The sequence below is a fragment of the Curvivirga sp. genome, assembly GCF_965219885.1.
Classification (GTDB): Bacteria; Pseudomonadota; Alphaproteobacteria; order UBA8366; family Aestuariispiraceae; genus Curvivirga.
Genome location: NZ_CBDCOT010000008.1, coordinates 288,357 through 403,699, shown reverse-complemented (window position 1 = coordinate 403,699; position 115,343 = coordinate 288,357). Strand labels below are relative to the sequence as shown.

105 protein-coding genes and 3 tRNA genes (2 of these 108 cut by a window edge) are annotated in these 115,343 nt (G+C 41.7%); 67 read left to right on the top strand and 41 right to left on the bottom strand.

Features of this window, described 5'->3' with window-relative positions; genetic code table 11:
• Positions 1 to 381 carry the 3' portion of a hypothetical protein gene (locus tag ACOQOA_RS04485; RefSeq protein ID WP_420547451.1) on the top strand. Its footprint begins 141 nt before the window's first position, so only the last 381 of its 522 coding nucleotides appear in the window; its start codon lies beyond the left edge, outside the window; it ends in the stop codon at positions 379 to 381.
• A gap of 53 nt (positions 382 to 434) precedes the next feature.
• Here ACOQOA_RS04485 and ACOQOA_RS04480 read toward each other — a convergent pair whose 3' ends face one another.
• Positions 435 to 593, bottom strand: coding sequence for a hypothetical protein (locus ACOQOA_RS04480; protein WP_420547450.1), 159 nt, complete (start codon positions 591 to 593; stop codon positions 435 to 437).
• 301 nt (positions 594 to 894) lie between these two features.
• On the opposite strand from ACOQOA_RS04480, the gene ccoN reads away from it, so the two are divergent.
• From ccoN to ccoS, 8 genes are all read left to right on the top strand, one after another.
• Positions 895 to 2,370: a cytochrome-c oxidase, cbb3-type subunit I gene (ccoN, locus tag ACOQOA_RS04475; protein WP_155153469.1), complete on the top strand. Its 1,476-nt coding sequence runs from the start codon at positions 895 to 897 to the stop codon at positions 2,368 to 2,370.
• Between the two features lie 14 nt (positions 2,371 to 2,384).
• A complete protein-coding gene (gene ccoO, locus ACOQOA_RS04470) occupies positions 2,385 to 3,110 on the top strand; it encodes a cytochrome-c oxidase, cbb3-type subunit II (protein ID WP_420547449.1) in 726 nt (241 codons plus the stop codon).
• A gap of 12 nt (positions 3,111 to 3,122) precedes the next feature.
• Positions 3,123 to 3,296 (top strand): cbb3-type cytochrome c oxidase subunit 3, encoded by a 174-nt coding sequence (locus tag ACOQOA_RS04465; RefSeq protein WP_420547448.1) that lies wholly within the window; start codon positions 3,123 to 3,125, stop codon positions 3,294 to 3,296.
• Positions 3,297 to 3,298: 2 nt separating this feature from the next.
• A complete protein-coding gene (gene ccoP, locus ACOQOA_RS04460) occupies positions 3,299 to 4,174 on the top strand; it encodes a cytochrome-c oxidase, cbb3-type subunit III (RefSeq protein ID WP_155153466.1) in 876 nt (291 codons plus the stop codon).
• 103 nt (positions 4,175 to 4,277) lie between these two features.
• Positions 4,278 to 5,807 carry a cytochrome c oxidase accessory protein CcoG gene (gene ccoG / locus ACOQOA_RS04455; RefSeq protein WP_420547447.1) on the top strand — a complete coding sequence of 510 codons (1,530 nt, stop codon included), beginning with the start codon at positions 4,278 to 4,280 and terminating at the stop codon, positions 5,805 to 5,807.
• 50 nt (positions 5,808 to 5,857) lie between these two features.
• The gene (locus tag ACOQOA_RS04450; protein ID WP_420547446.1) at positions 5,858 to 6,367 is read left to right on the top strand and encodes a FixH family protein; all 510 of its coding nucleotides are present in this window, start codon (positions 5,858 to 5,860) and stop codon (positions 6,365 to 6,367) included.
• Positions 6,368 to 8,632: a heavy metal translocating P-type ATPase gene (locus tag ACOQOA_RS04445; RefSeq protein ID WP_420547445.1), complete on the top strand. Its 2,265-nt coding sequence runs from the start codon at positions 6,368 to 6,370 to the stop codon at positions 8,630 to 8,632.
• Complete coding sequence (gene ccoS, locus ACOQOA_RS04440) at positions 8,629 to 8,802, top strand: cbb3-type cytochrome oxidase assembly protein CcoS (protein WP_420547444.1); 174 nt, start codon at positions 8,629 to 8,631, stop codon at positions 8,800 to 8,802. Before ACOQOA_RS04445 ends, ccoS begins: the two co-directional genes overlap by 4 nt.
• Before the next feature lie 45 nt (positions 8,803 to 8,847).
• On the opposite strand, the gene ACOQOA_RS04435 is transcribed toward ccoS, so the two are convergent.
• Both ACOQOA_RS04435 and ACOQOA_RS04430 read right to left on the bottom strand, forming a co-directional pair.
• Positions 8,848 to 9,621, bottom strand: coding sequence for a protein phosphatase CheZ (locus ACOQOA_RS04435; RefSeq protein ID WP_420547443.1), 774 nt, complete (start codon positions 9,619 to 9,621; stop codon positions 8,848 to 8,850).
• A gap of 629 nt (positions 9,622 to 10,250) precedes the next feature.
• Positions 10,251 to 10,469, bottom strand: coding sequence for a type II toxin-antitoxin system HicB family antitoxin (locus ACOQOA_RS04430; RefSeq protein WP_420547442.1), 219 nt, complete (start codon positions 10,467 to 10,469; stop codon positions 10,251 to 10,253).
• Positions 10,470 to 10,721: 252 nt separating this feature from the next.
• Here ACOQOA_RS04430 and ACOQOA_RS04425 point away from each other — a divergent pair, with 252 nt between their 5' ends.
• The 4 genes from ACOQOA_RS04425 (at position 10,722) to ACOQOA_RS04410 (ending at position 15,197) form a co-directional block, all read left to right on the top strand.
• On the top strand, positions 10,722 to 11,354 hold the full coding sequence (locus ACOQOA_RS04425; RefSeq protein WP_420547441.1) for an ATP-dependent zinc protease: 633 nt from the start codon (positions 10,722 to 10,724) through the stop codon (positions 11,352 to 11,354).
• Positions 11,355 to 11,372: 18 nt separating this feature from the next.
• Positions 11,373 to 12,902, top strand: coding sequence for a UUP1 family membrane protein (locus ACOQOA_RS04420; RefSeq protein WP_420547440.1), 1,530 nt, complete (start codon positions 11,373 to 11,375; stop codon positions 12,900 to 12,902).
• Positions 12,899 to 13,858, top strand: coding sequence for an alpha-L-glutamate ligase-like protein (locus ACOQOA_RS04415; protein ID WP_420547439.1), 960 nt, complete (start codon positions 12,899 to 12,901; stop codon positions 13,856 to 13,858). The genes ACOQOA_RS04420 and ACOQOA_RS04415 overlap by 4 nt, the downstream gene beginning before the upstream one ends.
• 205 nt (positions 13,859 to 14,063) lie before the next feature.
• Positions 14,064 to 15,197 carry a hypothetical protein gene (locus tag ACOQOA_RS04410; RefSeq protein WP_420547438.1) on the top strand — a complete coding sequence of 378 codons (1,134 nt, stop codon included), beginning with the start codon at positions 14,064 to 14,066 and terminating at the stop codon, positions 15,195 to 15,197.
• A 68-nt stretch (positions 15,198 to 15,265) separates the two neighbouring features.
• On the opposite strand, the gene ACOQOA_RS04405 is transcribed toward ACOQOA_RS04410, so the two are convergent.
• Positions 15,266 to 15,340, bottom strand: a tRNA-Asn gene (locus ACOQOA_RS04405).
• Between the two features lie 362 nt (positions 15,341 to 15,702).
• A tRNA-Cys gene (locus ACOQOA_RS04400) sits at positions 15,703 to 15,776 on the bottom strand.
• Between the two features lie 280 nt (positions 15,777 to 16,056).
• On the opposite strand from ACOQOA_RS04400, the gene ACOQOA_RS04395 reads away from it, so the two are divergent.
• The 5 genes from ACOQOA_RS04395 (at position 16,057) to ACOQOA_RS04375 (ending at position 23,444) form a co-directional block, all read left to right on the top strand.
• Positions 16,057 to 16,710, top strand: a complete 654-nt coding sequence (locus ACOQOA_RS04395) for a protein-L-isoaspartate O-methyltransferase family protein (RefSeq protein ID WP_420547437.1) — start codon at positions 16,057 to 16,059, stop codon at positions 16,708 to 16,710.
• A 170-nt stretch (positions 16,711 to 16,880) separates the two neighbouring features.
• The gene (locus ACOQOA_RS04390; protein WP_420547436.1) at positions 16,881 to 18,278 is read left to right on the top strand and encodes a TolC family outer membrane protein; all 1,398 of its coding nucleotides are present in this window, start codon (positions 16,881 to 16,883) and stop codon (positions 18,276 to 18,278) included.
• 304 nt (positions 18,279 to 18,582) lie between these two features.
• A complete protein-coding gene (locus ACOQOA_RS04385; protein WP_420547435.1) occupies positions 18,583 to 19,221 on the top strand; it encodes a PopZ family protein in 639 nt (212 codons plus the stop codon).
• A gap of 92 nt (positions 19,222 to 19,313) precedes the next feature.
• A complete protein-coding gene (locus tag ACOQOA_RS04380) occupies positions 19,314 to 21,968 on the top strand; it encodes a valine--tRNA ligase (RefSeq protein ID WP_420547434.1) in 2,655 nt (884 codons plus the stop codon).
• A 261-nt stretch (positions 21,969 to 22,229) separates the two neighbouring features.
• Complete coding sequence (locus ACOQOA_RS04375) at positions 22,230 to 23,444, top strand: M24 family metallopeptidase (protein WP_420547433.1); 1,215 nt, start codon at positions 22,230 to 22,232, stop codon at positions 23,442 to 23,444.
• A 101-nt stretch (positions 23,445 to 23,545) separates the two neighbouring features.
• On the opposite strand, the gene ACOQOA_RS04370 is transcribed toward ACOQOA_RS04375, so the two are convergent.
• Both ACOQOA_RS04370 and ACOQOA_RS04365 read right to left on the bottom strand, forming a co-directional pair.
• The gene (locus ACOQOA_RS04370; protein ID WP_420547432.1) at positions 23,546 to 25,378 is read right to left on the bottom strand and encodes a methyl-accepting chemotaxis protein; all 1,833 of its coding nucleotides are present in this window, start codon (positions 25,376 to 25,378) and stop codon (positions 23,546 to 23,548) included.
• A gap of 9 nt (positions 25,379 to 25,387) precedes the next feature.
• A complete protein-coding gene (locus ACOQOA_RS04365; protein WP_420547431.1) occupies positions 25,388 to 26,302 on the bottom strand; it encodes a hypothetical protein in 915 nt (304 codons plus the stop codon).
• Positions 26,303 to 26,562: 260 nt separating this feature from the next.
• On the opposite strand from ACOQOA_RS04365, the gene ACOQOA_RS04360 reads away from it, so the two are divergent.
• Positions 26,563 to 27,141: a thymidine kinase gene (locus tag ACOQOA_RS04360; RefSeq protein WP_420547430.1), complete on the top strand. Its 579-nt coding sequence runs from the start codon at positions 26,563 to 26,565 to the stop codon at positions 27,139 to 27,141.
• Between the two features lie 36 nt (positions 27,142 to 27,177).
• Here ACOQOA_RS04360 and ACOQOA_RS04355 read toward each other — a convergent pair whose 3' ends face one another.
• Complete coding sequence (locus tag ACOQOA_RS04355) at positions 27,178 to 27,867, bottom strand: glutathione S-transferase N-terminal domain-containing protein (RefSeq protein WP_420547429.1); 690 nt, start codon at positions 27,865 to 27,867, stop codon at positions 27,178 to 27,180.
• A 244-nt stretch (positions 27,868 to 28,111) separates the two neighbouring features.
• On the opposite strand from ACOQOA_RS04355, the gene ACOQOA_RS04350 reads away from it, so the two are divergent.
• The 7 genes from ACOQOA_RS04350 (at position 28,112) to mltG (ending at position 35,563) form a co-directional block, all read left to right on the top strand.
• Positions 28,112 to 29,227 (top strand): hypothetical protein, encoded by a 1,116-nt coding sequence (locus ACOQOA_RS04350; RefSeq protein WP_420547428.1) that lies wholly within the window; start codon positions 28,112 to 28,114, stop codon positions 29,225 to 29,227.
• 74 nt (positions 29,228 to 29,301) lie between these two features.
• Positions 29,302 to 30,720, top strand: a complete 1,419-nt coding sequence (locus ACOQOA_RS04345) for a hypothetical protein (RefSeq protein WP_420547427.1) — start codon at positions 29,302 to 29,304, stop codon at positions 30,718 to 30,720.
• 176 nt (positions 30,721 to 30,896) lie between these two features.
• The gene (gene fabD / locus ACOQOA_RS04340) at positions 30,897 to 31,838 is read left to right on the top strand and encodes an ACP S-malonyltransferase (RefSeq protein ID WP_420547426.1); all 942 of its coding nucleotides are present in this window, start codon (positions 30,897 to 30,899) and stop codon (positions 31,836 to 31,838) included.
• 41 nt (positions 31,839 to 31,879) lie between these two features.
• On the top strand, positions 31,880 to 32,617 hold the full coding sequence (fabG, locus tag ACOQOA_RS04335; RefSeq protein WP_420547425.1) for a 3-oxoacyl-[acyl-carrier-protein] reductase: 738 nt from the start codon (positions 31,880 to 31,882) through the stop codon (positions 32,615 to 32,617).
• Positions 32,618 to 32,801: 184 nt separating this feature from the next.
• Positions 32,802 to 33,038 carry an acyl carrier protein gene (locus tag ACOQOA_RS04330; protein ID WP_155155022.1) on the top strand — a complete coding sequence of 79 codons (237 nt, stop codon included), beginning with the start codon at positions 32,802 to 32,804 and terminating at the stop codon, positions 33,036 to 33,038.
• Between the two features lie 249 nt (positions 33,039 to 33,287).
• Positions 33,288 to 34,550, top strand: a complete 1,263-nt coding sequence (gene fabF, locus ACOQOA_RS04325) for a beta-ketoacyl-ACP synthase II (RefSeq protein ID WP_420547424.1) — start codon at positions 33,288 to 33,290, stop codon at positions 34,548 to 34,550.
• A gap of 23 nt (positions 34,551 to 34,573) precedes the next feature.
• Positions 34,574 to 35,563: an endolytic transglycosylase MltG gene (gene mltG / locus ACOQOA_RS04320; RefSeq protein ID WP_420547423.1), complete on the top strand. Its 990-nt coding sequence runs from the start codon at positions 34,574 to 34,576 to the stop codon at positions 35,561 to 35,563.
• 2 nt (positions 35,564 to 35,565) lie between these two features.
• On the opposite strand, the gene ACOQOA_RS04315 is transcribed toward mltG, so the two are convergent.
• Positions 35,566 to 36,327 carry an SDR family NAD(P)-dependent oxidoreductase gene (locus ACOQOA_RS04315; protein ID WP_420547422.1) on the bottom strand — a complete coding sequence of 254 codons (762 nt, stop codon included), beginning with the start codon at positions 36,325 to 36,327 and terminating at the stop codon, positions 35,566 to 35,568.
• A gap of 97 nt (positions 36,328 to 36,424) precedes the next feature.
• Between ACOQOA_RS04315 and ACOQOA_RS04310 the strand changes: the two genes are divergently transcribed.
• On the top strand, positions 36,425 to 37,282 hold the full coding sequence (locus ACOQOA_RS04310; protein ID WP_420547421.1) for a YicC/YloC family endoribonuclease: 858 nt from the start codon (positions 36,425 to 36,427) through the stop codon (positions 37,280 to 37,282).
• Between the two features lie 27 nt (positions 37,283 to 37,309).
• Entirely contained in the window at positions 37,310 to 37,954 is a 645-nt protein-coding gene (gene gmk / locus ACOQOA_RS04305; RefSeq protein ID WP_420547420.1) for a guanylate kinase, read from the top strand.
• A 24-nt stretch (positions 37,955 to 37,978) separates the two neighbouring features.
• On the opposite strand, the gene rsmA is transcribed toward gmk, so the two are convergent.
• The 6 genes from rsmA to ACOQOA_RS04275 are packed head-to-tail and all read right to left on the bottom strand — an operon-like array spanning position 37,979 to position 45,622.
• The gene (gene rsmA / locus ACOQOA_RS04300; protein ID WP_420547419.1) at positions 37,979 to 38,824 is read right to left on the bottom strand and encodes a 16S rRNA (adenine(1518)-N(6)/adenine(1519)-N(6))-dimethyltransferase RsmA; all 846 of its coding nucleotides are present in this window, start codon (positions 38,822 to 38,824) and stop codon (positions 37,979 to 37,981) included.
• A gap of 11 nt (positions 38,825 to 38,835) precedes the next feature.
• Positions 38,836 to 39,828 carry a 4-hydroxythreonine-4-phosphate dehydrogenase PdxA gene (pdxA, locus tag ACOQOA_RS04295; RefSeq protein ID WP_420547418.1) on the bottom strand — a complete coding sequence of 331 codons (993 nt, stop codon included), beginning with the start codon at positions 39,826 to 39,828 and terminating at the stop codon, positions 38,836 to 38,838.
• Positions 39,829 to 39,838: 10 nt separating this feature from the next.
• Positions 39,839 to 41,086 carry a peptidylprolyl isomerase gene (locus ACOQOA_RS04290; RefSeq protein ID WP_420547417.1) on the bottom strand — a complete coding sequence of 416 codons (1,248 nt, stop codon included), beginning with the start codon at positions 41,084 to 41,086 and terminating at the stop codon, positions 39,839 to 39,841.
• A 21-nt stretch (positions 41,087 to 41,107) separates the two neighbouring features.
• Positions 41,108 to 43,390, bottom strand: coding sequence for an LPS-assembly protein LptD (locus tag ACOQOA_RS04285; RefSeq protein ID WP_420547416.1), 2,283 nt, complete (start codon positions 43,388 to 43,390; stop codon positions 41,108 to 41,110).
• A gap of 14 nt (positions 43,391 to 43,404) precedes the next feature.
• On the bottom strand, positions 43,405 to 44,505 hold the full coding sequence (gene lptG, locus ACOQOA_RS04280) for an LPS export ABC transporter permease LptG (protein ID WP_420547415.1): 1,101 nt from the start codon (positions 44,503 to 44,505) through the stop codon (positions 43,405 to 43,407).
• A gap of 4 nt (positions 44,506 to 44,509) precedes the next feature.
• A complete protein-coding gene (locus ACOQOA_RS04275; protein WP_420547414.1) occupies positions 44,510 to 45,622 on the bottom strand; it encodes an LptF/LptG family permease in 1,113 nt (370 codons plus the stop codon).
• A gap of 270 nt (positions 45,623 to 45,892) precedes the next feature.
• On the opposite strand from ACOQOA_RS04275, the gene ACOQOA_RS04270 reads away from it, so the two are divergent.
• The 5 genes from ACOQOA_RS04270 (at position 45,893) to dtd (ending at position 50,247) form a co-directional block, all read left to right on the top strand.
• The gene (locus ACOQOA_RS04270) at positions 45,893 to 47,362 is read left to right on the top strand and encodes a leucyl aminopeptidase (protein WP_420547413.1); all 1,470 of its coding nucleotides are present in this window, start codon (positions 45,893 to 45,895) and stop codon (positions 47,360 to 47,362) included.
• An 11-nt stretch (positions 47,363 to 47,373) separates the two neighbouring features.
• A complete protein-coding gene (locus ACOQOA_RS04265; protein ID WP_420547412.1) occupies positions 47,374 to 47,847 on the top strand; it encodes a DNA polymerase III subunit chi in 474 nt (157 codons plus the stop codon).
• Between the two features lie 120 nt (positions 47,848 to 47,967).
• Positions 47,968 to 49,029: a Ppx/GppA family phosphatase gene (locus ACOQOA_RS04260; protein WP_420547411.1), complete on the top strand. Its 1,062-nt coding sequence runs from the start codon at positions 47,968 to 47,970 to the stop codon at positions 49,027 to 49,029.
• A complete protein-coding gene (locus tag ACOQOA_RS04255; protein ID WP_420547410.1) occupies positions 49,019 to 49,807 on the top strand; it encodes an RlmE family RNA methyltransferase in 789 nt (262 codons plus the stop codon). The genes ACOQOA_RS04260 and ACOQOA_RS04255 overlap by 11 nt, the downstream gene beginning before the upstream one ends.
• A 2-nt stretch (positions 49,808 to 49,809) precedes the next feature.
• Complete coding sequence (gene dtd / locus ACOQOA_RS04250) at positions 49,810 to 50,247, top strand: D-aminoacyl-tRNA deacylase (RefSeq protein ID WP_420547409.1); 438 nt, start codon at positions 49,810 to 49,812, stop codon at positions 50,245 to 50,247.
• 15 nt (positions 50,248 to 50,262) lie between these two features.
• On the opposite strand, the gene ACOQOA_RS04245 is transcribed toward dtd, so the two are convergent.
• From ACOQOA_RS04245 to guaB, 7 genes are all read right to left on the bottom strand, one after another.
• On the bottom strand, positions 50,263 to 52,398 hold the full coding sequence (locus ACOQOA_RS04245; protein WP_420547408.1) for a calcium-binding protein: 2,136 nt from the start codon (positions 52,396 to 52,398) through the stop codon (positions 50,263 to 50,265).
• A 243-nt stretch (positions 52,399 to 52,641) separates the two neighbouring features.
• Positions 52,642 to 54,192, bottom strand: coding sequence for a glutamine-hydrolyzing GMP synthase (guaA, locus tag ACOQOA_RS04240; RefSeq protein WP_420547407.1), 1,551 nt, complete (start codon positions 54,190 to 54,192; stop codon positions 52,642 to 52,644).
• Between the two features lie 32 nt (positions 54,193 to 54,224).
• A complete protein-coding gene (locus tag ACOQOA_RS04235; RefSeq protein ID WP_420547406.1) occupies positions 54,225 to 55,547 on the bottom strand; it encodes an RsmB/NOP family class I SAM-dependent RNA methyltransferase in 1,323 nt (440 codons plus the stop codon).
• 79 nt (positions 55,548 to 55,626) lie between these two features.
• The gene (locus ACOQOA_RS04230) at positions 55,627 to 56,175 is read right to left on the bottom strand and encodes a GNAT family N-acetyltransferase (RefSeq protein ID WP_420547405.1); all 549 of its coding nucleotides are present in this window, start codon (positions 56,173 to 56,175) and stop codon (positions 55,627 to 55,629) included.
• Positions 56,168 to 56,716, bottom strand: coding sequence for a GNAT family N-acetyltransferase (locus ACOQOA_RS04225; protein WP_420547404.1), 549 nt, complete (start codon positions 56,714 to 56,716; stop codon positions 56,168 to 56,170). The genes ACOQOA_RS04230 and ACOQOA_RS04225 overlap by 8 nt, the downstream gene beginning before the upstream one ends.
• Positions 56,709 to 57,257, bottom strand: a complete 549-nt coding sequence (locus ACOQOA_RS04220; protein WP_420547403.1) for a GNAT family N-acetyltransferase — start codon at positions 57,255 to 57,257, stop codon at positions 56,709 to 56,711. Before ACOQOA_RS04220 ends, ACOQOA_RS04225 begins: the two co-directional genes overlap by 8 nt.
• 6 nt (positions 57,258 to 57,263) lie before the next feature.
• The gene (gene guaB / locus ACOQOA_RS04215; protein ID WP_420547402.1) at positions 57,264 to 58,724 is read right to left on the bottom strand and encodes an IMP dehydrogenase; all 1,461 of its coding nucleotides are present in this window, start codon (positions 58,722 to 58,724) and stop codon (positions 57,264 to 57,266) included.
• Between the two features lie 444 nt (positions 58,725 to 59,168).
• Here guaB and ACOQOA_RS04210 point away from each other — a divergent pair, with 444 nt between their 5' ends.
• Positions 59,169 to 61,598 carry an ATP-binding protein gene (locus tag ACOQOA_RS04210; protein WP_420547401.1) on the top strand — a complete coding sequence of 810 codons (2,430 nt, stop codon included), beginning with the start codon at positions 59,169 to 59,171 and terminating at the stop codon, positions 61,596 to 61,598.
• An 8-nt stretch (positions 61,599 to 61,606) separates the two neighbouring features.
• On the opposite strand, the gene xth is transcribed toward ACOQOA_RS04210, so the two are convergent.
• Together xth and erpA are read right to left on the bottom strand one after the other, a co-directional pair.
• On the bottom strand, positions 61,607 to 62,419 hold the full coding sequence (xth, locus tag ACOQOA_RS04205; RefSeq protein WP_420547400.1) for an exodeoxyribonuclease III: 813 nt from the start codon (positions 62,417 to 62,419) through the stop codon (positions 61,607 to 61,609).
• A gap of 91 nt (positions 62,420 to 62,510) precedes the next feature.
• Entirely contained in the window at positions 62,511 to 62,882 is a 372-nt protein-coding gene (gene erpA / locus ACOQOA_RS04200) for an iron-sulfur cluster insertion protein ErpA (protein ID WP_420547399.1), read from the bottom strand.
• 251 nt (positions 62,883 to 63,133) lie between these two features.
• Between erpA and ACOQOA_RS04195 the strand changes: the two genes are divergently transcribed.
• From ACOQOA_RS04195 to ACOQOA_RS04135, 13 genes are all read left to right on the top strand, one after another.
• A complete protein-coding gene (locus tag ACOQOA_RS04195) occupies positions 63,134 to 64,303 on the top strand; it encodes a deoxyguanosinetriphosphate triphosphohydrolase (protein ID WP_420547398.1) in 1,170 nt (389 codons plus the stop codon).
• 45 nt (positions 64,304 to 64,348) lie between these two features.
• Entirely contained in the window at positions 64,349 to 66,100 is a 1,752-nt protein-coding gene (gene argS, locus ACOQOA_RS04190; protein ID WP_420547397.1) for an arginine--tRNA ligase, read from the top strand.
• A 41-nt stretch (positions 66,101 to 66,141) separates the two neighbouring features.
• Positions 66,142 to 67,113, top strand: a complete 972-nt coding sequence (locus ACOQOA_RS04185) for an SPOR domain-containing protein (protein WP_420547396.1) — start codon at positions 66,142 to 66,144, stop codon at positions 67,111 to 67,113.
• A 94-nt stretch (positions 67,114 to 67,207) separates the two neighbouring features.
• On the top strand, positions 67,208 to 68,224 hold the full coding sequence (nagZ, locus tag ACOQOA_RS04180; protein WP_420547395.1) for a beta-N-acetylhexosaminidase: 1,017 nt from the start codon (positions 67,208 to 67,210) through the stop codon (positions 68,222 to 68,224).
• A gap of 132 nt (positions 68,225 to 68,356) precedes the next feature.
• Positions 68,357 to 69,241 (top strand): segregation and condensation protein A, encoded by an 885-nt coding sequence (locus ACOQOA_RS04175; protein ID WP_420547394.1) that lies wholly within the window; start codon positions 68,357 to 68,359, stop codon positions 69,239 to 69,241.
• 3 nt (positions 69,242 to 69,244) lie between these two features.
• Positions 69,245 to 69,943 carry an SMC-Scp complex subunit ScpB gene (gene scpB / locus ACOQOA_RS04170; RefSeq protein WP_420547393.1) on the top strand — a complete coding sequence of 233 codons (699 nt, stop codon included), beginning with the start codon at positions 69,245 to 69,247 and terminating at the stop codon, positions 69,941 to 69,943.
• Between the two features lie 49 nt (positions 69,944 to 69,992).
• Positions 69,993 to 71,078: an ABC transporter ATP-binding protein gene (locus ACOQOA_RS04165; RefSeq protein ID WP_420547392.1), complete on the top strand. Its 1,086-nt coding sequence runs from the start codon at positions 69,993 to 69,995 to the stop codon at positions 71,076 to 71,078.
• A 243-nt stretch (positions 71,079 to 71,321) separates the two neighbouring features.
• The gene (locus ACOQOA_RS04160) at positions 71,322 to 71,558 is read left to right on the top strand and encodes a twin-arginine translocase TatA/TatE family subunit (RefSeq protein ID WP_155155855.1); all 237 of its coding nucleotides are present in this window, start codon (positions 71,322 to 71,324) and stop codon (positions 71,556 to 71,558) included.
• 87 nt (positions 71,559 to 71,645) lie between these two features.
• Complete coding sequence (tatB, locus tag ACOQOA_RS04155; protein WP_420547391.1) at positions 71,646 to 72,008, top strand: Sec-independent protein translocase protein TatB; 363 nt, start codon at positions 71,646 to 71,648, stop codon at positions 72,006 to 72,008.
• Positions 72,009 to 72,045: 37 nt separating this feature from the next.
• Positions 72,046 to 72,954 carry a twin-arginine translocase subunit TatC gene (tatC, locus tag ACOQOA_RS04150; protein WP_420547390.1) on the top strand — a complete coding sequence of 303 codons (909 nt, stop codon included), beginning with the start codon at positions 72,046 to 72,048 and terminating at the stop codon, positions 72,952 to 72,954.
• 300 nt (positions 72,955 to 73,254) lie between these two features.
• Positions 73,255 to 74,529: a serine--tRNA ligase gene (gene serS / locus ACOQOA_RS04145; protein WP_420547389.1), complete on the top strand. Its 1,275-nt coding sequence runs from the start codon at positions 73,255 to 73,257 to the stop codon at positions 74,527 to 74,529.
• A gap of 5 nt (positions 74,530 to 74,534) precedes the next feature.
• Positions 74,535 to 75,179, top strand: a complete 645-nt coding sequence (locus ACOQOA_RS04140) for a protein-L-isoaspartate(D-aspartate) O-methyltransferase (protein WP_420547388.1) — start codon at positions 74,535 to 74,537, stop codon at positions 75,177 to 75,179.
• A 52-nt stretch (positions 75,180 to 75,231) separates the two neighbouring features.
• Positions 75,232 to 76,251, top strand: a complete 1,020-nt coding sequence (locus ACOQOA_RS04135; protein ID WP_420547387.1) for a LysM peptidoglycan-binding domain-containing protein — start codon at positions 75,232 to 75,234, stop codon at positions 76,249 to 76,251.
• A 2-nt stretch (positions 76,252 to 76,253) separates the two neighbouring features.
• Here the strand turns inward: ACOQOA_RS04135 and ACOQOA_RS04130 are convergent, their stop codons facing one another.
• Entirely contained in the window at positions 76,254 to 77,111 is an 858-nt protein-coding gene (locus ACOQOA_RS04130; RefSeq protein WP_420547386.1) for an ATP-binding protein, read from the bottom strand.
• A 304-nt stretch (positions 77,112 to 77,415) separates the two neighbouring features.
• On the opposite strand from ACOQOA_RS04130, the gene yajC reads away from it, so the two are divergent.
• The 6 genes from yajC (at position 77,416) to ACOQOA_RS04100 (ending at position 82,739) form a co-directional block, all read left to right on the top strand.
• Positions 77,416 to 77,811 (top strand): preprotein translocase subunit YajC, encoded by a 396-nt coding sequence (gene yajC / locus ACOQOA_RS04125; protein ID WP_420547385.1) that lies wholly within the window; start codon positions 77,416 to 77,418, stop codon positions 77,809 to 77,811.
• A 114-nt stretch (positions 77,812 to 77,925) separates the two neighbouring features.
• Entirely contained in the window at positions 77,926 to 79,506 is a 1,581-nt protein-coding gene (gene secD, locus ACOQOA_RS04120; protein WP_420547384.1) for a protein translocase subunit SecD, read from the top strand.
• 17 nt (positions 79,507 to 79,523) lie between these two features.
• Positions 79,524 to 80,468 carry a protein translocase subunit SecF gene (gene secF / locus ACOQOA_RS04115; RefSeq protein ID WP_420547383.1) on the top strand — a complete coding sequence of 315 codons (945 nt, stop codon included), beginning with the start codon at positions 79,524 to 79,526 and terminating at the stop codon, positions 80,466 to 80,468.
• A gap of 73 nt (positions 80,469 to 80,541) precedes the next feature.
• Positions 80,542 to 80,931: an Mth938-like domain-containing protein gene (locus ACOQOA_RS04110; protein ID WP_420547382.1), complete on the top strand. Its 390-nt coding sequence runs from the start codon at positions 80,542 to 80,544 to the stop codon at positions 80,929 to 80,931.
• Between the two features lie 8 nt (positions 80,932 to 80,939).
• Complete coding sequence (locus ACOQOA_RS04105; RefSeq protein ID WP_420547381.1) at positions 80,940 to 81,869, top strand: squalene/phytoene synthase family protein; 930 nt, start codon at positions 80,940 to 80,942, stop codon at positions 81,867 to 81,869.
• Positions 81,870 to 81,881: 12 nt separating this feature from the next.
• On the top strand, positions 81,882 to 82,739 hold the full coding sequence (locus tag ACOQOA_RS04100) for a phytoene/squalene synthase family protein (RefSeq protein WP_420547380.1): 858 nt from the start codon (positions 81,882 to 81,884) through the stop codon (positions 82,737 to 82,739).
• Here the strand turns inward: ACOQOA_RS04100 and ACOQOA_RS04095 are convergent.
• The 3 genes from ACOQOA_RS04095 to uvrA all read right to left on the bottom strand — a co-directional run bounded on the left by ACOQOA_RS04095 (position 82,736) and on the right by uvrA (position 87,738).
• On the bottom strand, positions 82,736 to 83,389 hold the full coding sequence (locus ACOQOA_RS04095) for a MarC family protein (RefSeq protein WP_420547379.1): 654 nt from the start codon (positions 83,387 to 83,389) through the stop codon (positions 82,736 to 82,738). The genes ACOQOA_RS04100 and ACOQOA_RS04095 overlap by 4 nt on opposite strands.
• A 34-nt stretch (positions 83,390 to 83,423) precedes the next feature.
• Entirely contained in the window at positions 83,424 to 84,773 is a 1,350-nt protein-coding gene (gene trmFO, locus ACOQOA_RS04090) for a methylenetetrahydrofolate--tRNA-(uracil(54)-C(5))-methyltransferase (FADH(2)-oxidizing) TrmFO (RefSeq protein ID WP_420547378.1), read from the bottom strand.
• A 97-nt stretch (positions 84,774 to 84,870) separates the two neighbouring features.
• Complete coding sequence (gene uvrA / locus ACOQOA_RS04085) at positions 84,871 to 87,738, bottom strand: excinuclease ABC subunit UvrA (RefSeq protein ID WP_420547377.1); 2,868 nt, start codon at positions 87,736 to 87,738, stop codon at positions 84,871 to 84,873.
• 142 nt (positions 87,739 to 87,880) lie between these two features.
• Here uvrA and ACOQOA_RS04080 point away from each other — a divergent pair, with 142 nt between their 5' ends.
• On the top strand, positions 87,881 to 88,462 hold the full coding sequence (locus ACOQOA_RS04080; RefSeq protein ID WP_420547376.1) for an EndoU domain-containing protein: 582 nt from the start codon (positions 87,881 to 87,883) through the stop codon (positions 88,460 to 88,462).
• On the opposite strand, the gene ACOQOA_RS04075 is transcribed toward ACOQOA_RS04080, so the two are convergent.
• The 4 genes from ACOQOA_RS04075 to ACOQOA_RS04060 form a co-directional block, all read right to left on the bottom strand.
• Positions 88,446 to 89,261 (bottom strand): TraB/GumN family protein, encoded by an 816-nt coding sequence (locus tag ACOQOA_RS04075; protein WP_420547375.1) that lies wholly within the window; start codon positions 89,259 to 89,261, stop codon positions 88,446 to 88,448. The two genes, ACOQOA_RS04080 and ACOQOA_RS04075, sit on opposite strands and share 17 nt — an antisense overlap.
• Before the next feature lie 129 nt (positions 89,262 to 89,390).
• The gene (locus ACOQOA_RS04070) at positions 89,391 to 92,750 is read right to left on the bottom strand and encodes an efflux RND transporter permease subunit (RefSeq protein ID WP_420547374.1); all 3,360 of its coding nucleotides are present in this window, start codon (positions 92,748 to 92,750) and stop codon (positions 89,391 to 89,393) included.
• A gap of 24 nt (positions 92,751 to 92,774) precedes the next feature.
• Positions 92,775 to 93,887 (bottom strand): efflux RND transporter periplasmic adaptor subunit, encoded by a 1,113-nt coding sequence (locus ACOQOA_RS04065; protein ID WP_420547373.1) that lies wholly within the window; start codon positions 93,885 to 93,887, stop codon positions 92,775 to 92,777.
• 4 nt (positions 93,888 to 93,891) lie between these two features.
• Entirely contained in the window at positions 93,892 to 94,452 is a 561-nt protein-coding gene (locus ACOQOA_RS04060) for a PadR family transcriptional regulator (RefSeq protein ID WP_420547372.1), read from the bottom strand.
• A 503-nt stretch (positions 94,453 to 94,955) separates the two neighbouring features.
• Here ACOQOA_RS04060 and ACOQOA_RS04055 point away from each other — a divergent pair.
• Positions 94,956 to 95,165, top strand: a complete 210-nt coding sequence (locus tag ACOQOA_RS04055; protein ID WP_420547371.1) for a DUF1127 domain-containing protein — start codon at positions 94,956 to 94,958, stop codon at positions 95,163 to 95,165.
• A 114-nt stretch (positions 95,166 to 95,279) separates the two neighbouring features.
• Here the strand turns inward: ACOQOA_RS04055 and ACOQOA_RS04050 are convergent, their stop codons facing one another.
• On the bottom strand, positions 95,280 to 96,527 hold the full coding sequence (locus ACOQOA_RS04050) for an MFS transporter (RefSeq protein ID WP_420547370.1): 1,248 nt from the start codon (positions 96,525 to 96,527) through the stop codon (positions 95,280 to 95,282).
• An 11-nt stretch (positions 96,528 to 96,538) separates the two neighbouring features.
• On the bottom strand, positions 96,539 to 96,844 hold the full coding sequence (locus tag ACOQOA_RS04045) for a DUF1330 domain-containing protein (RefSeq protein ID WP_420547369.1): 306 nt from the start codon (positions 96,842 to 96,844) through the stop codon (positions 96,539 to 96,541).
• 205 nt (positions 96,845 to 97,049) lie between these two features.
• Here ACOQOA_RS04045 and ACOQOA_RS04040 point away from each other — a divergent pair.
• Together ACOQOA_RS04040 and ACOQOA_RS04035 are read left to right on the top strand one after the other, a co-directional pair.
• Positions 97,050 to 97,138, top strand: a tRNA-Ser gene (locus tag ACOQOA_RS04040).
• A gap of 295 nt (positions 97,139 to 97,433) precedes the next feature.
• Positions 97,434 to 97,844 (top strand): hypothetical protein, encoded by a 411-nt coding sequence (locus ACOQOA_RS04035; RefSeq protein ID WP_420547368.1) that lies wholly within the window; start codon positions 97,434 to 97,436, stop codon positions 97,842 to 97,844.
• A 17-nt stretch (positions 97,845 to 97,861) separates the two neighbouring features.
• On the opposite strand, the gene ACOQOA_RS04030 is transcribed toward ACOQOA_RS04035, so the two are convergent.
• Positions 97,862 to 98,215: a peptidoglycan-binding domain-containing protein gene (locus ACOQOA_RS04030; protein WP_420547367.1), complete on the bottom strand. Its 354-nt coding sequence runs from the start codon at positions 98,213 to 98,215 to the stop codon at positions 97,862 to 97,864.
• A gap of 391 nt (positions 98,216 to 98,606) precedes the next feature.
• On the opposite strand from ACOQOA_RS04030, the gene ACOQOA_RS04025 reads away from it, so the two are divergent.
• Positions 98,607 to 98,981 (top strand): GFA family protein, encoded by a 375-nt coding sequence (locus ACOQOA_RS04025; protein ID WP_420547366.1) that lies wholly within the window; start codon positions 98,607 to 98,609, stop codon positions 98,979 to 98,981.
• 7 nt (positions 98,982 to 98,988) lie between these two features.
• Here ACOQOA_RS04025 and ACOQOA_RS04020 read toward each other — a convergent pair whose 3' ends face one another.
• Positions 98,989 to 99,651: a glutathione S-transferase gene (locus tag ACOQOA_RS04020; protein ID WP_420547365.1), complete on the bottom strand. Its 663-nt coding sequence runs from the start codon at positions 99,649 to 99,651 to the stop codon at positions 98,989 to 98,991.
• 7 nt (positions 99,652 to 99,658) lie between these two features.
• Positions 99,659 to 100,258: a TetR/AcrR family transcriptional regulator gene (locus tag ACOQOA_RS04015; protein ID WP_420547364.1), complete on the bottom strand. Its 600-nt coding sequence runs from the start codon at positions 100,256 to 100,258 to the stop codon at positions 99,659 to 99,661.
• Between the two features lie 108 nt (positions 100,259 to 100,366).
• Between ACOQOA_RS04015 and ACOQOA_RS04010 the strand changes: the two genes are divergently transcribed.
• The 5 genes from ACOQOA_RS04010 (at position 100,367) to ACOQOA_RS03990 (ending at position 106,234) form a co-directional block, all read left to right on the top strand.
• On the top strand, positions 100,367 to 101,617 hold the full coding sequence (locus tag ACOQOA_RS04010; RefSeq protein ID WP_420547363.1) for a sarcosine oxidase subunit beta family protein: 1,251 nt from the start codon (positions 100,367 to 100,369) through the stop codon (positions 101,615 to 101,617).
• Positions 101,618 to 101,628: 11 nt separating this feature from the next.
• Complete coding sequence (locus tag ACOQOA_RS04005) at positions 101,629 to 101,928, top strand: sarcosine oxidase subunit delta (protein WP_420547362.1); 300 nt, start codon at positions 101,629 to 101,631, stop codon at positions 101,926 to 101,928.
• Positions 101,925 to 104,852: a sarcosine oxidase subunit alpha family protein gene (locus ACOQOA_RS04000; protein WP_420547361.1), complete on the top strand. Its 2,928-nt coding sequence runs from the start codon at positions 101,925 to 101,927 to the stop codon at positions 104,850 to 104,852. The genes ACOQOA_RS04005 and ACOQOA_RS04000 overlap by 4 nt, the downstream gene beginning before the upstream one ends.
• A complete protein-coding gene (locus ACOQOA_RS03995) occupies positions 104,845 to 105,429 on the top strand; it encodes a sarcosine oxidase subunit gamma family protein (protein ID WP_420547360.1) in 585 nt (194 codons plus the stop codon). The genes ACOQOA_RS04000 and ACOQOA_RS03995 overlap by 8 nt, the downstream gene beginning before the upstream one ends.
• Before the next feature lie 271 nt (positions 105,430 to 105,700).
• Positions 105,701 to 106,234 (top strand): PAS domain-containing protein, encoded by a 534-nt coding sequence (locus ACOQOA_RS03990; RefSeq protein WP_420547359.1) that lies wholly within the window; start codon positions 105,701 to 105,703, stop codon positions 106,232 to 106,234.
• A 56-nt stretch (positions 106,235 to 106,290) separates the two neighbouring features.
• On the opposite strand, the gene ACOQOA_RS03985 is transcribed toward ACOQOA_RS03990, so the two are convergent.
• Positions 106,291 to 107,448, bottom strand: a complete 1,158-nt coding sequence (locus tag ACOQOA_RS03985; protein ID WP_420547358.1) for a saccharopine dehydrogenase family protein — start codon at positions 107,446 to 107,448, stop codon at positions 106,291 to 106,293.
• A 218-nt stretch (positions 107,449 to 107,666) separates the two neighbouring features.
• On the opposite strand from ACOQOA_RS03985, the gene ACOQOA_RS03980 reads away from it, so the two are divergent.
• From ACOQOA_RS03980 to ACOQOA_RS03965, 4 genes are all read left to right on the top strand, one after another.
• Positions 107,667 to 108,941 (top strand): NAD(P)/FAD-dependent oxidoreductase, encoded by a 1,275-nt coding sequence (locus tag ACOQOA_RS03980; RefSeq protein ID WP_420547357.1) that lies wholly within the window; start codon positions 107,667 to 107,669, stop codon positions 108,939 to 108,941.
• Between the two features lie 103 nt (positions 108,942 to 109,044).
• On the top strand, positions 109,045 to 110,067 hold the full coding sequence (locus tag ACOQOA_RS03975; RefSeq protein WP_420547356.1) for a GGDEF domain-containing protein: 1,023 nt from the start codon (positions 109,045 to 109,047) through the stop codon (positions 110,065 to 110,067).
• 75 nt (positions 110,068 to 110,142) lie between these two features.
• Positions 110,143 to 111,771 (top strand): hypothetical protein, encoded by a 1,629-nt coding sequence (locus tag ACOQOA_RS03970; protein ID WP_420547355.1) that lies wholly within the window; start codon positions 110,143 to 110,145, stop codon positions 111,769 to 111,771.
• A gap of 76 nt (positions 111,772 to 111,847) precedes the next feature.
• Positions 111,848 to 112,594: an FKBP-type peptidyl-prolyl cis-trans isomerase gene (locus ACOQOA_RS03965; protein ID WP_420547354.1), complete on the top strand. Its 747-nt coding sequence runs from the start codon at positions 111,848 to 111,850 to the stop codon at positions 112,592 to 112,594.
• A 46-nt stretch (positions 112,595 to 112,640) separates the two neighbouring features.
• Here ACOQOA_RS03965 and ACOQOA_RS03960 read toward each other — a convergent pair whose 3' ends face one another.
• The 3 genes from ACOQOA_RS03960 to folB all read right to left on the bottom strand — a co-directional run.
• A complete protein-coding gene (locus ACOQOA_RS03960) occupies positions 112,641 to 113,531 on the bottom strand; it encodes an EamA family transporter (RefSeq protein WP_420547353.1) in 891 nt (296 codons plus the stop codon).
• Complete coding sequence (locus ACOQOA_RS03955) at positions 113,528 to 114,775, bottom strand: hypothetical protein (RefSeq protein ID WP_420547352.1); 1,248 nt, start codon at positions 114,773 to 114,775, stop codon at positions 113,528 to 113,530. Before ACOQOA_RS03955 ends, ACOQOA_RS03960 begins: the two co-directional genes overlap by 4 nt.
• 99 nt (positions 114,776 to 114,874) lie before the next feature.
• Positions 114,875 to 115,343, bottom strand: the 3' portion of a protein-coding gene (folB, locus tag ACOQOA_RS03950) for a dihydroneopterin aldolase (RefSeq protein ID WP_420547351.1). 2 nt of this gene lie beyond the right edge of the window; 469 of the gene's 471 nt are visible here — the last part of the coding sequence; its start codon straddles the right edge of the window (only 1 of its three bases is visible, at position 115,343); the stop codon is at positions 114,875 to 114,877.

Here is a 115,343-nt window from a genome sequence, read left to right as displayed (position 1 = left end):
TTCCTCGAACTAAAAGATGAATATGCGGATAAACTGGGCGAAGACATATTAGAAATAGAAAGATTAACGTCACTTTTTAGGGAAGATAATAATATAAGTCATTTAGACTCTGTATATTCTATTGTTCATAACATGCGTGGGCAGGGAGGGTCTTTCGATTTTCCACTGATCAGCGCAATTGGTACGTCGTTCTGTAAATATGCTGCTAATCGTAAAGATAAGGAAAATTATTCATTCCCTCTCATTCTTCAGCATTTAGAAGCAATTAAATTGGTTTATAAGGAAAATAGAAAAGGGGAAGGAGACCAGACGGCACAAGCTGTGGTAAATGCACTTGCACAAGCAGTGGAAATTTTTTTGGAAAAAGAGAAAAACAGTTAGAAACAAAAAAGCCCGGAAAATTCCGAGCTTTTATATGCAAAATTTGGCTAGATTTATTTTGCTGTCGCAATATGCCCATAGACAAATAATAGGCAGGCAACAAAGACGAACATTCCACTCCAAGCCATTGTCGCATCAATCGCTTGGCTAGCTGTAACAAGGCCCAGGAATGAAAGTAGGGCCATAAGAATTCCGACGATCCAGTTAGACATTTTGAATATCCTTTAAATTAAATGTCACTTACATACCGCAGTGCAAATTCATCATAATTTTACGCAATTTTAGGCAAACAGTAAAGTCACTGTCATTGCGTTGCAAAATATAAGTGTGATCACACAAAGGTAGTCTTGATTGGTTAAATCTTTTGCACATTTAACAGCATCTTTCTTTCATGACTTTGACATGGGTCAATGTTGCAAAGCGGAATCTTGGACTATTAGTGTGTCCGATTAATAGTATGCCCTGATACTGGGATAATATCAGGACAATAATTTATAACCTGGAGGATCGAATATGAGCCAGGCAGTGGTTGCTAATAATAATGCAAGCACAGGTGTTGGAGCTATTCCCTATGATTTGGATGTTGTGAAGCTTTTCGCAATCGCAGCAACCATTTGGGGGGTCGTAGCTTTTGCCGCAGGTGTTTATATTGCATTTGAGCTGGCGTTTCCCGCTCTTAACTTTGACTTGGAATGGTTGTCATTCGGACGTTTACGTCCGTTGCACACAAGTGCAGCCATTTTCGCTTTCGGGGGGTCCGCGTTAATCGGTACTTCCCTTCTTGTCGTTCAAAAAACATGTCGCGCACCTTTGTGGGGTGGACGAGCTACTGGCCGTTTCATCTTCTGGGGATATCAATTCTTTATTGTTATGGCGGCTGTTGGTTACGTTACCGGCGTTACATCTGGTAAGGAATATGCGGAACCTGAATGGTATGTTGACCTTTGGTTGACCTTGGTATGGGTTGTTTATTTGACATCCTTCCTTGGTACATTGATGCGCCGTGAAGAAAAGCACATCTATGTTGCCAACTGGTTCTTCCTCGCTTTTATTGTAACCGTTGCCTTATTGCATGTGGTGAATAACCTAGCAGTTCCTGTATCTTTCTTTGGTTCAAAGTCCTATTCCCTATTTGCTGGTGTACAGGATGCTTTGACTCAGTGGTGGTATGGTCATAATGCAGTTGGTTTCTTCCTGACAGCGGGCTTCTTGGGGATGATGTATTACATTGTACCAAAGCAAGCTGAACGTCCGGTTTATTCTTATCGTTTGTCTATCATTCACTTCTGGGCATTGATTTTCTTATATATCTGGGCTGGTCCTCACCATTTGCATTACACAGCATTACCTGAATGGTCCCAAACACTTGGTATGGTTTTCTCTGTCATGTTATGGATGCCATCCTGGGGTGGTATGATTAACGGTTTGATGACTTTGTCCGGTGCGTGGGAAAAATTACGTACTGATCCAATCTTGCGTTTGATGGTTACATCCATTGCTTTCTACGGTATGTCTACATTTGAAGGCCCATTGATGTCTGTTCGTGCGGTTAACGCGTTAAGCCATTACACAGACTGGACTGTTGGTCACGTACATTCTGGCGCCTTGGGTTGGGTTGCGATGATTTCCTTCGGTGCTTTATATTATATGGTACCAGTATTGTGGAATCGTGAACGTCTATATTCCATCCGTCTTGTTTCTTACCATTTCTGGTTATCAACTGTTGGTATCTTGCTATACATCTGTGCGATGTGGGTAAGCGGTATCATGCAAGGTCTGATGTGGCGTTCTTATGATAGCTTGGGCTTCTTGCAATACAGTTTCGTTGAGACAGTGGAGGCAATGCATCCTTACTATGTAATTCGTGGTATCGGTGGGGTTCTCTTCCTGTTGGGCGGTATTTTAATGGCATATAACATTTTCCGTACAATCCGTGGTGACCTTCGTTCAGAAAAGCCATATGCAGCTGTTGCTGTAGCGGCTGAATAAGGAGGGCTTGATCAATGATTTTTAACCATAAAATTATCGAGAAAAACGCAGCAATTATGACTGTATGTATTTTGATTACAGTTGCAATTGGTGGTCTCGTAGAAGTGCTTCCATTGTTCACAATTGAAAGCACAATTGAGAAAGTAAAAGGTGTGCGTCCTTATTCACCTTTGGAACTTGCTGGGCGTAACATCTACATCCGTGAAGGTTGTTATAACTGTCACTCTCAACAAATTCGTCCGTTCCGTGATGAGGTTGAGCGTTATGGTCATTACAGTTTAGCGGCTGAATCTATGTATGATCACCCATTCCAATGGGGGTCTAAACGTACAGGTCCTGACTTGGCACGTGTTGGTGGTAAATATTCCAACAATTGGCATGTGCTTCATATGATCAATCCACGTGATGTTGTTCCAGAATCCATTATGCCTGGCTATCCATTTATGGCTGAGCGTGATCTGGATATGGACAATGCGGCGGATCATTTGACAGCATTGACATATACAGGTGTTCCATACACCGAAGAAATGATTGCTGAAGCACAAGCTGACTTGTTAGCGCAAGCTGATCCAGATGCGGATTGGGATGGTTTGTTGGCACGTTATCCAAAAGCTGTTGTAGGTGATTTTGATGGAGATCCAACTCGTTTGACTGAGTTAGATGCTTTGATCGCTTACATGCAAATGTTGGGTACGCTTGTTGATTTTACACAATATCAACCTGAAGACCTTGTTCAGTAAGGAGGTTTTCCAATGGATACTCTAGTAAAGTTAGCAAATGATTATTGGAATTTATGGCTTGGACTTTTGTTCATTGGCATCGTGATCGTAACTTTGTGGCCTTCTAAGAAGCGCGACAAAGAGATGAATGAAGCCGCCAATATTCCTTTAATGGAAGACGAACCTAACCATAGCAAAGGAGCGTGATCATGGCAGAGGAAAAGAAAATTGATCCCATTGCCGGTGTTGAAACCACTGGTCACGAATGGGACGGAATCGCGGAATTGAACAACCCGCTGCCACGTTGGTGGTTATGGGTGTTCTACGCATGTATTGCATATTCAATCGGTTACATGGTGGTTTATCCATCTATTCCGTTGGGTGACACATATTTCAGCGGCACAGTCGGTTATTCTGATCGGATAAATGTTGCTAAGGAAATTGCGGCTGCTAAAGACGCGAAAAAAGAATATCTGGATCGTATCGAAACATCCTCTTTGGAAGCAATTCGTAATGATGCTGATTTGTTAAGCTTCTCCGTCGTTGGTGGTGGCGCTGCATTTAAAGAAAACTGTGTGCCATGTCACGGTGGTGGCGGTGTTGGTGGTCCAGGTTATCCAAACCTAATCGATGATGATTGGTTATGGGGCGGTGATTTGGAAGCCATTCACGAAACCATTGTTCATGGTATTCGCTGGGATCAAGATGAAGATTCTCGTTATTCTGAAATGTCTGCATTTGGTACAGATGAACTTCTGGAACCAGCTCAGATTACAGAAGTAACAGATTATGTTCTAACGCTTTCCGGTCAGGAACCAACATCCGCGGCTTCAGCAAAAGCTGGTGCGACAATATTTGCAGATAACTGTGCATCTTGTCATGCGGTTGACGGATCTGGTGATCGTGAGCAAGGTGCACCAGCACTGAATGACCAAGTTTGGTTATATGGTAGTGATTTTGACTCTGTTAGAGCACAAATTCATCGACCACAACATGGTGTGATGCCAGCTTGGGGCGGACGCCTCGATGAAGCTACAATCAAAATGCTGACAGTTTATGTTCATGCACAGGGTGGTGGTGAGTAAATACCACCGTCGGTAAGTATTTACCGGCTTCATATCCAATGAAATGAGCCCTGTTCTCGAAGCCTTTCGAGGGCAGGGCCATTTTTTTTAACGGATTTAAGAAATGATCAGGAATCTAAATAATAAAACTAAAGCGGTATATGCACCCGCTGATAAAGCTGGTGCGGCCGTAGAGAAAGAAAAACCTGCTCCTCTATATGCGAAGCAGATCAAGATCCATCCCAAACGTGTATGGGGTGTATTTCGTAAATTAAAGTGGGTCGCAATGATTGCTCTATTGGGCTTTTATTATATTGCGCCTTGGTTCCGTTGGGACCGTGGTCCGGGTATACCTGATCAAGCATTATTAATCGATATTTCAGCACAGCGTGCCTATTTCCTTTGGATCGAGATTTGGCCACAGGAAGTTTATTATATAACCGGGATTTTGATCCTTGCCGCTCTAGGTTTGTTTCTTGCGACTGCACTATTTGGTCGTGTCTGGTGTGGCTTTGCTTGCCCACAAACCGTTTGGACTGACCTCTATGTATGGGTTGAACGTATTATTGAAGGGGACCGCGCTGCGCGTATTCGACTTGATAAGGCACCATATTCAAAAGACAAAATTTTTAAACGCGTGATTAAGCATTTTATCTGGTTGTATATCGCTTTGTTAACAGGTGGTGCCTGGATCATGTATTTTGTCGATGCACCGACCTTTATCAGTGATTTATTCTTTAAAGGTGAAATTACTGCTAATTCCTTGTTCTTTATTGGCATGTTTACGGTGACTACTTATTTACTAGCTGGTTTTGGTCGGGAACAAGTTTGTACATATATGTGCCCTTGGCCACGTATTCAGGGATCTATGACTGATGAAGATTCCATGATTGTGACATATGAGACATGGCGTGGTGAGCCGCGTGCAAAACCGGCGCGTGATGGCGATTACAGTGAACGTGGTCATTGTATTGACTGCGGTAACTGTGTGGTGGTTTGTCCTATGGGAATCGATATCCGCGATGGCAATCAGTTAGAATGTATTGGTTGTGGATTATGTATTGATGCCTGCGACAATATTATGGAGAAACTGAAACTGCCTAAAGGCTTGATTGCGTATGATTCTGTGAATAGGCAGATCGCACGTTCTGATGGGAAGGCCGTAAAACGTAAATTGGTACGTCCTAGAACTATTTTTTATGCAATTTTACTAACCTTGGTTACGGGAATAATTCTATATACCTTCGGCACACGTCAGCATCTTGAAGTGAATATTCTAAAGGATCGTCAGCCGGTATTTGTGACCTTGAAGGATGGATCTATTCGAAATGGATATGAAGTAAAAATATTAAATAAGACACAGCATCTTCGTAGCTTCCTATTGAATATCGAAGGGCTTCAAAATCCATCCATGAAGTTATCTGGTGCAACCGAACAAACAAGATCAATTGTGATCGAAGTACAACCTGATGACGTGAAAGCAGTGCATGTTTTTATTGCTGTACCAAGAGAAGAACTAAAATCTGATAAAACTGAAATCACATTCAGTTTTGTGGAAATGGACCCGGGTTATTCTGATGGAAGTCTGGATATCTTGAATGAACTTCGAGAGAACCAGAAACATCAGACAACCTTTAATGGACCCAAGAAATAAGCTATAAGTTTCATAACGAATTAAGGATAATAACAATGGTGGATAGCGTCATGAGTAATGATAACGAACCAAAGAAAAAGAAGAGTATTATTCCATATTACTTTTTTGCTTTTTTTGCGGTTGTCTTGGCTGCGAATGGCACGATGGTCTTTGTTGCTCTATCTACATGGACCGGTTTGGAGACCAAGAACCATTATCTGAAAGGCCTGTCTTATAACGACAATTTAGATGGGGCTGAGGCCATGCAAGCCTTAGGTTGGCAAAAAGACTTAAAACTTGTACCGATTGCCGGCTTCTTGGCAAAAGTTAGCTTGAATTTGAAAGACCATAATGGCGACGCTATTCGATTTGCTGATGTTCAAGTGACTGCTATTCGTCCAACCCATCATGGTTATGATCAGGTTGTGAAACTTCAGGAAACAACGCCGGGGCAGTATGAAGCTGCTCTGGAGTTTCCACTTCCTGGTCAGTGGGATATCCGTCAGGATATTCGTACAAATGATGCAGATTATCAGGAAGTGAATCGCTTTTTCGTAGATGAAGAAGGAATTCGTCAATAAATGTCTGAAATGATCGGTGGTGCCTGTTGCCCCGTTGTGACTATCGACGGACAAGACATCGATATTACAAGCCAAATACCAAGTGATTTAACCCCATTTGAGGAACGTGTGGATGAAACAGTAATCCGTATGCGTTTTTTGGTGGATGGTATTCATTGTGGTGCTTGTATCCAAACTATCGAAACGGCATTAAAACAACATGAAGGTATTAGATCTTCACGAGTTAATTTTTCAACCAATCGTCTGGTTGTTGAATGGGACGAAACACAGACAGATGTCTATGCGATCCTGACTGTACTTGCAAAAAAAGGATATCGTGGTGTTCCTTATAGTGCTGCGATGCTTGAAAAAGGAAAAGACGATCGCGATAAGGCATTGTTAAAAGCAATGGCTGTTGCGGGATTTGCGGCCTCAAATGTAATGCTGCTTTCCGTTTCTATCTGGTCAGGGCATTTTTCTGACATGGGGCCGCATACGCGTAGTTTAATGCATTGGCTATCTGCGCTTATTGCGATCCCTGCGATTATATATTCTGGCCGTGTGTTTTTTGATTCGGCAATCTCTGCCTTAAAGCAGGGACGTACCAATATGGATGTGCCAATTTCACTGGCTGTTGTCTTAGCAACGGGCATGAGTTTATCTGAGACCATGCGTGGCGCAGATCATGCTTATTTTGACTCTGCTATTACCTTAATGTTTTTCCTGTTGGTTGGGCGTTATCTGGACCATCGTGCACGTGGTAAAGCACGTGCGGTTGCAGAACATATGCTGTCTTTGAATGCGACTGCAGTCTCAGTTATTCAAGCTGATGGTGGTATTAAGGTTGTTACCCCTGATCAGGTTCAGGAGGGTGATCGCGTACTTGTTGCAGCTGGTGAACGTATTTCAGTGGACGGACGTATCGTTTCAGGTACTTCGGATGTTGATAGTAGTGTGATCACAGGTGAAAGCCTACCAGAAAGTATGACTATTGGTGATCGCGTTTTTGCCGGTAGTATGAATTTAGGACAACCTTTGACTTTAGAAGTTGTACAAGTTGGTGAATCCACTTTATTGGCAGAAATCTGTCGTTTAATGGAACATGCAGAACAACGTCGCGCAGATTATGTGACACTTGCAGATCGCATTGCAAAAGCTTATGCGCCAGTTGTTCATACATTGGCAGCTTTAACTTTCTTCGGTTGGACTTTGTTCTTTAACATGGACTGGCAGCAGGCATTGTTAACATCGGTTGCCGTGTTGATTATTACTTGCCCATGTGCGCTTGGTCTTGCGGTGCCTGTGGTTCAGGTGGTTGCAGCTGGTCGCTTGTTAAAAAATGGTGTGTTGCTTAAAACCGGGTCTGCTCTTGAACGCTTGGCAAAGATAGACCTAATTGTCTTTGATAAGACGGGAACTTTGACCGAAGGTAATCTTGAGCTTTTGAAACAAGATAGCTGGAATGATAAAGATTTGGCTATTGCAGCTGCAGCTGCCGGATTTAGCCGTCACCCATTAGCCAAAGCGTTACATAAAGCAGCAGGATCTATTGTTAAGCCTGTTGTTGAAGATGTGCGCGAAGAAACCGGATGTGGCTTGATTTGGGAAGGTGAGGGCGGCACATATCGTCTCGGATCACGGAAATGGTTAGAACTGGAAGAAGATGGCAATTCTGTAGGGCCAGAGTTATGGTTGCAGTATCCAAGCGGACGCACCGCTTGTTTTAATTTTTCTGATCAATTGCGTGAAGACGCAAAGGAAGTGGTCGGAAAACTGAAAAAGCAAGGATATGAAATTGTTTTGCTCTCAGGAGATCGCGAAAGCAATGTTTCCTTGGTGGCACAGCAACTAGGTATTAAGGACTGGAAGGCGTCTTGTAACCCAACAGAAAAGCTTAGATTCTTGGAAGAAAAACGTGCTGAAGGCCTTAATGTTGCGATGGTCGGGGATGGTTTGAATGATGCACCTGCACTAACAGCAGCAACAGTATCTTTATCTCCAAGCACTGCCGCTGACATTAGTCAAAACGCTGCAGATGTCGTTTTTCAAGGACGTTTATTGAAACCAGTATTTGAAGCTTTATATGTATCAAAGAAGAGCGATATTTTGGTTAAGCAAAACTTTGCTTTGGCTTTGGGATATAACATCTTTACAATCCCATTAGCAGTGATGGGATTTGTAACCCCGTTAATTGCATCTGTAGCAATGTCCAGCTCATCAATTGTCGTGATTGTAAACGCATTACGTTTGGGATGGACGATTTCAAAAGGTAAATCAGAAACATGAGTGGCTTACTCTATTTGATACCTATTGCGTTAGCTCTTGGCTTTTTAGGGCTTTTGGCATTTTTATGGACGTTAAAATCGGATCAGTATGATGATTTGGATGGCGCAGCACATCGTATTTTATTTGACGACGATGATCGGCCTTTAAAGAAAGATACGTCAGAGGAATAAAAAAGCCCGGGAAAATCCCGGGCTTTTTCTTGGAGATATTTGAAGTTAATCAAATAAAGCGTCAATTTCTGCCTGACTAATGCCTTGGCCTTCCATCTGTGGTCCTGCCAATAGATCTGCATCTGGATCTGCATCTTCGCCACTTTCATCTGCAGGAACTGGTAATTCGGAAAAGGCTTCAAACCCCCAAATATCAATCATTGAACGAATACGCTCTTCAACAAACTGCATTGTTGTGACAACTTTGGTGATACGCTGTCCGGTAATATCCTGGAAGTTACAGGCTTCCATAATTGCTGTTGTGTGAGATGCGATTTTATCTGACAAAGTCACAATATCTTCATCTTCATGGGCCAGAGCAGCAATTTGAGTTAATTCTTTTTCGATGCTTTCTGTTGCTTCCAAAATGTTGTTCGTGGCAGTTTCTGTTGCCATCACAATCGCATCGAGTTCAGAAGAAGCCTGCTCTAGGCGGTCATCTTCAGCACTTGGATGTTTAATTTGTGCTAATTCATTTTTTGCTTTTGCAATGGTACGCACCATTTGTGCGACTTCCAAACGAAGCTCCAGATCATGGCCTTCTTCCGGATCCATGAAATTCCCGTTATCTTCGCTAGGTATCGCATTTTCCATGCTGGACATTTCCATCAGTGATTTCATTTCAGCAACTTCTTCGCGAAGCTCTGAAATAGCACTAATGATTTCGTGTGCTGCACCGCCCCCAAAAGACGCAGCACTTGTATTTGGTGCTGCTGATAAGTCTACATGTCCTTTTTTTTCTACAGAATATACATCCCGTGGTTCATGCCCTGACATCATATTTCCCTCTTCATCTTCATCTGTTTTTTACAGGGTGAAAATCCATCTTTAACAGTATTTATATACCGAAGTTGAATAAGAGTCATCAATGAACGTGTGAAAGCTATATGAAATTTTCAATTTTTATAGATAGTTATAGCTTTCAGGCCTGAATTTATCTTAGTTTTTCTTAGGGTTGATCGCCTGAAATTGTGCTTTTGTCGATCGCATGATCCTTGCCGTCAGGACCTTTTTAGTATTTGCAAGACATTGACATTTAAAGGGGCAATCTCGTTCATCTGCACCACAATCTTCAATGGATCTAAGGATTACATTTGCGCCGGCAAAATCGCCTTTGGCAAGGCGAAATTCGGCTTTTCTAAGAAGCATTTCGCATGATTTTAACATTATTATACAGCCAATCTAGAGGACAAAAGTCATCTTAAGATATACTATACTATTTTAGAGGTTAAATTAAGGTTAAAATCTATTTAAAATTATATATATGTTTAATTAGAGCCTCTTAACAATTCGATTAGAATAACTCCAATATGAATTTAGTTTTTGATTCTCAACCTTTAGATGGAATAATCTATTTATGGTAAGGGAAAGAATATTGATTCTCACTTTTTTGTGAGCATAAGAAAAAGTTAATTTTCTTCCATAACGGATGGGGACGGAAGGGATTGTCCATTCTGAATACGATCTGCAACAGCATCACCCAAACAGGATTTGGCTTTTTCTAATGCAGCATCAAGGTTTTCCGCTTGTTCTTGTATTTCTGGTAAATCATCGAAACGGATTTGAAAGATACCATTCTCATCTTCCCAAATGCGTGCCGGATATTTGTAATTACCCACAAGTGCCATCTCATGCCTCCAGTTTTAATGAAACTAAATAATGGCTGAATCACCAGATCGCATCAAGTGAGATATTTAACGTCAATTTCTAGTTATCATACGAAAGATGCTAGGCTGCCATCTAAATGCCTCAATGTTATGTTTTTTCTCCGCGAATCTACGCTTTAAAATTATTGAGCCTTTCAATTTAGGCTTCTATAATATTAGTAGAGGTTTAAATAAAAGAATCTATTCTACTCATTTTGGGGAACAAATATTCAGATGCTTAAAGCTTCAAATTATTTACTTTTGTCATTAGCAATTGGTCTGGCAGGTTGTGCGGCAACAACTCAGGGTACTACATCTCAAGAAGTGGAAACTCCCAAAATTGTTGAGAAAAATTGTCCTATTCCTGCACCTGCACCAAAGCCGGAAATTATTGAGACCAAACAATGTGGGGATCTTGATACCTTACTTGAAGAGCAAGACGTTCTGTTAATTGGTGAAGCGGAACATGTGTATATTTTTGAAGCTGGTTTTTCAGGTGAAGCCCGTATTGATACAGGGGCAACAACCTCATCGATAGGAGCGGAAGCTATCAAACGTTATGAGAAAGACGGCGAAGATTGGGTAAAGTTTGATCTACGGGATCGTAAAACAGATAAGGTCACGACTATTCGCACTAAAATTGAACGTATTGCGGCCATCAAACAACATGGGCGTGATCCACTTGAACGTCCGGTTGTATTGCTGACCATGTCTTTAGGGGATCAGGTAATGAAGCGTGAATTTACGTTGGCCAGTCGGGATCATTATGAATATCCGATTTTGATTGGACGGAATGTATTACGCAATGCATTTTATGTGAATGTGGATGAAAAATTTATCCATATCCCCGTTAAAGAAATGAATTAGTTTCTTAAGGCTGCGATTATGGAAAAGAAGTTTCAATCCTATTTTATTATCCTTTTGCTTTGCATATTGGGATTAAGTGCAACCATATACAAAGTTGTAAGTTTAGATTTTCCGTTATTTCCCGGTGGACAAGCTGTATCCTGGACTGTGGAATCCAAGATCACCTTTGATGCGGATGGCGAAGAAGCCAAAGTCACCTATGCGAAGCCAATTTCGACTTCTCATTTACGGGTGATCTCTACCCATGCAGTTTCATCTGGCTATGGCTATGAAGAAAAAGACGGACAGGGCATTTGGACAAAAAGGCAGGCTGAAGGAGAGCAAAGCCTTTATTTTCAAGCGATTGTCCATCAACAAGAAGATGAAGATGCCACAATTAATTCTTTTTTTGCCAGTAAACCCAAAGGAAGCGTTCGGACTGCAAGATTGGATAGTTCTCAAAAAGCTGCGGCATCAGAAATTATTGATTTTGCCAAGCAAAGATCAACAGATGAACGTAGTCTTGTAACGCAGATGGTCAAAATTTTCCGTACGGAAACATTACCGGATAGTGTGGCTTATCTTCGCAAAAGTATTTCATCTGACAAAGATACTGTTGATCTTGCTAAAGAGATTTTGATTCTTGCAGGTATCCATGTGAAAGAAATCAGAGGCATATTCTTATCCAAAGGGCGGGAAAAAGAAAAAATCCGTTCCATTCTTGGCGTTTTCGTAGATGGAAAATGGGCGCCATTTGATGTGATAAGCGGAGAATTTGGTGTGCCAAGTAACTTCCTGCCTTTTGGTAATACATCTGATGGCGTATTGGTTGTGGAAGGGGGCGATAATTCCAAAGTAGAAGTCACATCTATTAGTGATAGCCGTTCTGCCCAAAGTCTTACGACGTATCATGCGCAAGTTGATAAAGATATCTTGGTAGATTTTTCCATTTATTCCCTGCCTGCAGAACAACAAAAAACCTTTAAGCTACTTCTATTGATGCCAATAGGGGCCTTGGTCGTGGTGTTCTTTAGGAATATTGTTGGCCTTAAAACTTCCGGCACCTTTATGCCAATTCTAATTGCGCTGACCTTTTTGCAAACGACCTTAACGGTTGGGTTGGCTTTATTCGTGATTGTTGTAGGGATTGGCTTGTTATTACGTTCTTACCTAACGCATTTGAACTTACTACTTGTCCCAAGAATTTCAGCGGTTTTGATCGTTGTTACTCTGATCTTTGCGATGATCAGTATTCTGGGCTTTAAGCTTGGGATGGAAAATAGTCTTGCGGTGACCTTCTTCCCGATGATCATTGTGAGTTGGACCATCGAACGCATGTCTGTTTTATGGGATGAATCAGGCGCAAAAGAAGTCTTCGTGCAAACTTTTGGCAGTTTATTCGTTGCCTCCATTGCCTATTTTATGATGAGCAGTGTCCTTATTAAACATTTAACCTTCCTATTCCCGGAATTGTTATTGGTGGTTTTGGCCGTGATTTTGTTGCTTGGGCAATATACAGGCTATCGCTTAAGCGAGCTGTATCGATTTAAGCCAATGGTGCATAGATGATTTTTAATATTGCAAATCCATTCTCCCTAAAGGCGCGAGGTGTTGTGGGGATGAATAAACGCAATATTGATTATATTGCCCGTAATAATCCAAGGCGGCTTTATCCGATTGTGGATGACAAATTAAAGACGAAACTGCAGGCAGAAGAATTTCAAATTCCATCCCCGAAATTGCTTGGGGTCATCGAATGTCAGAAACATGTAAGGCAACTCCCTGATTTTCTTCGCGAAATCGGGGCGGGATTCGTGATTAAGCCTGCCCGCGGCAGTGGCGGGAAGGGGATTTTAATTATCTCTCACCAAGAAGATGGCAAATTTTTCAAGACCAGTGGTAAAGAAGTGTCCGATGATGAGATCCAAAAACACGGATCAAATATTTTAAGCGGTCTTTATAGTTTAGGCGGCACGCCTGATGTAGGTGTGCTTGAAGAGCTTGTTGAATTTTCAGATATCTTTGATGGCTTTACCTATGAAGGTGTACCGGATGTTCGGATCATTTGTTATAAAGGTTATCCCGCATTTGCCATGACGCGACTCTCAACCGAAGTGTCTGATGGCAAAGCGAATCTACATCAAGGCGCGGTTGGTGTTGGTTTGGATATCGCAACTGGTAAAGCTTTGCGCGCGGTTCAATTTGATAAGGCCGTTACCCATCATCCTGATACAGGGACAGACCTTTCTGAGTTACAAGTTAGCAACTGGCCGGAAATCATTGAACTTGCCAGCCGCTGTTATGAAATGAGCCAACTTGGCTATCTTGGTGTAGATGTGATTTTGGACAAACATCGCGGACCCATGATCATTGAACTGAATGCCCGCCCGGGCCTTGCCATCCAAATCGCCCATGGCTTTGGGATGGGAAAGCGCATTGATCGAATTGAGGAATTATATACCCCGCGCCATGACTATAAAGAACGTGCGGAAATCGCAATGAAAGAACTTGCTGGGATAGAATAAGAAAAGGCGTTAGATAAAATCTAATGCCTTTCAAATTGGCTCTTGAGTATTGGTTAGCCGATTGCTCTAGCCCACTTATACGATGGATATTGGAATGTTCTAGACGGTGCTCGCTTAATTGTGATTGAATTCGTATAGCTAAATTCTAATACTGAAGTGCATGAACGAATCTTTTATAGAGAATAATTATGGAGGATTGGTGAAAATGAGTGATAGTAAGAATTTCTCGAAATATCAGTATATTAAATGGTCTTCATATGTTTCGAGACAAAAAAGAGAAGTTAAAGATTTACTAAAAGATTCTGAAAACAGTAAAGATATATTAGATGTTAGCTATATAGATCAATTAGCTAAACAGTGCGGTGCTATGGGGAGGCTTACTGCGAAACTTTATGTCGCTTATTATCTATTGCTTTTATTAATTTATTCTGCACTGACTAATCATTCGCTTGATGTGGAGTTTTTTGGATTCGCAATTGATAAGGTATATGAAAATAAAGGAATAATTATTTTTTTAGTTTCTATACTGAGTATTATTACAACCGTTATCAGTAATGAGCATCAATATTTAAATCTTATTTTGGAAGTGATTACTAATCATAAACATCCAAGCCTTGTCGCAAGGATGATACGTAGATCAAAAGTATTTAGTTTAGCTGATAATTTTGTGGGACCTTATATAGGTAGTAATCCTCATCCAATTAGATTTACTATTGTTGTATTTTATTGTCTTATAGTATTTTTCTCAATTCTGTTATTGTCGTTTTTACCGATTCTTTTTTTTATAGAGGTGGTTATTGATATTATAACTGTTCCTTTGGAGAATGAGTTTTATCATATTTTAGTGTTAGTTTTAGTTGGGCTTGCGGCATGTGTACATGTAACAGAAATATTAAAGTACATACCAACTCCTGAGTATGATTTTGATGCCCTAAAGGAGTTTTCAAAACTTAAGGAACAAGATGAGAATGCATTTAGCAAGGTCGTGTCTTTCTCCATAAAAAAAGAACGACGGTGGCGGCAAGTGGTTATATCTACAGTCTTTGTTTCTTCTGCGAGTCTTTGCTTGATTTTAAATGATAACGCTTTTCCTCTTCATGACGTCTCAAATTTATCGTTTTCTTTAGTTATTGTATTGTTGGCTATAGTTTCTTTTTTTGCATGGTATGTCTTTATAGCATCTTCCACGTTTCATTTATGGAGCTCGAAGATGTTTGTATATTTTCATGACCAAAAGATTTTATCGCCAGCTAATTCTATTAGAATTCATAAGTTGATGAGTTTTGCTATAATTTTTATCATTCCCGTATTTGTGACGGTTTCAATATTTTATCAGTAAGTATAAACTTTGAATGAGTTGAGAAAAAAACAAAAAAGGCGTTAGATAAAATCTAACGCCTTTTAAATTGGCTCCTGAGCAGGGATTCGAACCCCGGACCGATCGGTTAACAGCCGATTGCTCTACCGCTGAGCTACTCAGGATCAGTATGTTTTGTTTGTGTCGTAGGGTGTGTTCCCTGCCGACGGACGGGTATATAACAACTCATTATGGGGTCTGCAATAGTGTTTTTTCATTCAGTTGCATTTTTTTTACATTTTCTTGAAATTAATTCCGAAGATCCGCAGTTTTCCTTATGTGTAAGCATATGAAAAAATGAAAGAAAAATGGCATAAGCCTAACTTAATACCTCATAGTCATCGAATTTGATCGGTAATCCGGCTCATTTTCATGAATCGTGATTCACATGCACAGGAAGAGGGACGTAAATTTAAAGAATATGGATAACGAAGAGCTATCTCATCGAATGTATTAAAAGGTATACAGGATATATTTGGAAAATAAATGGAGGCGCGGACCGGAATCGAACCGGTGTACACGGATTTGCAATCCGCTGCGTCACCACTCCGCCACCGCGCCTTCATAGGCAAAACTTCATCTGAACCAAGTGGTAGTCTTCTAAAAGAAGCAGGTTCGAAGTTGACTTCTAGATCGAAGTCATTTGCTGGAAGGTCATATACTTGTGTGGAGACGGTGGGTCAAGGGAGTTTCCACATGAAAGTGAAACTTTTCTGAAAAAAAAGCGATTTGTAGATCGTGAATTACACTAACATATGGTTGAAAGAAGCTATCTATCGCTTTATAAAGCAGAAAGATTAAAAAACGCGTTTTAAACCGATCAGGGTTTCGGAGAATTTCTATGGATTACGCTGCTGCACGTTTCAACATGGTTGAAGGTCAACTTCGTACAAATAAAATCACAGACGAAGGTGTGTTGGAAGCAATGCGTGGTTTGCCACGTGAAGAATTTGTACCAACACAGAATCGCCATCTTGCCTATATTGATGAAGACTTGGAAATCGCCAATGATCGCTTCTTGATGGAGCCGATGATCGCAGCGCGTTTGGTTCAGCTGACACAAATCCAGGAAAAAGATACTGTCTTGGTTGTTGGGGCTGGTTATATGGCAGCGGTTGCAGGTTGTATGGCGGAAACAGTTTTTGCGGTTGAATCTGACAAGGAACTTGCAGAAAGCACAGGCAAAACATTAACGGACCTTGCTATGGATAATGTGGTTGTTCTGGATGGTGCTTTGACTGATGGCTTAGCTAAGCAAGGGCCTTATAATGTAATCTTGTTTGACGGATCTGTGGAAGAGGTACCGGCAGAGATTTTAGCGCAGTTGGCAGAAGGTGGTCGTTTGGCAGTTGTGCTTGCAGATTCTGCGAGTGAAACAAATGGCGTCGCACATTTATATGTGAAAGCAAATGGTGTGGCGTCTTCCAAAGCTATTTTTGATGCGAATGTTCAACCATTGCCGGGCTTTGCAAGGGAAAAAGGTTTCGTATTCTAAAATATCTGAATATTGGAATTAAAGTTAAAAGGCCAATGTTTGATGCATTGGCCTTTAGTTTTTAAATAAAAAAAAGAGTTATTTTACTTTTTACATCTTTTTATTATGATCTAAATGACTACATATGTCGTGGATTGCGTATGTTCTAGAAAATATTGGGGTTTACTATTGTGAATATTAAAGCTTTCTTGAAATTGGGTGTGGCTGCTGCCGGATTGGCAACTGCGACTTTATCTTCGAGTGCGGCCTGGTCTGCATCTTTGGAAGAGGCGCTATTAGCCGCCTATGATAATAACCCTACGTTACTTGCGCAGCGTGCTTCCTTACGTGTGACCAATGAAGGTGTGGCACAAGCTGTATCTGGCTGGCGCCCGACTGTCACAGGTACAGGGTCCTTAGGGGCAATTAATTCTGATACAGATAATAATGGTGTTGATACAGATAGTGATCGTTCATTCTATTCTGCGGCCTTATCTGTTACTCAAAACCTTTATGCAGGCGGTGGTACCGAAGCTGGTATCGCCTCTGCCGAAGCAAATGTGTTATCTGCACGTGCTTCTTTGGCCGCGACAGAGCAATCTATCTTGCTTGAAGCTGCAACAGCCTATCTTGATGTATTGCGTGATATTGCTGTTCTGGATTTGAACCAACAAAATGAAAAACGCCTACAAAAACAACTTGAGGCAACACAAGATCGTTTTGATGTGGGTGAGGTAACACGCACAGACGTTGCACAAGCTGAATCGCGTTTGTCTCGCGCACGCGCAGATACAATTTCTGCCGCAGGTTCTTTGGAAACAAGCAAGGCCAGTTATGAGCAAATCGTGGGTGAGCCGATTGACGGTCAGATGGCGACCCCTGTTTTAAACCTTGGTTTGCCATTAAGCCGTGATGAAGCAATTACTTTATCTTCTGATAAAAACCCGTTAGTGGTTGCTGCACGTCATTCTTATGATGCGTCGGTTTTGGATGTAGATTCTGCTGAGGCATCTCTGTATCCTTCTTTGGATTTGGTCGGTGCGACAAATTATAACAATGATGTGTCTGGTGAAGATTTAACAACCAAAGATGCGTCTATTCGTTTGAATCTTTCCGTGCCGATTTATCAGCAAGGTTTGGTAAGCTCGCAAGTTCGTCAGGCTAAAGAATCTGCTTCGCTTGCGCGTGTACAAATTGAAGAGCAGCGCCGTAGTGTGATTGAGACAGCAACGTCTTCCTGGGAAAACTTAAAAACCACCCGCGCACAAATTGAAGCGCAACAAGATGAAGTTCGTGCAACAACCATCGCTTTTGAAGGTGTTGAGCAAGAAGCAATTGTTGGTTCTCGTACAGTATTGGATGTATTGGACGCGGAGCAAGAATTGTTAGATGCAAAAGTAAGTCTTGTACGTTCCCAACGTGATGAGAATGTTGCTCAGTTTGCACTACTTGCGGCAATTGGTGGGTTGACTATGTCTGAGCTTGGTTTGGGTGCAGATATTTATGATGCGACCGCTCATTATGATGAAGTTCATGATAAATGGTGGGGTATTGGCCCTGATATTGAAAAGGATGCACCTGCTGAATAAGTAAGTGGTAAATTCTATTCTTTTCAGTAAGTAAAACTGAATAAAACCAAGTAAGGGAAAGTGTAAATACAGCACTTTCCCTTATTTTTTTAATAAATTGTAAGAAATCGCTAAACAAATCAGTTTTACTTTGCTAGAATCCCGATGTTATAGTATGTGAAGAAATATATCTTTATATTCAAGGGGAAAGCTAAATGTTTGGCATGGTAATTGCTTTGGCTTTTGGTCGGAGTCTGAAAGAATTCAGAATTTCCTACGAAGTATAAAGAAGTAATTGATTTGCCGGACAAAGGGCTGGGTACAAATGAGCGATAACGAAGAACAACCCTCAATGGAAGAAATTCTGGCGTCTATCCGTAAGATTATCTCGGAAGATCCAGAAGAGCCTGAAGTAGTGGAAGAACCCGCTGCTGAAGAGCCTGAGCCAAAGCCAGAACCGGAACCAGAGCCAGAACCAATGCCTGAGCCAGAACCGGAACCAGAGCCAATGCCAGAACCGGAGCCTGAGCCGGAACCAGAACCAGTCATGGAGATGGAACCGGAGCCAGAGCCTGAACCCGTCATGGAAATGGAGCCGGAACCAGAACCTGAGCCGGAACCAGAACCACTTGAGCTTATGGAAGAGTATGAAGAATACGAAGAAGAGGAGCCTTTGGAACTCATGGAAGAGTATGAAGAAGAGCCTCTTGTTCTAGAGGATGAGCGAATTATCTCTAATTATACGGAAGAAGTTGGGGTTGCATCGCTTGCGCATCTTGAAAATTCCATTCGAATGGGGCATTCAGGGGAAACACTGGAAGAAATTGTAAAAGGTCTTTTACGTCCAATGCTGAAAGTTTGGCTGGACGAGAACCTGCCTGAGATGGTAGAGCGCATGGTTCAAAGAGAAATTGACCGTATGGCTTCCGGTGCACGTCGAGTCTCCGATAGAGACGACTACTGATTTTGCACCGTTGAGAGTTAGCACGCCCCGCTGGGAGTTCTCTTAGCGGGGCGTTTTGTATTTGTAATTGATTAATTGGATTGAAGGCCAAAATGCTGGATAAAACATACGAACCTGCGACGGCAGAGGATAAACATTACGCCAAATGGGAACAGACTGGCAGTTTTAAACATGGACAGAATACATCCGAAGATGCATTCACCATCGTCATCCCGCCACCAAATGTCACAGGTAGTCTGCATATGGGCCATGCGTTGAACAACACATTACAAGATGTGATGATCCGCCATAAGCGTATGCAGGGACTTGATGTGCTTTGGCAACCAGGTACTGACCATGCGGGTATTGCAACGCAAATGGTTGTGGAACGTAAGCTTGGCGCGGAAGGCATCAAACGTCGTGATTTGGGACGTGAGAAATTCCTTGAAAAAGTATGGGAATGGAAAGACGAATCTGGCGGTACAATCATTAATCAGTTACGCCGTCTTGGTGCATCTTGTGATTGGAGCCGTGAGCGTTTCACCATGGATGAAGGTTTAAGTGCTGCCGTATTGGATGTATTTGTACGTCTTCATAAAGAAGGTTTGATTTATAAAGACAAGCGTCTCGTGAACTGGGATCCTGCCTTTGAGACTGCGATTTCTGATCTGGAAGTAATCCAGAAAGAAGTGCAGGGCAATATGTGGCACTTCAAATATCCTGTAGAGGGTGAAGACGGTGTATTCCTGACTGTCGCAACAACACGTCCGGAAACCATGTTGGGTGACTCCGGTGTTGCTGTTCATCCAGAAGATGAGCGTTATAAGCATTTGATCGGTAAAAACTGTATCCATCCTTTGACAGGCTTTAAGCTTAAAATTGTTGGTGATGATTATGCAGATCCAGAACAAGGTACTGGTGCGGTGAAAATGACGCCTGCTCATGACTTTAACGATTTCGAAGTGGGCCGTCGTCATAACCTTGAAATGATCAACGTGATGACACCAACTGCGCATATGAATGATGACGTGCCAGAAAAATACCGTGGCATGGATCGTTTTGAATGCCGTGACGCTGTTATCGCAGATATGGATGAGCTTGGTTTCTATGCAGGTAAAGAAGATCACGTGCATATGGTGCCTTATGGGGACCGTGGTGGTGTGCCGATTGAGCCTTATTTGACAGATCAATGGTTCGTTGATGCGAAAACCTTGGCGGAACCAGCAATTAAATCCGTTGAAGAAGGGCGAACAAAATTCGTTCCTGAAAACTGGACAAAGACATATTACGAATGGATGCGTAACATCCAGCCTTGGTGTATTTCCCGTCAGCTTTGGTGGGGGCACCAAATCCCGGCATGGTATGGCCCAGATGGTGAAACATTTGTTGAGAAAACAGAAGCAGAAGCTATTGCTGCTGCGGAAAAACATTACGGTAAGACAGTTGAGCTTACCCGTGATGAAGACGTTTTAGATACGTGGTTCTCTTCCGCGCTTTGGCCTTTCTCCACATTGGGTTGGCCAAATGATACGCCGGAATTGGTGGCAAAGCATTATCCAACAGATGTGTTGGTAACGGGGTTTGACATTATCTTCTTCTGGGTTGCCCGTATGATGATGATGGGCTTGAAGTTTATGGATACCGAACCATTCCATACTGTTTACGTTCACGCGCTTGTACGTGACGAACATGGCCAGAAGATGTCTAAATCCAAAGGCAACGTGATCGATCCGTTGGAATTGGTGGAACAATATGGTGCAGATGCGCTTCGTTTCACATTGACATCTATGGCAGCACCGGGCCGTGACATTAAGTTGGCGACTTCCCGCGTAGAAGGGTATCGTAACTTTACTACCAAGCTTTGGAATGCAGCACGTTTCTGTGAAATGAATGAATGCGTTGTAACCAACGATTTTGATCCAAAGGATGCGAAAGCAACTGTAAACCGTTGGATCGTAGGTGAGGTGGCAAAGACTCGTATCGAAATCGACCGTGCTCTTTCTTCTTATCGATTTAACGATGCAGCAAGCGTTGTTTATCAATTCGTATGGGGCACTTTCTGTGACTGGTATCTGGAATTAGCGAAACCGTTGCTAAACAGTGATGATGAAGCTGCAAAAGCAGAAACTCGCAAAGTTGCGGGTTGGGCTTTGGCACAAATCCTAAAACTAATGCATCCATTCACCCCATTTGTGACGGAAGAGATTTGGGAAAAATTAGGCGATAAGCCTGAAGAACTTTTGATTACGTCTGAATGGCCACAATATGGCGAAGACTTGATCAACGAAGATGTTGTGAAAGAAATGGAATGGGTGATCGGTATGATCACAGGTATCCGTTCTGTACGCTCAGAAATGAATGTACCGCCATCTGCACAAGTACCAATGATCTTGAATGGCGCATCTGATCAAGCTAAAGGTTGGCTGGAGACACATTGGGTATTGTTGAGCCGTCTTGCACGCGTCTCTGAATCTTCTGTCGATGCAGAAGCGCCAAAAGGTGCGCTCGAAATGGTTCATGACGGCGCAACAGTTGCCTTGCCGATTGCTGATGTGATTGACCTTGGCCAGGAAAAAACACGTCTTGAAAAGGCAATTAAAAAGGTTGAAGGGGAATTGAAGAAAATCTCTGGTAAATTGTCTAATGAGAAATTCTTGGCAAATGCCCCGGAAGCTGTTGTTGAAGAAAACAAAGCTCGTTTGGCGGCTGAACAAGATGCTTGTGACAAGTTAAAAGCTTCTTTGGAGAAAATCGTCGCGGCGATGTAATTTCTTTTAAAAGAAAATCTATCAAAGGCGTTATAGATTAATTTCTATAACGCCTTTTTCTTTTCTATTGAAAAATAACAAAAATATCTAAAAAACGTATTTTGTTAACTTTTATGTCGCAAATTTGATTAAAGTGGGCGCAAATTGTCGCAGAGCTTCGGGCGAGCTCCATTAGCGTAAGCGTCAGTTAACGAGATAATTCATTCAAGTAATAGCGCGCTTTACTAACGATAACCTATTGATAATTAGGAAGGATTCCTTATGTCTGATGATATGGCTCGCCTTGTAAAGTGGCATAATGGTGAAAAAGAATATTCCCCTTTTTCCGATGCAGAAATGGAACGTCGTCAAAATGATGTTCGTAAATGGATGTCTGAAAATGATGTAGATGCTTGTCTGTTCACATCTTACCATTGCGTCAATTATTATTCTGGTTTCACGTATTGTTACTTTGGTCGTAAATACGGCTTTGTTGTGGATCAAAATAACGCGACATCTATTTCCGCAGGTATCGACGGCGGCCAACCATGGCGTCGTACATTTGGTGACAATATTACCTATACTGACTGGCGCAAAGACAATTTCTTCTATGCGGTGCAAGGCCTTGTAAAAGGTGCTAAACGTATTGGTATTGAATATGACCATGTACATCTTGATTACTTACAGCAGTTAAAAGATGCATTACCAGGTGTTGAATTTGTTGATGTTGGTCAGCCATCCATGTGGATGCGCTCTATCAAATCTGCAGAAGAAATTAAACATATCAAAGAAGGTGCACGAGTTGCAGATGTTGGTGGTTTCGCTTGTGCAAAAGCAGTCGCAGCTGGCGTGCCAGAACATGAGGTTGCCATCGCAACAACCAATGCTATGATCCGTGAAATAGCAGGTAGTTTCCCATCTGTTGAATTGATGGATACTTGGACATGGTTCCAATCCGGCATCAATACAGATGGCGCGCATAACCCGGTTACAAATAAAAAGATCGAATCCGGTGATATTCTAAGCTTGAATACATTCCCGATGATCTTTGGTTATTATACCGCGTTGGAGCGCACGCTATTCTGTGACTACGTATCTGATGCGCATTTGGATCTTTGGGAAAAGAACGTAAAAGTGCATGAACGTGGTTTGGAATTGATCAAGCCTGGTGCAAAATGTTCTGAAATCGCAGCTGAGCTTAACGAAATGTATCGTGAGTGGGATTTGCTTCAATATCGCTCCTTCGGTTATGGACATTCTTTTGGTGTGTTAAGCCATTATTATGGTCGTGAGGCAGGTGTGGAGCTTCGTGAAGACATCGATACTGTTCTGGAACCGAATATGGTTGTTTCAATGGAGCCAATGATCATGATCCCGGAAGGTAATCCGGGTGCGGGTGGTTACCGTGAACATGACATTCTGGTTGTGGGCGAAGATGGTGCAGAAAACATCACCAAATTCCCATTCGGTCCGGAACATAATATTATTAAAAACTAAGAATAAAAACCAAGACCCATCTAAGAGGTCGCAGGAAGCAAAAAGCCCGAGAAGAAATTCTCGGGCTTTTCGTATTATATACCTAACTTATCTAAATATAATTAACTGTTACGGATGTTATTCAGGAAACGGTCAACTTCGCGCATCATATTGGATGCCTGTTCAGAGAGTTCGTCTGAAGCATGTTTCACATCACGTGCTGCGCTGCCTGTTTCATTAGACCCAGTTTGAATGCTTTGCATGCGCATTGATACATCCTGCGTACTTGCAGAAGACAGCTGTACCTTACCTGTAATCGAAGAAGTGATATTTCGTTGATCATCCACTGCAACAGACACGTCGCTTGAAATTTGATCAATCTCATCAATTGTGCTGTGAATTTCTTCGATACTGCGAACCGTTGCACTTGTTGCTTCCTGCATTTCTTTGACCTGTGCACCGATTTGATCCGTCGCATTAGTTGTTTGATTAGCAAGCGATTTCACTTCATTCGCCACCACAGCAAAACCTTTGCCCGCATCACCCGCACGTGCGGCTTCGATAGTTGCGTTAAGGGCAAGTAGGTTTGTTTGATCTGCGATCTCACTGATTAAATCAACAACTTGCTCAATATCTTGTGCCGTTGTCGATAGTTTTTGGACCATTGTATTAGCTTGTTCAGCCTTGTTTACGGCATCATGGGCAATTTGTTGGGAGCGTGAAACCTGTGTATTGATATTTTCAATCGAGGCATTTAATTCACCTGTTTCTGCTTCAACCTGTTGTGCATTTTGGGTGGCTTGTTCGGAAGCTGCTGATACCTCAACACTTTGCGAATTTGTATCATCAGCCGTATGGGACATACTACTTGCCTGACTGGACATTTCTGTGGCTGCCGCTGACACGGCTTCAACAATACCTTTTACGCTTTCTTCGAAGTTATCTGCCAAGGCATGCATTGCCTGTCGCTTTTCTTCCTCGGCTAGCTTTTCACGTTCCACTTGCTCCGCTTGAAGACGTTGACGGTCTTCAATACCTTGACGGAAAACATGTAAAGCGCGTGTGATATCACCGATTTCATCTTTGCTTGGTTTTGGTATTTCGATATCTGTTTGGTCTTGACTTAAACGTTCACTAATCGCTGTTAAGTTTATTAACGGCTTAACGATTTGCAGACGCGCAAGTAATAGAGACAACACCAGTAAAACCAAAGAAACGACAGAAGCAGTAATGATGATCATATTTTGAAGTTCAGATGCTTTTGCACTTTCTTCTTCGATATAGGTCATATTGGTTTCGTTACTGACCATTAATATCTGTTCAATTGCGATTTCTAGGATCTCTGCGGTTTTATTAATGCGATCAACCATCGCATTCAAAACAGGAGTTTCGTTATAAAGGAAGCTACTATTTGCTTCTTCAAAACGATAAACACCCAATAAATCAAGCGTACGATCGTTGGCAGATTCATATTGAGCGAAGAGAGCAGGAATGGTGACAAGGCTGCGTTGGATATAATAAACAGATTTTGCTAACTCACTATCTGTATTGTCCCCGTAGAGTGCATCCAGAATGATAGGAAGTTCAGTTAAAGCATCAATCTTAGTTGATAACTCCTTAATGCCATCTTGTAGTTTTACTCTATTGGCCTTAATTGTTTTAGCGTTTTCGCTATCTCGCAGAACAAGTGTATTTTGATGTTCGCCTAGAAATCCATTTAACACACCTAACGTTTTGGTCATTTGGCCTTCAAGCTGAGTGATAATTTGAGTCTGTTTAGCTGTTGCTGCAAGATTGTCACGTTTGGATTGGAAGAGATCATCAATGATGTTTCCGTTCCATAAATTGGAGACAGCAGTTGCTGCGCCGGTCAATAGAATTACCAAAATAATAAGCCCACCAAGCTTGGTGGTGATACTTTGATACCAGTGTTTCTCATTTGTGTTTTCAGTCATATCGCCCCCTTAAGATGCTTCAGCTGCGGCATCTTCCATGGCGAAGATGATGTCATATGCGAAGACTAGCTGTTTATACACATCAGCCGGTGTACGATTGCTATCAACTTCAGGAATTACGAGGGGGGCCTTGTCACCTACGGCAATTTTGAGCGCAACAAGATCTGCAATAATAGTTTTTAAAACCGCAATTGTATCATCGCTTGTAGCTTTCCCATCTTTTGGATCTGGTACAGCAACACCACCTGGAATATCCTTCTTAAGATATTCGGTTTGATAATATTGAAGTTCTGCGGCTACAGATAAAGCATAAAGATAATTATCATTTGGACGTTTATCTTTTTCTACTTCTGTATTGGGACGTGGTAGTAAGACTTTTTGATGCTTTGCTATCTGTTTTACGATACTCAACAATAGAGTCGCATATTGATAACTATCGCCTGGTTCTTGACCCGGCAGGCCTAGAGATTTCAACTGTTGTTCGATCTTTAAAAGGGCCACGTAGATACTGTCCGTTGATCCGTCAACGGTCATAAGTTCATCAGGCTTACTTTTTATATTATAAACAACATTTAGTTCATCTAGACTCTCCATCTGAGCATTCAGGATATTTTCAATATCAGCTTCGTTCCATGCTTTTAACTCAAGCGGGGACATGTCTTTTATAGGTAAGCCATTGATAATTCTTAACAGATTAATATGCGCAGAATTCGTTCTTGCTTGCACATAAACATGTCTCAAACTGCGTGGTTGAACTTGAAATTCTGTATTTACGAATTGTATGTAATCTGCTTGTTGTAATTGATTGATATGCGCAGAGATTTTTGATGTGAGTTGAGCAACGGAATTGAGATCCGCGGCCTGTGATATGGTAGATAGCCCACCAATACATAGAAGGCTGCCCGCAAAAAGTAATTTTTTCACCCTGAGTTTCCTGTGAATTTATATGTCAAAAATTTTTATTATTACGACAATTATGAGACGTTTATTTGCTAATTGCAAATAAATGAATAAAAAATCATTTCAAATTTTATCTAATTTACGTATTCCGATATTCAACTTGTATTTGAGTTAGTTGAAAAATCTGAAATGTTAATTACTTTGAAGTGTGAATATGCTGACTTGTATTCCACTCGGAATCCTGACCATATAATGCCGGATCGGATTTCTATAGAGGAAAAAGAATGGCAAAACTGCATTTTTATTTTTCAGCAATGAATGCTGGTAAAAGTACGATCTTGCTACAATCAAGTTATAATTACCAAGAGCGCGGCATGAATACGTTAATTTTTACAGCTGCGCTAGATGATCGATATGGAATCGGAAAAGTAACATCGCGGATTGGGTTAGAAGCGGACGCTGTGATCTTTAAAACTGTGGATGATCTATTATCGATTACCAAAGAACGTCATTCAGATACGCCACTTTCCTGTGTTCTGGTGGATGAGGCCCAGTTTTTAACTAGGCAACAGGTATTGCAGTTATCCGATGTTGCAGACCATATGGGCATTCCAGTGATTTGTTATGGATTACGTACAGATTTTCAAGGTCAACTATTTCCGGGAAGTGAGGCTTTATTAGGTCTTGCGGATGAGATGCGTGAAGTGAAAACGATTTGCCACTGCGGAAGCAAGGCAACTATGGTTGTGCGCTATGATGACAAGGGCAACCCTGTAAAAGCCGGAGATCAAGTAGAGATTGGTGGTAATGATCGATATGTATCCATGTGTCGAAAACATTGGAAAGAAACATTAGGTATATAAATGAAAAGGCCGGAATTTCCGGCCTTAATCGTTATTTTATGATACTTTAACTTTGCGACCCAAGCCGTCATACATATCAAGCATATTTTCGTACCATTCATTCACACTATCATCATCTTTTAAGAACTTCTTAGTAGAAGAAGCACGTGCAAACATGAAACATCCCATCAGGATATAATCTGCATAACCCGGTGTGTCACCAGATAAAAATGGTTGTGTTTTGAGCATCATTCTTACTGGGGTAAGATTATTGAACAATGTTTGAATTTGTTCATCATCATATTTTTGAAATTCTTCCAGTTTACTGCCGACACGTTTTTCTCGTGTTTCACGGAAGTACTCTTTGTCGCCTTCATCTAATCCTTCAAAGATATCAAGTATAATCATACGAAATATTACAGCCATAATCTGGGTGTTTGCCCATGATTCAATGAGGCGTGCTTGACCGATCGCAACATCTGATCCCATTAATTTGGGAGCATCTGGATAAGCTTCGTCCAGATATTTGGCGATTTCAAAGCTGTCAGATACTGAAGTATCACCGTCGTCAATGACTGGAACTGTGGGTGAACCAGAATGTGCAATCGCTGATTTTTCGGTGAACCGGATAAAGTCAGTTTCTGGTGTGATCCCTTTATGGGCAATTGCATATTTTACCCGCCAGCAATAAGGGCTAAAGCGTCGATTGCTATCTGCACCTGCAAGTTCGTATAATTTCATAGACATTTTATGAATTCTCCTGAAATCCGATAATCTTTTAGTTTATGTTTAAATTTGATCTCACGGTAACGAAATGACTCAAATTTATCCAGTTCAAATTAACCCTTTGATGGCTATCTAATTTTTTATGGGAAAAAATGTTGATGGCTGTTGCCACCTAAGTGAAAATACTCGAATATGCTAATAAATAAAAATTATGGCAGGAAATAATAATGCATCGTAAAGGTGCTACATTTTGGGATAAAAATCTATGAATAGTAAGTCAGGGATCGGTGGCAGTTTACCTGAAACCTTTGCTGAACGCGGATATTCCGTACCCTTTACAACATCTGTCTTGGAACATTTACGCGTTCGCGTAGGAAGAGAAGGGGGGCTGGAGGCATTATTACCAGGTCTTTCCGGTGGTAAAGGTACCTATATTATCCCTTGGTCTGACTTACCTGATGTTATCTCCATGAGTTTACATGACCGATCATTATATAAAAAAATGAATGAACTGTCTTCGCATACCCCTGATAGAATTCGCCAAACCGCACTGGAAGTACAACAAGATGGATATGATGGACCTGATGTAGCTGAAGCAGCCACTAATGCCATTCAAAAAGATCATGAAATCAGTTTGATGACCAATTTCACTTTGGTTTCCGAAGCTGTTCGACAAGTTGGTGACGGTGTTGAATACACGCCTATGGATCTCATCGACGAAGAAAATATGAAAAAAGCACGTGCGTCTGTCAAAAACTATGCTGATAAGTTAGGAATGTCGACGCAAGATATGATGGATATTTTGACGACGTGGGCAGATACAAGTGCAGCCGTAGGATCACCAGGTGGGGATCATCCAGGATATTTGATGCGAACGGTCTCTGATCTTGCGCGTATGAGCGCGGAAATGTCTGATTGGGCGGAAGAAGAAATGCCGGAAACTGTTATTTTGGTTCAGCAAATTATAGATGCGGCTGAAATGGCAGGACGATTGGCCTATGAAGAAATTGAAAGCATGCAGCAGCAAGCTTCCTCCATGTCTACAGTTTTATCCAGTTGGAATATGAATTTACGACGCTTGCAAGATTCAGTTGCTAAAATTGCCAGTATTTTGGATGGTTGGGACCGTGTTACTCAAAAATGGGATCATGTGAAAGAGGGATTCCGCCATCAGCAACGCGATATGGTTGGTGAAGCAGTACAACATTTGCCGCTATTACCGGCGGAAGTTTTGAATATGAATCAGCAAGTGATCTGGCAAAAAATCACATCTGAGCAAAATCGCCTCTTAACGGAAAATGGAGCTGTTGATTTTGAAGATTTTGATGAAGTTGAGGGGGATATCGAAGAGTTTATGCAGCCACAATCTGCCTGGACCTGATCCATCTCAATGCTTGGTATAAGGATTGCATTGAAAATCATAATAATATTAAAGAATTAAGGGGTATGTGATTGATGGAAATCAGTCAGGATAAAAAAGATGCACTTCGGGCATTTTTATCTCAATTAGGTGAAAGTCAATTGGTTTTGCTTGTATCCGCTATGGATTACGCACGCAGCCATGGAGCCGAAGATATTCCTTATGAATTTATCTTGTCGGTCTTGCGACCAACTCTTTTTAGAATTCGTCCTCCACGTAATGGCACGGCTCAGCGAATTTTATGTAATCCATTTGAAGATTTGTTGATACCGCGTGACCCGAAAGTAAAAAAGGAAACAATGATTGCCCGTGCCTCATTGCAGCCCGTGTGGGAGTGGCTTCAAATTGAGGGTGGAACAGCTTTTCAAGATATATGTGAAAAATGTGAAAAGGCATTAACGAAAGAGGATCTTGATAAACGTTGGGACGCACAAGTTAAGCTTTGGCAGGCAGCTGTTGAGTTAATGAGAAATGCACTAAAAAAGGCAGATGAAAGTGCTGCTAACGCCAATGAACTTTTGAAGAAACTTGGCGGTGCGACGCGACTGGAAGATATGGAAGAAATGAGCCATGTTCTTTCTGTTGCGCCAGAACTGGAAACGTTAAAGAAGAAATTACCAGTTAAGCCAATTTCCAAGTTTTTGGATGGTCACATTACGTCCGTAAAAAATTGTTATAATGATACCGCAGATAGTCAGCCAGGTGAGGAAAGCTGGATTATTGTTGCAGCGATGCGTCGCTTGCTGAAACAAGCCGATATTTTGAAAGTTGTGAAAAGTATCAGCCCTGATGGTGATGATTCGATTGTGGCGATTAGTGATCTTGCCAAAGTCGGAGACGTTGTAATTGGTGATTTAGAAGAATTGGTACAACAGATTGACGCTATGGCATCAGAAGGCGGTACTGAAGAAACTTTACTTGGTTTGATTAAGGAATATGTGAAAACTTTTGAAGCAATTACGATGAATCTAAATATTCGTCGTGACGGAGCCTGGGGACAAAGGTTATTTACAACCCGAAAAGTCGTATCCGATGCTTTGACCCGAACTATTCTGGCACAAGCTCCTGAAAAACTGAAAACAGCGTTGAAACAACGTAGTGTGAAAGCTGGGCGTACAAAACGAACTATAAGTGATTTACGTGCTGATTTAGATCCGGAAGCATATCGCATGGCACGAAGTGCTGCGCGCTCTATGAAAGAAAGCCTTCGTATTGCTGATAAAATTGGAATGATGAGTAATGCACGTTCTGTGGCAAATGGAATGGTTGACCAATTAGAAAAGTTTTCAGATCAATTATTAGAAGATATTCATACAGTGCCCGCAGATTATAAGAAACGTGCGCGTGATCATGTGATTATGATTGCTCATCTTATGGAATTTCTTGTTGATTCGGAACAGGCCGACTTCTTTTTACGTCGGGCAATGCGTCGAATTGACGAATCTGAAGGTTAGGAAGCGCAGTTTTCTTATTTTAAATACGGATCATCTCGATAATCCCTCAGAAATCTTGACTTTTCTCTTGTCACATGGTCCTTTCGGGCTAGATTGGCCTGTCACTTTGTCAGGCGTTGATAGCAATTGAAATACGTTATCTAAATAATAAATTTACCATTAAAGGATTTGTATAAATGACATCTGCATTTGTATTTCCCGGTCAGGGATCTCAAGCGGTTGGAATGGGTAAAGAACTTGCAGACGCTTTCCCGGCAGCACGTGAAGTTTTCCAAGAAATTGATGAGGCTTTGGAGCAAAATCTTTCTCGTTTGATGTGGGAAGGCCCCGGGGAAGATTTAACTTTAACTGAGAATGCTCAACCTGCATTGATGTCTGTTAGTTTGGCTGCGTTGCGTGTTTTGGAAAGTGAAAGTGGTAAATCTCTTTCAGATATGTGTTCTTTGGTGGCTGGACATTCTTTAGGTGAATATTCTGCATTGGCAGCCGCACGTTCTTTGACAATCAGTGACGCTGCGAAATTATTGAAGCTTCGCGGGCAATCCATGCAGGCAGCTGTGCCTGTAGGTGAAGGTGCGATGGCAGCTGTTCTTGGTCTTGATTTAGATGCTGCTGAAGCTGTTGCAGCTGAAGCTGCGCAAGGTGAAGTTTGTACAGCTGCAAATGATAATGCACCGGGGCAGGTTGTTCTCAGTGGTGCGAAAGCCGCGATCGAGCGTGCTTTGGTGATTGCCAAGGAAAAAGGCGCAAAACGCGCTGTTTTATTACCTGTATCTGCACCATTCCATTGTGCAATGATGCAACCTGCGGCAGACAAGATGGCAGAGGCATTGGCATCTGCAGATATTCAAGCGCCTTCTGTCCCATTGGTTGCCAATGTCGTTGCAGAAAAAATCATTGATCCGTCTCGTATTCGCGACTTACTTGTAGAGCAGGTCTGTGGTCGTGTGCGTTGGCGTGAATCAGTATCTTATATGAAAAATCAAGGTGTTGAGCAGTTGGTCGAAGTTGGGGCAGGTAAAGTCCTAAGCGGCCTTGTTCGCCGTATTGAGCGCGATATGACTGGTGTGAATGTTGGAACACCTGCTGACGTTGAAGCGTTTTTAAATAGTTTATAATTTTGTAATTACCTTTGAACCTTAAGAATAGGGGAAAGAATATGTTTGATTTAAAAGGTAAATGTGCCCTTGTAACAGGTGCATCCGGTGGTATTGGTAATTCCATCGCTAAAGCCCTTCATGCACAAGGAGCAACTGTTGCTTTGTCCGGTACACGTGTGGAGCCATTAGAAGCATTGAAAGCTGAGTTGGGTGAACGCGCTTTTGTCACACCTGCGAACTTGTCTGACATGGAATCCGTTGTGCAATTGGCAAAAGATGCCGAAGAAGCAATGGGCGCTATCGATATCTTGGTAAATAATGCAGGTTTAACTCGTGACAACCTTGCAATGCGTCTTAAAGATGAAGATTGGGATTCTGTATTGGATGTCAATTTGAAAGCCGCTTTCAAGCTATCACAAGCTTGTCTTCGAGGCATGATGAAACGCCGTTATGGCCGAATCGTTGGTATTACTTCTATCGTTGGGGTCACAGGTAACCCAGGCCAAACAAACTATGCTGCATCTAAAGCTGGTATGATTGGTATGTCAAAATCTTTGGCACAAGAGGTTGCAACACGGGGAATCACTGTAAACTGCGTCGCGCCTGGTTTCATTGCCACACCAATGACAGATGCATTGAATGAAGACCAACAAGCGAAGATTAATGCGCAGATTCCTGCGGGCCGTATGGGTACTGTAGATGAAATCGCATCTTCCGTTGTATATCTTGCTTCTGAAGAAGCTGCATATATGACAGGTCAAACATTACATGTGAATGGTGGCATGGCGATGATCTAGGTATTAGGTGATTGAAGCTGGCTGAATTTTTTTGTCTTAAAGGTCTGGTCAGTTTCGATCTTCTATGCTAAACACCCGCGCTGTCGACTGCAGTTTCATGAATTTGAAACATTGTAAGGCAGACGGAATTAATTTTATCACCTTGGGATTTTGCCCAAACTATAGAAGAGTAAGGATTAGGTTCATGAGCGACGTTGCAGAACGCGTAAAGAAAATCGTAGTTGATCACTTGGGCGCAGATGAAGCCAAGGTTACAGAAGCTGCTAGCTTCATCGACGACTTGGGTGCAGACAGCTTGGACACAGTTGAATTGGTAATGGCTTTCGAAGAAGAATTCGGTTGCGAGATTCCTGATGATGCTGCTGAGAACATCCAAACAGTTGGTGATGCAGTTAAATTCATCTCCGAAAACCAAGGTTAATTTGACCTAATCGTTTTCGATACTGTTTAAACGGCGCGTCGGTGAAAACCTTGACGCGCCGTTTCAGTTTTCTAAATATATTTTTGTGATGTAATATGGTTTGATTGGCAGATTTGATTCTAGACAGGAATCAGGTCAATATCACAAAAATTTCATCAAAAAGGGCTGTTTCTATACTTTTCCCTTTAAGATGATTATTCTATAAAATCATGTTTCAGACTATTTAAAGATCAATAAAGTGAAGCGAAAATGAAAAGACGCGTTGTTGTAACTGGTTTAGGGATTGTTTCTCCGCTTGGCAGTGGTATCGATCATGTATGGAATTCTATTACCAATGGTAAGTCAGGCTTACGCAAAGTAGAACATATGGACCTCTCTGACATGCCATGTCAGATCGCAGGCGTAGTTCCACGTGGTGATGGAAGCAATGGTACATTTGATGTTGATTCTTTTGTTGATAAAAAAGAACAACGCAAAATGGATACATTCATCACCTTTGGTATGGCTGCGGGTATTCAGGCTGTGCAAGATTCTGGATGGATGCCAACAGAAGAAGAAGATCTTAATCGTACAGGCGTTATGATTGGTTCCGGTATTGGTGGCTTACCTGGTATTGCTGATGGTACAACTCTATTGAACGAACGTGGCCCGCGTCGTATTAGTCCGTTTTTTATTCCTGCTAACCTGATTAACTTGGTAAGTGGATATCTATCAATTAAATATGGCTTCCGTGGTCCGAACCATTCTGTAGTGACAGCTTGTGCAACAGGTACACATGCAATCGGTGATGCATCTCGTATGATCGAATATGGCGATGCTGATGTAATGATCGCTGGTGGTGCTGAATCTGCAATTAGTCGTATTGGTATTGCTGGTTTTGCTTCTGCACGCGCATTATCCACAAGTTATAACGATTCGCCTGAAGAAGGGTCTCGCCCTTGGGATCAAGGCCGTGATGGTTTCGTGATGGGTGAAGGTGCAGGTGTTGTTGTTCTGGAAGAATACGAACATGCCAAAGCACGTGGTGCAAAAATTTACGGTGAAGTACTTGGTTATGGTATGTCTGGTGACGCTTATCATGTAACAGCACCTGCATCCGACGGTAACGGTGGGTATCGTGCGATGGAAGCGGCACTTCGCAATGCTGGTAAAAACGCAGACAGCATCGATTACATCAATGCACATGGAACATCCACACCATTAGGCGATGAAATTGAACATGGTGCAGTGAAACGTTTACTTGGTGATCATGCTATGAATGCAGCCATGTCTTCTACCAAATCTTCTATTGGTCACTTGTTAGGTGCCGCTGGTGCGGTTGAAGCGATATTTGCCTTAAAAGCAATTGAAACTGGTGTTTGCCCTCCGACATTGAACCTACATAATCCTTCGGAAGGTTGTGATATGAACCTTGTGCCACATACAGCACAAGAACGTGATGTGGATGTAGCGATTTCCAATAGCTTTGGTTTCGGTGGCACCAATGCGTCTCTCGTTATGGGTAAAGTATAAGTGCATTTGAGGATCGAGTTTTAATGAAAAAGAAACTCCTGATCCTTTTAACTATTTTATTAGGCGCTATCGGGCTAGGGCTCGGTGGCGTCTATCTTTATGTGGATGCAAAAATCCATGAAGTCGGTCCTTTGATGGAAGACGTGACCGTTATTGTGCCACGTGGACAAGGCGTTCGTGCTATTGGGCAAGCTTTGCAAGAAGCAAACGTAATCCATGACGAAAGATATTTTACCTTACAGGCTCGTCTTAGTGGCGCCCATAAGCTTCTAAAAGCCGGGGAGTATAGATTTACACCAGGAATGAATATTCCTGACATTCTAGCGCATTTGAGCAGTAATGATACGGTTGTCAGATCAATTACAATCCCGGAAGGGCTTACTAGTCGGGAAATCGTTGATCTTTTATATGCTGAAGAGGCGCTTAAAGGTGATGTCTCAGAAATGCCAAAGCAGGGAAGCCTGCTACCTGAAACATATCATTATAACTTAGGGGATACACGTGAAGACATTCTTGGGCGTATGCGGATATCTTTGGAACAATCTCGTGCTAAATTGATGCAGTCTGCTCGCCTTCATGAACTACCCTATAAAACATGGGATGAGGTTTTGATACTCGCTTCTATCGTTGAAAAAGAAACAGCTGTTGGCGCAGAACGCCCACAAGTCGCATCAGTTTTCGTCAATCGCCTTAAAAAAGGAATGCGATTACAATCCGATCCAACGGTTATCTATGCCCTGACCGAAGGTTTAAAACCTTTAGGACGCAGTCTGACACGACAGGATTGGAAGGTGGATCATCCTTATAATACATATGTTATTAAGGGTTTACCTCCAGGCCCTATTGGGAACCCCGGTTTGGATTCGATTAAGGCTGTTTTGAACCCGTTACAAACGGACTATTTATACTTTGTTGCTGATGGATCTGGCGGCCATGCTTTTGCTAAGACTTTGAAAGAGCATAACCGAAATGTTGCAGCATGGCGGAAATTCAAAAAACAACAACAGAACTAAAGTTACCCTTTCTCTTCTTTGGATAGGCTCAATATCTTTAATGCCCAACCGCTTGGCAAGGTGCGGAAGAACCAGCTGATCAAGCGCATCTGCCATGGAAATGCAATGATCGTTTTCTTAGCTTCAATTCTGCTTGTTATAATGTCAGAAGCCTTTTCGGCCGTCATAAAGAAAGGCATCGGAAATTTGTTTCGATCGGTAATTCGTGATTTTACAAAACCCGGAAAAACTACGGATAAATGAATATCGATTGACTTTAAACTTGGTGATAGAGCTTCTGCATAGGCCTTAACAGCTGCCTTAGAAGCAGAATAAGCAGGGGCGGTGGGGAGGCCTCTATATCCTGCAAGGGAACTTACGACAGATATTGATCCACCTTTTGCTCTCATCAGATCTATCGCAGGGTGTATGGTGTTTAATACACCATTTAAATTTACATCAAAAATTGTTCGGGCTGTATCCTCATAGTCATGATCACGGGGGGATATGTCCCCGATAGCAATGCCTGCATTTGCGATAACAATATCTAGATGTGAGAGGGAGGATATCCAGCCTCGCATTTGCATTTGATCCGTCACGTCGATGACTTTTGTATTCACGTATGCCCCTAATGATTCGCAAATCTCTCCGATTTCAGATAAACGATCTTTGTTTCTACCTGATAGATAAAGGATGTGACCATCTTTGGCATAATTTTGGGCAATCGCAGCCCCTATACCACTGCTTGCACCGGTAATCAGGATATGTTTTTTAGGATTTTTCATCTGCTATCCAAGTAAGGCGGTTGTTGTCATTCGCAAGCTTGTTTATACATGATGCTACTGAAATTAAAAGAAAGGCCGTCTTATGGGCTTACAAAGCATGACAGGCTTTGCTCGTATATCCGGGCAAAATGATAAGTTTCAATGGGCGTGGGAATTACGTTCTGTAAATAGTAAGGGGTTGGATTTACGCCTTCGTATCCCATCAGGCTGGGAACGATTAGATCCGATCGTACGTGCAGCTGTACAAAAAACATTCAAACGCGGATCTGTTTCGGTAAATTTGGATTTAAAGCCTGTTGCTGGACAACAGTTGGTTGAGATTAATAAAACACTATTAACTCAGTTGGTAGAAACATGTAAGGAACTGGGTGAAGAACCGCGTGTTGATCGTTTGTTAAACGTACGTGGCGTATTGGAGCAATCTGATGAAAAGTCTGATGCTGCTAATGATAAAACTCTTCAACAGGAAATTATTCAGTCATTAAATGAAGCATTACAATCTTTGAAAGCACATCGCTTGGAAGAGGGAGCTCGCACTAAGGATATGCTTGAAACCCATTTAGAACGTATTTCTCAGTTGGTTTTGGACGCGACAGCTTCGGCGGGGGCACAACCTGATGCGATCCGTCAAAAGATAGATGGACAAATCACTGAATTGCTTTCTAAACGAGATGATATAACAGAAGAACGATTGTCACAGGAAGCTGCGTTATTAGCGGTAAAGGCCGATGTACGTGAAGAGATTGATCGTTTAAACGCGCATATTAAGGCATGTGGTGATCTTTTATCACAAGGAGCCGTTATTGGCCGTAAATTAGACTTTCTATGCCAAGAGTTTAATCGCGAAGCGAACACTCTATGTTCAAAATCTGCAGATATACAACTAACTCAAACAGGTTTGGAATTAAAAGCAACGATTGATCAATTGCGCGAACAAGCAGCAAATGTTGAATAAAAACACAAACTTTGGATAGAGGAAAATATGAGTAACGACGCTATGAAAATTAATCGCCGTGGCTTGATGTTAGTATTATCTTCGCCATCAGGAGCGGGAAAATCAACAATTGCACGTGAGATTCTAGCAACGGATCCAGATATTCAGTTATCTGTCTCTGCAACAACACGCGCAAAACGTCCAGGTGAAGTGGCCGGTACGGATTATCATTTTGTCGATAAAACGGAATTTAACTTGATGGCAAATCGTGGTGAATTGTTAGAGCATGCAAAAGTGTTCGACAATTACTATGGCACTCCTAAAAAACCAGTTATGGATGCTTTAGAAGCTGGCAAAGACGTGATGTTTGATATCGATTGGCAAGGAACCCAGCAATTGTCAGATCATGCGGAAAAAGATTTAGTTAGAATTTTTATTCTTCCACCATCTGTACAAGAGTTGGAACGTCGCCTTCATTCTCGCGCCCAAGATACTGCTGAAGTTGTAGCTAAGCGTATGGCAAAAGCATCTGATGAAATGAGCCATTATCCTGAATATGATTGGGTGATTGTAAATTACAATTTACCGGAAAGTATTACACAGGTGCGTTCTATTTTAACATCGGAACGTTTAAAACGTACTCGCCAAGTCGGACTTGGGGATTTCGTGAAACGTCTACGCCACGAAGTATAGAAAGAATTCAGGCCTGAGATAATCTCAGGCCTTTTTCATTTCCTCATAAATTCTTGCAAGCGTGCAAAATTCTTCAAGCGATACGTTCTCAGCACGAATTGTCGGATCAATTCCTGCTTCTGTTAGCAAGGCTTCTACATCGATATTTAATAACTTTAAAGAACGACGTAGCATTTTACGGCGTTGATTGAAGGCTGCGGCTGTGACCGTCTCCAATGTATCAATTGTGCAGGGATATCTTGGCTCTGCAAGTGATCGTAAGCTAACGACAGCAGATTCCACTTTCGGCGGTGGCGTAAAGGCGCGCGCAGGTAAAATAAATTCTAAACGAGTATCACAACACCAATTGGCGAGTACTGCTAAACGTGAATAGTTTTTATCATTCTCAGTTGCGACAATACGTTCTGCCACTTCCTTTTGGAACATAAGGGTCATTTGCTTAAAGGCATGGGCATTTTTCAACCAGCTAATAAGTAAAGGTGTTGCAACATTATAAGGAAGATTTGCAACAATACGTCGCGGTGCTTCGCCTAAACTTGGAATATCTACTTCAAGAGCATCTCCTTCGATGACGTGTAAACGACCACCAGATGCCTTATTAATTTCTGACAAGATATCGCGTGTACGGTCATCTTTTTCTATCGCATAAAGATTTTGTGTTCCCTCAAGGAGTAATGCACGTGTTAAACCGCCGGGACCGGGTCCTACCTCAATGACACACCCTTCATTAAGAGGAGCTGCACAACGGGCAATTTTACGTGTTAAATTCAGATCAAACAGGAAATTTTGACCAAACTTTTTTTGCGCAGATAGCCCGTGATTAGAAATTACCTCTCGTAGAGGAGGAAGATCATCAACTGTGTCAGTCATATTGTTATTTCTTATTTCTGTTGAGCTTTGGCCATAGTATAGGCCATCTTGATTGCATTAATAAAGCTAGATGGATTGGCAATGCCTTTCCCTGCGATATCCAGTGCGGTTCCATGATCTGGTGACGTGCGGATAAATGGAAGTCCAAGTGTCACATTTACACCACCATGAAAATCGAGCGTTTTAATAGGTATAAGCGCTTGGTCATGATACATACAGATCGCAAGGTCATAGTTTGCGCGAGCTTCTGCATGGAACATTGTATCAGCGGGAAGAGGGCCAAAAGCATTAATGCCTTTGTTTTTAAGTGAGGTAATTGCAGGTGCGATTATTTCCTCATCCTCATGGCCCATTTTCCCACTTTCACCTGCATGTGGATTGAGGCCTGATATTGCTAGGCGCGGCTCGTTGATATCATACAGGTCCTTCAGCGCTTTGTGAGCAATTTCAGCTGTATAGATAATTTTCTCTGTTGTTAGGTCATCAATAGCTGTTTTTAAGGATTGATGAATAGTGACAGGAATAACACGTAAACTGTCACAAGCTAACATCATAATAGATGGTTTATTTTCACCACCTAGCGCCGCTAAATATTCAGTATGACCGGGGTATGCAAACCCGACTTCATATAGTGCTGCCTTGTGAATAGGATTGGTGACTACCGCAGCAGCTTTTCCCTGAATGGTATGTTGAACTGCAATAGAAATTGAATCCAAAACGGTCTGTCCATTGGCCGAATTTAACTTACCAAAGATAGCTTCTTCTTTTAGAGGTATATCCAAAACAGGAAGAGCGTTTTTAAAAAGATCAATTGCTTCACTCGGATCTTGAATAGGATGAATTGGCACATCTAAGTCAATATAATCATTAACGTTCCGAAGGCGATTAATATTATCCAAACAATAAAAAGGTGTTGGTTGGTCTTTCAATTTGAGCCAAGCTTTGAGACTTAACTCTCCGCTGATACCAGAAGGGTCTCCCATTGTTATGGCTATTGGACGCATCAGAGATCTCTTAGTTTCGGATATCAATAAACGCAGCATTGCGAAGATCACGCAAACGCTGGCGAGCTAGAATATCTAGTTTCGCATTGAAGAGCTGTTTACGAATATCCCGACGTGACGGTAAGTTTGATTGTGGTTCCTTTCGGGTACATACAGTCAAAAGGATAACAGCATTTTGCACAGGAATAGGTGAGGTGGATTGATTAACTTTCAAATCTTTCACTTGAGCTTGTACTGTTTCGGATAAATCACGTAAGAGAATTTTACTTGTCTGTGTACTGCTAATATCTGCGTTACTTTCAGCTAATTTAACTGCTGCTTCACATGAATTGATTTGGGATTTTAAAGCGTTCATCTGACCAAGAACTACATCACGTGACGTAGACGTAGTTGGCGCACCTAACTGCACAAGTCCTAGCTCTGTCTTGCCAATGTCACCTGCTAAATTACGTTCATCGGTAACTTGAAAAAGAAATAATCCAGTTAAGGTTTCTATAGGGTCTGAAATCTGGCCAATTTTTAAAGCTTGTACCTTTGAATCAAGTTCTTCTGGAAGCTGGCCCGGGCTTAACCAGCCTCTATCTCCACCTAATTGCGCGGAATTGGATTTGGAATAGTTACGTGCAATTGTGGTAAATGTAGACCCTTCTTCCAGCTCTTTCTTCAGTTCTAGCGCTAATGCTCTTGTATCTGATTCCAATTCAGCGCCATCGAACGGTAAGTAAATTTCGAAAATACGCTTTTGTGACTGATTTTGTTGAGTAGCGATATTATCAAGTTCATCGTCCACTAAATCTTCTGTAATCCGAACATTACGTCTCAGATTTCGAGAAACAAAACGTCCCCAGGATAAATCTGCCGTAACACGATCTCTTAAAGTTTGCGCATCAATGTTATTTGTTTTTAGCAAAACAGGCAACTGACCTTTTGGTAGGTTGTTGCGTGCTTCTAATTTGCTGATTTCTTTATCGATTTGAGAGGGAGCAATGGTTATGTTGCTCTCTTTCGCAGATTGAATTTTAAGTTTTTCGTCAATAAGTGCACGTAATGCCTGACTTCGGATTCGTTTCAATGCTGCTTGGTCTGGCTGAGCCTGAGTAGAGAAAATTAAGAAACGCATGCGATTTTGCAGATCATAAACTGTAATTACATCTTCATTAACGATTGCCGCAATTTTCAAAGATTGTGCATCACTATCCTTTAATGAAAATGGTAAAATAAACAGAGAGATAATAAATAATGATAGAATTTTTCGCATGATATTTTCTAATTTACTAAGTTAGTTAGGAACGTAACCGGAAATGTCTTGGTTAATTTCTCCAAGTGTTTTGAATGTAAGCTTTAGCATAACGGTATCTGATGGTCCATCCACCCCGTCATTGGTAAAATCACGTACATAGCTGGTATTAAAAATGAAGCATTCGTCTTCGTAAATAAGTGATAATCCAGCATATCGCGAATCGCTGCCTAACAAATCATATAACCAATATCCGGTTGTACGCCAATAATCGTCAATACCTACAGAAGCACTTAGATAACTTTCTTCAATAGCTGTAGAGCTAGGATCTTGAGTTTGATCAATATCCGTGTAACGCGCATTGAAATAAGTGTCGTCAGTGCCCAAGCGGAACTGAGCTTCATTCCGATTTAAGCTTAAATTTTCCCGATCAGCTCTAAAGCGGTAAGTGACATTAAAATAGTCAACTGGTTTAATCGTTAATGCACCAAAGTAATCCGATGCACCTTCATCAATGCCTGTCTCTTCAAATAATGTTTGATCTTCACTAAAACGATAATATTGAGCAACGGTAGATTCAATTGCCAGTCCATCATCGAAATAATGTCCCATCCGGAACCCGTATGAAGTACGTGTTCCTGTTTCCATACGATCAATGCCTGGTGTCATGTCATCCTGAAACAAACTGGTTTCATCTTGCTCAACGACTAAGCTATCATCATTTCGAATATCTCGATCATACCCACTATTGGGTGAAGCATAAATCCCCGCAATAGGTTCAATTACCTGTGAACCAGACTCTACGCTACGATAAAAAGGCATTCGTGCTGTCGTGGAAATTCTTGGAGTCAATCTGGTTTGAATGTCTTCACTTAAATCAGTATTATCTAGATGATTTGTATCATATAAATCACCTTGTAGAGAGAGGCTAGACACAGTCGCCAAACCAAAGCTTGTCGTATTAAATAGATCATAGCCAGCCTTTAAACTATTTCTTAAACTTTCAGATTTAGCTCCTTGTTTTAGGCCACGAATATTTCCATCTAAAGTCCAATGCCCTCCAAATTTATCAGCTGGGCCGACACCTGCATATGTTATATTTGGAAAGATTGTGGATTGCTTTGTAGAAACAGACGAACGTAATTCCTGCCAATAAAGGCCTTCTGCACGAAAGTAGTTACGTCCTTTGATACCTTCAATATTAATCTGGCTGTCAAGAGTATTGCCTGGATCACCCCAAAATGAGAATTGATCCATGTAAAGTCGGTCACTTTGTTTGTTCCCATCAAAGCCCCAACTCCAAGTCTCATCAAGATCAAATGAACCTCTACTGGCGATATGCCAACGGGTATGACCTTTATTACTGCTACTATTTTCGAAATACTCACTATCGTTAACGATACTGCCTTGTAAGTATAAATCCCCAGATTCGAAAGCTTGGCGATATTCCCCAGATGCTACTAAGCCGCTTTTTGAAGTATAAATTGGATCAAATGTAAAATCTTTATCCTCAGATATCGCCCAATAATACGGTAATCTGAAAAATGTACCGATATTATTATCGTTACCGAAGCTCGGAGGAAGTATTCCTGATGCACGATCTACACTTGGATCAGGATGTTGAAAATAAGGAAAATATGCAACTGGAAGACCAAAAATTTCCATCCAACTGTTATAATACTCTATGGTTTTTGAGTCTCCATCATGAACAACTTTATCAGCTTTCAATTGCCATAAAGGATCTTTTTCAGGGGTTTCTTTGCATACATCACAAGGAGTATAAACTGCACGTGCCAGTTCGGTTTTAGTTTCACTGAACCGTCTTGCTCCATTAGCTGCGAGACGCGCATTGTCACTCATAAGAAAACGGATTTGACGCAACGTGCCCTTGGTCATTTTGTCTGTTAGCTCCATATATTCAGCAAACATGACATCACCGGTTGTCTCCAGCAATTTTACATCGCCTGACGCAGTAATAGTGTCATCCGTTTGATTGTAACTAAGGGTATCAGCTAAAAGAACACGGCCTTCCTGAACAAGTTCAACATTGCCACGTGCCGTAATGATATTTAGTGTTTCATCATAATTGACTTCGTCTGCACTTAGGAGAACAGGGCTTTCTTCATTTTGAGGCGAACTATCTAACTGTCCCGCCATTGCTGGAATTCTGCGTTTTAAGTCAGGTGTTTGTTCTTGTGGTTTTGTCGGCATTAACTCATCAGAAGTTATCTGCGCAAAACTACCTGATGGTGCAATTGAAACAAGAAAGCCTGTCCCAATTGCCGTAGAAGAGGATAGGATTTTTTTAATCCAGTTCTTAGTCATTTTACGGTCCTTATTTATCCATCTTCTGTGTGAAGTAAAGCCGTTATACCCAACATCAAGCTAACGATTGCAGGAATCCATGCAGCAATCCATACAGGAATCGTTGTTGACAATCCCAGAGCTTGCACAACATTTGTAAAGAAATACAAGACAAAACCACATCCAATCCCTGAAAGAATTGTAAAGGCAGCCCCTCTGCGGTTACTGGTTCGCATCGCAAATGTGGCTGCAATTAAAACCATTGCAACAAGAAGAAAAGGCGTAGATAGCAAGCTATGCAACCGCATCTTATGATTACTTGCATCAAAACCTGAATCTTCTAAAGTTTTAATGAAATCAGGCAGAACCCAGAAGGAAAGTGTATCTTCTGAATTATAGCTATCTTCGATTTTCTTACTCGTTAATGTCGTTGGAATTCGATAAATGCTTTTAAGCTGCAACGGTGTATTTGGTTTGAATATAGTTGCATTCCTTAAAGTCCAATGCCCATCAAATAGAATGGCTACTTGTGCATCAATTCTTCCAACATAGTTATTGTCGCCTTCAAACTGGTAAACTGTTACATGTTGCAAACGTTTGCCACCTTCCAAGGCGATTTGCGCATGAATAACCTCTTGGTGATTCTTATTACCTTGTCTTAACCAAAGTCCTGTACCAGACAAAGACAGGCGTTCACCACCGCGTTTTAGATATTCGTTTTCCAGTTGTTCAAACTGGTTATACATCTGAGCTGCAAATGGTCCAAAAGACGTGATCTGTAAAACACCAATACCAAATGCTAAAACAATAGGTAATCGTAATATCTGCCAAGCAGAAAAACCTGCGGCACGTGCAATGACTAGTTCTGAAGTTTTTGACAGTCGCCAAAATGCGACGATTGAGCCAAATAACATAACAAAGGGAAAGATGTCCTGCAGTAAATGAGGGAGTTTTGTTAAACTCATTTGCAAAATAATACTGAAACTCGCATCTGCCTTGCCAGATGCCCGACGCATCAGTTCAACAAAATCAAATAATGCAAAGAGAAAACTAAGAGCAAAGAATACAAATATAATCCAAAAAAGAAATTGTCTGGATATATAGCGAGGCATAGTACCTGTTAGTGTGCGAAACATTATCTTAAGCCTCGCTTCTATGAAGACGGGTTTTAGGTGCTTTTAATTTACGTCTTCCGTGGATCACATAAACACAGACAAGCATAGGCATAACCACATTCGCATACATTACATAAAGTAAAACAGGGTTTTTTCCTGCTGCATTAGTTAACCAGATATGTAGGATCAAATTTATTAACATGCCTACAATAGCGGTACTCACCTGTTTAAATTGTCCTCTACGGCTATGTTGTCCCGATAGGAGAGATGCAATTGCGATGAGAGGTAGGCATAAACAAAAGATAGGCAATAGAATACGCGCATGCCCTTGTGCAATTAATTTATCAAAGTTCTGTACATCATTTGGATCATTTGGATTCGGAAATAACAGGTCAGGTAAATACCGTTCGTTTGCTTCTCTCCAACGCAATAGTTTTTGATCTTTTGTTAAACCAATATCCAATGTGGATTTTTGGAATTCTAACAGATGCAGCTCACCGTCTTTCTTAACTTGTTTATTACCATTAAAAACAACCACGCGCGGACCTTCAATTGTTTCAACAATATTTCCACGTTCAGCTATAATGGTGAGATTATCGGCGCCGTTATGATAAATGATACCTAACAGCGTATTCTCCCCTTGTTTTTCACGGATATAAATTGTCGTATCACCTGTAATATTTGTGAATTGTCCTTCACGTAAAACAGCTGACCCGATTTGTGAGCGCGCTTGAGTAATAATACTTCGAAATTCAATCTGTGAAGCAGGCATAAGATATAATGTTAGACTATAACATATTAGCATACCCAAAAAACCGGCAACGAAGCCACCACGTGTTAGTTTTCCGCGGCTTAAGCCTGCGGCCCGCATGACAACAATTTCACTATCTGAAGTCATGCGGTTATATGTGAACAGTGTTGCACCAAATAAAACAATAGGTAAAAGATAGCTCAAATAACGTGGAGTCGCGAGAAGCGACATGCGAAAAAATTCTTCGATCGGTAATCCATTTGTAATAATCATATCGATGAATTTTATAGATTGTACTAGGGTTACCAGTAGACACATGGAAATTGTCGCGACAAACGTCACACTGCCAATTTGCTTAGCGATATAGCTTGTGATTCGAGACAACATGAAGGTTGTTATTTCCCATGTGTAGATAGATGAATGAATTCAATTGTTATTCAAACAATAAAAAATAGTCGGATTCTTATTGTAAGTAAAAATATCTTTGTATGTGTAACTAATATCTTACACTGTCCATGTCTAGTCCGATGGAGGTGAATCTGATGCTTTTTTTCCTACAATACTTGACGTAAGGGCTTGGATGTTTATCACTTTACCTTAGCTATATAAAAGAACAGGCGGAATTGCCTGTAATTATTTTGAAAAGAGATTGCTATTATGAAAATTACTTTTTCAACAAAAGCACCCAAAAAAGCGGACTCAATTCTGGTTGGCGTGGAAGAAGGGCGTAAATTAACCGCATCTGCACAAGAGTTGGATGATGTTACATCTGGTATGGTATCACGTGCGGCAAAAACAGGTAAGTTTAACGGGAAGACAGCACAGGTAGCAGAAGTTTTAGCACCTGCGGGCTTAGAAGCTGATCGCATTTATTTATTAGGTTTTGGCAAGGAATTCGATCAACTTTCAGCTCAAAAGCTTGGCGGAACGATTATTGGGCGTTTGATGGGGGCGGGTTCAAAAACTGCTACTATTTATGTCGATGCAGCTGATGACGCAGAAGTTGCAGCGCAAATTGCTTTTGGTATCAAACTTGGCGCTTATAAATTTGAAAAATACATTACCAAGAAAGATGAAGGTGATTCTGCGGAAGTTTCAGAAATCACAATTGTTACGAAAGCAGCGACATCTGCTGACCAGAAATATGACAAATTAAATGCAGTTGCGGAAGGTGTATATCTGACACGAGATGTGATTTCCGAACCACCTAACGTTCTGTATCCAGAAACAATGGCAAATGAAGCAGAAAAACTGAGCGAACTTGGTGTTAAAGTAACTGTACTGGGCGAGGCAGAAATGACCGAACTAGGTATGGGAGCTCTTTTAGGTGTTGGGCAAGGGTCTGCCCGTGAAAGCAAGCTTGTTGTAATGGAATGGAAGGGCGGAACCAAATCCGAAGCACCTGTTGCATTTGTTGGTAAAGGTGTGACTTTCGATACTGGTGGTATTTCATTGAAACCAGGTCCTGGCATGGACGAAATGAAATGGGATATGGGGGGATCCGGTGTTGTCCTCGGCCTTATGAAGGTCTTAGCTGGGCGCCAAGCGAAGGTAAACGCCATTGGCGTTATTGGCCTTGTTGAAAATATGCCAGACGGTAATGCGCAACGCCCAGGTGACATCGTAACGTCCATGTCTGGTCAAACGATTGAGATTTTGAATACTGATGCGGAAGGTCGTTTGGTTCTAGCTGATGCGCTTTGGTATACACAAGATAAATACAAACCACAGATCATGATCGATCTGGCGACACTGACTGGTGCAATCATGGTGAGCCTGGGGCAGGAACATGCAGGCCTGTTCTCAAATGATGACCAATTGGCGGAGCGCTTAACCGCAGCTGGTTTAGCGACTGATGATAAAGTTTGGCGCATGCCGTTAGGGGATGCTTATGACAAGCAAATTAAATCCAGTGTCGCAGACATGAAAAATATTGGCGGGAAATATGGCGGCTCTATAACCGCAGCTCAATTCTTACAACGATATGTGAATGGCACCAAATGGGCACATTTAGATATCGCTGGTGTAACTTGGTCTGCAAAAAGTACAGCGACTGCGCCAAAAGGTGCCACCGGCTTTGGTGTTAAACTTCTAGATCGTTTTGTGTCTGAACATTACGAAGGATAAGTATCCATATCATGTCTGAAACCATGTATTATCATTTGCAGACCAAACCTTTGGAGCAAGCATTGCCTCAATTATTGGCAGCAACCCTTAAGCGTGGTTGGAAAGCAGTGGTAATGACTGGTGAAACTGGGCGTGTGGAAGCTTTAACAGAGCATCTTTGGTCCTATGAGGAGGATAGTTTTCTTCCTCATGGGAATGCCAAGGATGGGAATGCCGAATTGCAGCCGATCTGGTTTACGGATCAGGATGAAAACCCGAATCAGGCAGAAGTGCTTTTCCTCGTGGATTCGGCTGAAAGTCAGAATCTGAACTCATATACACGTGTTTGCCGTATTTTTAATGGAAATGATGATCATGCAGTCCAACAAGCGCGTCTTGCATGGAAAACGGAAAATGAAGCAGGCCGAGCGTTAACCTACTGGCAACAAACCGAACAGGGAGCTTGGACGAAAAAGGCGGACGCGAATACCAAAGAATCGTCATAATATTTAGCTATTATCGTAATTAAAGGGTTACATCTAACGCCAGCTTATATAGCATTATTGTTTATAGGTTGAATGGCGAAACTTATAGTACCCATCATAACAAAAAGAATCAGGGTTTCGATGGCTAGACATTTTAAAAGTAGACGTATGACTCCTCGTAGTCGGTTTATGCCGTCTACTGGACGTTGGGCACATACTTATGGCGCTATTGATCTAGGCACTCATAATTGTCGTTTACTTGTAGCTCGTCCCTCCAAAAACGGCTTTCGAGTTATCGATTCATTTTCCCGTATTGTACGTTTAGGTGAGGGGATTGCATCAACAGGACGACTAAACGAAGCTGCACAAAGAAGAGCTATTCAAGCTCTACAGGCATGTATGGAAAAAGTACGTTTTCGTAAAGCTACGCGTATTCGGGCGATTACAACAGAAGCCTGTCGTCAAGCTATTAACGCTGATCAATTTATTGCAAGAGTTATGAGTGAAACTGGCGTTTTACTGGAAGTGATCGGTGCGAGAGAAGAAGCGCATCTTGCGATTGCTGGCTGTGTTCCTTTGATGGAAGAAAGCAAAAAGTATGCTCTGGTATTTGATATCGGCGGCGGAAGCACACAAGTTATTTGGGTTCGTACAAATGCAGGTAATAAGCAGGGACCAGAGGTAATTGATTGCATTTCAATTCCTTATGGTGTCGTTACGCTTGGCGAACAAGTTGGGCTGTCAAAATTGGCAGGACCAGATTTCGAACTCTGGGTGGAAAAAATTGCATCTTTATTTCAGGACTTTGATCAACAGTATGGCATATCCAGTGAAGTAGCAAAAGGCTCTGTACAGATGCTTGGTACTTCAGGCACAGTTACGACAGTAACGGGCATTGATTTAGGGCTACCTCATTATATTCGATCAAAAGTTGACGGTGCGGTCTTGAGTTTTAAGTCCGCAGAGGATATTGCCTCTCGTCTACGATCTATGACATTACAAGAACGTGAAGATTGTCCATGTGTGGGCAAGGAACGAGCGGACCTTGTTTTAGCGGGATGTATTATTCTGGAAGCGATTTGTCAGGTTTGGCAAGTTGGTCGACTTTGTGTAGCCGATCGTGGTATTCGTGAAGGTGTGTTAATTGATTTAATGGCTGCGGCCGATCAGGAAGCTGAGGAGAATTGGAGCCATGGCAGCTAATGGACGTAACCGTTCTGGTGGCGGGAAAAAAACAGGTTCGAAAGGATCTGGAAATATTAGAAATGTGACTGATGGCCGTCAGCAACGTGTGCGTGTGAAAACCGCGAAACGTCGTAAGATTTCTTCTACGCGCTGGTTAGAACGACAATTGAATGACCCATATGTCGCAGAAGCACGTCGTTTAGGGTATCGTGGTCGTGCTGCATTTAAGCTCGCTGAATTAGATGATAAATATGATTTTCTGCATCCAGGGCAGGTCATTGTTGATTTAGGTTGTGCACCGGGCGGTTGGGTCCAAGTTGCACAAGAACGCATTGGTAAAGAAGGTAAGGTTGTTGGGATTGACCTCCAGGAAGTTGAGCCTATTCCCGGTGCTGATCTGATTCAGGGCGACTTTATGGAAGATGATGCACCAGATAAGTTGAAAGCCCTTTTAAAAGGTGCTGAAGTTGATGCGGTATTGTCTGATATGGCACCGTTTACTACAGGGCATGCTCAAACCGATCATTTACGCATTGTTGGCCTTGTAGAGGCAGCAGCGTATTTTGCAATGGAAGTTTTAAAACCTGGCGGAATTTTTGTTGCCAAGGTATTCGCTGGTGGAACTGAAAGTGAATTACTTTCGTTATTGAAGAAACATTTCAAGAAAGTGGCCCATAATAAACCTGCATCAAGTCGCAAAGATTCTGCTGAGATGTTCTTGGTTGCTCAAGGATTTTCCGGTGAACGTCCGGATTTACCAAATTATGATGAATATAATCCGATGGATGTAACATAATTATGCGCGCTGTTGTTCAACGTGTTAAAGAAGCAGCGGTGCGTGTTGAAGGCGAGATCGTTGGGAAAATTAATCAAGGTTTGCTCGTATTAATCTGTGCAGAAGAGGGGGACGAAGATAGTCAGGCGGACTATTTTGCCCGCAAAATTGCAGCCATGCGTATCTTTTCTGACGAAAATGGAAAGATGAATAAATCCGTTAAGGATATTAATGGGTCGATACTTGTTGTAAGTCAGTTTACTCTTGCTGCTGACTGGAAGAAAGGAAACCGTCCAGGTTTTTCTAAAGCTGCTTCACCTGATGAGGGGTGTCGATTATACGAATACTTTGTTCAAAAGATAAAAGAAGAAGGCCTGCCAGTTCAGACAGGCCAGTTCGCAGCCGATATGCAGGTGTCTTTGGTAAATGATGGTCCGATCACAATCCCTATGGAGGGGTAGGGACAAAACGATTTTTTACCAATCGACCCGTTCTACATCTTTCACGTCAATATCTATATCGTTTATTGAGATACTAAACGTACCAGCTTCAGCTTTGATAGCTGCGTTTACGTCTTTTTTACTGGAAGAAGAATCAAAGGTCTCATCACCGACCTTGATTTCCCAGTTTTCATCGACTAAGTCATCAAGATAGAGACGATCTTTATTGCCCTCTCCACCATCAATTATTCCTGCTTTTGTCGGTGTGCCGTCTACATCTGTTAGATAAAATCTATCATTACCTGCACCGCCTATCATGGTATCATTGAGGCCACCAGTTAGGCGATCATTTCCAGACCCGGCATCTAAAATATCTATGCCTTCGCCAGCAAATAGGCGATCCGCACCACCGCCTGCAATGAGCGTATCGTTACCTGATCCACCATATAGGCGATCCGCTCCGCCGCCTGCGACGAGTGTATCATTACCTGCTCCGCCATAGAGGCGGTCGTTATTATCGCCAGTTGTGAGTTGATCATTGCCGTCTTCACCGTAAAGGCGGTTTCTGCCTGACGTATCTGTCAGGATATCATTTCCATCTCCGCCATAAAGGCGGTCATTACCTTCATTGCCATTTAGCTGATCATTATCAGCGCCACCACGCAATATGTCATTTCCTAGGCCACCAGAGAGTATGTCTTCGCCGGAACCACCTGTTAGTCTGTCATTACCAGAGCCACCATCTAGACTATCATTTCCTTCACCACCATAAAGACGATCTGCTCCACCGCCTGCTAGGAGTATATCATTACCTGAGCCTCCATAGAGGCGGTCGTTATTATCGCCAGTTGTGAGTTGATCATCTCCGTCTTCACCATAAAGGCGGTTTTTGCCTGACGTATCTGTCAGGATATCATTTCCATCTCCGCCATAAAGGCGGTCATTACCTTCATTGCCATTTAACTGGTCATTATCAGCGCCACCACGCAATATGTCATTTCCTAGGCCACCAGAGAGTATATCTTCGCCGGAACCGCCTGTGAGTCTGTCATTACCAGAACCACCATCTAGACTATCATTACCTTCACCACCATAAAGACGATCTGCTCCGCCGCCTGCGACGAGTGTATCATTACCAGAGCCACCATAGAGGCGGTCGTTATTATCACCAGTTGTGAGTTGATCATTACCGTCTTCACCATAAAGGCGGTTTCTGCCTGACGTATCTGTCAGGATATCATTTCCATCTCCACCATAGAGGCGATCATTCCCTTCATTGCCATTTAAGAGGTCATTATCTGCACCTCCGCGCAGGACATCATGCCCTGCGCCACCTGAAAGTGTATCCTGTCCTTCATTGCCATAAAGAAGATCTCTACCAGAACCACCATTTAGTGTATCTTGTCCAGTACCACCATAGAGACGATCATTCCCTTCTTCTCCAGATAGGATGTCATTACCTGAATTCCCATAAAGCTTATCTCTACCTGTACCGCCAAGAATCCTGTCATTGCCTTCAGCGCCACTTAGAGTGTCATTATGTTCATAACCATAAATTAGATCATCTCCGGCAGAACCGTTATAAACATCTTTTCTTGCTGTACCTTCAAAATTGTCACCAGGTATTTGATTTGCCGACGCTTTTTCATCTCTTGTTTCGTTTTGAAGATTTTGAGAGAATGGTTTTCCTTTGATGATTGGCAGAGGATTTACTGCGAGCCTCACTTCTTCAGTATTATCTAGCGTTTGAATATTTCGTGGCTTCACTGAGATGACATCTGCGTTTTCAATAACTTCTTCTCTTTGTTGCGTAAATATATGTGAGGTTTGATTCTCTGAATTTGCAGCCGGCGCAATTTCGTTTAATTCTTCAAGCATAAAGTCTTCATCGAAGATGTAATCAAAGAGATTATTCAAAGATGGTATGTCACTGAAGTCGGTCTCTGGAACGCCTTCTTCCACAAGATAGTTCACAATTTTTGTTAAAGTAAAAGTCGTGCCATCTGCAAAGGTGAATACAATATTATCGCCAGATACGGTTATAATTGCCATTTCTGGATCGAAGTCAGTAAGTACCGAATAACCCGGTACATATTCAAACAAGCTTTGTTCAGCAAGAGCTTCGTAATGAAGGATGATAACCTTGTTACTGTTGTTTACAATAATACTCATATGAATCACCATTTAAAATCGTTATGATCCGAATATATAGTATTTTAGATAAATTTCAATAAAATATAGATATGATATAAATTATTCATGCTTTCAATCTATCTTTACTTGAAGTTTAAATGTTTACTAAACATATTTGGCGATAGATTTTCCTTTAATCATAATATGTTAGTGCTTTTTTTATAGAACACAAAAAAAGCCAGCATCTGATATAGATGCTGGCTTGAATAAACCGAGTGTTCTTTATTCCCACTCAATTGTTCCAGGAGGTTTCGATGTGTAATCGTAACAAACGCGGTTAATTCCACGAACCTCATTTACAATGCGGGTTGCTGTTGCTGTAAGGAAAGCTGGCTCAAACGGATAAACATCAGCTGTCATACCATCTGTCGACGTCACCGCACGCATCGCAGCCACATATTCATAGGTACGGGCGTCACCCATAACACCTACGGTTTTCACTGGTAATAGAACCATAAATGCTTGCCAGATTTCGTCATAAAGACCTGCTTTACGAATTTCATCTAAATAGATGGCGTCAGCTTTACGAAGAATATCGCATTTTTCTTTGGTGAGATCACCCGGAATGCGGATTGCTAAACCCGGTCCAGGGAATGGGTGACGACCAAGAAGGCTTTCTGGAATCCCCAGTTCACGGCCAAGGGCACGTACTTCATCTTTAAATAATTCACGAAGAGGTTCAACCAAATCCATATTCATGCGTTCCGGTAAACCACCCACGTTATGATGGGATTTAATAGTTTGTGAAGGACCACCTGTGAAAGATACAGATTCAATCACATCTGGATAAAGGGTGCCTTGGGCCAAGAAATCAGCGCCACCGATTTTATTTGCTTCTTCTTCGAATACGTCGATAAACAAACCACCAATGATTTTGCGTTTTGTTTCTGGATCACTTTGACCTTCAAGCTTGCCAAGGAATAAATCCTCTGCATTACGATGAACCAAAGGAATATTGTAATGTTTAGAGAATAAATCAACGACTTGTTCTGCTTCGTTTAGGCGAAGTAGGCCATGATCAACAAAGATACATGTGAGTTGGTCGCCAATTGCCTCATGGATCAATACAGCTGCGACTGAAGAATCAACACCACCGGAGAGGCCGCAGATCACTTTCTTGTCACCAACTTGACGGCGGATGGCTTCGATTGCCTGCTGTTTATAAGCTGCCATTGTCCAGTCGCCCTTACACCCACAAACACCGTGGATGAAGTTATTGATTAGTTGTGCACCATGCGGTGTATGGGCAACTTCGGGGTGAAACTGAACACCATAGAAACGTTTTTCATCATTTGCGATAGCTGCATAAGGTGCGCCACCTGTTTTTGCGACAATACGGAAACCTTCTGGAAGTTTACCAACTTTGTCACCATGGCTCATCCAAACAACTTCTTGTGTACCTACATTCCATGCACCATGGAAAAGGTCACAATCTTCAACGATATCAATCTCAGCACGACCAAATTCTTGGTGATCGGAATTCTCAACTTTACCACCAAGTTGTTCACACATGGTTTGTTGGCCGTAGCAGATACCTAGGATTGGAAGGCCGAGATCAAAAATTTCTTGTGGGGCACGTGGGGAGTCGATCTCTGTCACACTTGCCGGGCCACCAGAAAGGATAATACCCTTTGGATCGAAGTCTTTAACTGTTTCAACGGTTACTTTGTTGAAAGGATGAATTTCACTATACACACCAGCTTCACGAGCACGGCGCGCAATTAGTTGGGTGACTTGCGATCCAAAGTCAATAATGAGTATACGTTCGCTCATATGTTTTATCCTTACCGTTCACACTTATAAAATTACAGTTTTCGACCCATTACCGCGACAAAGAAACCATCGGTTCCGTGTGCATGCGGTGTCAGGCGTAAATAATCTTTGTCTGTTGGACAGTCACTGCCCAACGTATCTTTCCAAACATCTTTAATTGGATGGATGAAGAAGTTATCATTTTCTTTCAAGAAACGTTCAACTTGCGCTTCATTTTCCTCTTGAAGGATAGAGCAGGTTACGTAAATCAAGCGTCCACCCGGCACAACCAAACGACAGGCAGAGTCCAGAATTGAAGATTGCAGAGTTGCTAATTCCTCAACATCTTTTTGGGTGAGTTTCCATTTTTGATCAGGGTTACGACGCCATGTACCTGTACCTGTGCAGGGTGCATCTACAAATACACGATCAAATCCACCATCCATGCGACCTGAACGACGTTTCACCCATTTATCACGTTCACTTGTTAACGTACGACGCTCAATCATATAAAGGCCTGCGCGCTTAAACCGAATAGCTGCACGTTTTAAACGACCTTCGGATACATCACAGGCAATAATGCGGCCTGTGTTATTCATTGCAGCTCCCATGGCTAGTGACTTACCGCCAGCACCAGCGCAGAAATCAACAACTTTATGTCCCGGTTTTGTATCAGCCAGAATAGCTGCTAATTGCGAGCCTTCATCTTGTACCTCAACTAACCCGTCTTTGAAGGCTTTTGTGCCTGATAGGGGGCGACGACGTTCCAAACGTAACCCAAAGGGAGAGTAATCACAGTCAGCTGTCTCTATGCCTTCTTCTTTCAGGGCTTGTTTAGCTTCTTCTTTTGATGCTTTAAGCGTATTTACACGCAGATCCACAGGTGCTTCTTCGCAGAAAGCTGAAAGCTCTTGTTTAATATTTTCACCAAATACTGTTTTAAAATTTTCTTCCAACCACAAAGGTGCATTGGCTTGGGTCATGTCTGGTTGACAAGATTTATCCAATTTTTCTTGGCTAAGTTCAATTAGGATACGCTCCTCAGCTGGGGTGAGTGGTTTTGGATTGTAACGCTCCCCATCGAAGAAAGGTTTGATCTCCTCCATTGAGAAACCTTCGCCAAGTGTAAGCCAGATCACCATGCGATGGCGGTTTTGGCCATCGCCACCCTGACAACGTTTAATCCACCAATCTAGTTGTCCACGATAACGCAGAACGGCATAGAAGAGGGAGGCAATTGCATTACGGTCCTTTGACCCTGCATAACGATTTGCACGGTTCCAATCACTTAATACTTTATCTGCAGGAGGAGCGTCTGGGCGATCCATTTGATCTAGAAGATCAATAGCGGCTGCAATTTGTGCGCCTGGGGTCATTCAATTATCCTAACTAACCTCAATAATTCAGTCTTTTGAGGTAAAAATTCTGTAAAGCAGTGATTTAAGAGAAAACGCCTTAAGAGGCAAGCCAATCCTCCTTGGAAATTGCGAAAAACGGGAAATTTCCACCATAGCAATCTGTGCGTCCTGCTGGTTTTAATCCGATCTTCTTTAAAACCGCTTGAGACGCCAGATTATCGTCATCCGTACAGGCCGTAACTTGATTGAGAATATTGTTCTCAAAAACGTAGGAAATAACAGCTTTACCTGCTTCGGTTGTATAGCCTTTCCCCCATGTTTCCGGGAGGCAACGATATCCGATTTCAACATGATCGGTATAGGTGACAGGGGCAATGCCATATTCGCTAAGTGGCATTTTACAAAAGATGATACTGCCGATTGGTGCATTGTCTTCTTTTGTCAGCATGATCCAAGCACCACCGTGGATTTTACCTTCGCTTTGAAATAGCCAATCCTCTCTTTTTCGTAGCTCAGCACTGGTGAAAGGGATTTCTGGCAAGGTCTCCATCATTTGTGCATTTTCATTCATTGAAAAGATGAATTCCTTATCATCTTCATCAATTGGTCGCAGGATAAGGCGGTCTGTTTCAATAACTTCAGCCATTCTTCGTAAGCCAATCTTGTTTATTCAATGTGAAGAAAGGCAGGGTGGTTCCATACGCTTCAATTGTACCATCTTCAATCATGCCAACCTTTTGTAAAATATTGCGTGAGGCGGTATTCTCGTCATCAACACATGCAGTAAGTTGTTCCAAATCCGTCTCGGTAAATGCAAATTTGATCATGTGTATAGCGGCTTCGGTGACATATCCTTTTCCCCAATAGTCTTTCAAAATAAAATACCCAATTTCGGTATGTCCGGTCGGGATTGTTTCTTCTTTATCCTTTGGCATCGGGAAGAGCGAGAAAGTGCCAAATTTCTCACCTGTTTCTCTTAACCCTATGGTCCAAACACCTTGATGGGCGACTTTATGCCCAAGACCAGCATAATCCGGCAATTCTTTTTCACAACTTTCCGCATTAACGGCGCCACCTGCATATTTCATGATTTCTTCGTCGGTGAAGAGCGAAATGATCAAGTCGAGATCATTATGTTCTAGAGGCTGTAAGATAAGGCGGTCAGTTATTAGGATCGGTTTAGTCATATGCTGCTAACCATTTATCTTTTTGTGCCAAGAAGAAGGGAAGATCATCGCTATAGCAATAAAAGGTTCCTTTTGGTTCCAAGCCAATTTTTTGTAGCACAGTTTGAGATGCGAAATTTTCGTGATCTGCGCAACCGGCTATCTCTTCCAGTTCTGTTTGCGTAAAGATATAGCGGATAACTTCTTTGGCACCTTCCGTCATATAGCCTTTACCCCATGCTTCTGGGATAGAACGATATCCGATTTCTATATAATCGGTGAAGGTCGTTTCTTCTTCGTCAACGGGCATTTTAAACATGCCAATTGTACCTAATTTGCGGTTATCCTCTTTGCGAACCATAAGCCAGATACCAAAATGTGGGCCTTCCTTTTGAAGATTAAGCCACTTATTCATGCGCTTCTGATTCTCTTCAACAGACAAAGGGCCGCCCAGATGCTTTGTTACCTCTGGATCAGTATTCATTTCCAGGGCAAGGTCGATATCAGCCTCTTCAATAGGTCTGAGGATCAATCGTTCTGTTTCTAGGCGGCGATTTGTCATATCTCCTTAGCGACCTTGGTAGTTAGGTGCTTCCTTTGTTACTGTGATGTCATGTACATGTGATTCACGTAGGCCTGCAGAGGTGATTTTACGGAATTCACATTTCTTTTGCATGTCGGCAATAGTTGCATTGCCTGTATAACCCATAGCGGCTTTTAAGCCTCCATTCAATTGATGAATAACACCACCAACAGGGCCTTTATAAGGTACACGTCCTTCTACGCCTTCTGGTACAAATTTATTGCTTTCATTCACAGATTCCTGAAAGTAACGATCTGCTGATCCACGTGCCATTGCGCCAGCAGAGCCCATACCACGATAGGATTTATAGGAACGACCTTGATACAAGAATGTTTCACCCGGTGCTTCTTCTGTTCCAGCAAGAAGAGAGCCTACCATCACGCAGTCTGCCCCTGCTGCAATCGCCTTTGCGATATCACCTGAAAACTTAATGCCACCATCCGCAATCGCAGGTACACCATGTTTATGACATACTTCAGCACATTCCATGACAGCTGTTAATTGCGGAACTCCAACACCAGCAACAATACGTGTTGTGCAGATAGAACCAGGTCCAATACCGATTTTGACGGCGTCCGCGCCAGCATCAATCAACGCTTGTGCCGCCGCAGGTGTCGCAATGTTACCTGCAATAACTTGTACAGAATTTGAAAGCTTTTTAACCGCAGCTACCTGATCGATAACCCCTTGGGAATGACCATGGGCAGTATCCACAATCACCACATCCACACCTGCATCAATTAATGCTTCAGATCGTTCAATACCAGAAGTGCCAGTTCCTGTGGCAGCAGCAACACGAAGACGTCCTTGATCATCTTTACAGGCATGGGGGTAATTTTGGGATTTTTCCATATCCTTGACTGTGATTAACCCAACGCAATGGCGTTGGTCATCAACGACTAATAGTTTTTCAATACGGTGCGAGTGCAAAAGACGTTTTGCTTCTTCGTGATCAACGCCTTCTTTGACTGTAACTAGTCCTTTACGTGTCATCAGTTCTTTGACAGGTGTATTCATGTCATCTGCAAAACGAACATCACGGTTTGTTAAAATACCAACTAAGTGTTTTTTTCGTTTTGAAACAACAGGAATACCGGAGATATTATGAAAACGCATAACATCTAACGCATCACCTAATGTGCGTTCCGGCGTAATAGTAATTGGGTTTACGACCATACCAGATTCAAAACGTTTAACTTTACGAACTTCTTCGGCTTGTTGTTCAATATCCAGATTTTTGTGAACAACACCGATACCACCTTGTTGTGCCATTGCGATCGCAAGACGACCTTCGGTAACAGTATCCATTGCTGCAGAAACCATCGGGATATTTAGATTCACTTCACGCGTAAATCGTGTTGCTGTGTTTACCTGATGAGGTAGAACTTCTGAATGAGCTGGTTGCAACAAAACGTCGTCGAAGGTGAGCGCTTCACGAATAGTCATACCGATATTTCCTTGTAGAAGAAGTTGATTTTTTCTGAATATACTTAAATTGGATCATTTTTCAAGTTTAAAAAATATTGACTGTATTTATCGATGTTAAAACGGTGTTTGATGGAGGTGTGGCTGCATAAAATGCATAAAAAAGAGCTTTTGTAGATTTTTTGGGTGCAGGTAGGGCGCGAAAGTAAGTTTAGGGAGTGTTTTTATTTTACGAATCCTGAAAAGAACCTTTGTCGATAAACGCGAAAATTGAAAAGGCCGCTTTTCGAGCATGTTCTGTAAATCTCACATTTTTAATTTTCGTTTTTATGACGCTTCACGAGAAAAATTTAAAAAACGGTAGTTTTCTGTTTAAAGTCAGTTTATTAATAGAAAAGGCTGAGCCAAAAAATGAATCAGGCTATGGGGGTGACGAGATTCATATAGTTTAAACTGGAGCAACCTGTGTCCATCGATAGTAGTGACGTAAAAGAATATAGTGATGAACGTGATATGCCTCGTCGGACCCGTTTGGGTTTGAAATGGCGTTTGTTGCTCTTTGTGTTTGTGATCTTACTCGCAGGCTTTAATGGTACTGCTTATCTTCGCATCTCTGAAGGGTATGAAACCCGTCGTACTTTTCTATTGGAACGTGCTGAACTAGCTTTAAATACATTGTCGGAAACAATCACGACACCTTTATGGTATTTGAATAATCAAAGCGTTGAACGTGCGATAGATTCAGCAATTGAGTTGAGAGATGTGAAGCGTATCATCTTGGTCGGCAATGATGGTTTAAACGTTATTCGTGAAAATGTTCGCTCCGCAGCAGTGATTAATGCGGATTCCTATCAAGTTCTTACCGAAAAACTTTATTGGGAAGAAAATGATGAGAACGGTCAGGTAAAGAAAACCCATTTAGCTGATTTAACTATGGAGATTGCATTAACACAGGCAGATGAATATCTATCAGCTGCCATATGGAATACAATTATTTCTTATTCAGTAATTATGATCGTTCTAATGGCCGTATTTTGGGCCTTTGTTCATAAGCTGACTGGCCCGTTGGAGCAAATGGCTGGTTATTTACGTTATATTGGTAGTAATCGCAGTGCGGGTCATGTGAAGGAATTGGTGATTCCTTATCAATCCGAACAAAATGAAATTGGGCAATTAGCACGTTCACTAGAACGTATTCGTTTGCATAGTGTGGAACTATTAGATTTACGATCAAATTTGGAAAGTAAGGTTAATGAGCAAACGCATGAATTATTGGAAGCTCGCGACCTTGCAGAGGCTGCCTCTGAAGCGAAATCCAATTTTTTAGCTAATGTGACGCATGAGCTTCGTACACCTTTGAATGCTGTACTTGGCATGGCTGAGTTATTAAAGTCCACTAACTTGGATAAAAGCCAAAAAGAATACACAGATCTAATTGTGAATTCTGGTGATGCTCTGTTGGTTCTGATTGGTGATTTGTTGGATATGGCACAGCTTGAAAAGAAGACTTTAGAACTTAAAAAAGCCCCTTTTCAGCTTACAAATATTACGACTGGCTTACGTCGAAACTTCGCAGAGAGTCTATCTATTTCAAAAAGCGAGCTTATCGTTAGAAATGATTTTTCTGAGGAAAATTGGTTCAAAGGTGATCTGCGCCGTATTAAACAAGTTCTTTTTGCACTGATTTCAAATGCTATCAAGTTTACGCAAGATGGTAAAATCGCAGTAACGGTCTCCATGAATAATATACCTGAACGCGGATGGTCATTAACAATGACAGTGGAAGATACTGGCATTGGTATTTCCCAAGAAGATCAGGATAAATTGTTTGATCATTTTATGCAGGTTGAGGGGGATTTAACTCGCCGTTTTGCCGGTATGGGAACTGGTCTTGCTTTGGTATCTTCTCTGGTTGAAATGATGGACGGCAAGATTTCTGTTCAAAGCGAAAAAGGTAAAGGGTCTACTTTTACAGTTATACTGCCGTTGGATCTAAGCAATGTTCAGGCTGATAATAAGACAGATGATGTTGTTGTGGAAAAAGCATCAGAAGCTTCTATGAACAGAAAGCTAAATGTTCTTGTCGCAGAGGATAATCCGGTCAATCAGATGCTTTTATTGAAGATTCTTGAACAAGCTGGACATAAAGTTTTCGCAACAGCGAATGGCAAGGAAGCTGTTCATGCGGTAAGGAATGATCTTTTTGATATCGTATTGATGGATATTCAAATGCCAGAAATGGATGGACTTACTGCACATCGTCTCATTCGAACGATTGAAGGGGCGAAAGGGAAAATTCCAGTTGTCGCAGTAACAGCTAATACGCTTGATAAAGATATAGAAAGATATACCGAAGAGGGATTTGATGGGTTCATTGGTAAACCAGTTAATCCACAAGCATTACTTTCTGTGATGGCCAAATTATGTGGTGAAGGCGGTATTACTGCAGAAAAAATTATTGCTGAAGTTGCTCATCGCGAAGAAATTTCTGGGAAAAACCTCGATGAAGATGAACAAAAGGCAGAAGCAATCATTCGGGAAATCCAAGATGCAATGGGACTGCCGTTGTTAGATGAGGTGCAGTGGAATGAAACCAGCCAAGCTATCGGTGAAGATACGTTGGTTAATCTAATGGTTGAAGTGCCAGATGAGTTAGATAAATATGCGGCTAATATTAAAGAGCTCTCTCAAGCTGAAAATTTGGATGCCTTAAAGAAGGAAGCTCATGCCTTGAAAGGTCTGGCCGCAAATAGTGCATTAAGTCGTCTGGCGCGCGTCGGTAGTTTGATTAGTATTGCTGCCGGGCAGGGAGAAAATCCTGTCGATTTTGTTGAAGAACTTGCACCAGTTAACCTTGACAGTAAGCAAGCTCTCTACAAAAAATTGACAGGCTGATATCGATTTTATGCAATGTCTTTAAGTGTCAGAATAACCGGTGTGTGATCTGACGCTTTTTCTTTAGCGCGTGGTGTTTTGTCAATTTCACATGCTTCTAAAATATCTGTCGCTTGTGGAGATAGAAGGAAGTGATCAATACGTAAGCCTTCATCTTTTTGATAGCGACCCTTTACATAATCCCAATAACTATATTGTTGTTCAGCATGTGGATGTAAACTGCGCCATGCTTCGGTTAGGCCCAGATTAATTAACGCGCGGAATTTTGCGCGACTTTCGGGTTTACATAGCGCATCATTTGCCCAACGCGGTGGGTCGTAAACATCACGATCATCTGGACAAATATTATAATCGCCACCTAAAGCTATCGGCATTTCCAAGGGTAATAAATTATCTTTGATGTGAGCGTAAAGGCGATCCATCCAGCGAAGCTTGAACGGGTATTTGACTGTATCAACCGGATTACCATTTGGAAGATAGATTGAAGCAACACGTATACCTTGGATAGTCGCTTCTATATAGCGTGCCTGATTTTCATCACCCTCTTGCCATTTGTCGCTGGTCCGGCCATCTTCACCAGGCAATCCTATCAGTATATCTTCTATAGGATGTTTGGAAAGAATGGCAACGCCGTTGTAGCTTTTTTGACCGTGGATAGCGCAATGGTAACCTTTAGCCTGAAAGTCAAATTCAGGAAAATCGTCGTTTATCGTTTTGATTTCTTGTAATAAAACTACATCTGGTTGAGCTTCATCTAGCCATTCCAGAATGTTAGCAATACGTGCTCTTACTGAGTTGACGTTAAAAGTTGCGATGCGCATGGAGAAAGCTCCCGAAATCAAAAGAGGTTTGAATTAGGATAATGGTTTAGGATTCGGTTTTTAACCAGAACAGATTTGTAATTAACAGATCTTAAACTGAAAATGATGTGCCGCATCCACAGCTTGCTGTTGCATTCGGGTTATTGATCTGGAAATAGGCCCCCATCAAGTCGTCAACAAAATCCACTTCGGAACCCGCTAAAAGATCCATAGATGTTTCATCGGTTACAACTGTCACCCCATTTTTTTCAAAAAGCATGTCTTGAGCTTTGGTATCTTTGTCAAAGTCAAATGCATATTGGAAACCAGAACAACCGCCACCAGACACTGTGATGCGTAACATAAGTTGATCATCACCTTCCATATCACGTAGTTTAGTGATGCGTTTTACTGCTGAATCTGAGATTGTCAGCACGCGGTCAACGTCACTTGTAGGTAATGCAAATGGATCTGCATCAGACATTTCAAAAACTCCATCAGTTTGTCGGCTGTTTTCAGCTCTTTTGACATCATCTCTATTATCTAGGAATTCCTAACTTAAAGTCAATTCCCTGATTAAGGATATTGCTTAATAGATAACAGAATTTCCTTAATGGCATCAAAAAGGAAAGATTTTAAGAAAAAGTCGCAACTTGAGCTTGCCATATATACGAACCTTCTTTACCCATCAATTTGTAGATTTTACTAGGATTCATAAGAGATAAAGAGATATCCATGAATTTTGAATTAGCGCCCTATGCGACGAAATGGCAAGAAACACGCGGGCGATTACACCCGGAAAATGAATCTTCAATGCGCAGCCCATTTCAGCGTGATAGAGATCGCATTGTACATTCGGCTGCTTTTCGTCGATTAATGCATAAGACACAAGTGTTTATATCACCAGAAGGCGATCACTTCAGGACTCGTTTGACGCATTCGTTGGAAGTTGCGCAAATTGCACGCGCTATCGCCAGAGCATTAAATGTGGATGAAGATTTAACCGAGGCGATTTCGTTAGCACATGATCTTGGGCATACACCATTTGGTCATTCTGGCGAAGATACTTTGCATGACTTGATGGAACCGTATGAAGGGTTTGATCATAACGATCAAGCATTGCGTGTGCTAATCCTGCTTGAAAGTAAATATATGGATTATAAAGGTTTGAATCTGACTTGGGAAACGCTGGAAGGCGTTGTGAAACACAATGGCCCGCTACTAGATGGTAATAAGACAGTCAATCAACTCCCAAAGACTCTTGCAAGTTACAATCAACGACATGATCTTGAACTTGATACGCATAGTGGGATTGAGGCACAGATTGCTGCGATCGCAGATGATGTGGCTTATAATCATCACGATATGGATGATGGTTTACGGGCAAGCTTGTTTAGTATTAAGGATGTTTGCGCAGAAGTTGATCATGTGCGTGAAGCCTTTAACAATGTGTATCGTGAATATCCTGATGCGCCAGATCATTTGGCGCGTGCGGAAGTTGTACGCTCTTTAATTGGTGAGATGGTTGAAGATGTTTTAGCTGAAACAAATCGACGACTTGAAGAAGATAAACCAAAAAATGCAAAAGAATTACGCCATTTGAGACGTCCAATGGTTGCCTTCTCCGACGAAATGCGTCAAAAGGAGCGCGCCCTAAAGACCTTTATGTTTAAGGCAATGTATCGTGCACCTTCTGTAAATCAGGAACGGGTGAGAGCATCCCAACAAATGACAGAGCTTTTTAATTACTATATGGAAAAGCCTGATTTGCTTCCTGAAGAATGGAAGGACCAGTGTTCTGGCTTATTAGCACAAGAAAACGCGCGAATTATTGCAGATTATATCGCTGGCATGACAGATCGCTTTGCGTTGAAATTGCACCAAAGGCTTTTTGAAGCGGCATAAATTTTATGGAAGAGGGGATTTCCCCTTAGATGACTAGGTAAGACGATGAATATCTTTAAAGAAATTCGCAATGAATTGGAAAACATTCTGGATCAATTGAAAGCGGATGGCGCTTTGCCAGCAGATGCAGCGACTGATCGCATTACAATTGAACCACCACGCGATGCAAGTCATGGTGATATGGCGACCAATGCAGCAATGTTATTGGCCAAGCCTGCAAAAATGAAACCACGCGATATTGCCGAGATGTTAGTTACTAAGTTGCAGGATTTACCTTTGGTTTCTTCTGCTGAGATTGCAGGGCCAGGTTTTATTAACCTGCGCTTGGATCATTCAATCTGGCAAAAAGTTGTTGCTGCTATCCTTGAAAAAGGATCTGACTTTGCCCGTTCTGATATGGGGAAAAGTGAAAAGGTAAACGTTGAATATGTTTCTGCAAACCCTACCGGACCTTTACATATTGGTCATGCACGGGGGGCTGTATTTGGTGATATTCTAGCGGAACTTCTTTTATTTGCCGGTTATGATGTGACTAAAGAATATTATGTGAATGATGCTGGTGCTCAAGTTGATGTGTTGGGCCGCTCTTCGTATCTGCGTTATAAAGAAGCGCATGGTGAAACTATTGAAATTCCTGAAGGGTTGTATCCTGGAGATTATCTAAAAGCTGTTGGTCAAGCTCTTAAAGATGAGCATGGTGAAGCATTGATGTCTATGGATGAATCAGAATGGTTGCCGATCTGTCGTTCAACTGCAGTTTCCATGATGATGGATGGCGTGAAGGAAGATTTAAAAGAGCTTGGTATTAACCAAGATGTCTTTACATCCGAGCGTGCTTTGGTGGATGCTAATCGTGTACAGGATGTCTATGATAGTTTAGATGCAAATGGCTATTTATACACAGGCGTGCTAGAGCCGCCAAAAGGCAAGAAACCTGATGACTGGGAGCCACGCCCACAAACATTGTTTAAAGCCACAGATCATGGAGATGATGTCGATCGTCCATTGAAGAAATCTGATGGCAGTTGGACTTATTTTGCAAATGATATCGCAAATCATCTAGATAAATATCAACGTGGTTTTACACAGCAGATTGATATTTTTGGCGCGGATCATGGTGGATATGTGAAACGTATGTTGGCGGCAACATCTGCGGTAACTGAAGGTAAAGCGGAATTAGATATCAAACTTTGTCAGCTGGTTAAATTGATGGACAAAGGTGAGCCGATCAAAATGTCCAAACGTGCAGGTACATTTGTAACTTTGCGTGATTTGGTAGATGAGGTTGGTAAGGACGTTGTACGTTTCTTCCTGCTTACTCGTAAGAATGATGCACCTTTAGATTTCGATTTATCAGCTGTGAAAGAGCAATCCCGTGATAATCCGGTTTGGTATGTACAATATGCGCATGCACGTTGTTGTTCTGTTTTCCGCCAAGCTGCAGAGGCCTTTAATGGCATTGATCTTTCGAAAGAAGCGCTATCCAAAGCTGATTTAACATTGTTAAATGATCCAGCAATTGAAGAAGTGGTGAAACTTCTAGCAAGTATGCCGCGTTTGATTGAAGCTGCTGCAGAAGCACATGAGCCGCATCGCGTTGCATTTTACATGATGGATGTGGCCGCAGCTTTCCATGGTTTATGGGCAAAAGGGAAAGAAAACACACATCTACGTTTTGTTGCGCCTGATAATAGAGAGCAAACAATGGCAAATTTAGCGCTTCTAGAAGCAGTACGTTCAACAATTGCCGCTGGTTTAGATATCTTCGGGGTGGAACCAGTTCGCGAACTACATTAACCTAATCGATATTGATTATTTATTTTGTAAGAGGGTAAGGCATGCCAGCAGACATGCGCGATCTTGAAGAAGAGTTTTCAGAACTTAAAGATCTGGGTAAAATGGATGACCTTGATAAAGAATTACGTGCGCGTGGTTTGGAAGCAGGGGAGCCAATTACACATACAAAAGAGACGTTGCGTATTCTTCCAATTTCTATTGCTGGTGTTGCGCTATTAGCTTTCGCAGGCATTGTTGGTTACGCTTATTCAACAGGTGTGTCTTCTACTAATGCGGGAGATGTACCTTTGCTGACACCTGAACATGCCGCAAAGGTATTGCCGGACGATCCAGGTGGTTTGAAAGTCCCTCATCAAGATAAGCTAGTTTATAATCAGATGGAACCTGAGGTGGATGATTCACAGGTGGAACGTTTGTTGCCACCACCCGAACAACCGATCAAGCCTCCTGCAGCGAAACCTATTGTTGAGGCGGTGGAAAGTGATACACCTCCTATCCCAAGTATTACTGCACCTATTAAACCCAAGGAAAAAAACAGCGAGCCGCTGTTGATTAATCCGGATGCGGAAGAAGAGGCGGTTACAAAAGCCACAGAGGTTCCTAAGGCTGTTGTTCAGACATCAAAAGTTGAGACACCGAAAAAGCCGGAAGTAACTGTTTCCGCACCTGAAACGAAGCCGGTGGCACCTAAGGTTGAGGAGGCTCCTAAACCTAAAGCCGAGCCTCTCCAAACTGCTGCGACTGCTGTCATTAATAAAGCAAAGGATTGGCGTATTCAGTTAGGCGCGATGTCGTCTCATCGTAAGGCACAAGAAGAATATGCACGTCAGCAAAAAAAGAATGGTGATTTACTTGGCAAACTGGCATTGGAAGTCCAACAAGTAAAAGTGAATGAAAAAGATTACTTTCGTTTGAGGCTAGGGCCGCTTGCATCTCAGAAAGATGCGAAAGGCTTATGTGGTGACCTTAAAAAACGTGGTACGGATTGCATTGCTGTGGCGCCTGGGAAGTGATTTCGATCTTTTAGTTTCCGTCGAATCAATTAATTTCGGTATGGCTACGATGTGATGTTGTAGCCATATTTGATTCAAGTTCAGGGAATAGAGAATGCGTAACGCTGCAATTTTTGGATGTGAAGGTTTAACTTTAACGACTGAAGAGATTTCTTTCTTTAAAGATATGCAACCATTCGGTTTTATCCTTTTTGCGCGAAACGTGGATACGCCTGAACAGGTCAAAGCGTTATGCGATTCTTTACGTGATATTGTGAAGGATCCGGATGCGCCAATTCTTATTGACCAAGAGGGAGGTCGCGTACGTCGCCTAAGACCGCCACATTGGGTTGATAGCTTTCCGATGGAGCCTTTTGGTAACCTTTATGAGAGAGATAAAGAGACTGCAATAGAGGCACTTAAATTGCAATGTGACTTGCAATCAAGTCAACTTCTGACTGCGGGTATCAATGTAACCTGTGCACCATGTTTAGATATAAGATTTAAGGATGCACATGATATTATTGGAGATCGATCCTTTTCTACCGATCCGGAAATCGTAGGTCTATTAGGTAAAATTGCATCTGATCAATTCATGAAAAACGGTGTATATTCAATCATTAAGCATATTCCTGGCCATGGAAGAGCCTATGCAGATAGTCACCTTGAATTGCCTGTTGTTGAAGCTTCAGCCCAATCTTTACGTGATATAGATTTCAAACCATTTATATCAGTTAAAGATGCACCTATGGCGATGACGGCGCATATCTTGTATCCCGTTTTTGATAAGGACAATTGTGCGACTATGTCATCCACTTTTATTGAAGACGTGATTCGCAAAGAAATAGGCTTTGATGGTTTAATTATGACGGATGATCTATCCATGAAGGCGCTAAGTGGTGATTTTACTGAAAAAACAAGGTTTTGTCTGGATGCTGGTTGCGATCTGATTCTTCACTGCAATGGGGATATGTCAGAAATGAAAGATATCTCTAAGTCATTGAACGTAATGGATAGTTTGTCCTGGTCTCGTTGGGAAAGCGCCAAATCGCGTCTCGGGGATGGATTTAAGCTGTTAACTCGTTACGAAGAGGAAACAGCTAGCGAGAAACTTAGAGAGTTATTGTTGTAGTTATCACTATATCTTGTAGATATGTATTTTTAACTAGCCATATTTTGATAAATATATTAAACTGCGTTTGCAGTTAACTGTATTTTATGGATTTTGGCGTGGTTTAGATAATAAGCCGTAATTAGGTAGAAGATGGATCTACAAGAAGACTTTAATTCTGAATTTGAGGAAGATGATGCGCCTGCTGGTCGTTCGCCTGCGGATTTACTTTTCCTTGCTTTGGATGGTTATGAAGGCCCGATTGATCTTTTGCTCAGCTTGGCGAGGGATCAAAAGGTTGATCTTGCGAAGATTTCTATTGTTGCTTTAGCTGATCAATATTTAGAGTTCATTTCACGCGTACGCCAGTTACGCCTAGAAATTGCCGCTGATTATTTAGTGATGGCCGCTTGGCTTGCTTATTTAAAATCGCGTCTCCTTTTACCTGAACAGCCATCGGATGAAGATGAAGAGAGTCCTGAAGATTTAGCTGCGCGTCTTGCATTTCAATTGCGTCGTTTAGAAGCTATGCAAAAAGCGTCGAAAGAATTGATGGCAATTCCGCAAATTGGCCAAGATTTCTATCGTCGCGGCGATCCCGAAGCGATTAAGGTGGAAAACACATCCACATTTGATCTTTCCCTTTATGACCTTCTAAAAGCCTATGGCAGTATTCGCGATAAAATGACGGCGAGCACGCTTCGTATTATGCCGACAGAACTGTATTCTATGGATGATGCGATTGAGCGTCTTCGGGATATGCTGGGTGGTAGGCGCGTACCGAATTGGTCCAGCCTTGAAACATTTTTGCCAGACGACTTGAAGGATACACTTGTCGTACGTTCAGCGACAGCTGCAACATTTGCCGCATCTCTTGAATTAGCGAGGGAAGGGTTGTTGGAAATTCGTCAAAACGGTATTTTTGCACCGATTTTCTTTCGATCAAATCCAGATGCGCCTGAGCCGGAAGTTGATGATATTGAAGAAGAAAATCTGGCACGAGTTGATTCGTTGTTAGCGGATTTGGAAGTGGACTAATCTTTGGATCGTTTTGAACAAATTCGCCTGCTAGAGGCATTACTTTTCGCTGCGCAAGAACCAATTCGCGAGAAACAACTTGCGGAACGTATGCCATCTGATGCGGATTTGAATGGATTGTTACAAGAGTTACAATCTATGTATGCCAATCGTGGTGTACAATTGCGTCGCATTGAGATTTCAAAAAATGAAAGCGCATGGGCATTTCGAACCGCGGATGATCTTTCCAGCTATATGAGCATCAATCGTGAAGTTGAGAAAAAGTTAAGTCGTGCAGCGATTGAGACATTATCTATTATTGCCTATCATCAGCCCGTTACCCGCGCAGAAATTGAAGATATTCGCGGCGTCGCCTTGTCCAAGGGGACAATGGATATTCTGCTTGAGGCCAATTGGATTAAGCCAAAAGGACGGCGTCAAACGCCCGGACGGCCAGTAACTTGGGGAACAACAGGTAATTTCCTGGATCACTTTGGTTTGGAAACGGTACGTGATTTACCTGGAATGGAAGAGTTACGCGCATCTGGATTGTTAGAATCACGACCGGGACTAGGCACAATTGCGATGCAACAAAGTGAAGCTGCTTTTGATGGTTCTGAGGACGAGGAAGAAGATTTTCAAGATCTTCAAGATGAACTCTTTGAACTTGAAGATGATTATGAAGCTGTTGAGTTAGAAGAAGATATCGCCATTGAAGATTAAATTTTAATCGTGACTTGTATCTGCAAATGCTTCGCAATATAAAATACCTATGACAAATCTAAATTCCGACAAGCTCGCGTTGAGTTTTAAAAACTTACGTCATTCTTATGGTAATGTGACTGCAGTACGTGATGTTTCTTTAACTATAGAAGCTGGCGAAGTTGTATGCCTTCTTGGACCAAGCGGATGTGGTAAAACAACTGCTTTACGTTTAGCAGCGGGCCTTGAACAACCCGTTGATGGTACCGTTTTTGTTGGTGGTAAGCTGGTTGCAGACGCACAAAATTGTAAACCGCCTGAAGAACGTAATGTAGGTTTGGTGTTTCAAGATTACGCCTTATTTCCACATTTAACTGTTGGGAAAAATGTTGCTTTTGGTATTGATAAGCTATCGAAACCTGAACAAGAACAAAGAGTCTCTGAGAGCCTAGAACAAGTTGGAATGGCAGATTATGTCAATTCTTATCCTCATATGTTGTCTGGCGGGCAACAACAACGCGTGGCTCTTGCACGTGCTATGGCCCGTAAACCTGAATTGATATTGTTGGATGAGCCATTTTCCGGTCTTGATGCGCGTTTGCGTGATCAGGTAAGGGATCGTACGTTACATGTTTTAAAAAATGCTGGCGCCGCAGCTTTGATGGTGACACATGATGCAGAAGAGGCCATGTATATGGCGGATCGTATTGCTGTTATGTATCAGGGTGAAATTGTTCAGATGGGCACACCATCAGAACTCTATAATCAACCTGTAAATTCGTTCGTTGCTGAATTCTTTGGCGATGTGAACCGCTTAATGTGTGATATCTACGATAATGAAGTTCATACTGCTCTAGGTAACTTTAAAGTAGATTTGCCAATGGAAACAGGCACCGCCGAAGTTATCATTAGACCTGAAGCGATCAATCTAATACCTGCTGATCCGGATAGTGTAGGGATTGGATATGCGAAAGTATTAGCGTCGAGATTATTAGGTCGTGCGAGTTTGATTCATTTATGTACTTGTACTACGACAGGTAACGATATCCATTTACATGCACGTGTGGCCGGGGAATACCTGCCAGAAGAAGGTAGCATTCAAAAGATGGAAATCAATCAAAGTCAGGTTTTCGTTTATCCAAAAACAGTGACCTAATTCTGCTATTTTGATCTATCTGAGATCGAGTCAGGTTAAATCCAACCTTGATTGAGTGCGTTCCTCTAAAAAAATTGAAATTTTTCCTCTTTTTACTATATCAGGCATTGCGAGGTCCGGTCGCTTCTGTAATGATCCCTGCAAGTAGGGAGAAAGAAGGTTTCGACCTTTTGTATTGTAAGAAATTAAGTTTAGATTTTTCGAATATCTCTTTTCGAAAATCCTTCTTGGAGGTTTTTAAATATGGGTGCGTTTAGTATTTGGCACTGGGTTATTGTTCTTGTTGTTGTACTTGTTCTTTTCGGCGGAAAAGGCAAAATTTCCGGTATTATGGGTGATTTCGGTAAAGGTTTGAAATCTTTCAAGAAGAACATCAAGGAAGAGACAGCTTCTTCTGATAGCGATGACGCAAAACAAATTTCTGAAAAAAGCGAAGCGGCTGATACAACAGAATCCAAAGATAAATCTGCACAAGGTTAACAGTTTGATTAAGGCCCAATTTATTGGGCCTTTGTCATTTGGATTTATATGATTCTGCGTTGAAGAAGATCTTGGAAAGCATTTATTATGTTTGATATCGGTTGGCCTGAAATGATGGTTATTGGGGTTTTAACAATTATTGTTGTGGGCCCGAAAGAATTACCACGTGTGATGCGAACAGTCATGGGATTGATTCGTAAAGTACGTATGATGGCTGGTGATTTTCAAAGTAGTATGGAAGACATTGCCCGTGAAGCTGATCTAGCAGATATCAAAAAACAGGTTGAGCAAGCACAAAGTGAAACTGTGTCTGCAAAAATGGAAAAGCTGATGGATCCAGATGGTAGCGTCAACAAAGCTATGAAAGATATGGAACAAGATGTGCGTAAAGCGCAGGCGGATACCGAAGAAGCGGCTAAAACAGAACCCTCAAAAGCTAAAACTTCATAGATAACTTGACACTGAATATTGCGAAAAAGAAAAAATTATGAGCGATACTTTAGGCGATAAAGCCCCATTGGTAGAACATTTAACTGAACTTAGAAAACGTCTGATGATTTCAGTTGTTTTTCTTCTGTTATCCTTCTTCGTGATGTTCCCTTTCTCAGGCTACATATTTAATTTTTTGTTGGAACCATTGAATCAGATTTGGGTACAGCAAGAAGGTCGTCGTGTCATTTATACTGCATTGCATGAAAAGTTCTTTGTAGATATCAAAATTGCCTTTTTTGCAGGCTTCTTTGTCTCTTTCCCAATTATTGCCGGGCAGGTGTGGATGTTTATGGCACCCGGCCTTTATAAGCATGAAAAAGCAGCCTTTTTACCGTTTTTGATCGCTACGCCGATCCTCTTCTTGATGGGATCAGCTTTTGTTTATTACGTTGTTTTGCCTGCCGCATGGGAATTTTTCGTTAGTTTTGAACAGCTTAGTAAGGCTGGAGAGTTGAATATTCAATTGGAACCTAAGGCAAACGAGTATCTTTCGCTGGTAATGCGTTTGATTTTTGCTTTTGGTTTTAGTTTTGAACTGCCAGTCGTGCTTACGTTGTTAGCACGTATCGGTTTAGCGACACCCGATGGCCTTCGCAAAAAACGTCGTTATGCTATTCTATTGGCATTTGTCGCTGCTGCGGTTTTGACACCACCTGATCCATTAAGCCAAATTGGTTTGGCCATTCCAATTATCATTTTATACGAGATTTCTATTTTATCTGCTGTGCTTGTATACAAGCAAAAGGCGGAGCGGGAAAAAGAACTTGGTCTTGATGATGATGACGATGATGAGGATTTACAGGAAAGCACTCCGGAAGAAACCGGGCCAGAATGGGAACAACCTGAAGAAATTCTGGATCGTGAAGCCCGTATAAAAGCCCATGATGAGGCTGAGGGGCCATAAAATAGAAGGCTTAGTTTCAAAAAACAGATAAGAGCGTAGCATTTTTGCTACGCTTTTTTTGTATGAGAGAGTGTGAGATTATTGGCAGATAAAATACCAAACAGAGTGTCTACACTGTATATGAACAATATTGTGCTGATGCGCCTTTGCATCACTTTCGGAAAAACGTGATTTATGTGGGGATTGAAGGTTGTCTCAAAGGCGGTGCTTGCCTATAACCAAGACGTTTCTAACATGGTTTGATTCGCTATAATCAGGCGAAAACCTTCTAATACATGTAAAGAATAAAGGAATTCTATCATGCATGACTTAAAATTTATTCGCGAGAACCCCGAAGCTTTTGACAAAGCAATGGCTGCACGCAGCCTCGAGGCGCAGTCGCAATCAATTTTAGACATGGATGAAACCCGTCGTTCGCATCAAACTTCAATGCAGGAAATGCAAGCACGCCGTAATTCCGCATCCAAGGAGATTGGTGATGCGATGAAAGCGGGTGACAAGGATAAAGCCGAAGCATTAAAAGCAGAAGTTACAGCCTTAAAAGATGATTTGGCGAAAGCTGAAGATGCAGAACGTGAAGCCGCTGCTAAGCTAAAGTCTGTTTTGGAAACTTTGCCAAATATGCCATTTGACGATGTGCCTCCTGGTGTGGATGAAGATGACAATGTGGAAGTGCGTCAATGGGGAACACCACGCGGCTTTGATTTTGAACCAAAACAGCATTTTGATCTTGGTGAAGATCTTGGCTATATGGATTTCGAGGGTGCCGCAAAACAATCTGGTGCGCGTTTTGTACATTTAAAAGGTCCTCTAGCGCGCCTAGAACGTGCTTTAGCAACCTTTATGCTTGATCTCCATGCCGATGAACATGGTCTTCAGGAAACAATCACGCCTGTTTTAGTACGTGAAGATGCACTTTATGGCACCGGTCAGTTGCCTAAATTCTCAGAGGATTTATTCCGAACTGAAGAAGGTTTCTATATGATCCCGACAGCCGAGGTCACTTTGACTAATACGGTGGCTGGCGAGATTTTGGCTGAAGATGATTTGCCAAAGCGTATGACTGCCTGGACACAATGTTTTCGTTCGGAAGCAGGCGCAGCAGGGCGTGATACGCGTGGCATGATTCGTCAACACCAATTCTCAAAAGTTGAGATGGTTTCAGTTGTTCATCCAGATAAGTCTGAAGAAGAATTGGAACGTATGACTGGATGTGCGGAAGAGGTTCTCAAACGTCTTAATTTACCATACCGTACAGTTATTCTTTGTGTTGGTGATATGGGCTTTGGCGCACGTAAAACTTACGATATTGAAGTTTGGTTGCCAGGGCAGGACAAATATCGCGAAATTTCCAGTTGTTCCAACTGTGGCGATTTCCAAGCACGTCGTATGGCGGCGCGTTTCCGTCCAAATGGTGAAAAGGGGACACAATTTGTTCACACATTGAATGGATCTGGTTTGGCTGTTGGTCGTACATTAATCGCAGTACTTGAAAATTATCAAAATGAAGATGGTTCAATTACTGTACCAGATGCACTTATCCCATATATGGGTGGATTAACGGTTATCAAGTAAGACGAATGACAGACTTTAGGGCAGAAAAGTCAAAACTCATTGAAGCATTGCGGGAAGGCGGTATCATTGACGAAACCGTACTTTCTGCGATTGCGGAAACACCTCGGGAATTGTTCATTCCTGAGACCTTTAAAAATCATGCTTATGAAAATTCCGCTTTGCCAATTGATCGTGGCCAAACAATCAGTCAACCACTAGTCGTTGCTAAGATGACGGAAGCCTTAGAAGTTCATAGCCGCCATAAGGTTCTGGAAATCGGGACAGGATCCGGTTATCAGGCGTATATCTTATCTAAACTTTGTCGTCGTTTGTTTACGATCGAACGACATAGGTTATTGATGCAACAGGCAGAAAAGAGATTTCAATCTCTTCGGGCGTATAACATTACTACGATGCGTGGAGATGGCGGGCGTGGATGGCCAGAACAAGCACCGTTTGAACGAATTATGGTAACGGCGGCGGCGGAAGATATTCCACCAGTCTTAATTGATCAGCTAACTGTAGGTGGGATTATGATTGTGCCAATCGGAGCCGTTGAAGATCATCAAGATTTATTGAAAGTCACTAAAACCGAATCAGGTATTGATGTGGAAGACATGGGACCTGTTCGTTTTGTACCTCTGGTCGGAGGGTTGCCTACTGGCGGCTAGTTCTAAATTTTAATTAACTTGTAGAAATAACAGGTTAGCGTAAAATATTGTTATGATGGTTGATCGCACATTTTTTCAGAAATGCCAGATTCGTGGTCTTATTCTGCTTGTAGGGTTGTTTTTAACAGCCTGTGCAGCTGATCCTGGACGCGATATTACTATCTATGGCGGTGATAGAGGAACCGGTAGTTCTGGTGGATCATCACAGGCACCACAATATGGCACCCATACAGTAACAAAAGGTGAGACACTCTATTCAATATCTCGCGCTTATGGGGTGGACATCCAGACAATCGTAAAGCGTAATAATTTACGTCCGCCTTATAAGCTATCAAATGGACAGAAATTAATTATTCCTGCAGGCGGATTTTACGTTGTTAAAAAAGGTGATTCCGTTTGGAAAATTGCCAAAAGCCAGAATGTCTCTGCTTCAAGTATTGTAAGGGCGAACAATTTAGCTGAACCCTATACAATTTATGTGGGACAACGTTTAGCTATTCCAAGAAGTGGTATACCTAAGCAGGCTGAAGTTAAGACAGATCAACCTAAATCGGCTGTGATTGTTCCTGAAACGCCTGCTGCTAAAGTTACACAAACATCCGGTGGGTGGCCTAGACCGACAGCCAAACCGTCCGAACCTCGCATTACAACACGTACTGCTAGCCATAATCAAATTTCCCAGCCGACACCAAGATCTAGCTCTAAGTTCTTAATGCCGGTTCGCGGCCGGGTGATATCAAGTTATGGACCGAAAGCGAAAGGTCTGTTTAATGATGGGATTAATATTGCTGCGCCTCGGGGAACTTCCGTAAAAGCTGCTGAAAACGGCGTTGTCGCCTATACAGGAAACCAGCAAGGAGGGTTCGGCAACCTTATTCTTGTGAAGCATGCTGATGGTTATATTAGTGCTTATGCCCATACTGGCGATATGCTGGTGAAACGTGGTGATAAAGTGCGTCGAGGTCAAGTCATCGCAAAAGTTGGAAGTACCGGTAGCGTTGACCGTCCTCAATTACATTTTCAAATTCGTAAAGGTCGTAAAACTTTAAATCCAATGAAGTTTTTAAGTTAGCGTTACCGTAAATGTTTACCTAAGGATCCTGCTAAATCCTGAACGAATTGCCATGCAACACGGCCTGAACGCGCACCGCGGGTGACTGTCCATTCAATGGCCTTGGGTTTCCACTCTTCTTCATTGACGCCTAAATTATATGCTTCAACATACCCACGGATCATTTCGAAATATGTATCTTGATTACAATTGTGGAAGCCTAACCATAATCCAAAGCGATCTGATAAAGAGACGTTTTCCTCAATAGCTTCGGAAGGATTGATTGCTGTTGAACGTTCATTTTCAATCATGTCACGTGCCATTAAATGACGTCGATTGGAGGTTGCATAAAAAATAACGTTATCTGGCCGACCTTCAATACCTCCCTCTAACACAGCCTTCAGGGATTTATAGGCATCGTCTTGGGCATCAAAAGAAAGGTCATCGCAGAATAGGATGCATTGTTTTTTGGATTTTTTAAGAATTGAAAGTAAGCTGGGCAGAGTAGGGATATCTTCACGATGGATTTCTACAAGTTTGAGGCTGCCCGGCATTTCTGTGTTGATGCGATCATGAACTGCCTTCACAATTGAACTTTTTCCAGTACCTTTGGCTCCCCATAGTAAGGCATTATTAGCAGGTAATCCATTTGCGAAACGTTTGGTATTTTCCAAAAGCTGTTCTTTTTGTGAGTGAATACCGCATAGAAGATCAAAATCTACTCGATTCACTCGCTCAACTGGTTCAAGCCCCATTGGGTCCGCATGCCAAACATATGCATCTGTCTCTTTTAGATCAGAAACTTTTACAGCTGTAGGGGCCAGACGATCCAAAGCCTCAGCGATGCGTGTTAAGGTCGGTAAAAGTTTTGATACACCCATGATTCTTTCCTTGATGGCGTTGTTTTATTGGCAGGCAAGTTAAAACGGGTAACATTCCAAGACAAGAGGTAGAGGTCGGATATAAGTCATTCCTTGCTGGAAAAAGCTGGGAAATTGACCTCATAAGGCAGAAAACGGCACTTTTACACAGATATTTCTGCTTGAAAGATTGCATAATCGTATCGGGGTTGTATAGTCCGGCGGTTCTGGTTTTTTTTGATGATTCAATCATTCAGGTTTTGGGATTGAAATTAACAGAAGATTTACCAGATTAAATAGCTATAAATAATATCTCTTTGGAGTAATGAGTATGATTTCTTCTGCATACGCACAGGCAGCGGGTGGTGCAGCTGGCGGCGACATGTTTGGCGCCTTTTTGCCATTGATTTTGATTTTTGTTGTTTTCTATTTCTTGTTGATTCGTCCTCAACAAAAGAAACAAAAAGCTCATCAACAAAAATTATCTGCAGTACGTCGTGGCGACAAAATTATCACAGGTGGTGGTTTTTACGGTACGGTAACAAAAATTATCAGTGATACCGAAATTCAAGTTGAGATTGCAGAAGGTGTAAAAGTGAAAGTTGCTTCTGCGACAATCATGGACGTTCTTTCTAAAACTGAGCCAGCAAATGATGCTGCACCAGCAGCCGAAGAGAAAAAGAGCGGCTTGGGCGGCTTGTTCGGTAAAAAGAAAGACTAATCTGTCTTCATTCTGAAACAGGGTAGATATAATATCTGCCCTGTTTTTCTTTCTGGTCAGCATTAAAGTATGATCTGATCATTGATTTGGCGAAAATAATACGGAAATATTCGCATGTTAAATTTCCCTCTTTGGAAAAAAGCACTGGTTGGTATTGTATGCCTATTAAGTGTGCTTTACGCAGTTCCAAACTTTATGCCTGCAGGCACATTTGCTGGTGTTCCAAGCTGGTTACCAGGCAAAACTGTAAACCTTGGCCTTGATCTTCAAGGTGGGGCGCATCTGTTATTCAAAGTAGAAACTGAACAGGTTTTGAAAGAACGCATGGAAAATGTTGTGGCAGAAATGCGCGTAACATTACGTCAGGAGCGTTTGCGTTATAGCGGATTGGGTGTAAGAAATAACAGTGCAATGGTAACATTGCGTGATGCAACACAATCAGATCGTTTTCGCGAATTGATCCGTGAGATTGACAATCGTTTATTGATTGATGAGGTTTCCGAAGGAAGTTTTGCTCTTAGCTTATCCGAGCAAGATTTGAAGGCTGAAGTTGATAATGCCGTTTCGCAGTCCATTGAAGTTATTCGCCGCCGTATTGATGAAGATGGTACCAAAGAACCGGTGATCCAACGCCAAGGTGAAGATCGTATTTTGGTTCAGGTGCCAGGCGCCGAAGATACAGAAGAAGTTAAACGAAAGGTTGGTAAGACAGCCAAGATGACCTTCCAAATGGTAGATGTGCGTAATTCTTTATCAGACGCCATTGCAGGCCGCGTTCCTCCAGGATCTGTTTTGTTACCTTCTATCGAAGAAGATGAGAACGGAAATCCTGTACAGATGTATTTGGTTGAAAAACGTGTCCGTGTAAGCGGTGAACATTTAACGAATGCGTCTCCGTCCTTTGATCAGGCTAATCGTCCAGCTGTGAGTTTTCAATTTGATGCTGTAGGTGGTCGTAAATTTGCGCAGGTTACTGCGGAAAATGTAGGTTTCCCATTCGCAATTGTTCTAGATGGGAAAGTGATCTCTGCTCCGGAAATTCAAAGCCCTATCCCAGGTGGTAGCGGTATTATTACAGGTAACTTTACTGTTACAGAAACCAATGAACTGTCATTGCTGTTACGTGCAGGGGCTTTGCCTGCGCCATTAACTATTCTTGAGGAACGTTCTGTCGGGCCTGGTCTTGGACAAGATTCTATTGATGCGGGAACTATTGCGTCAATCATTGGTTTGATTGGTGTGATTATCTATATGGCGGCAAGTTACGGGTTGTTTGGCTTATTGGCAAATGTGGCACTCGTGTTCAATATTTCTTTGATCATTGCGGCCTTGTCTACTTTGCAGGCAACGCTGACTTTACCGGGTATTGCGGGGATCGTATTGACCATTGGTATGGCAGTTGATGCCAATGTATTGATCTTTGAACGTATTCGCGAAGAGTTCAAATCTGGCCAGAAGATCGGTGCGGCTATTGAGGCGGGTTATAAACGTGCATTGACAACAATTGTTGATTCTAACCTAACAACATTGATAGCAGCGATTCTTCTATTCGCATTTGGTGCAGGCCCGATTAAAGGTTTCGCTGTAACATTAAGTATAGGTATCTTAACCTCAATGTTCACAGCGATTATGGTAACACGTTTCTTAGTTGTGACTTGGTACACAAAAAAGAAACCTAAGACATTGCCATTGTAATGAAAGGGAGAAAGAAAATGAGATTATTGAAACTTATCCCTGAAACACCGAGCTTTAATTTTGCTTCAAAGCGTATTGCTGCATTCGTGTTTTCTGCATTTTTGATTGTGGCTTCTATTGGTTCTTTTGCTGTTAATGGTTTAAATCTAGGTATTGATTTCTTAGGTGGTATCCTGATTGAGGCAGAGACAAATGGTCCTGCAGATGTAACCTCCATGCGTCGTCAGCTAGGTGGTCTTGGTTTGGGCGATGTATCAATCCAAGAGTTCGGTGATGACAATACGGTCTTGATTAAAGTTCAACGTCAAGAAGGTAATGCCGAAGCTCAACAAGCTGCTGTTACTTTGGTAAAAGAGACGTTGGCGACACAGGTAGCTGAATATCGCCGTACGGAACTTGTAGGACCAACTGTTGGGGCAGAGCTACAGGAAGCTGCCTTATGGGCCGTTTTATCGGCTGTTGGCGCAATTTTAATTTACATCTGGTTCCGGTTTGAATGGCAATTCGGTGTTGGTGCTGTGATAGCCTTAAGTCATGACGTAATTACCACGATTGGGTTATTCTCGTTACTTGGTTTGGAATTCAATCTTGCAACTGTTGCGGCGATTTTGACCATTGCAGGTTATTCGATTAACGATACCGTTGTTGTCTATGACCGTATCCGGGAGAATATGCGTAAATTCAAGGTGATGGATTTCATTGAATTATATAATCTGTCCATTAACCAAACTTTATCACGTACGGTGATGACATCTGTAACAACTCTCATAGCGTTGTTGGCACTGTTTGTCTTTGGTGGAGAAGTTATTCGTGGTTTCTCTATTGCACTGATTTGGGGTGTGATTATTGGTACTTATTCCTCTATCGCTTTGGCTGGACCTATATTAACCTATATGGAACCAAATCGCGGTACAGATGAAGAAGAATATCCCGGTTCAAAAAAAGATGATGCCAGTGCATAATCTGTTATAAACAAGGGGTCGCAATTATGCGGCCCTTTTAATATAAGAAACAAAAATTAAGATTGGATTGAAGATGGCAGTTGATGTAACGCCGCCACTAGAAGCAGGTGCTAAATTTATTGATTCTTATGGCCCTAATCGTTTCAAGATCACTGATGAAGTGTTCGAAGGTTCTGTCATTGTTTTTCCGGATAAAGTTGTGTCATGGGATGTAACTGATGTGGCTGAGCTAACTGTTGAGAGTTTCCAAGCTGTATTTGATGCTGATCCAACGGTTGAACTTTTGTTATTAGGCTGTGGTGAGAAAATGATGCTAATTCCTTCTAGCCTTCGTCAAGCTTTACGTGAAAAAGGAACTCCACCAGATTTTATGGATACAGGGGCTGCTTGTCGCACTTACAATATTCTTTTAGGCGAAGGACGTCGGGTTGCTGCCGCTTTAATTGCAATGCCTGCTGAATAGGAATTTCCATGTCTCTTGCTAAAGAAGATTTTGCTATTTGCCAAAAAATCACCCGACAGGGAGGTTCAAATTTGGCATTGGTTAGTCGTACTTTAGCGAAACCACTACAAATGCTTTTTGCACCAACATATGCATCGATGCGTCTGATTGATGATTTGGTAGATGAAGATTTTTTGACGTTACCGGTAGAAGATCGTGATATTCAACGGCAAGCTTATCTAGACAGAATTTCTGCTTGGGAAGAAACTTGTATCAAGGCCGCAAATGGCGAATTCTTTAAACCTGACTTTGCCTTTAAACTTCCTGAAGGTGAGGCGATTTCAATATTTCGTCTGTTAAGTCAAACGGCGGGACAAAGTAATTTGGGAGCTTTGCCTTGGCAGGCAATGGCATCTGCAATGTCCCGTGATGTTAATGAGATTCCTATTCAGGGTTGGAACGACTTTGAAGACTATAGTTGGGGGGCAACTGTTTCTCCAACAGCGGTTTATTTGTATATTCTTACGGCTGATTATCAATCCGGTAGATATACAGGTATAAATGGTCTGGATTTAATGGGCAAAGCAAAAGGTATGGGCCTGTTCTGTTATTTGGTTCATATCGCACGTGATCTGGTAAAAGATGCAGTTAAAGCTGACCAATTACTGACTTTGCCGCAGGAACTACTAAATGATCTTGGTGAAACATTTACACAAGAAGATATCCGGTATCTTATTTGTGAAATTTTAAAGCAAGCAGAGAGTTACATCGATGAAATTGATGTTTGTCGAGATGAGTTACAACCACATATGTCATTGCGAAACCTAGCCATCTTTAAATCTCTCCTTGGATTGTATATGACCATGTTTGAGAAGATGAAAGCCGATCCATTAGCGATGCTTGATGATGGATTTGAAGAAAAATTACGCCAACAAGATGATCTGTTAAATGCGTCCTAAAGAAGATCCTTAATGACTGAAAATAAATCTATTTCTGATTTATCTGCGATTGGTAATATTGTTCATGATAAGGACAAAGATCGCTTTATTACAACAATGATGCTTTCACCTGAATTTCGTGAAGATGTTTTGTGTCTTTATGCTTTTAATTATGAAATTGCGAAAACATCATCTGCGGTAAGTGAACCTATGCTCGGTCGTATTCGTCTGCAATGGTGGCGGGAGGCAATTGAGGAATGTTACGCAAATAAGCCGCGTCGTCATGAAATTACTAAACCTCTTGCAGATTTATTAGCGCGTGTAGAGCTTCCGAAGGATTTGTTTGACCAATTGATTGACGCTCGTGAAAAGGATTTGGAAGAAGAAGCTATACAAACGCTTTCAGAGTTAATGGAATATGCAAATGCAACAGGTGGTAATTGCCTAAAACTTGCTGTAACCGCTTTGGGAGTAAAAGCTGAAGATGTAATGCAAGTTGCAGGACAAATAGGGACTGCTTGGGCCCTTATAGGTTTGATGCGCGCACTGCCGTTTCATTTACGGGCTAAAAAGCAATGGTTACCCGAAGAATTAGTGAAACGTCACAAGATCGATGGCCGTCGTATGCGTGACTTGAATGAAAGTTTAGAACTTAATTTAGCTGTTAAAGAGATTTGTGGAATTGTAAGTAACCTCTTGCAAGAAGCACGCAACAATGAAGTTTCAATCCCCAAAAAAGTAAAACCTCTTTTACATCTTGCGACTTTGGCTGAAAGCTATGTATTTCAACTGAAAAAGGCTGAATACAATCCATATGATAGTTCGTTGGCACATCCGTCAGGTTTACGTATGTTTAAGCTTCTTTGGAAGAACTTGTTAGGTAGGTTTTAACGGCTGGATATACCAGGGATGCTGGAAAGCAGATTGCTGGCTTCAACGCCATCTAGGACGAATTGAACAGCGAGTGCGGCAAGTAATACACCTACAACACGGGATACTACTTGTAATCCGGTGACACCTAGTAATTTTTGAACTTGGGTTGCAACAAGCAACAAAACCAAGGTCATGATTAAAATACCAACCATCCCCAAAACAACCATAGAGCCTAGTTGATAATCCCCGTGTGTTTCAGCCATGAGAAGGATAACTGCACCAATAGATCCAGGGCCGGCGATCAAAGGCGTCGCTAATGGGAAGACTGAAATATCCTGTTTCTTTTCCGCTTCTTTATTTTCTTCTTTGGTGGTGGAATTTGCACCGGAATGACGTGCAAAAACCAAATCGATAGAAATTAAAAGAAGTAAAATACCACCCGCGATTTTTAATGCGGGTAAAGAAATACCAAATAGATTTAATGTCGCTTTACCAAAAACAGCGAAAAGCAAAAGGACACCCGTTGCAATCAACACACCCTTAATCGCCATGGACCGTCTTTCTTTACCCGTTGCATTGGCGGTTAAGGCCGCAAACAAAGCTGCAACGTCAAATGGACCAATAACGGCGAAGAATGTAGTAAAGGAAACAAGGGCTGTTTCAAACATAAGCTAACCTTAGAAAATCAATTTCATGAATGGTTTATGCGTTAATTTCGCTTTCTAACCATTTAGTCATATCTTCTTTTGCACGTGTACTCAAGGCCAGCTTGCGATCACGGCCTTTGATCTTGCGTTTGCCTTTTGGCACTTCTGGCGGTGGGAAGAGGCCGAAATTCACATTCATTGGCTGGAATGTTTCTTCTTCGGCATTCTCTGTTAGATGCGAAAGCAATGCACCTAGGGCTGTGGTTGCAGGCGGTGGCGTAAAGGTTTCACCATGACATTCGGCTGCAGCCATACGTCCTGTTATTAAGCCAATAGCAGAACTTTCGATATAGCCTTCCACACCTGTAATTTGACCTGCGAAACGAATACGCGGATCCGCTTTTAGGCGTAATTGATCATCCAATAGGCGAGGGCTATTGATAAATGTATTACGGTGAATACCGCCAAGGCGTGCGAATTCCGCTTTCTCAAGCCCCGGGATATTACGTAAAACTTCTACCTGTGCGCCATATTTCATTTTGGTTTGGAAACCAACAATATTCCATAATGTTCCCAGCTTGTTATCCATACGCAATTGAACAACGGCATATTGTTTTTCTTCCGCATGTGGATTGGTAAGGCCAACAGGTTTCATGGGACCAAAACGTAATGTTTCGCGACCACGTTCAGCCATAACTTCGATTGGCAAGCAGCCTTCAAAATAGGGCGTATCTTTTTCCCATTCTTTGAACTCTGTTTTCTCCGCATCAAGAATAGCATCAATGAAATTATTATATTGTTCTTCTGTCATCGGGCAGTTGATATAATCCGTGCCTGTTCCTTTATCGTAACGGGATTGGAACCAAGCTTTTGACATATCGATACTGTCTTTATGCACGATTGGGGCGATTGCATCGAAGAAAGACAGTTGAGCCTCATCAGTGATTTTAAGAATTTTCTCTGTCAGGGCAGGGGACGTTAAGGGGCCAGATGCAACAATGATACGGTCCCATTCATCAGGAATTTCCGTGATTTCTTCACGTTCAATTGTAACGAGAGGATGATCTTCTAACGTCTTGGTTACTTTGCCCGAAAACTCATGGCGATCGACAGCCAAAGCACCACCTGCAGGTACCGAGCATTCATCGCCAAATTTCATGATGATGGAATCTAATTGGCGCATCTCATGATGGATTAAACCTACTGCGTTATATTCATGATCGTCAGAACGGAAGGAGTTGGAACAGACCAATTCAGCCAAATCATGTGTTTGGTGAGCGAATGTGTCTCTGGTCGGGCGCATTTCATGCAACACAACAGGCACACCCTGACTAATCAACTGCCAAGTTGCTTCAGACCCTGCAAGGCCACCACCAATTACGTGAACAGGTTTTATATCACTCATAATCATAATCCTAACTCAAGAAATCTTGAGGCAGGTCATGACGCTTTCTGAGGTTGAAGTCAAGCCCCCGAAGCCAGTTCTTCAAGGGGTATTGGAACTATTCAGCAGCCTGTTTACTGAGATATGGCTGCAAATAGTGACCCGTATAACTTCCAGATACCGCGGCCACATCTTCAGGTGTGCCCATAGCAACAATTTCACCACCTTTATCGCCGCCGTCCGGTCCAATATCGATGATCCAATCAGCTGTCTTGATCACTTCAAGGTTATGCTCAATAACAACAACTGTATTACCAGTATCAACAAGGGTTTGTAGAACTTCTAATAACTTGCGAACATCCTCGAAATGTAGGCCAGTGGTTGGCTCATCAAGGATGTATAAAGTTTTACCGGTCGCACGACGGCTTAATTCCTTAGCAAGTTTCACCCGTTGTGCTTCACCACCAGATAGAGTGGTAGCTTGTTGACCGACTTTAATATAGCCAAGTCCAACTTGTTGAAGAGTGATCATCTTATCGCGGATGGATGGTACAGCCTTAAAGAATTCAGCAGCTTCGTCTACTGTCATATCCAAAACGTCAGAAATGGACTTGTCTTTATATTTAACTTCCAATGTTTCGCGATTATAGCGATGGCCTTTACATTGGTCACATTGGACATAAACATCGGGTAGGAAATGCATTTCGATCTTGATAACACCATCCCCTTGGCACGCCTCACAACGACCACCTTTTACATTGAAAGAAAAACGTCCTGCGGCATATCCGCGTGTTTTGGCTTCCGGTAATCCAGCAAACCATTCACGAATTGGTGTGAAGGCACCTGTATATGTCGCCGGGTTTGAGCGCGGTGTTCGACCAATAGGGGATTGGTCAATATCAATCACCTTATCCAGATGTTGAATACCTTTTAACTCATCATAAAGTCCCGGCTGTTCACGTGAACCCATTAGGTCACGACTTAGGGCTTTCCATAAGGTTTCGATGGTTAATGTTGACTTCCCACTGCCAGACACACCAGTGATACAAGTGAATGTGCCTAATGGTATTTCTGCAGTGACCTTTTTAAGGTTATTACTGCGCGCGCCAGATAGAACCAATTTTTTGTTATTCTTGGCTTTGCGACGTTTCGCAGGAATTGGAACTTGCATCATGCCAGTAATATATTGTCCTGTGACACTATCTGGACATTGGAAGACTTGATCAGGTGTACCCGCCGCAACAACGGTACCACCGTTCACACCTGCGCCTGGTCCCATATCAACCAGATAATCAGCCGCACGGATGGCATCTTCATCATGTTCTACGACGATCACTGTATTTCCAAGATCACGAAGACGTTTCAATGTGGCTAATAGGCGATCATTGTCACGCTGATGTAGGCCGATAGAGGGCTCATCCAATACATATAAGACGCCTGTTAATCCGGAACCGATTTGGCTTGCCAAACGAATACGCTGACTTTCGCCACCGGATAATGTACCAGAGTTGCGTGAGAGTGTAAGGTACTGTAATCCCACATTATTTAGGAATCCGAGACGTTCGTTGATCTCTTTCAAAATGCGATATGCGATTTCTTGATCTTTTTCGGATAGTTTTTCACCAACAGCATCAAACCATTTACCCGCTTCGGCAATCGACATTTCAGCAACATTGGCAATATGTTTATCGTCAATTTTGACTGCAAGAGCTTCTTCTTTCAGCCTGTAGCCTAGGCAATGGCCGCAAGCATGAACAGATTGGTATTTGGATAATTCATCACGTGACCAGTTACTATCTGTTTCACGGAAACGTCGTTCCATATTATTGATCACACCTTCAAATGGTTTCTTTGTTTTATAGGTGCGTGATCCATCATCATAGTAAAATTCAACTTCAGCCTTGCCTGTACCGTAAAGCACAGCATTTTGAACTTTCTTAGGTAACTTACTAAAGGCAGTGTTTGGTTTTTCGCCAAAATGTTTGGCAACTGCTTGTAGGGTTTGGCGATAGTAAGGTGAACTGGTCTTAGACCACGGCGCGATAGCTCCATTATCTAATGGCTTATCTTTATCAGGAATAACAAGTTCTTCATCAAACTCCATATGGGTGCCTAGACCGTCACATACAGGACAAGCGCCAAATGGGTTGTTGAAAGAAAAGAGACGAGGTTCAATTTCTTCAATTGTAAAGCCACTTTCAGGACATGCAAAATTCGCGGAAAAGACAGTTTGCTGTCCCGTAGTCGCATCTTCAGCAAAGAGAAGGCCTTCGGAGATATCCAGTGCAGTCTCTATGGAGTCTGCTAAACGTGTTGCTAGACCTTCACGCACCACAACACGATCAACAACCACATCAATGTTATGTTTAAGTTTTTTATCTAGTGCAGGCACATCTTCGATTAAATAAAACTCACCATCAACTTTGGCACGTTGGAAACCACGTTTCTGTAGATCTGCGAATTCTTTACGATATTCCCCTTTGCGACCTCGCACGATGGGAGCAAGAAGGTAAAGTTTTGTTCCTTCTTCCATATCCATAATACGGTCAACCATTTGGGTGACTGTTTGGCTTTGAATTGGAAGGCCTGTGGTCGGGGAATATGGAATCCCAATACGTGCCCATAACAAACGCATATAATCATAAATTTCTGTGACTGTGCCGACTGTCGAACGCGGATTTTTAGACGTCGTCTTTTGCTCAATAGAAATAGCAGGGCTTAAACCCTCAATAAGATCAACATCGGGTTTTTGCATCATTTCAAGGAATTGACGCGCATAAGCGGAGAGGGATTCAACATAACGGCGCTGCCCATCTGCATAAATCGTATCAAAGGCGAGAGAAGACTTACCTGAACCTGATAGACCTGTAATCACCACAAGCTGATCTCGTGGTAAATCCACACTTACATCTTTCAGGTTATGCTCACGTGCGCCACGTACGCTGATCACGTTTTTATTGGCAGCTACAGGAGTTTCATTATTCATGTCTTTAGCCTTAAACAAATCGGGTTTATGCTGAAATAAGAGATCAAATATCTAGGTTGATCTTATCAATAATCTTATACGGCAAAATATGTATATCTGGATGAATCACAACATGCGAAGCCATCTGTCAAGAAACATAGTGATGTTCACGTTTTTGTCCATAGTTTCGTCGGTTCCTACTGACAGCCTTATGGCAGGAGAGGTATCACATTCTTGTGAATATGAGGGATTAAAAACGGAACATGCCATTCAGGTGGATTGGGGGCATATCTTCTGTGGTGATGTAAATCGTAAGAAAACCAAGGGTACTGGCTATCATCACCGCCCAAATGGGGAGGATAGCAATACAGCCTATATAGAAGATATTGACCGAAAGAATAGTGAAACAGGCGTATATGAAGCCGCACCACTTTATGTTTGGGACGAGGGGGAATGGTTTATAAAAAGACGCGGCTCTACATTTTTTCCAGATCATTGCTCAGCAAGGCAAGTGATGAATAGTATTGTCTATGCTGCAACTCATGTTCGTTGTCGTTACAAGAATGGAAAATGGGGAGGGCTCTCTGCACCAATAAGGAATGAAGGGAAATATTGTTATGGCTCGAATGGAGAGGCTTTAGTTATCAATGGCTACTTCCGTCGTGATAATGGGCATGTAGCAACAGCATGGCCATTGATGAGTAATCAGCAATCAGCTTCCTGCATATCTATTGAACGCGAGTAATATGATAACCCTTTTGTTCAAGATACCATTGAACAGATTTTTCGCCTCCTAGATGACCTGCACCAACAGCAATAAAAATATTACCTGAACCTTTCATCATTTTATCAATTTGGTTGGCCCAGTTCTTATTTCGATTGAATAAAAATGACTTCTGAAGGTTGGGGAATTGACTAAATGTCACATTCATAAAGTCCGCTAGCCCTTCCGTATCACCAGTTTTCCATAAATCTAACATCGTATGTAGCATTTCGGGTGAATCCGCCATCTGGGTAATAGAATCCTCAAAGAAACGTAAGTCATCTTCTGGTGATAAATTTCCGAATAATCCTAGTTGCTGCTCAATTGTTTCAAGATATCGTATTTCTTTTTTGAACAACTTGGCTTCATTCTCTAAAGACTGGTCGACACCTGATTGAGGATCAATTTGTTCGCTCATCATCTGTATGTTGAGAAAGGTGAGCGCTGCTAACCAAGGGCGCATCGGTGTCAGTTGTTGTTTGAAATTTTCAGGTAAATTGTATTTTATGATTAATTGCTGAAGCGCAGTATTTGTTTCGGGGGTTAATAAATCAAATAAACTTTGCCCATTTTTGTTTAAACCATATTCGGATATCAGAGCGATCGCTTTCTGACCGGACATTTCATCAAGTGAAACTTCTAAATAAAGAGTATCTGTTTCCGTTAATGCCTTCGTAATTTTTGGTGTACGCCATTTGATTTTTTTATCTAGGGCGTGAATTGTTCCAAAAAGCCAAATCTTACTATCATGATCAGATATTAACCATAAAGCTGGGTTCACCTTTTCCGATGCATATGCAGGTGCGGACAAGACAGAAAGAGATATAAAGATTAGGGTCAGTTTTTTTAACATCTCGTTTTAACTCAAAAAAAATCCCCTCTTATTTTTGGAAATAAGAGGGGACATGTATTATTCAGCTGCTTCTACTTCGACATTAGGGGCAGGAGTGTCAGGATTTCCAAGCTTCTTTGCTTTACGTTTTTCATACCAATCTTTGATATTACCACGTAACATCAAGGCACATGGGGTTAGAACCAACGTCAATACAGTCGCAAAAGCCAACCCAAATGCGATGGCAGTTGAAAGCTGAACCCACCATTGTGTGGAGGGCGCCCCTTGTGAAATTTCACGAGAAACGAAGTTGATATTGACCTGCAATACCATAGGCATCAAACCAAGGATGGTTGTGATTGTGGTCAACATAACCGGACGTAAACGTTGTGCACCAGTTAACAGGATTGCTGTACGTATATCTTTTTCAGTTTGAACCAAACGGTCATAGGTATCGATCAACACGATATTATTGTTTACAACGATACCGGCCAAAGCAATAACGCCAACACCTGACATCACAATACCAAATGGTTGGCCTATTACCATTAAACCGATGAAGACGCCCGCAGTTGACATAATAACTGCAAACAAGATCAAGAAAGCTGAATAGAAACTGTTAAACTGCGTTACCAAAATCAACGCCATCAAGAAGAGGGCGACTGCAAAAGCGGACACCAAGAAGTCCTGTGATCTTTGTTGATCTTCATTATCACCCTTGAAGGTCACATCGACACCGTCAGGCAATTCGAAATGCTCCATGGCAGCTTGGATTTCTTTCACTTTGGTGTCCGCGAGAACACCTTCTGCGACGTCAGCTTTCAGGAACATGATACGCTTTGCATCTGTGCGACGTAACAAGCCAGTTTTTTGCTTTGGCGTACGTGTGATGAAGTTTGATACAGGAACCAAACCTACACTTGTTTGAATACGAATATTATCTAATTGGTTCAAAGTACGATATTCAACAGGATAGCGTGCAAGGATATCTACTTCATCATCGCTGCTATCAGGACGATAATCGCTGATTTTCATCCCCTTAGTTACCAGCTGAATTACGTTGCCGATGGTGACCACATCTGCACCAAATTTGGCGGCTTGTGCGCGATCAACATCCAATTCCCATTCGATCCCAGGAATAGGGCGACTATCTTCAATTTCGACAAGGCCATCAACTGTCTCAAGATAGGCACGTGCCTGATCTAAAACAGGTTCAATCAGTTCTGGACTCCAGGAAGAAAATTCCAGATGGATAGGTTTACCTTGTTGTGGACCTTCTCGTTGTTGTTGATGTTCAATCCAGATACCAGTGAGATCTTCTGTTCTTTCACGAAGATCTGCAGTGATTTCCGTATAAGGACGACGTTCATCCCATGTACGGAATTCTAATTGTATTTTACCAATGATATCTTCGGCGGTATCGTCACGCGCCTCAAAATTACCTGCGGAAGAATAGATTGTTTTGAATTCGTCTTTTTCTTCCTGCAACTGAAGAACACGACGTTCAACTTCTTCGGCAAGATAATTCTTTTCTTGTACAGACATATTACCGCGGGCATGGATATTAATGATTCCAAGCTCAGGTTCAATTTCCGGAAAGAATTCAACGCCTTTACCAATTGCGCCATATAGCATGTATGTGCCAATCAAAATACCGACACCTACTGTGAGGCAAGTGCCTGGAAAACGTAATGCACCGCGAAGCATCTTGATGTAAACGGCCGATGGACCTTTCACATTTGATAAACCTTGCTCACCATGCCCAGCACTTAATTCTTGCGCAATCGCAGGCTCTACATTGGTTTGCTCTAACAGACGTCCCAATAATTTGCCAAGCTTCGCCCCCAAGAAGATACCAAGGATAGCTAATAAAACGGCAACTAAAGCAGCTGCACCACCAAGGAAAGATTCAGTTAATCCCATACCAATAGCACCGAAAGCAACAGCAAGGGCGATTGAAATCACAAGACGTAACACACCTGCTAAATTCGCGCCTAAAACTGGGATGAATACTAATGCCATGGCCAAAGATGCGGTTAATGTCGCAATCAGGGTGATTGGCATATATTTCATAAATTCACCAACAATATCTGGCCAGAATAACAATGGTAAGAATGCAGCCAATGTTGTTGCAGTTGATGCGATAATCGGCCAAGCCATTCGTTTGGCAGCTAATCCATAAGCAACCTCTTTTGGCTCACCTTCAGCAAGTTTTCTATCAGCATATTCAGTAACAACAATCGCACCATCAACCAGCATACCAACTGATAAAATAAGGGCGAAAAGTACCACCACGTTAACTGTAAAACCAACGATATAGAGGAATAATACACCTGCTAGGAAAGAGCCAGGAATAGCTAGTCCTACAAGCAAGCCGCCACGTAAACCAAGAGCGCCAACAATTACAATCATTACAAGCAAGATTGCACTTGTAATGTTATTCTGAAGATCTGTTAGCATGTCTTTGATATTGTTGGATTTATCTTGGCTAAACCCGAACTGGACACCTGGCGGGAAGCGTTCTGACTCTGCTGTTACAACTTCACGTACTTTTGCAATTGTGTCGATGATATTTTCGCCTGTACGCTTGGAAACTTCCAATGTCACGGCTGGTTTACCATTCACACGCGCAAAATTGGTTGGATCTTTAAATGTTTTACGTAACTCAGCAATATCGCCTATACGGATCAAGGAATCCCCATCCACCTTAAGAGGCATGTCTAAAATATCTTTTGCACTTTCAAACAGACCAGGAACTTTAACAGAGAAACGTCCTTGGCCTGTATCCATCGCACCCGCAGCAATCAAAATATTTGAGCGACTTAATGACGTGAAAACTTCATCAGGATTGATATTATAGCTTTCCATTTTCATTGGATCAATGATCACTTCGACAGCTTCATCACGATCGCCAATGATATTGACTTCAAGTACAGCTGGTAACGCTTCGATATCGTCTTTCAATTCATCAGCAATACGAAGTAATGTTCTTTCAGGTACTTGTCCTGCTAGTGTGACAACCAAAACAGGGAATTGACTAAGATTGACTTCATGAACAGACGGTTCATCGGTGTCATCTGGTAATTCCGGCTTTGCGGTATCTACTTTCTCGCGTACATCATCCAATGCGGTATCTGCATCGAAACCGGCATCGAATTCCAAAACAACGTTAGCACCACCTTCATAAGCAGTAGACCGCATTTCTTTAATGCCTTCGATACTGCGTACTTCCTTTTCAATAGGGCGGACAAGCAATCGCTCAGCATCTTCTGGGGAGATACCTTCATGATGAAGAGAGACATAAATAATTGGAATATCGATATCCGGATCAGATTCTTTTGGAATATTGATATAGGCAAGGGCACCAGCAATCAAAATGAACAACAATAAGGATAAGGCTGTTCTTGATCGATTGAACGCGGCACTGATTATAGACATGTGTTTTCTCCGACTTAATCGATCTTAAGAGTTTGAAGCATTGCTTACATTTAATGGTGTTGCAGTTACTTGCGCGCCTGCGGCTACAAATTCCTGACCGACAGCAATGATACGGATATTGTCAGGTAAGCCACTTACCCAGACACCTTTTTCAGTATCTTCAATAATATTGACCAGATTAAACTCAACAATGTCATCGTCAGAAAGGGTTTTAACCCCGATATTTCCGGCATTATTTAATGTAAGAAGAGCGGGGGAAAGCAGATGTGCCTTTGTTTGACCGAGTGGCAATGTCACACTTGCTGTTAAGCCGGATAGAATTTTACCATCAGGATTGGGCACTTCTACCTTCACTTCAAAACTACGTGTGCTTTCCAGGGCTGTAGGGGATATATGACTTACCAAGCCTGTGATTTGTTCACCATTGATGAGGGTGCCTGTTGCTTCTGAGTCTAATGAAATCGCATTGATTTCTTTTTCAGAAACATACGCCACAATATACATAGGGTTCATGTCAACAATTGTGGCAATCGGATCTCCTTCTTGTACATAGTCACCTAGTTCAACGCTTTGTGTTTGGATGATACCATCAAATGGGCTTCGAACACTCGTATTTGCATAGTTAGTCCGCGCCACATGTAAGTCGGATTTAGCGGATTCTAGATTCGCTAAAGCCTCAGCTTTGCGGATTTGGGAGTTGAATCCCTTCTTCGCAAGTTTGGTCGCAGCTTCAAATTCGATTTCACGTTGTTCCAGAATGGCTTCTGCACGCTTGATCTGAGATCCACGATCTTGAATTGCCAACTGGGTAATTAAGGCGTTCTTTTCAACTGGATAAGTTTCTTCCATATCCAGCTTTACAATTTTGCCATAGGTTTCAGCGCGAATTGTAGCGACGCGGTCATATTGTGTTTGCGCAGTAATTTGTATAGAGGCCTGATGATTAATTGCAGTTGAGTCTACATAGCGAACAGAGGTCTTATAGGAAGGCAATTTCTCTTCCTGGCTAACCTCGTCCGCCGGATTTTCAGTATTTGCATTTAGATCTTGGCCAGACCATAACCAAAGGCCGATACCTGTTGCCAATCCAACAGCGATTAAGACGGAAGGTTTGATATTTAATCGTGATCTTAGCATGATATTACTCCGCAGCATCTTGCTTGTTTGCCGGGCTGCCGGTCAACGCAGCAGCAATGGCGATATGTTTATTTTCTTCGAGAAATTCTTTTGCAGCCTGACTCATATGGAGGCCAAACGCATGAACAAAAGCTTGCCCTTTAGTGAGGGAACCGTTTGGTGAACGTTCAGCTTCAAGAGTGTTAATTTTATCTTTCAAAGATTTGATTCGCTGATCGATCGTATTTTCAACGAATGCAGGGGAAAGGTATTCTGCAAAGAACATGGAAAATAGGAAATCAGATTTGAATTTGTCTGGAACAGGGTTATTTGAAAGTGCCTCGATAAGCTCTAATCGACCTTTTGTTGTAATCTTGTATACGTTCTTTTGTGGGCGATTGTCTTGGTCTAATGTCTCACTGGTAACCAATCCATCCTGTTCCAGTTTTTTGAGGGCAGGGTAGATTGAACCAAAGCCGCCTTCAGCAAAGATACTGAAAGGGCCGTCTTCAAACATTTTTCGAATTTCATAGCCACTCGCATTATTTAATGCCAGTACGCCAAGGCATGATGTTCTAATATCCATTTTTGAATCCAGCTTTATGCAATTAAGTTTCACATCATGTGATGTGTCTTATAAAAGAAATATATTTTTCCCCACATATTTCGTGCCAATAATGCAGCACAATTACCCAGCTAGTTTTCAATGTCAACTAAATATCGTTATGACATATATCAAAATGATATATTTTCTTTTCATTTTATTGTTTCGACTGAATTGTTTGAGGATATTATCAAGTATAATTATTATGGATATGTTGCGTCGCAATATTTATAGTTCTTGAAAATATTAATTGATTTCAAGGGGTAATGTGTTGTCGTGATAAGCTATGCATTTTTTGCAATGCAAAAATGCAGTAATTGCGCGTGATTTTTTTTTCGAAATGAATAAATTTAACTCATCAAGACGGCGGGGCCAACTTCCTCCCACTCCCCCTTATCGGCCCTGCTGTCTGATTAACTACAGAGAGATTTTTTGTTACGTCCATCATAGAGTTTAGATGGACGTTTTTTTGAAGGACTAAGACAATGGCTACATTGAGCACAGAATTCGTAAACTTGGGTCAAGCTGCTTCTGAAAAAACAGGCATCGTTGGCCGTCTTGTTAATAAATTGGCAGAATCCGTTGTGGCTGCACGCACATACAACGAATTGAACGCTTTGACAGACGCACAATTGCGTGACATTGGTATTTACCGTAACGACATTGCACGTGTTGCATTCGGTAAAAACAAATAAGTCCTCCTTTTCTTGGTTGAGAAAAGTGATGGCCTTTAGGTCCCCTGCCTAAAGTGTAAATTAAAGGCGGTTGAGAAATTCTCAACCGCCTTTTTCTTATCCGGTAACTTTGCTTTAATTTTTTGCTTCCTGAATCTCTTCAGGATCTTCAGTCATATACACTTCTGACGTGGCAATCTCTGCCGGGGCAGCATAAAAGTCCCCATGATCTTCTTCGGAAACGGTTTCCCGTCTTAAGCAACGCCAAAGCGTAAATACGGCAAAGGACGCGGAGATAATAACAAAGAACAGACTAACCCCCTTGGGTCCCATTGTGCCGATTGTAAGAGAGCCAAAGATCGGACCTAGAATTGCGCCTAAACACCAAGATAAAGATGCTGTACCTGCTATTGAAGTATATTCATCAGGCGCAGCGCGGTCATTGGCGTTCGCAAGAGCAATGGTCAGTGTTGCTTCACCCAATCCAATGAAGAAGGCAATTGTGATAACTAGGAATAAAAAGGAATTTGCATCTAGGTTGCCAAAGATAAAACCGAAGATACTTAACCCAGTTCCACAAATGAAGAGAACATAACGCCGATCTACTTTGTCGGAAAGATATCCCAGAGGGAATTGCATCAAGTTGCCTGCCTGTGCAATAGCCATCATGAAACCAATTTGTGTGTAGTCCAATCCAATATTTTGTCCGATGACCGCACCAAGTCCTTGCATGGTCATCGCGGTTGCCCCACCGATAAAGCATCCGATGAGGGCTACGGGCGACATTTGCCAAAGACGCCTAATCATAATCCTTGTCACCATTGGCGGCGGTGGGGCTGGCAATTTGGTTAGGGCAACAGGGAAAACGGATAGCATATATAATACGGTTGCAAACATGAACGGTTGCAAGCTGTTTAAATCAAAGAAAGTTACAGAATAAGCACCGCCGCCCAATCCAATCAGATAAATAATATAAAAGGTGGTCAGAATCTGACCCCGATACTTGCTTTCAGTTTGATCATTCAACCATCCTTGCGCAACAAGGAAAATTGAATTTCCACAATATCCATTGATAAATCTGATGACGATCCAGGCAGCGTAACTTTCCAAAGTTGGAAGAAGTAGGGCGCCGATACCTGATAAACATGCAAATACTGAGAAGGCTCGGATATGGCCAACCCGTTTTACAATCTGGGCAGAAAACAGGCATGAACATAACATGCCAATCGCAAATGCGGCGACAAAGTCACTGGTACGAGATGGGTCGATGGCATTGATTCCCATACGCGAAGGAAGATAACTAGCCAAAAAGCCATTTGCCATAGCTGTAAGTGCACTGCTCAGCGCAATCGGGATAATGGACGAGTAGGTTTTTAAAAGCATTTCGTTTACGATCAGGCAAGGGGGATCGTATCAGCGCCTTCAACAGCGATGATTCTACCTTGTGCAGCTTCCTGACGAATAGGTATGATCGCTTGATAAGCATCTGAATGATACCATTCCATTAGTTTATCCATGCTTGGGAATTCTACTACAACGAATCTTGGAGCTGCCTTACCACCTTCAAGTGACTTGGGATTACCGCCGCGTACAATGAATTTTCCTCCATGATCTGCAATCGTCTTTGGTGTATGGGCAGTATAATCTGCGTAGCGTTCTGGATTGTGGACGTCTAATTCACCGATAATATAGGCAGTCATTGGTTTCTCCTGCATAGGAAGATAAAATACATTCTGATTTCATTAACCAGAGAAAGCGCTCGCAACCAAGCTTTTTTTTGAAAAGTTGTGAAAAATGACAATATTGTAAAAAGTAGTGATTATTTGCATTGACAATAAGCGCGACGATTAGTACTTACTCACCCGCCGATAGATGAAGTCTCAAATCTTCACTATCCACTTTTAAGGAGAGGTGGCAGAGCGGTAATGCAGCGGATTGCTAATCCGTCATGGGGTAATACTCATGCCCGGGTTCAAGTCCCGGTCTCTCCGCCAGTTTTGATAAAGGGTTAGATGCTGAAACGCTCTAACCCTTTATTATTATTGGATAATAGGTTCGGGCCCTTTCTCACATAAACAGCCGAAAACATGGCTGGAGAGCCTCTGGTACAGAACACTGGTACAGAGAGGGGCTGAAATGGGCCTATATCAAGTGAAATATCTGATCCGTCGAAGTGGTGTTTTCCATGGTTTTAAGTTGGTTTGCTTTGTCAAATGATCTCCTTGCAGAAGTTGAATAAGTTGTTAGATTTGTCTTCAGGTAATGTTCGGGTAAGGGGAAGAAATTAATATGATCGAAAGACCTTCAGGGGTGGGGCCTCATGAAACTAGAGAATTAGAATTGATGCTTAAGGGCAGCAAACCATTGTCTATGTTTTATGATGTTATCCCGGCGAGTATTAAGCTACCGGAAGATGATTTTGAACCTTATGTTCAAACAGGCCAATTCGTTAAACAAGAATTTCAAATTGTTCTGGCGAAAGGTGGCTATAAGATGCGTTACCTCTATTATGCTTTACCCACGGAAGCTTGGCGGATCGAGGCATTGCACACAATCACTAAAGAAACTATGGAAGGCATAAGACCTTCTACAGATGATGATGAGCGAGAAATTGGTAGTCTTCTCGGGTATAAGAAAGACGATGTTGAAATCTATATTGATTGGATCAATGAAAGTAAAAAGGCGAGTGAGAGATCTTAACTCCCCTAGCCAATCTCTTATTCGTAACCTTTACTCCAGCATGGAGGACAGATATTGAATGGTGGATAATGGATACCTCCATGAGGTCCATCGCAATCAGTACACCACATTGTAGGTGACTCGGTAAATTGGGAAATTTTGACCTCTGTCTCGCCTCCCGGCTTCATAATACCATCTACTTTTAGGTCATTATCTTTTTGAAACTTTTCGATTGAGTTGATCAGTTTGTTGTCAGGCATATCAGTCATGCCATAACTGGGTTTCTTGTAATATCCGATTGAGTTTAGGTTCCTTTTGGTAACCCAGACATCATCGGGATCTGTTACGTAGTTCGGGCCAATTGGCCCTTTAAGCTTATAAGGGGGACTCATAATTACTCCTGCATACGGAAAGAGTTTCCATCATTTGAAAATTGTTGGGTGGGGATGTGACTGTTATCCAGCCTCTGTATGATAGGCATAGCTATATAGATCGGGCAGTCTTAAGGTTATTCATGAGCGTAATGTAAAATTTTAATAAGAACATAAATAGAACAAAAATACTGATATGTCAAGCTGGTGGTACACAATTGAAATTAACAAGGAGACGTGGGTTCTATAACCTGTTGTTATCGTTATTGTTCGGAAGATCGGGTGTCGCATCCTGGCCTCTCCGCCAGTTTTGATAAAGGGTTAGATGCTGAAACGCTCTAACCCTTTATTACTTTTTAAGAGTGGTTATATTTATATACATGGTTTTAAAACGATGTATGAGTTTCAATAAATGTCTGAATATAATGCTGGATGTCGATGTGGTGATGTAAGGCTTACTGCCACAAGTGAACCTGATAGGGTTGGTATATGCCATTGTATGGATTGCCGGAAACATCATGGAGCCATCTTTTATGCTGCGGCTGTGTTTCCTAAAGATGCAGTTAAGATTTCAGGGGATGCAAAGGAATATAAAGGGCGTTTTTTCTGTCCAAATTGTGGTTCATCAGTTTATGCAAAAAGCGATAATGAGATAGAAATTCATCTTGGTAGCATGGATGAACCAAATCAATTTACCCCGACTTATGAATTATGGACGAAGCACCGCGAAGACTGGTTGCCAGAATTTACTTCGATGCAATGTTTTAGAAAGAATCGTGAAGAGTAAGTTTAAGTTACGGAAATATCTCAAACGCTTTATCAGTATCTAACCAAGGTTTACGTTTTTTCATAATGGTCAGGAATGGTGCGGAATTGCAGAAGCTATCTAGCCAGTTGATAAGATTTGGAAAGGTTTGTTGATCAAACCAATTGCGGTCCGTATTGGCGAATTGACGGATAAAAGGTGCAATGGCGAAATCAGCAAAAGAAATATCATTTCCAAAAAGATATTGGGATTGGCTTAGGCGTTCATTAAGTTCCAGTAATATTTCCACATTAGCATCGCGATGTTCGCTGGAAACAACGCCTTCGGCTTCATAGCGATTCTCGTATTTGTAACGATCCAGATGATGTTTAAATGGACCATCAATTTTCTCAATCAACGCAAGCATGTCATCAGTAGGATGCTGGATGGATGGTATCTTGGTTGTGTTTTTATCTTGTGAGACTGCCCATAACATCACATCCAGGCTTTCTTCCAAAACTGTACCATCGATTAATTGCAGGACGGGCACAGTTCCTTTAGGTGAGATGTTTAGCATCTCATCAGGTTTGTTTTTTAATTCAATCTCACGTATTTCACAATTGATGCCGCGGGCATAAAGGGCAAGGCGACCGCGCATGGCATAAGGACAACGACGAAAACTGTAAAGGATAGGAAGGTTTTGATCGGACATGATGGTCTTACTTGGTCATAAAATCTTTCGGCAGATCATAACCTGTTAATTGTTTAAAATAAATCGGAAGATTTTTTTTTCGTTGATCTGATGTCTCTTTAATGCCCATAGCGTAGTAACCGATCTGATGAAAGTAATAGATGCGTGCCCGGATCAAAGCAGAATCCGTATCTTCGCCAAGTTCCTTAAAGATATTTCCTAAGGCCGTCATTCTTAGTTGATCAATTAAAGTGACCTTCTTTTGGATATTCTCATTCGTTCTGGCCCATTCACGGATCGCCATGTCTAGGGCAGGGTTATATTCATCTTCATCTATGATGATTTTTGCAAAAGTGATTAAGCGGTCCATAGCTGGGGTCGATTCTTCCAAAGCACCAATGAGCGGGTCGCTATCTTTATCCGCCCAATCATCCACAAGCTGATCTAAAAGATCCTGCCGACTTTTAAAGAACCAATAAAAGCCACCTCTGGTGACATCTAGTACTTTTGCTAAACGATCGATTTTTACCCGTTCTACACCATCGTTGATCAACATTAACTGTGCTGCTTTAAGCCATTCTTGCTTGGTTGTTTTGGTGTTGCCGCGAATATCGTTTTGCTCAGTCATTTTGATAATTCTCTTGACGGGTGAAAATATGAAATATACAGAACTGTATAGTTTGTGTTTGGGCGATTGTCTAGAATTGCCTGTCATAAAGATATCTAGGGGATAGAAATGCAGCACTATTCAGTTTTCTCACTTGCCCGAAACGCCATGAAGCATCACGAAGATTGGCATAAAGCATGGCGTAGTCCGCCGCTTAAGGAGGAGTATGAGGTTGTGATTGTTGGCGGTGGTGGGCATGGTCTTGCCACAGCATATTATTTAGCAAAAGAACATAACATCACTGATGTTGCTGTGATTGAGGCTGGATGGCTTGGTGGCGGTAATACAGGGCGTAATACCATAACGGTACGATCTAACTACCTCTATCCAGAAAGTGCAGAATTTTACGATTTCTCCTTAAAGCAATATGAAAGCCTAAGTCGTGAGTTGAATTTTAATGTGATGCTAAGGCAAGCAGGTTTGTTACGTTTAAGTCATAGCCATCATGATGTGGAGATGTCCCGACGTGCTATTAATGCCATGCATATGAATGGTGTAGATGCGGAATGGTTAACGCGGGAAGAAATTATTGAACTTGCGCCAGGCGTGAATGTGAGTGAGGAGGCTCGTTTTCCGATATTCGGCGGTGTGAACCAACCAAGAGGTGGTGTTGCCCGTCATGACGGTGTTGCTTGGGGCTATGCCCGTGCGGCAGATGACCGCGGCGTTGATATTGTTCAACAATGCGCAGTAACTGGTTTTGAGAAGGCTGCGGATGGTTCTCATCGAGTAGTAACCCAGAAAGGGACTGTAAAAGCCAAGAAGGTTGCTCTTTGTGTTGCCGGTCATTCCAGCGTGTTAGCAGAAATGGCTGGTTTCCGATTACCTGTTACATCCATGGCACTTCAAGCTTGTGTTTCCGAACCTTTAAAGCCTTTTATTGATACGGTGGTCTTATCACCAGATGCTGGTGTCTATGTGAGCCAATCAGACAAGGGGGAAGTTGTTATGGGTGGAGGGCTCGATCTTTATCCTTCCTATGCCCAAAGAGGTAACGTGCATACCCTTGAAAATATTGTTGCAGGTATTGTTGAGATATTCCCGAAATTGCGGCGTGTGAAATTGATGCGCCAATGGGCGGGTATTGTTGATATCGTTTATGATTCTTCACCCATTATAGGACATACCCCCATAAAGAACATGTATGTCAATTGTGGGTTTGGGACAGGCGGTTTTAAAGCTATTCCAGCAGGGGGATATACATTGGCCCATACAATCGCGACCGATCAACCTCATAAGATGACGGAAGCCTTTGGATTAAACAGATTTGAAACCGGTGCTTTCATTGATGAGATGGGTGCGGCGGGTATCGCGCATTAAGGGGAAAAGAAATGCAAAAGATTACATGCCCTTATTGTGGGGAAAGAAGTGAAGAAGAATTTAAATATGCGGGTCCATCTCATCTGGAGAGGTCAATACCTGCATCAGAGGTCACAGATAGCCAATGGGCAGAATACCTGTTTATGAGAGATAACGTGAAAGGTATTTCTTTGGAACGTTGGGGACATATACATGGATGCAGTCAATATTTTAATGTGATCCGCAATACCGTGACCCATGAAATTTATGGATGCTATAAAATGGGAGAACAACCACCTAAAGGTTGGCAGAAATTGGGAGAAAAAAAATGACATCATTTCGTTTGCCTTCCAAAGGACGGTTAAATCGTGAGAAGCCGATCTCATTCAATTTTGATGGAAAAACCTATTTTGGATATGAGGGAGATACAATTGCCTCTGCTTTAATGGCAAATGATGTATCGGTTGTGGGGCGTAGTTTTAAATACCATCGCCCGCGTGGCATTATGGCGGCAGGTGCTGAAGAAGCAAATGCAATTGCGCAGTTAGGTACGCCACCTTTTGAAGAACCCAATGTCAGAATGACAACGACAGCTATACAAGAAGGACTTACGTTAAAATCTGTTAATTGTTGGCCCAATGCTAAACACGATTTATTGGCAGTAACTGGTGTTTTAAAACGTTTCTTTGTAGCGGGGTTTTACTACAAGGTTTTTAAATGGCCGGGATGGAAATTCTGGAGTCCCATGGTACGTCAAATGGCCGGATTGGGAACAATTCCTAAAGAAAATGATCCATCTGCATATGATCATCAACACAAATATGTGGACGTGCTCGTTGTTGGAGCCGGGCCTGCGGGGATTAGTGCAGCTTTTGAACATGCAGAAGCGGATAAACAAGTTTTATTAGTAGAGCAGGATCACGAAATTGGAGGAGCTTTATTATTTGAAGATGCTCAAATTTCTGCTTTATCCGGGTTAGAATGGATTAATGTACAAAAAGAAAAATTGCTAAGGCATCCAAATGTAACAGTGATGACACGATCTACGGCTGTTGGATATTATGATGACAATCTAATCACAATTTCAGAACGCCTAACTGACCATATTGATGTGAATAAGGTGATGGATATGCCAAGAGAGAAACTATGGCATATTCGTGCGCAGAAGGTTGTCATTGCAACAGGGGCTATAGAACGCCCATTGGTTTTTGCCAATAATGATGTACCGGGGGTTATGCTAGCGTCAGCTATCAGAACTTATGTGAATAGATATGAGGTGTCTCCCGGTCATAAAGTTGTGATAGCAACAAATAACGATGATGCTTATCGAACAGCATTGTGCTTGCAGAAGGCGGGTGTGCAAGTTGTTGCATTAGTAGATGCAAGGCAATCACCAGATGGGGATCTTGTTCATGCAGTGGAAGATGCGGGTATCGAGATATTAAAGGGGCATGCCGTTACAGAGGCTAGAGGTAAAAAACGTTTATCGTCAGTGATTGTATCGCCCATTGATTTGGAAGAGAATGTATTAAGTACGATACAAATGAATTTGGAATGTGATTCATTAGGTATATCCGGTGGATATTCTCCGGTCGTGCATTTACATTCACAATCAGGTGGAAAACTTCGATTTGACGATAACAGACTCGCATTTGTGCCAAGTGTATATGTTCAAGATAATGAATGTATAGGTGCAGCAAGTGGCGAATTTGAATTGTCGACTATTTTGAGTGATGTTGAGCCAATACATGTTTCATCTATTGAAGCTTTATGGGATTTGCCAACAGATCGTGAAGATATCCGACATACAAAGCGCTGGGTGGATTTCCAACATGATGTAACGGCATCTGATGTAAATCTGGCGGCGAGAGAGAATTATACCTCTGTAGAACATTTTAAACGCTATACAACAACAGGTATGGCGATGGATCAGGGCAAGACAAGTAATATCAATGCGCTGGCAATCCTTGGCCAAGTAACAAATCGAGAAATACCAGAAGTTGGAACGACCAAGTTTCGTCCGCCTTATACACCTGTGACAATGGGTGCATTTGCAGGCCGTAGAAGAGGAAAACTATTTAAGCCAATTCGTTATTTGGCTCTTAATAGCTGGCATGAATCTCATAAGGCTGTATTTGACGAATATGGTATATGGACACGACCTGCATATTACAAACAAGGTGATGAAACAGCTCAAGCCGCTATTGAACGGGAAGTATTACATGTGCGTAGTGCTGTTGGTATTCTAGATTATTCGCCATTGGGCAAAATTGATGTACGTGGCAAGGATGCCGCGGAATTTCTCCATAAGTTTTACATAAACAATGTGAAGGCTATGAAAGTCGGTGTGGCACGATATGGACTCATGTTGAATGAACAAGCCACAGTTATGGAAGATGGTGTTTTTTCTCGTCTAGCAGAAGATCACTTTTGGCTCACCACAACCAGTGGGAATGCGGCAATGGTTGCTGGATGGTTAGATGAATGGCGTCAATGTGAATGGTCGCATATGGATGTGATTGTAACGCCTATGACCACTGGATGGGGAACTATTAGTATACAAGGGCCAAATTCAAGAAAGCTTCTTGAAACATTAGGATTGGATATTGATTTCGCTAATGAGGTATTTCCGCATATGACTGTGCGTTGCACCAAATTAGGGGACGTAGAAATTAGAATCTTGAGAACCAGTTTTACAGGGGAATTGGGATATGAAGTTTCTATGCCATCAAGCTATATGCAGTCTATGTGGGACGCTATGTTAGATCGTGGAAAGGAATTGAAAGCGCAGCCATTCGGGGTGGAAGCTTTACTCGTTATGCGGACAGAGAAAGGATATGTTCATGTAGGGGGGGATACAGATTCTGCCACAATCCCACATGATATTGGATTTGGTGCGATGGTAGATCGTAAGAAAGATGATTTCATTGGTCAAAGATCTTTGACACGCGAAGCTGCCTTGCAAGAAAATAGGGAACAACTGGTTGGGCTCGAAGTAATCGGAGACAATGTTTTACCTGTTGGTGGGATTGTTATAGCAAGTGGCTATTCGGCGCCGACTGCTCCTATAGAAGGGCGTGTGACATCAAGTGTGTTCAGTCCGACACTTAAGAAGCCTGTCGCGCTGGGATTGGTGTTAAATGGATTTGAGCGTATGGGGGAAATAATAAAGATTTATGATTTTGAAGGTTTCTATGAAGCAAGAATAACATCTACTTGCTTCTATGATAAAGAAGGGGAGCTTGTACATGGCTGATATGTTGAGGCTTGAAAGACGTGATTGTCATGGTGACTTATCTCTTAATTTACCTGAGTTATCTATTTCTCTTCGAAAAAATACAGGAATTGGGATGGTACAAAAATCTCAACCTGTATCTGATGATCAAGTGATCGCATTTAATAAAGAAGCGAGTTTTTCCCTACCGTTACAGAGCTGCCGGGTTGTTAAGGATGAGCAAGGAGGAGAAATATGCTCTATCAGTCCTACTATGTGGTTTGTCCAGACGGATTATGAGAAGATCAATAGCTATATACAGCAGATAAATACGTTAGGTCACGATCGCTCAATAATTGCCACAAATATGTCAGACCAAATTGTATGTCTAGAAGTATCTGGCACGAGAGCAATAGAGTTTTTTTCTAAAGGGTGCTCGCTCGATTTTCGAAAAAATACTTTCCCCGTTGGCCATAGTGCACGCAGTTTATTGGGGCAAGCTAATGTTGTTTTCAATCACATTGACGTTAATAAATATCATCTTCTCTTAGATATTAGCTTATTGGATTATTTATGGAAATGGATGCGTGAAACAAGTTTGGAATTCACATTTGGCTGATTCTGAATTTGTATTTTAGGAATATATTATATGTGATATTTCTATTACTATTTAGGAAGAATTATTAAAATATTGTTATTAAAATTTTGAACTTATACGATATTTTGACTCTTTCATTTGTATTCTAGGTATATTTATGTCTTTGTGTTATCATAAAAAAGAAGGACGGTTGGCTGCCGGAATAAGTTATTACTAGCATATTAGTTTGTCTCGAAACTAAAAAGCTTCCGGCTTAGCCTATTCGCTATATGCGTGAAGAGGAGTAGTCGCTATGCTTTATGGTAATGCAAAGTTGACAGGCGTAGAGCGTAAGTTTGATCGGCGCGATATAATTGTTTCCAAGACTGATCTTACTGGCAAAATTACTTATGGAAATAATACTTTTTATGATTTAGCAGATATGACGGAAAAGGATTGTTTGAATGTGCAACACAATGTGGTGCGCCATCCTGACATGCCTAGAACCGTTTTTGAATATTTGTGGCAGTGTATTAAGTCTGGTGAAGAGATCTTCGCATATGTGGTAAATCGCGCAAAAAATGGGGATCATTATTGGGTGCTTGCACATGTGACGCCAAGTCGTGATAGTGGCGGGAATATTGTTGGGTATCACAGTAATAGAAGTGCACCTAACCGTCAGTTAATTGATGAAAAGATTTATCCGCTTTATCAAGAACTAAAAGCGCTGGAAGAACAAGCGAGTAGCCCTAAGCAAGGATTACTAGATGGAATTAACCATTTAGAAAGGCTTTTGTTGGAACGCAAGATGACTTTTAATGAGATGATATTTGCGATGGGCGTATAGTACCAATTCCAAGGCAAAAAAAGAGGTGCTATTTAGCACCTCTTTTTATTTTAATCTTATTTTTGGGTTAAGTGAATACCCCAGTCGCCTAAGCGATCAATCCAGCGTTTCACGCTTTCGATATCTTCTGCTGCCTTGTTTAAACCAACATTTGAATGACCTTGTAGCAAGTCAATAATGCCACAAGCAACCCCGTTGGAAACAGTTAGTGCCATAGCAGAATCTGCATCATCGCCACAAATATCCATTTCATAACGACTATTAAAGATTTCTTTTCCACCTTTAGATAAAATCAGCCCTACTGTTAGAACAACGCGATCTTTATCATTTGGCCCATAGAAGTGCTCATCCGCTAATTTTGCACCTAATGCGCGTATGTCGTCATCTGTGCCAGTTTTTACTGCTTCAAACACATCTTTCCATGCATCTAACCACCCGGGAAGACGCAATGTTCCACGGATAAAATCCTTTACATTCCAGCTTTTTGGAAAATGATATTGATCAATGAATGGTACGCTGTCACGGTTTGGGTAGGCTTCAAAATCACCGGCACTTGTTTTATAAATTTCCGTTTCTTCCCAAGGACGTGGTGCTGTTGCTTCTTGTCCATTTTTCATGAATTTCGCAGGAGAACGCAACGCTAGTAATACACCTGCAGGCGCCCAGCTAAAACGATATTTGAAATCATTTGGAACTTCTGGAAAACCACCACAATAAGAGAAAAACTGAGCGTCAACCTCATCAGCTGTAGAACCAAGTTCTGTAAGCGCTTTTTCTGCATCATCAACAAGTAGATGGGAGGCAAGATGATCAATGCCGGGGTCTAGGCCTGCTTCTACAACAACGGCGAGGTTTTTAGCTTTTGCTGCTTCTACCTTGCCTAAGATGATATCGCTAACATAACTACTTGATACATAATGGGCGCCATGTGCAATTGCGGTATCTAGGATCGTTCCGTGTTCTGCCACAGGTAACATACAAACAACAATATCACCCTCATTTAACTCAGCTTTAAGCTTATCTAGGTCATAAGCTTTCGTTTCAATTTTTCCTGTAAGAGAAAGACGTTCTGCTAAGGCTTCTGCTTTTGAAACTGTACGGTTCCACAATATTACTTTGTTTGCTGCGTCAGCTACCTTGTTAAGGCCTGTACCTGTTGAAAGGCCTGCACCTAACCAATGCACATTACCGCTACGACTCGCTAATTCCGACATGGAACCCCCTTATTATGTTTATATATTCAGTTAACTGAAATTTGTTTTAACTGAATATAAGAAGAAAGCAACTATCTATATGTGAAATAGAGTTTGTCCAAAAAAGTTGGAGATATATCAGATATAAAAGTTGCGAACCTGTATATGAATACGGCAAGTTAGGGGAAAGTAATTAAACAGTATATCTTGGGAATGAATCTCAAAGACAGGGAATAAAGATGGCACGGATTTCAGAGAATAATCTGTGGCAGGCAACGGCTGCGGAAACATTTTACGCGGACAGCCTGACTGAAGACTTAAAAGTTGATTTAGTGATTATTGGTGGTGGTTTCACAGGTTGCTCAGCTGCTATAGAAGCGCAAAAACAAGGAATGTCTGTTTGTTTGTTAGAGTCGAACAATATTGGCCATGGCGGGTCAGGTAGAAATGTTGGGCTTGTGAATGCAGGATTATGGACACCACCTGATGATGTTATGTCTATTCTAGGTCCTGAAGCGGGTGAAAAGCTAAATAAAACCTTGGCAGCTGGTCCCAGCGAAGTTTTCAAGCTCATCGAAGAATTTGATATTAAATGCGAAGCCACCTGCAACGGTACTTTACATTGTGCGCATTCACCAAAAGGATTTACCGATCTTCAGAACCGATTTGCACAGCAAGAAAAAAGGCAAGCGCCTGTAGAGTTGTTGTCGGCAAAAGAGGCCACGATACTGACCGGGGCCTCCGGTGTGTTTGGTGCCTTGCTCGATCGACGTGCAGGGACAGTACAACCATTAGCCTATGCAAAAGGATTGGCAAGGGCTGCACAACAGTTGGGTGTCAAGGTTTATGAAAATAGCCCTGCAATCCATACGTCTTTTAAAGATGGTGTGTGGTCTGTGAAAACAGCAAGAGGAACTGTAAAAGCCTCCTACCTACTGAATGCAACAAATGCCTATATGCAGGGAAATATTGAACATTATTCATCAAGCTTTACACCTGTTTATTATTTTCAATTTGCCACAAAACCACTGGATGATGAATTTTTAAATATTACTTTACCTGAAAAACATGGATGTTGGGATACAGGTACGGTTATGTCTTCCTTTAGGCTTGATGCTGCAGGTCGTTTGATAATGGGATCTATTGGATCCTTAGAGAAAATGGGGAAGGGTGTTCATACTTCTTGGATTAAACGAAAGTTACATAAACTTTTCCCTCAACTTAAAGGTATTGAATTCGAATATTCGTGGCATGGTCGTATTGCAATGACAGATGATCATTTGCCGCGTCTCATTCAAATAGGCGATAGTGGAATTTCCATGATGGGATATAACGGAAGAGGGATTAGTCCAGGAACCTGTATGGGAACCGCGATTGCGAAATATTTTGTGCATGGTGACCCTTCTGTCCTACCTATTCAGCCAACCACAAGCTATCAGCAAGGTTTTAATTCTATGAAGGAATTATATTACGAGACCGGTGCTTCGTTGACACATATGGTGAAAGATTATTGAGAATGAAGACTTTTGAGTGACTTGTGAATCTTGATCCTGATCGGAGTTCACGTATAGTATATAGAAAATAGGGGGGATATAACTGGTTTATTAGGTAAGAAACTTGGCAAAAAGCAGAGAACTATTAGATGAGTTACGCGATATCACAAGTCTTCGTGATACAAAGCTGTTGGAACAAAGTTTACTTCAAACTGTTTATATGAATCTCCCGATTGAAAATATTTCAATACTCAAAACTGATGCGGGCAAAATCTGGGATAAGGTGACTTTATCAGAAACCGGATATGATATTCTGCATAAAGAAATTGAATTAGATGCAGATCATGCTGAACTCATAAATCGGGTAGTGGCAAGCAAGAGCACGGTTTGTGATTGTATTTGTGATGGTGGTTATGAGTATTTTTATTACCATCTCGCGTCAATTTCTAAAGAAGATACAGTCCTTGAAATTGTTGCAAAAGAAGGTGCTTTAGAGCTTTCGGCTGAGAGTATGACCCGGTCTATAGAGGTTTTTAATAACTATTATAGTTTGTTGGTGTATGCACAAACGGATGAACTTACTGGGTTGTTGAATCGGAATACCTTCAATCAAGAGATAAAGCGTATTTCATTATTTGCTTCTGAGCCTAAAGTTTTAAAAGATGATCCAAACCGCACTGACAGTGGCGAGAGCTATTGGTTAGGGCTGATTGATATTGATAATTTCAAATCGGTAAATGATAGCTATGGTCATGTGTTTGGGGATGAGGTTTTGATCTTAGTTGCTCAATCTCTGAAACGTCTTACACGTCGTTTTGACACTGTATATCGCTTTGGTGGTGAAGAATTCCTCGTGTTGTTACGGGCAGATAATAAAGAGAATGCAAGAGCTGCATTCGAAAGATTTCGTCAAGCGATTGAAAGTCAAAGATTCCCTCAAGTCGGCAATGTTACAATCAGTGTTGGTGCCATTCAAATTACGGGAGATAAAAGCACGGTGGAAATTTTAGCCAAGGCAGATAAATCTCTGTATTACTCAAAGCAACATGGACGCAACCAGTTTCATTTATACGAAGATTTAGTGGAGCAGGGGATACTTGAAGATATTGATATTTCTGACGGTGATATTGAACTCTTTAAATCATAACGTCTTATTTAGTTTGGAAAATCAGAATCGGATATCTTATCTATCAAAGGTATGAAACAGTGGATGGGATAGAGAATGTTTTCCAAGGTTTATAATTTCTTTGATGATGTCGTTCTGGAACTAGGCCGAAATTTTCGATGGTCTTATTTACCACCACTAATGGTATATTTCGCTGCAGGGGTGTCAGGCCTTACGTCAATCGTAGGGACATTTTTTATCAAAGAATACTTGAACCTGTCTGCAGAGTTTCTTGCGGGGTTAGCATTTTGGGCAGGCCTACCTTGGGCATTAAAAATGCCTATTGGTCATCTTGTTGATATCATTTGGCGTTGGAAGTCTTCTTTAGTTTTCTTCGGTGCCAGCTTAATGGCGATTAGCCTTATCATTATGTATATGCTGATTAGTCAGACTGATATGATGGCGATGATCATGCCGATTGAAGCATGGTATATTTTAAGTGCTCTTCTTTCACCAATTGGATATGTGTTACAAGATGTTGTTGCTGATGCAATGACCGTAGAAGCGGTGCCTGCCGTCGACGATAACGGAGTTAAATTTTCTGATGCGATAGAAAAGGCCATGCATACAACGATGCAAACACTCGGACGGGTAGCAATTATTGGCGGTGTTGTATGTGTATCAGCAATTAATGTCTATGTTTTTGATGGTGTAGATGCTTTAAACGAAGCCGAAAAAATTAAAATTTACGCTGGTATTTATCTTGGTGCTCTAGCTGTACCTTTAATTTCTATAAGCGGTGTGATTTTAGGCGGAATGTTATTGCGTCAGAAGGCTAACAAACTGACTCTGAAGGGGGTTCCATCTGATGTGATTCATGACATGCTTTTCAAACCGGAGGTTCAAACGAAGCCAAACTGGATGATATTCGGTGGAAGTTTTGCCTTTGTTTTATTTACATTATTTGTAGGATTGAATGAAGTTCCAGCGGCACAGGAAATGACCTTTTTTGTTTCAATCTCCATTATATTATTCTTAATGACAAGACTGTTAAAGGAGTTAGAACCGTCACAAGCAAAAATGCTTATAGGCACAGCTATTATAATCTTTATATACAGGGCAACGCCAAGCTCCGGAGCCGGATCTACCTGGTTTGAAATCGATGTGTTGGGATTTGATCAGCAGTTTTTATCGGTTTTAAGTTTTTTAACCTATGGTTTGACGCTGGCGGGTTTAGTGGTTTTACGCCCAATAATTGTTAAGAGGTCCATAGCCGAAATTTTGATTATATTGAGTATCATTGGGGGGATCGTATCCTTGCCGAATATTGGGCTTTATTATGGCATTCAAGAATGGACGTCTGCACTTACGAACGGTGTTGTTGATGCACGATTTATTGCCATTTTTGATACGGCGTTGGAATCACCTTTAGGGCAAATAGCGATGATCCCGATGCTTGCATGGATCGCACGAAATGCGCCTGTGCATCTTAAGGCGACTTTTTTTGCGGTGATGGCATCCTTTACAAATCTAGCGCTCTCCGCCAGCAACTTGATGACCAAATATATGAACCAGATATATACGGTAACCCGTGAGGTGAAGGACCGTACAACTGGAGAGATAACAATTCAGGCGGATTATAGTGAGTTAGGGATGTTACTTATTACCGTTGCCGTAATCATCATTATTATTCCTGTCTTCGCGGTGATGGTTATTCAGGCAACGCCATTTAGAACAACACAATAATTTATATAACTGGTTGTAATTTGTAGTGGACTTGTCCACATTTGATTTAGGTTATCTATTCTATAAAGGCATATTCATGCGTAAGTTATTTTCTAGTTTTGTTGTGGCAGTCGTTATTGCTGCTGGTTTTTCGAGTTTCGTTAAGGCAGAAGAATTACAAATCAGTGTTCTTCAAGATGGAAGCGGGGATGTTACCGCAACAGATTTTTCTAAGGTTTTTGTACATTATACTGGCTGGTTACTAGACGGTACGAAATTTGATTCAAGTGTTGATCGCGGTCAGCCATTTAGTTTTACGCTTGGTGCTGGTCAGGTGATTAAAGGCTGGGACCAAGGCGTTAAAGGAATGAAAATTGGTGAAAAGCGTGAGCTTATAATCCCCGCACATCTAGGTTACGGAGATCGTGGTGCAGGCGCTTCTATTCCACCAGGAGCAACATTGAAGTTTGAAGTTGAGCTTCTTGATGTTGAACCAGGTCCTATGAAGAGCGCAACTGTTGAAGAGTTTAAAGAAGCTTTGAAAACTGCACCTAAAGCGATCGATATCCGACATGAAACTCAATTTGCTAATCAAGGTGTTATTGAAGGCGTAGAAGAAATGACGGCTTTTGATGAGAATGGTCGTTTCCTTCAGGATTTCGTAACAGCAATTAATGCTTATGGAGATCGTTCTACACCATTATATGTCATTGGTTCTGCTAGTAATCCTAAAACAGCAGAATTAGCTAATGCATTGGCCACTCAAGCTGGATTTGATGAGGTTATTTTAGTTGATGGCGGAATTGAAGCATGGATTGCAGCTGGTTATCCAATAAACAAATAAATTTATCATCTGCATAAATTTTTAATTATAGGGCATTCTAGAAAAACTAGGATGCCTTTTTTCTTTCATATATTTGATATCCACATAGAGAAAGGAATACGATAAAGGCGCCAAAATACTGCAGTATTTCCAGTCTTTCATTGAGTAAGACAAAGGCAGCAAAGATTGAAAAAATTGGCTCTAGTTTAAAAATAATTGCAGCAGACTGAGCATTAACACGTCGTAATCCAATGTTTTGGCAAAGAACAGCAGCGAAGAAGACTGCGCTAACAATCACAACAGGTAACAACCCATCATAAGTGTTTGGTAATGACCAGCCCCCAATAAATGGCATTATTGTTAGTAAAGATAAACTGGCAAAAAAGTTGTTGGTTACGGCGAGAGATAAGGGCGACGTTTTAATAACTGCTCTACGAATACTAATCATCATCGCCGCGATTAAACTTCCGCCGGCAAAAGCAAGAGAGACTCCCCGCCAATCCAAACTATCAAAGGATGGACCAAGAGAAAGTGCTATTCCTAAAAAGCCGCCGATAAAAAATAAGAACCCTTTGGGAGAAACCGCCTTTTCACCAAAAAAGGGAGCTAATATTGCAACTGTCATTGGCCATGTGAAGAAAATGAGAGCTGCAAGACCAACAGGGATATACCTTACAGATGCAAGATAACATAGGCCTTGACCCATAACTAAAAGCCCAATAAAGGCAGAAATCTTTAACGTTTTTAATGATAAATCTAACTTATCACGAAAGAGCAGCAGAACACCGACAGAAAGAATACTACTGGAAAACATACGAATGAAGTTAAGGGTCGCAGCATTCCCACCTGCGTCAAAGAAAAGCGGTGCGAAAGGAGTGTTTAAACTGAAGAAGAATGCAGAAAATACAATTAAGATAGTTGCGCCAATGTTAGCGTTTGAGAGGTTTACATTTGTCATTCTTGTCTAGAGTTCGTTTCTATGAACAATGTCCTGTGAAAGGCACTTGCACTATTTAAAGGTCTGATACTGGTGTGAATATACGCTGGTATTTGCATAGGCGTTAAAGACCAATGCCTAAAATGTCTTTCTTTCCCGTTTGAATTAAGAATAACAAAAATATTGGTTGGATCTGTGATTAATTGCTCTTTGAATATTGCATCGGAATTTGACAACTTACCGTTTATAATCTTAGTGGCGCTATCAAAGCTTTCCAATACATTTGGGCCGCTATCAAATGGAAAGCTATCAACTTGAATTGCAATAAGATTATCGTTGTCCTTCTTATCGAAAAGTCCAATGATATGACGAGTATTTGGTAACCAACTTTCAAATTCAAGGCGACAACCATCAATACTTTCTGTCACCGCGATACATTTTATAATTTTCCCTTTTATCGTAGCCTTGGAACTATTCCAGTTCATGCCATAGATGAGATCTTCCAGTTTTATCGGATCGTTTACTACTGTTTTTGTTGTTGGAGTATCTGATAAAGAGGTTTTAATTGCTTTACTATATTCTTTGGGATTTTTGATTTCAGGTTCCTGTGTTGGACGAAGAGGTGCTTTGGCCTCAGCAGGAATATAAAAGACTTCATTCCCGAATGCGGTGGGGGTTGTTGTATTCTCGACCTCAATTTTTTCGGTAGTAGGTGCTGCTGTATTTTCGATCTCAACCGTTTCAATCGCTGCTTTTTTCTTAGATGAATTTGCCGCATTTGCTTTTCTATATGCAATCTCAGCTGTAGGAGGAGGGGCGATGAAATCTCGAATTTTGTCTTTCACTGGACCTTGAGGAGGCTCAGTCAGGATTGGTTCCTGAATGTTAACTTGAGTATTTTGAGTGTTATGCAATTCTTCCCTAGTTAACTTTAAGAGAAGGTTAGGTGAGTAATTGTCACCCAAACTACCTAAAATTTCACGGACATTTACAGGGTTTTCTTTATCTTGATCCTTTATGATTGAAGTATAACCTTTCTGATCAACGAATAACTCATCATAGAAGGTTTCAACTTTTTCGCGGATGGGATAGCCGGAAACGCTAATAACTATAGCAGCGCAACCTCCACCGAATAAAGACCACGCAGCAAGATTTGACCATATGGATTTGTCTTTGCCCATAGATGATGATTCATCTTTAAACGAAGATGCGTTATTCGTATGGAACATTATATCGCTGATGTCAGCTTCATCTTCTTGATGCATGACAACATACCACCCCTCTAAAATCCATAGAGAAGCTAACCTATATTGAGAAGAAAGTGAAGTATATTTTGTTCTATCACAAAGGCTTATATGATTTTGTTACGCACGACGACGAGTAACTTCGATACCGACCGTATGAGCGTTTTTTAGAGCTTCTGGTTTTTCAATACGTACAGTTGCTTCAATAACACGTTCATCATCTAGGCAAAGCAAAGCAATCCGATGCCCCAGAGTCTCAACCAATTGAATATGACCCTCACGTGCTAGTTCAGCAATGCGTTCAGATATTGTTGCATAACAAACAACTTGCTCATAATCATCGCATAATGGATCTTCTGGTTCTTTTGCCATGAGTTCCAAGTTAATGCGGACGATTTGAACGCGATCATATTCATGATCAAATACCCCAATATTCCACGCTACATCCAGATCACGCACCAAAATTTTATAAATTGGTGTGCTGGTTTCTTCCGTGTAGTTTACAGGTTGTACAAGACTGTGTTGCTTGCCGGATACAACTTGAATTTCATTGCCGGAATATGTTCTCTCGGTGGAAAGGTTTGCGGAC

Coding starts and splice junctions, on each gene's coding strand:
- ACOQOA_RS04045 (WP_420547369.1), bottom strand. CDS start 96,844: ATGACTGCCTATATTATCGGTGAATTAGACGTCCACAATCCAGAACGC.
- ACOQOA_RS04345 (WP_420547427.1), top strand. CDS start 29,302: ATGGAAATCAGTCAGGATAAAAAAGATGCACTTCGGGCATTTTTATCT.
- guaB (WP_420547402.1), bottom strand. CDS start 58,724: ATGACTATTCGTGAAGCGCTCACCTTCGACGACGTTTTGTTGCAACCA.
- ACOQOA_RS04130 (WP_420547386.1), bottom strand. CDS start 77,111: ATGGGTGTATCAAAACTTTTACCGACCTTAACACGCATCGCTGAGGCT.
- ACOQOA_RS04330 (WP_155155022.1), top strand. CDS start 32,802: ATGAGCGACGTTGCAGAACGCGTAAAGAAAATCGTAGTTGATCACTTG.
- ACOQOA_RS04430 (WP_420547442.1), bottom strand. CDS start 10,469: ATGGCACTTGTGGGTAATTACAAATATCCGGCACGCATTTGGGAAGAT.
- ACOQOA_RS04285 (WP_420547416.1), bottom strand. CDS start 43,390: ATGACTAAGAACTGGATTAAAAAAATCCTATCCTCTTCTACGGCAATT.
- ACOQOA_RS04480 (WP_420547450.1), bottom strand. CDS start 593: ATGTCTAACTGGATCGTCGGAATTCTTATGGCCCTACTTTCATTCCTG.
- fabG (WP_420547425.1), top strand. CDS start 31,880: ATGTTTGATTTAAAAGGTAAATGTGCCCTTGTAACAGGTGCATCCGGT.
- ACOQOA_RS04070 (WP_420547374.1), bottom strand. CDS start 92,750: ATGTCTATAATCAGTGCCGCGTTCAATCGATCAAGAACAGCCTTATCC.
- ACOQOA_RS04265 (WP_420547412.1), top strand. CDS start 47,374: ATGTCTGAAACCATGTATTATCATTTGCAGACCAAACCTTTGGAGCAA.
- ACOQOA_RS04350 (WP_420547428.1), top strand. CDS start 28,112: ATGAATAGTAAGTCAGGGATCGGTGGCAGTTTACCTGAAACCTTTGCT.
- ACOQOA_RS04105 (WP_420547381.1), top strand. CDS start 80,940: ATGTCTCTTGCTAAAGAAGATTTTGCTATTTGCCAAAAAATCACCCGA.
- rsmA (WP_420547419.1), bottom strand. CDS start 38,824: ATGACTGACACAGTTGATGATCTTCCTCCTCTACGAGAGGTAATTTCT.
- ACOQOA_RS04000 (WP_420547361.1), top strand. CDS start 101,925: ATGACATCATTTCGTTTGCCTTCCAAAGGACGGTTAAATCGTGAGAAG.
- ACOQOA_RS04065 (WP_420547373.1), bottom strand. CDS start 93,887: ATGCTAAGATCACGATTAAATATCAAACCTTCCGTCTTAATCGCTGTT.
- trmFO (WP_420547378.1), bottom strand. CDS start 84,773: ATGAGTGATATAAAACCTGTTCACGTAATTGGTGGTGGCCTTGCAGGG.
- ACOQOA_RS04185 (WP_420547396.1), top strand. CDS start 66,142: ATGCCAGCAGACATGCGCGATCTTGAAGAAGAGTTTTCAGAACTTAAA.
- tatB (WP_420547391.1), top strand. CDS start 71,646: ATGTTTGATATCGGTTGGCCTGAAATGATGGTTATTGGGGTTTTAACA.
- yajC (WP_420547385.1), top strand. CDS start 77,416: ATGAGTATGATTTCTTCTGCATACGCACAGGCAGCGGGTGGTGCAGCT.
- ACOQOA_RS04110 (WP_420547382.1), top strand. CDS start 80,542: ATGGCAGTTGATGTAACGCCGCCACTAGAAGCAGGTGCTAAATTTATT.
- ACOQOA_RS04360 (WP_420547430.1), top strand. CDS start 26,563: ATGGCAAAACTGCATTTTTATTTTTCAGCAATGAATGCTGGTAAAAGT.
- ACOQOA_RS03985 (WP_420547358.1), bottom strand. CDS start 107,448: ATGTCGGAATTAGCGAGTCGTAGCGGTAATGTGCATTGGTTAGGTGCA.
- pdxA (WP_420547418.1), bottom strand. CDS start 39,828: ATGCGTCCAATAGCCATAACAATGGGAGACCCTTCTGGTATCAGCGGA.
- ACOQOA_RS04275 (WP_420547414.1), bottom strand. CDS start 45,622: ATGTTGTCTCGAATCACAAGCTATATCGCTAAGCAAATTGGCAGTGTG.
- ACOQOA_RS04055 (WP_420547371.1), top strand. CDS start 94,956: ATGGCTACATTGAGCACAGAATTCGTAAACTTGGGTCAAGCTGCTTCT.
- mltG (WP_420547423.1), top strand. CDS start 34,574: ATGAAAAAGAAACTCCTGATCCTTTTAACTATTTTATTAGGCGCTATC.
- ACOQOA_RS04385 (WP_420547435.1), top strand. CDS start 18,583: ATGAGCGATAACGAAGAACAACCCTCAATGGAAGAAATTCTGGCGTCT.
- nagZ (WP_420547395.1), top strand. CDS start 67,208: ATGCGTAACGCTGCAATTTTTGGATGTGAAGGTTTAACTTTAACGACT.
- ACOQOA_RS04160 (WP_155155855.1), top strand. CDS start 71,322: ATGGGTGCGTTTAGTATTTGGCACTGGGTTATTGTTCTTGTTGTTGTA.
- ACOQOA_RS03965 (WP_420547354.1), top strand. CDS start 111,848: ATGCGTAAGTTATTTTCTAGTTTTGTTGTGGCAGTCGTTATTGCTGCT.
- ACOQOA_RS04260 (WP_420547411.1), top strand. CDS start 47,968: ATGGCTAGACATTTTAAAAGTAGACGTATGACTCCTCGTAGTCGGTTT.
- ACOQOA_RS03995 (WP_420547360.1), top strand. CDS start 104,845: ATGGCTGATATGTTGAGGCTTGAAAGACGTGATTGTCATGGTGACTTA.
- fabF (WP_420547424.1), top strand. CDS start 33,288: ATGAAAAGACGCGTTGTTGTAACTGGTTTAGGGATTGTTTCTCCGCTT.
- ACOQOA_RS04420 (WP_420547440.1), top strand. CDS start 11,373: ATGGAAAAGAAGTTTCAATCCTATTTTATTATCCTTTTGCTTTGCATA.
- ACOQOA_RS04235 (WP_420547406.1), bottom strand. CDS start 55,547: ATGACCCCAGGCGCACAAATTGCAGCCGCTATTGATCTTCTAGATCAA.
- ACOQOA_RS04245 (WP_420547408.1), bottom strand. CDS start 52,398: ATGAGTATTATTGTAAACAACAGTAACAAGGTTATCATCCTTCATTAC.
- ACOQOA_RS04020 (WP_420547365.1), bottom strand. CDS start 99,651: ATGTCCGATCAAAACCTTCCTATCCTTTACAGTTTTCGTCGTTGTCCT.
- ACOQOA_RS04450 (WP_420547446.1), top strand. CDS start 5,858: ATGAGTAATGATAACGAACCAAAGAAAAAGAAGAGTATTATTCCATAT.
- dtd (WP_420547409.1), top strand. CDS start 49,810: ATGCGCGCTGTTGTTCAACGTGTTAAAGAAGCAGCGGTGCGTGTTGAA.
- ACOQOA_RS03990 (WP_420547359.1), top strand. CDS start 105,701: ATGCTTTATGGTAATGCAAAGTTGACAGGCGTAGAGCGTAAGTTTGAT.
- guaA (WP_420547407.1), bottom strand. CDS start 54,192: ATGAGCGAACGTATACTCATTATTGACTTTGGATCGCAAGTCACCCAA.
- ACOQOA_RS04290 (WP_420547417.1), bottom strand. CDS start 41,086: ATGCGAAAAATTCTATCATTATTTATTATCTCTCTGTTTATTTTACCA.
- ACOQOA_RS04410 (WP_420547438.1), top strand. CDS start 14,064: ATGAGTGATAGTAAGAATTTCTCGAAATATCAGTATATTAAATGGTCT.
- ACOQOA_RS04445 (WP_420547445.1), top strand. CDS start 6,368: ATGTCTGAAATGATCGGTGGTGCCTGTTGCCCCGTTGTGACTATCGAC.
- ACOQOA_RS04175 (WP_420547394.1), top strand. CDS start 68,357: ATGGATCTACAAGAAGACTTTAATTCTGAATTTGAGGAAGATGATGCG.
- ACOQOA_RS04465 (WP_420547448.1), top strand. CDS start 3,123: ATGGATACTCTAGTAAAGTTAGCAAATGATTATTGGAATTTATGGCTT.
- ACOQOA_RS04195 (WP_420547398.1), top strand. CDS start 63,134: ATGAATTTTGAATTAGCGCCCTATGCGACGAAATGGCAAGAAACACGC.
- ACOQOA_RS03960 (WP_420547353.1), bottom strand. CDS start 113,531: ATGACAAATGTAAACCTCTCAAACGCTAACATTGGCGCAACTATCTTA.
- ACOQOA_RS04375 (WP_420547433.1), top strand. CDS start 22,230: ATGTCTGATGATATGGCTCGCCTTGTAAAGTGGCATAATGGTGAAAAA.
- ACOQOA_RS04225 (WP_420547404.1), bottom strand. CDS start 56,716: ATGACTAAACCGATCCTAATAACTGACCGCCTTATCTTACAGCCTCTA.
- ACOQOA_RS04025 (WP_420547366.1), top strand. CDS start 98,607: ATGTCTGAATATAATGCTGGATGTCGATGTGGTGATGTAAGGCTTACT.
- ACOQOA_RS04140 (WP_420547388.1), top strand. CDS start 74,535: ATGACAGACTTTAGGGCAGAAAAGTCAAAACTCATTGAAGCATTGCGG.
- ACOQOA_RS04355 (WP_420547429.1), bottom strand. CDS start 27,867: ATGTCTATGAAATTATACGAACTTGCAGGTGCAGATAGCAATCGACGC.
- ACOQOA_RS04255 (WP_420547410.1), top strand. CDS start 49,019: ATGGCAGCTAATGGACGTAACCGTTCTGGTGGCGGGAAAAAAACAGGT.
- ACOQOA_RS04370 (WP_420547432.1), bottom strand. CDS start 25,378: ATGACTGAAAACACAAATGAGAAACACTGGTATCAAAGTATCACCACC.
- ACOQOA_RS04100 (WP_420547380.1), top strand. CDS start 81,882: ATGACTGAAAATAAATCTATTTCTGATTTATCTGCGATTGGTAATATT.
- ACOQOA_RS04270 (WP_420547413.1), top strand. CDS start 45,893: ATGAAAATTACTTTTTCAACAAAAGCACCCAAAAAAGCGGACTCAATT.
- argS (WP_420547397.1), top strand. CDS start 64,349: ATGAATATCTTTAAAGAAATTCGCAATGAATTGGAAAACATTCTGGAT.
- ACOQOA_RS04080 (WP_420547376.1), top strand. CDS start 87,881: ATGTTCACGTTTTTGTCCATAGTTTCGTCGGTTCCTACTGACAGCCTT.
- serS (WP_420547389.1), top strand. CDS start 73,255: ATGCATGACTTAAAATTTATTCGCGAGAACCCCGAAGCTTTTGACAAA.
- ccoG (WP_420547447.1), top strand. CDS start 4,278: ATGATCAGGAATCTAAATAATAAAACTAAAGCGGTATATGCACCCGCT.
- ACOQOA_RS03970 (WP_420547355.1), top strand. CDS start 110,143: ATGTTTTCCAAGGTTTATAATTTCTTTGATGATGTCGTTCTGGAACTA.
- xth (WP_420547400.1), bottom strand. CDS start 62,419: ATGCGCATCGCAACTTTTAACGTCAACTCAGTAAGAGCACGTATTGCT.
- ccoP (WP_155153466.1), top strand. CDS start 3,299: ATGGCAGAGGAAAAGAAAATTGATCCCATTGCCGGTGTTGAAACCACT.
- ACOQOA_RS04095 (WP_420547379.1), bottom strand. CDS start 83,389: ATGTTTGAAACAGCCCTTGTTTCCTTTACTACATTCTTCGCCGTTATT.
- ACOQOA_RS04050 (WP_420547370.1), bottom strand. CDS start 96,527: ATGCTTTTAAAAACCTACTCGTCCATTATCCCGATTGCGCTGAGCAGT.
- ACOQOA_RS04380 (WP_420547434.1), top strand. CDS start 19,314: ATGCTGGATAAAACATACGAACCTGCGACGGCAGAGGATAAACATTAC.
- uvrA (WP_420547377.1), bottom strand. CDS start 87,738: ATGAATAATGAAACTCCTGTAGCTGCCAATAAAAACGTGATCAGCGTA.
- ACOQOA_RS04315 (WP_420547422.1), bottom strand. CDS start 36,327: ATGAAAAATCCTAAAAAACATATCCTGATTACCGGTGCAAGCAGTGGT.
- ccoS (WP_420547444.1), top strand. CDS start 8,629: ATGAGTGGCTTACTCTATTTGATACCTATTGCGTTAGCTCTTGGCTTT.
- lptG (WP_420547415.1), bottom strand. CDS start 44,505: ATGTTTCGCACACTAACAGGTACTATGCCTCGCTATATATCCAGACAA.
- ACOQOA_RS04310 (WP_420547421.1), top strand. CDS start 36,425: ATGACAGGCTTTGCTCGTATATCCGGGCAAAATGATAAGTTTCAATGG.
- ACOQOA_RS04015 (WP_420547364.1), bottom strand. CDS start 100,258: ATGACTGAGCAAAACGATATTCGCGGCAACACCAAAACAACCAAGCAA.
- ACOQOA_RS04010 (WP_420547363.1), top strand. CDS start 100,367: ATGCAGCACTATTCAGTTTTCTCACTTGCCCGAAACGCCATGAAGCAT.
- erpA (WP_420547399.1), bottom strand. CDS start 62,882: ATGTCTGATGCAGATCCATTTGCATTACCTACAAGTGACGTTGACCGC.
- ACOQOA_RS04165 (WP_420547392.1), top strand. CDS start 69,993: ATGACAAATCTAAATTCCGACAAGCTCGCGTTGAGTTTTAAAAACTTA.
- ccoO (WP_420547449.1), top strand. CDS start 2,385: ATGATTTTTAACCATAAAATTATCGAGAAAAACGCAGCAATTATGACT.
- ACOQOA_RS04425 (WP_420547441.1), top strand. CDS start 10,722: ATGCTTAAAGCTTCAAATTATTTACTTTTGTCATTAGCAATTGGTCTG.
- ACOQOA_RS04395 (WP_420547437.1), top strand. CDS start 16,057: ATGGATTACGCTGCTGCACGTTTCAACATGGTTGAAGGTCAACTTCGT.
- ACOQOA_RS04035 (WP_420547368.1), top strand. CDS start 97,434: ATGATCGAAAGACCTTCAGGGGTGGGGCCTCATGAAACTAGAGAATTA.
- ccoN (WP_155153469.1), top strand. CDS start 895: ATGAGCCAGGCAGTGGTTGCTAATAATAATGCAAGCACAGGTGTTGGA.
- ACOQOA_RS04135 (WP_420547387.1), top strand. CDS start 75,232: ATGATGGTTGATCGCACATTTTTTCAGAAATGCCAGATTCGTGGTCTT.
- ACOQOA_RS04005 (WP_420547362.1), top strand. CDS start 101,629: ATGCAAAAGATTACATGCCCTTATTGTGGGGAAAGAAGTGAAGAAGAA.
- ACOQOA_RS04060 (WP_420547372.1), bottom strand. CDS start 94,452: ATGGATATTAGAACATCATGCCTTGGCGTACTGGCATTAAATAATGCG.
- ACOQOA_RS03980 (WP_420547357.1), top strand. CDS start 107,667: ATGGCACGGATTTCAGAGAATAATCTGTGGCAGGCAACGGCTGCGGAA.
- ACOQOA_RS04030 (WP_420547367.1), bottom strand. CDS start 98,215: ATGAGTCCCCCTTATAAGCTTAAAGGGCCAATTGGCCCGAACTACGTA.
- fabD (WP_420547426.1), top strand. CDS start 30,897: ATGACATCTGCATTTGTATTTCCCGGTCAGGGATCTCAAGCGGTTGGA.
- secD (WP_420547384.1), top strand. CDS start 77,926: ATGTTAAATTTCCCTCTTTGGAAAAAAGCACTGGTTGGTATTGTATGC.
- ACOQOA_RS04220 (WP_420547403.1), bottom strand. CDS start 57,257: ATGACAAATCGCCGCCTAGAAACAGAACGATTGATCCTCAGACCTATT.
- ACOQOA_RS03955 (WP_420547352.1), bottom strand. CDS start 114,775: ATGCATCAAGAAGATGAAGCTGACATCAGCGATATAATGTTCCATACG.
- ACOQOA_RS04415 (WP_420547439.1), top strand. CDS start 12,899: ATGATTTTTAATATTGCAAATCCATTCTCCCTAAAGGCGCGAGGTGTT.
- ACOQOA_RS04230 (WP_420547405.1), bottom strand. CDS start 56,175: ATGGCTGAAGTTATTGAAACAGACCGCCTTATCCTGCGACCAATTGAT.
- ACOQOA_RS04435 (WP_420547443.1), bottom strand. CDS start 9,621: ATGATGTCAGGGCATGAACCACGGGATGTATATTCTGTAGAAAAAAAA.
- secF (WP_420547383.1), top strand. CDS start 79,524: ATGAGATTATTGAAACTTATCCCTGAAACACCGAGCTTTAATTTTGCT.
- tatC (WP_420547390.1), top strand. CDS start 72,046: ATGAGCGATACTTTAGGCGATAAAGCCCCATTGGTAGAACATTTAACT.
- gmk (WP_420547420.1), top strand. CDS start 37,310: ATGAGTAACGACGCTATGAAAATTAATCGCCGTGGCTTGATGTTAGTA.